A 110,157-nucleotide genomic window follows, 5' to 3' on the forward strand; every position below is an offset into this window, starting at 1 on the left:
GCGAGAACGACGCATCACGCGGCAAGCCATACAAATCGAGCAGAACCTCGCTGGCGACGGATTCGCCCGTCTTCATATTCCATTCCCAAACGCCGATCCTGGCCGCTGATTGAACGAGGCTCAGTCGCTCGGCGGTTTCCCGCGCCGCCGCCTCGTTCCGCTTGCGCTCGGTTATGTCCCAAACGGCGCCCAGGAGGCGCGTCGGGCGATCTCTTTCGTCAAGTGTGACCTCACCCTTGGCGACAATCCAGCGCACGACCCCGTCGTTCGCGCGAATGATCCGGCATTCATTCTCGATGTGTCCGCCAGCAGCAAAAACCGCGAGGTTTTGCGCGTCGATGCAAGCGCGGTCCTCCGGATGCACCATCGACAGATAACCGGCGTAAGTGAGCGGCGTTCCCGGCGGCAGGCCGAAGATGTCGCAATACTGCTTGTCGACAGTGGTCCGGTTTGAGGTGAAATCCCACTCGAAGATTCCGATTTGCGCCGCCGACTGGGCCATACTCAGCCGCTCTGCGGTTCGTCGCGCCTCCTCTTCCGCCTCCTTCCGTTCCGTGATGTCTTCCGCGAAAATGATTATTCCACCGATCTCGCCGTCGCCATGGCGCCACGGACGCCGTTCCCAGCGCTTCCATCGGATGGTTCCGTCGGGGCATGTAAATTTATCTTCGGAAGGATGTTCGATCTCGCCCGCGAGCGCGCGCTGGTGCAATTGTTTCCATCGTTCCGGGAGACCGGGAAATACATCGTAATCCGACCGGCCCAATATCGAGCCTTCGAGGCCGAAATCCGTCATCCAGCGCGGGCTGACCGCGAGATAACGCATCTCGCGGTCGAACATCGCCGCCGCGATGGGCGTAAATTCGATGAAGAGGCGCAGCTCGGCGCTGTCCATGCGCGATCTTTCTTGTTTTCCGACAGGGGAACCGAGGCTGCGAACCGCTCGAGGCTCGCTGCTAAGCTACGCTGAAATAAGCCTTTTTAGGTTACCATGGCAAACCGGATTTGGTCGACAATCGAGGCGTGGACGTTCACAATTTTGTAACTTACTGTCACACCACCAAAAACTGTAAATTGGCCGACCGGATCATAACTACGGGACCAAATATCAACGCGCTTCCGGTTAACCATCTGGTTCTCAGACCACCCACGCCGGTGTCAGTGATGGCGATGCGGCCTCAGATCGAGCGGCGAAGCGCGACGGGTGAGTCCGCCGCTCTCGATCCACTTCTGCGTCGCCGCCGTCGCACGCGAAATAAGCAAACGAGATTGAGTAAAATCGTAAGGCGACACATTCAACGGACAGAGCGCGGGCGCCAGATGCGCGTTCACCGTCTCCGGCAAATGTTCGAGATCGCGGATCAGTTGCCACGCGATGAGCAGCGTGATCGCGTGCAGCCCTCGCGCGACGGCGCCCGACGGCGGCTTTTCCAGCGCGCAGGCGTAACCCGTCGGAAGGATGACGACCCGCGTCGCGCCAAGTTTGGTTGCGAGCGAGAGCGGCGTATTCGCGGCGACTGCGCCATCCATGAGCGCAACGCCATTGATTTCGACAGTCGGAAAAATCCCCGGAACGGCGGCGCTGGCGAGGATTGCTTCGGCCGCAGGCCCCTGCGACAGTTGCGCCGCTATTCCCTGCATGTCCGTCGCGACGAGATAAACGGGAATCGTCGCTTCCTCCAGACGATCGAAGGGAAGCCATGTCTCGATCAGGCGCCGCAGCGCGGATGAATCGACGAGGTAATCCGACCGGCGCAACAATGCGAGAGCCGTCGAGAAGGTGAAAGGAAACACGTCGCTGCGCCGCAAGCCGTTCCATATCCCCGCGAGGGCTTCAACGCCATCCGCATCTGGCCGCCCGGCGAAATAGCAAGCGTTCATTGCGCCCACGGACGAACCGACGATGAAATCGGGACGAACGCCGGAGGCCAGCAGCGCCCGCAACATTCCGACCTGCACGGCCCCCAGACTTCCGCCGCCCGCCAGCACAAAAGCCGTTCTCGCGTCGCTCATGGCGTTTCGCCTCACTGCCGCGTCGCCGGCGCAGCGTCATCGCGCCATCAACTCAACTAGAGCGCGCCTCGGGTCTAATCCACGTCACGCTGACCCAGAAATATCATCACCAGCCCCACGCTGCCGATGAAACGGAACGCCGGCTCCTGCATGTTGTAGACGCCCGCGCGCCACATCTGGAACCACTCGCCGCCAATCGCCATGAAGCCAAAGAAGTAGAGCGAAAAGCCGACGGCAAGCCCCGCCACGGCGATTTCCTTTGCGGCGTTGAAGCGCGTCGCCTCCTCCGCTCGCGCCCGCCACAGCAGCCATGCGCCGTAGAGCGTCACCAGTGCGCTGACGAACTCCGCGACGATGATGAAGCCGTAGCAGAGATGATGCAGCGCCGGACTGGTGATCGCCCGCCACGCGAGAGGACTCGGCGGGATCATGTCCATCGACAGAATATGTTTCACGACGTCGAAATTCGTCTCGTAGTCAAAGACATTGTTGATCGCGACCAGAAGGACCAGAAGGCCGGTCGAGGCGACGAGCGCGATCTTGGCGATACGGGCCATCATGAAATTTTCTCCTTCCGCGTCGATGTCGTCACACTAGCGGATGCCGCCGCAAATGAGAACTTGCCTGGATTCAACCGCGCGCGAAGACCCGCCATCCTGCGGAGCGCGCGCTTCGCCATGGGCCGCAACCGCGCCAGCGCGAAGGCGGCGAGGCGTCCCTTGAACGTCATGGCGCGAAACTGCGCCCGCACCGGCGTCTCGCCCGTCGCCCATGTCAACTTGTAGGCGTCGGCCGGCAGAAGCAGATCATAGGTCGCAAGCCCCTCCTCCGCACAGCGCTCGATCAAGCCGCCAGTCAGCGCCTGGCCCGGCGATCCCTCGGCGAAACGGGGGTCGTAACAGCCGAGCAGCGATCGATAGGCGTCACTGGAGACGAAGCCGAGTTCGAGCGCGGCCACGTCCTTCGCGACCCGCAGAGAAAAAACTCGCATAAAGCCTTCGCGCGCGAGCGCGGACAGGAATTCCTCGGTTATCGGGCTGGAAAGGCCGGCGCTGACGAGACCCTTGCGCCGAAGCCATTCGCGCTTGAGCGCCAAGGCGCGGCGCGTCAGTTCTTCGCGCTCGGCCGGCGTTTGCGCCTCAGCAAGGGTCGTGGGCCCCAATTCGGCGAGACGTCGCGCGCGCCGCTCCAGACTCTTGCGACGGCGCCTTTGCATGGCGCGCAAATCGACGAAGGGAGCGGCGAGACATTCGCCGGCAGCCGGCGTCCGCGCGTTGCAAGCTGCGACAACGCTGTCGGCGCGCAGTCGCGTAAAGGCGAAGAGATCCACGTCCCGCCAACGGGACATTTCTCCCTCGGCGATTTTGCGCCATCGCTCGCGGCCCTCGCCCGGCGCGGCGAGCGCATCGCCATATTGCGTCATTGGCTCGCCGATCCAACGAGCGACGCCCACGCCGAAGCGATGTTCGATCTGCAACGGCCACAGCATCACAAGGCGCTCGTCGTCCCGGATACAGAGGATGCGGGGGCGGAGCGACGCGCCGTTCTCGCGCGCCGTCGAAAGCCACGCGCGGCACCAGCGATAGCTCTGAAAGCCAGTCGCCTCGCGCGTCAGTCGCTCCAGAGCGGTCCATTCGGCCGCAAGCGCATCGATGGCGGCGATCGTCTCGACCCGTTCAACCCGACAGGCGGCGCGCTCCGAAGTCACTTTATTTCATGATCTGGTAAGGCGCGACGTCGCTGAAGCCCTCGGCCGCATTGGAATCAACGCGAAAGTCGATCGTCAGCGCCAACCGCTGAGCCTTGAGCTTGCGCCAGCTTTTGTGCGCGGCGGCGACGGCGAATTTGGCCCAGAAGGCCGGTCCCTGAGTTTCGCGCGACAGATCACGGCAGCCATATAGCGGCCGCAGAAGGCCGTTCGCGTAGTCGACCGCATATCCTGCGCGAAGTTCGTCCGTCCAATGTTCGGTGGTGAACGAGACGTTAACACAGTCGGCATTGCGGACGCGATGCGGCGCATTGCGCGGCCAGGTCGCCCAGTCGCCCGGCGTCATCTCGAAACTCTCGGCCGCCGCGTCGTAGGACGCGTCATAGGGAAGTTCGGTGTCGTAACTGCGCTGGAGCACGATGTTCTCGATCGTGCGTTGCGGGAGATAGGGCGGGCGCGGCGGATAAACCCAGACACGCTTGCGTCCCCGCACCTGCCAAAGACTTTGGCCCGGAACATCCGCGTGCAACGCCACATTCATGTTCGGGGAAGAAATCAGCACGCTCATTGAGCGCCGGTAGCTGCGGAAGCCAGGCACGTTGCGTTCGATATCCGCAAAAAGCGCGTCGAGAAGCGCCTGATAGACGCCGGAGGTCTCATGCACGCGCTGCAGATGAACCCAGAGATTTCCGCGCGCCACCGCCGCCATGACGTCGCGGCCGCTCACCCCGGTCATGTCGCCCTCGCGCCATTTGCGCGGATCTGTCTCGTCACGCGGGATCGTGTTGACGTGAAGCCTTTCGCGAGGCGTCGCTTCGATCAGACGCTCCAGCGCGGAGTCGGAGAACAGCTCGTCCTCAGCCACGCCATGGCGCAACCGCAACGGGCGCTGGCCAAACTCCTGCGCCTCTCCCGACGGCCATTTGGTAAGAAAGCTGTTCATGTTTACAATCTACGCAACTCCAGTCGGCTGACATGGTAGGAGGAAAATGGGAAATAAAATGTGGACAGCGGGAAGGCGTTTGAAATGATCGACCTCTATTACTGGCCCACGCCCAATGGCCACAAGATCACGATCTTCCTCGAGGAGACCGGGCTCGCCTATCGCATCAAGCCGGTGGACATCAGCCGCGGCGACCAGTTCAAACCCGAATTTCTCGCGATTTCGCCTAACAATCGCATGCCGGCGATTGTCGACAAGGCGCCGGCCGACGGCGGCGCAGAGGTCTCGATTTTCGAATCCGGCGCCATCCTCCTCTATCTTGCCGAAAAGACCGGGCGCCTGTTTCCGGCCGATCTGCGCGGACGCGCGCGTGTCATCGAATGGTTGTTCTGGCAGGTCGGGGGGCTCGGACCGATGGCCGGGCAGAACCACCATTTCGCCAAATACGCCCCTGCCCGCATCCCTTACGCCATCGAGCGCTACCGTAACGAGACGAACCGACTCTATGGCGTGCTCGACCGCGAACTGGCCAAATCGCCCTATATTGCCGGCGATTATTCGATTGCCGACATCGCCTGCTACCCCTGGATCGTGCCGCACGAGGACCAGGGCCAGGACCTCGACGATTTCCCCCATCTGAAGCGCTGGTTCGAGTCGATCAGGTCTCGCCCAGCGGTGACGCGCGCCTATGCCGCCGGCGCTCCCTATGAGCGAAAGCGGCTGGATTTCACGGCGCTGGAGCGGGAAATCCTCTTCGGCCAGACGGCCGCGCGCGGCGGCGAAAAATAGGCTATGGCTGCGCGGAGAAACGCCCGGAAAGGTATGCCCCATCCATGTCCAACGACCGTCTATTCGCCGCGCAGGAAACAGCCAAGGCTCTGATCGAAGTCGAGGCGGTGCTCGTCAATACGCAAAAGCCCTTCATCACCACGGCGGGCTGGGCGTCGCCGGTCTACATCGACATGCGCAAGATCATCAGCTTCCCGCGCCTGCGCCGCCGGCTGATCGATTTCGCCACGCGCATGATCGAACGCGACATCGGCTATGAATCGCTGGACGTGGTGGCCGGCGGCGAGACCGCGGGCATTCCCTTCGCGGCGTGGATTTCCGACAGCCTGATGCTGCCGATGCAATATGTGCGGAAAAAGCCGAAGGGCTTCGGCCGCAATGCGCGCATCGAGGGTCAGCTGATCGAGAACGGCCGCGCGCTGCTCGTCGAGGATCTCGCGACCGACGGCGGTTCCAAAAAGGACTTCGTGCAGGCGCTGCGCGACTCCGGCCAGCGCTGCGACGACGTGTTCGTGTTCTTTTTCTATGACATCTTTGCAGGCGCCCGCGACGACCTCGCGAAGCTTGGCATCAACATGCACTATCTCGCGACATGGCGCGACGTGCTGACCGTCGCCCGCGCCCACCGCTATTTTCCGGACGACGCGCTGAACGAGGTCGAAGCCTTCATCGCCGACCCGATAGCGTGGTCGGCGGCCCATGGCGGCGCGGACAGAGCGAAGAGCTGAGGCGGGCGTTCAGCGGCGCATTCTGCGTGTGCGCGACCAATCCCGGAAATGTCACGATGAGGCTCCGGCGATGATCGCCGCCGGAGCAATTTCGTTGCACCGCAAATTCCTCGAAGAAGAAACAAGGGGATTTTCCCCAGGATTCCTAATTGCCAGATGTAAGTTTTCCCGGTCGCGTTCGGAAGAACTGGGCGAACGCTTTCTATAGCGGCAATCGATTCTGGCCGGGGTCTTTCTTCAATAACAGCTTATGAATTCGCGATAGACCCAGCCCAGTCGCTTGCCGCCCTGCGTCGTCACATAGGCCCAGGGCTTTCCGGCGTCATCTTCACCGTAACGCTGCACTGTCACGATGCGGCCATTCTCGATCGTGCCGACGATGTTTTTATGGATGTCGCGAATGTTGAGCGGTGTGCCAGTTGGGTCAGTGACCTTGCAGCGGTCTCCGGCGAGCGCGGGGGCGCCCCAAGCCAATACGGCGGCGAAAGCGGCGAGCGTCAAACCTGTTAAAGGCGAAAGTTTCTGCGACATGATTGCCTCCCTGCAATGTAGGATCGTTTATAAATTGCTCGTCACGCAAAGAATGTACGCCGACGCACACGAGATTGCGACATGAACGCACGCTCCCTTTTGGCCCTTCTCATGCTTCTGCCGACGCATGCCCTCGCAGAGCCGCCGCCGGGCTTCGCGCGCCTTTCCGACGTCGCGCCGGATGTTGCGCAGGACATGCGTTATGCCGGGCCGAACAATTTCACCGGCCGCCCGGTTCCCGGCTATCGCTCGCCGCAATGCTGGCTGCGCGCAGACGCCGCCCGGGCGCTCGCCGCGGCGCAGGCGGATGCACGAGCGCACGGCTTCTCGCTCGTCGTCTATGACTGTTACCGCCCGCGCCGCGCTGTTTCGGCTTTCGTCGAGTGGTCACGCAACGCGGATCAGGCGACCAAGGCCGAATATTATCCGCGCCTCGACAAGAGCACGCTGTTCGCGCGCGGCTATATTGCCGAGCGCTCCACCCACTCCACCGGCCTCGCGGTCGATCTCGGCGTGCAAGGCTGGAATTTCGGCACGCCCTTCGATTTTTTCGACAAGCGCTCCTGGACGAATTCGGAGGCCCGCGGCGACGCGCGCGCCCATCGCGACACGCTCGTCGCCTTGATGCGACGTCATGGATTCGAGAACTATCCGCGCGAGTGGTGGCACTACACTTTCAAGGGCGCGGGCGACGCGCAGGGTTACGACGTCGAAGTCGATTGACCGCGCGGAATGATGTTGGCCCGTAACCACTCGGCGAGCCCTGCATCGTCAATTTCGCGCGACGCGAGCAAATCGATCTGGATGACGCAATCCACGTCATTCGCCATGAGCTCATAACCATTGTCGGCGAGAAACAGCTCCATGGCGATGAGCGCGACGCGCTTCTTGCCATTGACGAAGGGATGGCTGCGCAGGAATCCCATGGCGCAGGCAGCCGCAAGACGCGCCGCGTCGGCGCGCGGTTCGGCTTTCGCGACTTCCCGGGGGCGCAAAATTGCAGCTTCGAGCGCCGGCTCGCCAATGACGCCTACCGCGCCGCCATGCGCGGCAAGCGCTTCTTCATGGATCGCCAGCACGATGGCGCGATCGAGGAAACGCCAGCGCGTCATTTGGACAATTCGCGCAGCGCATTGTGCCGCCGACTCATGATCCGGCGGGCGAGCGCCATGCGCCGTTCGAAATCGGGATCGCTCTTGGTGATGCGATAACCCTCGGGGGATTTCGTGAGGTAGAGCCGGTCGCCCTTCTCGACATTGAGGTCGGCGATGATTTCGCGCGGCAGCACCACGCCGAGCGAATTGCCGATGCGCGTGATCTTGAGGGAGCCGAAGGCGTCGCCGGTTTCGGGTTCATCCATCATCTGTTATTACACCTGTATTAACCTTAACAGTTATAACTTATGTTATAACTGTTAACCGTCCCGTGCAACATGACAAACGGCCGCGCATGGCTAAACTGCCGACGACATGCGCCCCGACATACTCGCTCCCCTGTTCGGTCGCGTCGCCGCCCTGCCCGGCGTCGGCCCGAAGACCGCCAAACTTTTCGACCGGCTGCTCGCCCGCCCCGGCGCCGAGGCGCGCGTCGTCGACCTGCTCTTTCATCTGCCGACCAATGTCGTCGATCGCAGCCAGCGCCCAAAAATCGCCGAAGCGCCGATGGACACGATGGTGGTGATCAAAGCCACGGTCGTTGAACATCGCCGTCCCCAGGGCCGCTTCGCCAGAGCGCCCTTCCGCGTGCTGGTGGAGGACGAGACGGGCGACATTGAACTCGTCTTTTTCCTCGCCAACCCCGACTGGATCGAGCGCAGCCTGCCGATCGGCGGCACGCGCTGGATTTCAGGGCGTATCGAGCTTTACGACGGCCGCCGTCAAATGGTGCATCCGGACCGCGTCCTCGACGAGGCGGGGCTCGCCAGATTGCCGCCCTTCGAGGCGGTGTACGGTCTAACCGAGGGTCTGCAAACCCGTTACGTTTTACGCGCCACGGAAGAGGCGATGACGCGCCTGCCCGCCCTCCCCGAGTGGCAGGAGCCGAGCGTGCTCGCAGCGAACAAGCTCCCGGCTTTCGCCGAGGCGCTGCGCGGTGCGCATCGTCCCGAGAGCGTGAGCGCGCTTTCTCCGCAACACCCCGCGCGGCAGCGGCTCGCGCTCGACGAATTGCTGGCGAGCCAGCTCGCCTTGCGTCTCGTGCGCGCGAAGATGCGCCGTCTGCCGGGCCGGGAAAACAGGGGCGACGGCCGCCTGTCGCAAGCGATCGAGTCCGCGCTGCCCTACAGCCTGACCGGCGCGCAGCAGCGCGCGCTTGCCGACATCCGCGCCGATCTCGGATCGGACAGGCGCATGCTGCGTCTCGTGCAGGGCGACGTCGGCTCCGGCAAGACGATCGTCGCCGCTTTGGCGATGGCGAGCGTTGCGGAGTGCGGCCGCCAGTCTGCGCTGATGGCGCCGACCGAAATCCTCGCGCGCCAGCATTATGAACGTCTCGCGCCCTTGCTCGAGCCCGTCGGCCTGCGCGTCGCGCTGCTCACGGGGCGCCTGAAAGCGAGCGAGCGCGCTGCGCTCCACGCCGCGATCGGCGCCGGGGAAATTGACGTTGTCGTCGGTACTCATGCGCTGGTGCAGACCGATCTCGCCTTTCACGACCTGGGCCTCGCCGTCGTCGACGAGCAACATCGTTTCGGCGTGCAGCAGCGCCTTGCGCTCGGCTCCAAGGGCGAGGCGGTCGATGTGCTCGTCATGACAGCGACGCCTATTCCGCGCACGCTCGCGCTCACGGCCTTTGGCGACATGGACTCGTCCGCGCTCGACGAGAAGCCGCCGGGACGCACGCCGATCTCCACCCGCGCGCTGCCCGCCTCGCGCATTGGGGAGGTCGTGGCCGGTCTGCAACGCGCACTGGCGCAGGGCGCGCGCGCCTATTGGGTCTGTCCGCTGGTGGAGGAGAACGAGGACCTCGACCTCGCCGCGGCGGAGGAGCGCGCCGCCGATCTGAGGCGCTATTTCGGAGACGCCGTCGGACTTCTCCACGGCCGCATGAAAGGTCCCGAAAAGGACGCGGTGATGGAAGCCTTTCAACGCGGCGATGCTCGCCTCCTCGTCGCGACCACGGTGATCGAGGTCGGCGTCGATGTGCCGGAGGCGACGATCATGGTGATCGAGCATGCCGAGCGCTTCGGCCTTGCCCAGCTTCACCAGCTGCGCGGTCGCGTCGGGCGCGGGACCGGTGAGTCGAGTTGCCTGCTGCTTTACAAGGGTCCGCTCAGCGAGACGGCCAAAGCCCGCCTGACGATCATACGCCAGACGGAAGACGGCTTCCGTATCGCGGAAGAAGACCTGCGTCTGCGCGGAGAGGGTGAGATCCTCGGCACGCGGCAGGCTGGCATGCCCGGCTTCCGCCTCGCGGATCTGACGGCCCATGCCCGCCTGCTCGCCATCGCTCGGGATGACGCAGAGCTGATCCTGCGCCGTGATCCCGAACTTTCCAGCGAACGCGGCAAGGCGTTGCGTGTCCTGCTCTATCTCTTCGAGCGCGACGAGGCGATACGGCTATTGCGCGCAGGTTGAGCGTTACGCCGCCTGAGCCTGCGACTGTCCGAACTGCGGGACAAACCCGGCGACGGTCTCGAAGGGAATGCGCCGGTCGAAATTCAACGTGCGCGCGTCGCTCACGATCAACGCCTGTGGCGCAAGCAGCACCGTCTCGAAATCCATGTAATTATGGAAGTAATCCTGGTTCATCAGGGCCTGCGCAAGCGTCCTGTACGAGGCGTTTTCGGAAGCTTCGAGCGCTTCACCCCGCGTCACGCTTTCGACGTGCAGCGCGAAGCGCAATTTCGTCTGCTCGACCTCGAAGATCAGCAGCATTTTGGTCGCGAGCCCGCCCTCGACATCGGAACGCCAATTGCGCCACCACGGAAGCCCCTGCCGCGCCTCCTCCTGCTCCTTGTGAAGCAGGCGCGCGAGAGGCCACAGGCGGGCGAATTTGGTGCGGCTGAGCAACCAGGACCGAAATTCATGGGATTCCACGAGCCTCGACGCGAAAATCTCGTCGAGATCACAATTCTGGTCAGCGCTCGCCTTCATGACGTCGGTCCTCAATTCGTCAAATCGTGATTTTGCGCGCCTGTCGAAAAGCGCGCCTCGTTGCTTCTATTTTGTCGTTATGAATCATTGGTGTAGGAATGCTTCGTCAACAATATAGCGTAAAAATAATGTAAACGCTATCCTTTCTATTTCAGCCGGCGTGCGATGACCACACGATTGCTGTTGACGCCTTTCGCATTGTTGGCGACTCCCCAGCAATTGCTGGTTTTCGTAAAGCGCTGCCGGTTGATCATCACGCACATACGCTCGAACGGCAATCCTTCCATCGCCTTCCAGACCAGACGTTCGAGCAGCACGCCGCCGCGTCTGACCTCACCGACTTCATAGGCCACATGGCCGCCGGGCCGCACGACGCGGGCAAGCTCCTCGAACACGGCGCGGGTCATCCGCGTCCATCCGCCGATGTCACGAAGCTGGGAAATGTCGATCTTCTCCGCATCGACGCCCGCAAACCAGTTTCGCAGCCAGTTATCGGCGCGATAGTTCACGACATCGAGGAAGGGCGGCGACGTAACCACGAGATCTACGCTGGCGTCGCCCAGATGAACGAGGCGCGCGGCGTCAGCGACGGCGAGACGGGCGCCGGAAACCGGAGGCGGCGCGCCATCGGCCAGCAGCGCCCGAGATTTCTTCAGGATGATCGCCGCGACATCGCGCGGCGGCGGCGACTGGCTGCGTCGCTCGTTGATCTTCAATTGCGCCTTCACCGTCACGGCCTGATTTGGCGGCAGCGTATAGACGGAGAAGAAACCCGGCGAATGACCGGTAAGGCGGTTGAGCGCGACCATCCTGATCCAGTCATCGACGGGATCGGGCGCCTCGTCCGGATGGGCGCGTGAGATAAGCCAGGCGCGCAGGGCGCAAATCTGGCGCAGCGTGTCCGGATGATAGAATGCGAGCAGATCGTCGCGGTCGAATTCGGTCGCCTCGTCTGTTAAAGGCGCCTCGGCGAGTCGCGCGGCGATGGCCTCAAGCGAGGGCGGCCGCAAGCGAGGGCGCGCCAGCAAGACCGACAGGGGATTGGCGTCCGAACCGAACGCGCGCCGGCCCTGAAGCGCCGCCTGCAGCGGCGTCGTGCCGCGACCCATGAAGGGATCGCAAACGCTGTCGCCGGGCTGCGTGAACCGGTCGATGAAAAAGGCCGGCAGCTGCGGTTTGAAGCAGGCGCGGTAGCTCACTTCATGCAGGGAATGGCCCTGGCGCTGGCCCGCAGTCCAGAACTCATTTACGTAATACGTAACGCCGTCTTCGACGACGACCTGCGTCGGCGCCCCGAATTGGTCGAAGGCGCGCAGATCTTCGAGGAATGCGTCGTTTGGCCGCCGGCGCTCCGGGAGCATCAGTCGGTTCGATCCGCGAGACACGCCAATTTCCTGATTTTCGCGCCCATCGTTCGCCGCGCCGACGCGAGTTCGTATTGCAGCTGCAGGTTCAGCCAATCCTCGGGATCGACGCCGAACCAGTGGCCAAGCCGCAAGGCGGTGTCGGCGGTGACGCCACGCTGGCCATTGATGATGGCGGTCACCCGATTAACGGGCACATCGATATCGCGGGCGAGATCGGACGCGGTCAGTCTCAATTCGCTCAAATAGCGCGAAAGAATTTCTCCCGGATGCGTCATACCCTTCTCCACGGGCGCCGAGGCCTTTTTCGATCCGTCCTTGCGTGGGGCGCGCCTGGGCGCGTCCTTGCGCAAGGCGGCTTCCCGCCGCGCCGGCTTTGCGGCCGGCGCGGACGCATGCGGAAATTCGCCCTTCAGGAAAAGACGCGTGAGCGCCTCGCGATAAGCGCCCATGAAAGGCTCCGCTCAAGATGAAATACGTAAACCATATTATGCTTTCCGCAAATGCTAACCAAGGGTTGAATTCATCCCCTCACCCCTCGTCCAGCCCTCGCGCGTCTCGGCGATGAAGTCGTTGAGGCGGCCCTCCGAAATTGCCGTCCGCAGGCCGGCCATCAGGTCCTGATAGTAAGCCACATTGGCCTGTGTCAGCAGCATCATTCCCAGGATTTCCCCTGCTTTTACGAGATGATGCAGATAGGCGCGCGAGTAATCCCGCGTCGCCGGGCATGTGGACTCCGGGTCGAGCGGGCGCATGTCCTCCGCGTGGCGGGAGTTGCGCAGATTGACCTTTCCGAAGCGCGTATAGGCGAGGCCATGGCGCCCGGCGCGGGTCGGCATCACGCAGTCGAACATGTCGACGCCGCGGGCAACCGCCTGAATGATATCGTCGGGCGTGCCGACGCCCATCAGATAGCGAGGCTTTTCCACAGGAAGATGCGGTAAAGTCGTCTCCAGCATGTCCAGCATGACCTCCTGCGGCTCGCCAACGGCGAGGCCGCCAACAGCGAGGCCATGGAAGTCCATCTCCGCGAGCGCTTTCGCGCTCTCGATGCGTAGCGGCTTGCAGGCGCCGCCCTGCACGATCCCGAAGACCGCCCTGCCCGCTTGCTCCCTGAAGGCCTTGCGTGAGCGCTCCGCCCAGCGCAGCGAAAGCCGCATCGCGCGCTCGGCCTCCGCGTCGGAGCATGGGAGGCGCACGCATTCGTCGAACTGCATCTGGATGTCGGAGCCCAGCAGATGTTGGATCTCCATCGAGCGCTCGGGCGACAAATGGTGGCGCGAACCGTCGATATGCGACTGAAAGGTGACGCCGCTCTCGTCGAGCTTGCGAAGCTTGGCAAGTGACATGACCTGAAAGCCGCCGGAGTCGGTCAGGATCGGATAAGGCCAGTTCATGAAACGATGCAGGCCGCCGAGCCGCGCGACCCGCTCGGCGCCCGGACGCAGCATCAGGTGGTAGACGTTGCCGAGGACGATGTCGGCGCCCGCCGCGCGCACGTCCTTCACAAACATCGCCTTCACCGTCGCCGCTGTTCCGACCGGCATGAAGGCCGGCGTGCGGATCGTTCCGCGCGGCGTAAATATCTCGCCCCTGCGCGCCGCGCCGTCAGTCGCGTGGAGAGTGAAGGAGAAGCCTTGGTTCATTTCCTGTCCTTGGCGCCGAGCGCGGCGATCTTCACGATTTTATATTGACCGCTGTCGGTCTCGTTGAAACATACGGTGAAAGTCGAGCCGACATTCAGTTCCGCGTTGCGTAAATCCGTTCTCCAGATCGCTGTCTCGGCGGCGCCGAAGTCGATGCGGCCATCCCGGCGCAGGATGAAAGGACGCGGAGCCTCGCCATCGAGATTGAAGGCGCCGAAGACGTCCCATGTGGATACGAGACGCGTTTCCTCCATGCGCAAATCGACCGTCATCGGCGCCTCGGTCGGATCGTCGCGCCACAGCGCAAGCAGTCTAACGTCACGCGAATTGCTCATGGCTCTGCGCGATGCAGCAGGCAGGCGTCGCCATATGAGTAGAAGCGATAGCCGTCTTCAATGGCGTGCGCATAGGCCGCCTTCATGCGTTCGAGACCGGAAAAGGCGGAGACGAGCATGAACAGCGTCGAGCGCGGCAGATGGAAATTGGTGAGCAGCATGTCCGTCGCACGGAAACGGTAACCGGGCGTGATGAAGATGCCCGTACGTTGCGCGTAAGGAGCGAGCCTACCATCCGGCGCGGCGGCGCTTTCCAGCACGCGCAGCGCCGTCGTGCCGACGGCGACGATGCGACCTCCCCGCGCACGCGCCTCGTTCAGCGCGGCGGCAGTCCCGGAGTCGATTCGCGCGAACTCCTCATGCATCCTGTGTGATCCGGTGTCGTCGGCCTTCACCGGCAGGAATGTGCCTGCGCCGACATGCAGCGTCACGCGATGGAGCTGCACGCCGCGCGCTTCGACGGCGGCGAGAAGGTTCGGCGTGAAATGCAGTCCCGCCGTCGGCGCCGCGACAGCGCCCGCCTCCCGGGCGAAGACGGTCTGATAATCTGTTTCGTCGCTGGCGTCGGCGGCGCGCTTTCCCGCGATATAGGGCGGCAGCGGCATCTCGCCGGCGACCTCGATCGCCTCATCGAGCGACGCGCCCGAGAGATCGAAGGCGAGCGTGACCTCGCCGGCGTCGCCCCTGCCTTCGACACGGGCGTCGAGAGCGCCCTGAAGACACGCCTCTCCACCTTCACGGCCGAAACGGATGAGATCGCCGATCGCAAGCTTCTTCGCGGGGCGCATCAGCGCGCGCCAGCGCGAGGCGTCGAGCCGCTCGATCAGCGTCGCCTCGACGCCCGCGCTCAATTCGCCCCGAAGGCGTCTGCCGGAAAGCCGCGCATGTATGACGCGCGTATCGTTGACGACGAGCGCGTCGCCTCCGCGAAGACAGGCGGGAAGGTCCCGCACCGACTTGTCCTCGAAGGCGCCCTTGCCGGGCACGACGAGCATGCGCGCGCTGTCGCGCGGGTTCGCCGGTCGCAGAGCGATGCGATCCTGCGGTAGTTCAAAATCAAAGAGATCGACGCGCATTTACGCTCTACATAAAGATGGCCGGGACAAGCCCGGCCATGACGCATTTCACAAATGCGGACCGCTCAGCCAAGCGTCGCCTTGATGATCTTGTCGGGATCGCGCACCGGTTCGCCGCGCTTGATCTTGTCGACGTTCTCCATGCCCGAGACGACCTCGCCCCAAACCGTATACTGCTTGTCGAGGAAGCGGGCGTCGTCGAAGCAGATGAAGAACTGCGAGTTCGCGCTGTCCGGATCCTGCGCGCGCGCCATGGAGCAAGTGCCGCGCACATGCGGCGCGTCGTTGAACTCCTGCTTCAGATTCGGATATTTCGAGCCGCCGGTGCCGGTGCCGCGCGGGCAGCCGGTCTGCGCCATGAAGCCGTCGATCACGCGGTGAAAGACGATGCCGTCATAGAAGCCCTCGGAAACGAGCTTCTTGATATGCGCGACATGGTTGGGAGCGAGATCGGGGCGGAACTTGATGACGACGGGTCCCTTGGTCGTCTCGAGGGTCATGGTGTCGGCGGTTTCGGTCATTTTTGCTCCTGTGTGAAATAGCGCGCGCGCTCCGGCTGCCGTTCAATGGAGAGCTGGAGCGCGCCTTTTTTCTCAGCTTTCGTCGCCGGCGAGGCGCAGCTTGACGATCTTGTCCGGGTCCGTGACCATGCCGTTGTCGGACTTCGATCCCTTCTTGATCTTGTCGACGACATCCATGCCCGACACGACCTCGCCGAACACCGTATATTTGCCGTTGAGCTGCGGCGCATCGGCGAAGCAGATGAAGAACTGGGAATTGGCGGAATCCGGATCGCCCGGCTGGCGCGCCATGCCAAGCGTGCCGCGCTTGAAAGGCTCCTGGCTGAACTCGGCCTTCAGGTCGAGGTAGCGCGAGCCGCTCAGTCCGGTGCCGGTGGGATCGCCCGCCTGCGCCATGAAGCCGTCGATTACGCGATGGAAGACGATGCCGTCGTAGAAATGCTCCTTGGCGAGCTTCTCGATCCGCTCGACATGTTTCGGCGCAAGATCGGGCCGCAGCTTTATGGTGACGCGCCCGTCCTTGGTGTCGAGGTAAAGGGTGTGCTCGTCGGCCGCGCGAGCAATGTGGGCGCTTCCGAGCGCAGCCATGGCGACGGCGGCGAGAAGCAGACGGCGGCTGAGTTTCATATAGCCTCCCTAAGGGTTGTTCTTTGCTTGCCCGGCCGAATTTTATTTCCCGTTTTCAATGCGTTGAGACGAGAACAAAATTGCGTCGATCCGGTTTTCGGTGGGCGATTTTATCCTTGCGGCGAAAAATCGCCCCGGCCTTATACGCCGCCGGGCGCATGAGCGCCACGACGTTTCGGCTGGAGGCGGGTCCGATATGGGTCGCCGTGTCTTCGCCTTTCCCGAGCCGTCTCCAGTAATGAACAAATAAAATAAACATCAAATATGTAATAATGTAACCAAATTGAGACAAAGACTTTCCTGAAGAGGCTCAGTTGAAGGTAAACTTGCTTGCTTCTCTACAAGCACACAAAGATCTTCAGCTTCTAAATTTGATTTTTGTCTAGCAGAAGTCATCATTCGAACCTATCCTGACTGCGGAAACTTTAAAAAGGGGGGCTTCCATTGAAAAAGTCGATCATCAGCGCCGTCGGCGCGATGATGTTGGTCCTGTCTGGGTCAACGTCTGCTTTCGCCACGGACCCGGCCGCGATAACGGAGCCGGCCAGAGCCGGCGCCGTGCTTGGCGTTCCGGAAAACTCCGATCAGTTCATCTGGCGGCTGCTCACCCAGATGGCCGCCCCTCTCACCCTTGGCCAGCCGCGGCCGGTCGTTTTCGAAACCTGGGCGTCGGACGCCGACACTTTCACCGCCACGCCGCATTGGCCCGGCCCGAACGAACCGCGGAAATTCCACGGCAGCGTCCTCGCGGCGACAAAGAGCGCGCATGGCTTCGAGCTGGATGTTCCCTGTTCGCCGCCCGGCAACGCGCCGGTCGCGGGCTTTCCGACCGCCGGCAACCCGAAGCCCTGCGTTGCGGAGGAGGTTTTGCGCAATCGGCCGGAGTTCGACTACATCGTCAACAACGGGCTGAACACAAAGGCGGGATTGGCCGCCGCCTTCTCCCGGAACTTCGTCGTGAACATGCCGCGGTCGTCGATCTCGATGAAGGGCGACTGGGTTCCCGTGCGCACGATGCTGCGATGGATTCCCCGGCTCGGAAGCGTTGAAAACATCCGGCGTCTCTATTTCACGACGGTTTCCGATTCGGTCGAATATGCGCTCGTGGCGATTCATGTCGCCAGCAAGCAGAATCCCCTCTGGGTCTGGGGAACGTTCGAGCATGAATTCAATCCGGGCCGCTGCGACACCATGGGCTGCTACGACAGTTTCGGGAGCACGACCCCCGTCGTCCTGCCAAACAAGTCGGCGCCGAACACGCAATATGGCGAATGCGTCAAGACTCCGCGCCTGACATCTATGATGTTGCACGCCCGTCTGTCGCCAGTCTGGGGAAACTATTGCCTGAAATCGAGCCAGGTGACTTTCACCACCGCCGACGGAACGCCCACCGTTCTCGGCAATTCGGTGACGGAGCGGCTCGTGGCGAATGGAGCCATTGCGGCCTCCTCCTGCATCGGTTGCCACGCCTATGCGTCCTTCGGACGTGACGGCGCGACGACGGCGCGCGCGGAGGCGATGCTTCCCTATAATCCGACCGGAACGCCGATCCCGGCGGTTCTTGCAGGCTCCAAAACCTTTGATTTCATGTGGGGCGTGCTGTTGGCGCCGTAAGAAACGCCGTTACCCCCGTCCTTCAGCCGCGCCGCGCAATGGCGCGTTTGAGGGCCTCGACCGACGCGGGCGGCGCGAAGGCCGAGACGTCGCCGCCAAGCGACGCGATCTGGCGCACGAGCGTGCCGCTGATGTGGCGCAGCCCCGGCGCGGCGGGCAGGAAAAGCGTGTGAACCTCCGGCGCGAGCGTTCCGTTCATCCCGGCCATCTGCATTTCGTAATCGAAATCGGTTCCATCGCGCAGGCCGCGCAGGATGGCGCAGGCCCCGCAGGCGCGGGCGGCCTCGACCACGAGGCCGTCGAAGCTCGTCACTTCGATCGCGCAGGGCCGCGAAAGCTCGAAATCCTCGCAAGCCTCGGCGATGACCGCCGCGCGCTCCTCGAAGGTCAGCCACGGCGCCTTGCCCGGATGCACCCCGATGGCGACGACGATCCGGTCGAACATCGCAGCCCCCTGCCGGATCACGTCGAGATGTCCGTAAGTCAGCGGATCGAAAGTGCCGGAATAGAGGGCGGTGCGAGCGGTCATGGAAGCGGTATAGGGGATTTCCGCGCCTAAGGGGAGATTCGTCCCCCCGCTGTCCGGCGCCGTCACTTGCCCGTCACGGCGCCGTAGGGCGACGAAGCGTTCTGCGGCACGCGCGGGTCATGCCCCCGGTATGGATAGCCGTCGGTCAGCGTCTTCATGAATGCGACGATCGCCGCTTCCTCGCGAGGCGTTAGACCAAGGTTTCCGAGCTCGCTGGAATTCACATTGCGCGGAACCTCCGGCGCCGGCCAACCGGTGACGCCGAAGCCGGGGTCACGGTTGTCGGGAACCCGGCCGAGCGTGTCGCGGGTGTTATAAAAATGAGTGATCTGCTCGAGCGACTTGAACACGCCGTTATGACCATAGGGCGCGGTTATCGCGATATTGCGCAGAGACATGACCTTGTGCTTTCCGACCTCGAGGCGCTTTGGGTCGACCGCCATGATGTCGCGGCGCCCGCCAAGGCCCAGATCCGGGGGAGGATTGCCGGGAATGTCGAGATTTCGCGGCGCGCCGATGTTGTCGTAGGTGAAGTCGGTGAAGAGCGCCGGCGTCCACGTTCCGTCCGGATTTTTCGTGGGGGTGCTGATGTGGCACAAGGCGCATTGCGCTTTGTCATTGAACAGCTCCAGACCCAGCCGCTCCTGCGGCGTCAGCTGGGTCAAACCAGCCATGTAGAAATCGAACTTCGACGTAAACTTGCTGAACATCCGCGTGCGCTCGAAGGCTGCGATCGCCCTGGTCATCGCGTCATAGACCGCATTCGTCTCGGCCGGCGTGAGCTGGCGGCCGATCGACATGTTGTAAACGCTCCAGAAGAGATGTCGGTAGACCCCCTTCTCCTGCAGGCGCGCGACGACCGACGCCTTGTTCGGCATCGCCATCTCCGCCGGATTGACGAAGGGACCCGCAGCCTGATCGGCGAGAGTGCTCGCACGTCCGTTCCAGAACTGACCGCCGACGTAGAGCTCCTCTGTCCGATCCCAATGAAAAGGCGGGCTGAACGACGCGTAGCCGACGCTGGGCGCGTTGAGCCGGCCAAACCGCCCCGCCACAGAGCCACCCGAAACAGCCGTGCCGCGCTCTACATTGTCGGCGTCCACGAAGCCCGGCGCCGGCAAAGGCCGTCTGGTTATCGGGTCGATTGCCGGCGTCAGCTGATGGCAACTGGCGCAAGACTGGTTGCGAAATCGCGAAAGATCCTTGTCTGAAAAGAGCGTCGAGCCGAGCATGTTTTCGAGTTCGGGGCGGCCGGTCGATTGCGTATTGCCGGTTGACGAACGCTCCCCGGCGGAGCGCTTCGCCAGATCGGCTTGAAGCGCCCCGCGAATGGATTCAAAATCGGCCGATGAAAGTCCGTGTTTTTGCGCCGCGTTCGCCTGAGGGATAACGCCGAGCAGACCGACAGAGAGAGCGATGGCGAGATCTCGCGCGCTGGAGGATTTGCGCGAGAACAGCCTGTAAAACGCGCGCAAAACTAATGTAGATCTCGCGTCTCTCATTCGGAATTACCTGAAGATGCCGCGTCGTCGCGTTGTATACGACGCGTTAAGATGCCGAATGAGAGGTTATGCGACGCTAGGTTTTTCGGTCAACGAGCGAGTTCGTTGAATGGAAATATTTCAATGAGCTAGTTTACAACAATTACTAAGAGCATTTTGTTCGTTAGCTGACATTATGCCAATTGAGAGAGCTTACATTAGCGGGCCGTCGGAGGGGGCTACTCCTCCGCAGCCCCCTCCTCACCCTCGCCCACATCGCCAATATGCTCGACCGACACGACGCGCTCGTCCTCGGCGGTGTTGAACACGATCACGCCCTGCGTGCTGCGGCCGGCGATGCGGATGCCGTCGACCGGGCAGCGGATGAGCTGGCCGCCATTGGTGACGAGCATGATCTCGTCGCCCTGCCCCACCGGGAATGAGGCGACGAGCTTGCCGTTGCGGGCGTTGACCGCCATGGCGACGATGCCTTTGCCGCCGCGTCCGGTCGTGCGGTATTCATAAGATGACGTGCGCTTGCCGTAGCCGTTTTCGGAGACGGTCAGGATGATCTGCTCCGCGACCTGCATGGCGGCGAAACGCTCGTCAGTGAGCTCCACGGCGCCCGTCGCCGCCTCCTCGGCCTCGGCGCCCGCGTCGGGCGACACGTCCTCGCCCATGCGGCGGCGAAGCGCGTTGGCGCGCTTCAGGTAGGCCGTGCGCTCTTCGCCCGTCGCCTCGAAATGATTGAGGATCGAGAGCGAGATCACCCGGTCGCCCTGCCCCAGCGACACGCCGCGCACGCCCATGGACGTGCGGCCCTGGAACACGCGCACCTCCGGCACGGCGAAGCGGATGCACTGGCCGTCGCTCGTCGTCAGCAGAATGTCGTCATGCTCGGTCGCCGTGGCGACGTCGACGATCGCCTCGCCGTCGTCGAGCTTCATGGCGATGAGGCCGTTGCGGCGCACGTCGACGAAGTCGGAGAGCTTGTTACGCCGCACCGTGCCGCCAGTGGTGGCGAAAATCACGTCGAGCGTGGCCCAGCTCGACTCGTCCTCGGGCAGCGGCATGATCGTGGTGATGCGCTCGCCGGACTCCAGCGGCAGCATGTTGACGAGCGCCTTGCCCCGCGCCTGCGGCGCCGCGAGCGGCAGCCGCCAGACCTTCTCTTTATACGCCTTGCCGCGCGAGGAGAAAAACAATACCGGCGTATGCGTATTGGCGACGAAGAGGCGGTGGACGAAATCCTCCTCCTTCATCTGCATGCCGGAGCGGCCCTTGCCGCCGCGCCGCTGCGCCCGATAGGTCGAGAGCGGCACGCGCTTGATGTATCCCGCGTGCGAGACCGTGACGACCATGTCCTCCCGGGCGATGAGGTCTTCGTCCTCGACATCGCCTTCCGCGTCGGTGATCTGCGTGCGGCGCGGCGTGGCGTAGGCCTCCTTCACTGCCAGCATCTCGTCCTTAATGATGCCGAACAGCTTTTCCCGCGAGCGCAGGATTTCGAGATATTCCGCGATCTCGGCGGCGAGCTTGTTCAGGGCCTCGGCGATTTCCTCGCGGCCCAGCGCGGTGAGGCGCTGCAGGCGCAGGTCGAGAATTGCGCGGGCCTGCGCTTCCGACAGGCGGATCGTGCCATCGTGACTGAGCTTGTGGCGCGGGTCGGCGATGAGCTCGACGAGCGGCGCCATGTCCTTCGCCGGCCAGTCGCGGGCCATCAGGGCTTCGCGCGCGGCGGCGGCGTCGGGCGAATTGCGGATGAGGCGGATCACCTCGTCGATATTGGCGACGGCGATCGCAAGGCCGACCTGCAGATGCGCGTTGTCCCGCGCCTTGGCCAAGCGGAACTTGGTGCGCCGCGTGACCACCGTCTCGCGGAAATCGACGAAAGCGCGCAGCACGTCATGGAGCGTCATCAGCTCCGGCCGGCCGCCGTTCAGCGCGATCATGTTGACCGCGAAGCTCGACTGTAGCGCAGTATGGCGCCAGAGCTGGTTCAGCACGACATCGGCCACCGCCTCGCGCTTCAGCTCGACAACGATGCGCATGCCGTCGCGGTCGGACTCGTCGCGCAGATCCGCGATGCCCTCGACCCGCTTTTCCTTCACAAGTTCGGCGATGCGCTCGATCAGCGCGGCCTTGTTCACCTGATAGGGAATTTCGGTGAAGATGATCGCCTCGCGCTCCTTGCGCAGCGTCTCGATCTCGGCTTTCGCGCGCATGATGATCGAACCGCGGCCGGTGGCGTAGGCGTTGCGGATGCCCCCGCGGCCGAGGATCGTCGCCGCGGTCGGGAAGTCCGGCCCCGGCACGATCTCCATCAGCTCCGCGACGGTCATGTCCGGCTTGTCGATCAGCGCGATGGCGGCGTCGATCACCTCGCCGAGATTGTGCGGCGGAATATTCGTCGCCATGCCGACGGCGATACCGCCGGCGCCGTTGACGAGGAGGTTCGGGAAGCGCGCCGGGAGGACCGTCGGCTCGCTTTCCTTTCCGTCATAGTTGGGCTGGAAGTCGACCGTGCCTTCGTCGATGTCCTCGAGCAGCGCCAGCGCCGGCTTGGCGAGACGCGACTCGGTGTAGCGCATCGCCGCCGGCGGGTCGTTGTCCACCGAGCCGAAGTTGCCCTGCCCGTCGACGAGCATGAGCCGCATCGAGAAGGGCTGCGCCATGCGCACGAGCGCATCGTAAATCGCCGCGTCGCCATGCGGGTGATATTTACCCATCACGTCGCCGACGATGCGCGCCGACTTCACGTAAGGCTTGTCGGGCGTGTGCCCGTTTTCGTTCATCGAAAAAAGGATGCGCCGGTGCACCGGCTTCAGGCCATCGCGCACATCGGGAAGCGCGCGGCTCACGATTACGCTCATGGCGTAATCGAGATAGCTGCGCTTCATTTCATCGGCGATCGAGACCGGCCTGATGTCCGAACCGTGCTTCTCGGGGTCGTCTTTTTTCGTGTCGTCTTCGGCCAAGGGCGCGCCAATCCGAAAGGAGCTTTTTTACCTCACAGGGGTATAGGCGATTCGGCCCGCCCGCGCCAGCAAGACTGGCATATGATCACTATTTAAAAACAGATATTTATGCCGCTGTTTACGCAATTCTGGGGATAGATGCGCCAAAGACCCGCGCGATTTCGCTTCAGCGGTCTGATTCCCTGCATTTCGCCAGCGGCGCGCGGTCCAGCAGAAAGACGCTGTCGTCGCTTTTGCCCTGGACGACTTTGCCCTCTTTTTCGATCGCGAAGGCGCCGTCTTCCACGCTGAAAAAATCTTTCTCGCCTTCGAAAACCAGGCGTTTCGCCTCGACTTTGAGCCGTCCGTCGGGGAGCGGCGTCAGTTCGAGTTCTCCGCCGTCGGCTTCGAGAAAGCAGTGGAATCCGCCCGCCCGCGCTTCGCAATAGGCGTGACCGCCGTACCACTCCTGCGAAGCCTTGCGCTTGACGCCCACGCCCAGCTCGAAGCGGCTGGCGCTGGCCGGCTTGCCGTCTTCGCCGGTCTTGGACATTGCCAAAGTCATGCGCGTGATCTGCTGGGCGGGATGCGCCTTCAGATGCGCGCTGTCATAGGCGCGAGCGTAACAGGGCGCCTCGCCCTTTAGCGGCGTGAAGGCGTCGTCGAAAGGAGCGCTCCAGGCCTCGCCGGAATTGGCGAGACAGCAGTTCGCCAGAAAAAGAATCGTTGCCGCCTTCTTCATTCGCCTGCCCTTCGAACTGAATGAAACTGGCCGATTGTAGGCGCGTCCGCCTCTGTGAGCTTGTGCGCATGAGCACAATGCGCGCCTACTTCCTTCTCGTCCGGGATTTCTTCGCGTCCGCCGCTCGTGCGGCGCCGAGCGCCAGCGCGGCCCAGCGGCGAAATTCGCGTTCGTCCTCCAGCGCCTCGTGCGGCAGGCTCCAATAGGAAATTGTCACGGGCCCGTTCTTGCCCTGATAGACGAAAGGACTGGAGCCGGCCGCCTCGAATTGCGGCGCCGTTTCCTTGTCCGCCTTCAAATAGATTTCGCCATCGGTTTCGATCGCGAAGAAAAGCCCGTCGGCGTAAATTCCGTGGCCGCCGAACATGCGTTTGACCTTGACCGGACCAAGGGGCGCGAAAAGCTCCTCGATCCGGTCTCGGTCCATTCGATCAGCCTCCGGCTGCGCGCAGCGCCCTGCCGGCGTTGATCGCGGCGGAGGTCGCCGCTTCGTCGCCCGGCTCGATGAGGCCGAAGACGTCAGCTTCGGCAGTCGCTTCATTTACCGGCGCCGGCGGCGCGTTTTCAACGCCGGGCTCGCCCATTTCGGCCCTCGGTTCCCCTGCCGTGACCCCTTCGGGAGCGGCACCCGGCAGGGTGCGCGTCGTGCGCATCGCCCTCGACAGGTCGACCGACGGCGCTTCCGGCTCGGGACCAGAACGACGCATTTTCATCGCGAGCTTCTTGAGAGCGGAAACCGGTTCGTCGGCGCCCTCCGCGGCGGCCGGTTTGCTCTCGACCTTTTTGGCGATCGGCGCGGGCGACGCCTTATCGTCTGAGCCCTTGCCCGCCGACCGCAGGCTGGTGAACTTGCCGAGCAGGACGCTGACCGCCGATTTTTCCCGGGGCGCCCCCGATTTCGGCGTGACGCCCGACTCGACCTTGGACGCCGCCAAATCTCCGGCCGCCTGCGTCGGCGCGGCAACGGATTTATCCCCCTTGGCGGCGAACCGCGCGTGCAGCGTCGGCAGCAGGCGGGCGAAGAGCGAATGCTTCGCTTCCGCGGACGTCGCGGGCGCTTCCTTCTCCGGCGCCGGCGTCTCGATCCGGGCGGTTTTCGCCGGAGCAGACGCCGCCTCGGCCGAGGACCGCTTGCGCCTCATCCAGACCAGGACGCTGCCGATCGCGGCGACCGCAAACAGGCCCACCTTCCAGAGCTTGGCGATGAGGACCAGAATCGTCACCGCGACCGGCGCTTTCGGGGCCTCCGCCTCTACCGGCGCGATGGGCGCGATCGATTTTGCGGAGACGTCGCGCGTCAGGAGATCGGCGGCGGCGTAAGGCGCAACCTTGTCGGCGGCGAGATCGACCTCCTCATAGGCCTTGCCGCGGTCGTAAACGATTGTCTCGACGAGCGCGGCGGCTTCGCCCTTCAGGCGTTCGGCCTGCTCCCCGCTATCGGCGAGACTGACCTTGATCGCGCCCTGCCGGCCCAGCGCCCAGGCCTCGCAATTGAAGAATCGATCGGCGCCGCCCGGCTCGGTCTGCGTCTCGATGCTCACGCAGGCCGAGAGCCGCTTGCGGGCGTCGAGCGCCGGCGGAGTCAGCCAGCCGCCGAGCGTCACTGGCGGCTGACCCACGCCGCCGCGCTGCGCATTCACTTCCGGGAGGCTCGCTTCGAAGGCGGCGAGGAGCTTCTCGGGCTGCAACGCCTCGGGCTCGCTTGCCTTGATGTAGCCGTCATCGAGAAGCTCGACGGTCGCGAGCCAATCCAGCTTGTCCACACCCGGCGCAACAAGCCCCTGCGCGCCCGAACGCAGGTCGAGCCCCGCCTCCCTGGCGATCTTGCGCGCCGGCTCCAGCGGGATGAAGACACGGCCCGCAGGCAACCACATGGTGGCGCGATCGGCGATACGGACTTCGGCCGGGCCCTTGACGCCCTCCGCGAACAGCGCGGCAATACGGGCTTCAGCCGCGGCAGTCTGATCCTGCGCGGGCTCGCCCGGCGCTGGCGCCTGAGCCGCCGTCGCATTGTCGTTCGCAGCGGGCGGCGCGACTTCCGACTCGATCGTGGCCTGTTCGGCGGCGGACGCCGGAGATTCAGCCGCGGGCGGCTGCTCAGAGGCCTGCGCAGCGCTCGCGACCGGCGTTGCGCCAGCTTGCAGGGCCGGCTTCAGACCGGGAACCAGAGCGGGCGCCTCGGTTGACGCGCTCTGCAACTGAAGCTTCGCCGAAGGCTGCCCGGCGCCGACGAGCGATTTCTGTGTCGGGTGCTCGGTCATCAATGGCGGCCGAATGGTCGCCGCAATGGGCTCGGGAGCCGCGGCCTCCGCCTCCGCCTCCGCCTGCGCGGGCTCGGGCGTCTCGCCTCCTGGCTTGGACACTTCCCTGTTCTCGGGAGCCGGCGGGTTGATGGACGTCTGGCTCGCGACTGCCGCTTCGGCGGGCGGCGAGGCGTCGGTCAAAGGCTGCCCGCCGGGGGCCGTCTCCGCCTCGGGCTCGGGCGCGGCCTGCGCGATGGGTTGCTCCGGCGACGGAGCCGGCGCCGCCATAGGCGTTGTCGCCGCCGGCCGGACCGGCTCCACGGTCTTGGGAGGCTCGACCGTCTTTGCGGCTTCCCGCATTTTGACGGGCGCCGACATCTTGGCGGGCTCCACGACCTTTACAGGGCCGACCCGCCTCGCCGGCTCGCCGCCCCTGACGACGTCGGCGCCGGGCGACACGCCGGGTTCCGTAAGGTAAACGCTCTTTTTCACCGGCCGCATCGGCGGCATTTCGTAGATGATCTCCTGCGTCTCCTCCTGGGACGGCGGCGTGATCTCCTGAACCACCTCTCCACGGACGCGCCTGCCATCCCGCGTCCACCCTTCGGATGGGACAAGGGAAAGAGCTGCAATCAAGGCGAGACTCGACGCGGCAACGGGCGGTTTTGGAAACAACATCGAACGACTCCACGGCGCATGAACCAACGCTCGCCGGAAGCTTGACTGTTGATGTTGAAGAAAAAGCTATATGGCGACGGTTTGGCTGATGAAACCAATCATCAGGGTTAACGCCGGCTTTACGCGTCGCCGCCCGGCTTGCGTTATCGTGTCGCGGGCGCAAATCGCGGACGGAAACGGACGCGGTCTTTACTTTACAACCCTTGGTGACATTTACATACTTTGCGCGTGTTGCTCGCACGGAGGTGCGGGGAACGGGCACGCAATTGTCAAGACTGAGACGGGAGGACGTTTGTCATGTCGAAATTCATGAAGTCCGCTTTGTTAGCCGCGCTTACCGGAGGATTTTTGTTTGCTGCGACATCGGCGAGTTCGGCCGGTCCCTTGAGCGTCGCCAATCCGCAGGACGAGGGGTTATCGTCGTCGCTGATCCAGAAGGTTGCTCATTACAATCCGCCGGGTGGAAAGAAGTGCCTGAAGTGGACCCGTCGCTTCAATCCGTCTCACGGGTTTGGCCACCGTCGTTGCGTGCACTGGAAATAATGACCGGGATTTACTTCGGGTAAGCAGATATCGACAAACAGTCCCCCCGCCCGCGGGGGGATTTCTTTTTAAGTCGAGATTTTGGTCAGACGCTCGCGAGCCCGACGCGACTGGGGTCCGCCGGCTTCAACTCGACGCTTTCGCCGCAGCCGCAAGCGGAGGTCTGGTTCGGGTTCTCGAAGACGAAGGTCGAGGCGAACTGCGTCGTCTTCACATCCATTGTCGTGCCGAGAAGATAAAGCACCGCCTTCGCATCGACGATGACGCGGGCGCCGTCGGTCTCTATGACCTCGTCGCCCTTCTGCGGCTCGGCGATCTCCATCTTGTAGGACATGCCGGCGCAGCCGCCCTTCTCCACCGACACGCGCAGACCGGCGCCGGCGGACGCATTCGCCAACAATCCGCGCACGCGCTCGACGGCGGCGGGGCTCACGGTCATAACACTCAGTTTCGGCAAAGCCATTTTGGCCTCTCTCTCAGTAATTCGCCCACAAGCCCGGCGTCGCCAGTTCGACGAGGTTGGCGTCGGGATCGCGGAAATAGACGCTCTCCCCGCCCGCTGGCCATTTCATCCGCGCTTCGATCTCGACGCCTGCGGCCGACAAACGCGCCTCCCACGAGGCAAGCTCATCCGCGCCGATCGCAAAGGCGACATGCAAGCGCCCGTTCCCGTCATGCGACGGTATTCGCCCGCCGGGGAGATCGATCGTCTCCAGCGTCTCGCCGCGCTGAAAGAGAAGCAGCACGCTTCCCGGCCCGCAATCTAGCGCCCACATGCGCTTGTCCTGCACCATCGGCGCGAGGCCGAGCGTCTCGGCGTAGAAGCGCCCCGCTCGCGCCATGTCCTCGACGTAGAGTGACGTTTCCAGCACGCCTTTCGGCTTCAGTCGCGGCGCGGTCATCGCGCCCTCCTCTCACCACATGTCGAGCGCGACTCTCGCCTCGTCCGACATCCGGCTTTGATCCCACGGGGGATCGAACACCATATTGACTTTCACGTCGCTGACGCCGGGGACGGCGCTCACCGCGTTCTTGACCCATATGGGCATTTCGCCCGCGACAGGACAGCCCGGAGCGGTCAGCGTCATGTCGATTTCAACCACGCTGTCATCGGAAATATCGACCCGGTAGATGAGTCCGAGTTCGTAGATGTCGGCGGGAATCTCCGGGTCGTAGACCGTCTTGAGCGCCTTGACGATGTCGGCCGTCAGGCGCTCGGAGTCTTCGGAAACGGCCGGCGCCGCCGTCGCCGTAGCGGCCTCGCCGGTGTTGAGAGCCTCTTCCATCATGAGCACGCCAGTCTCCTCACGAGAAAAGTTTCTGAGCCTTAAGCAAAGCCTCGGCCAGCCGATCGATCTCCTCGCGCGTATTGTAAAGCGCGAAGGAGGCGCGGCAGGTCGAGGTCACGCCGAAATGCGACAGCAGCGGCATGGCGCAATGCGTGCCGGCGCGCACCGCGACGCCCGAACGGTCGATGATCGTCGCAATGTCGTGCGCGTGCGCAGCCGCCATGTCGAAAGAAAGGATCGGCCCCTTGTCCGGCGCGCGGCCGAAAATGCGGAGCCCCTCGATCTCCGAGAGACGCTGATGCGCATAGGCCGTAAGGCCCGCCTCATAGGCGCGGATCGCGCCGCGGCCGATGCTTTCCATATAATCCAGCGCCGCGGCGAGTCCGACCGCCTGCGCGATCGGGGGCGTGCCGGCCTCGAAGCGATGCGGCGGCGCGTTGTAGGTCACGGTGTCGCGCGTGACGGTTTCGATCATCTCGCCGCCGCCGGCAAAGGGCGGCAGATTTTCGAGCCACTTCCGTTTGCCGTAAAGCGCGCCAATGCCCGTGGGCCCGTAAAGCTTGTGTCCCGTGACGATGTAGAAATCGACATCCAGCGCGCGAACGTCGACATCGAGATGCACCGCGCCCTGCGAACCGTCGACGACCAGCGGAACGCCATGCGCATGGGCGATGCGCGCGACCTCCGCAATCGGCGTCGGCCACGCAACCACATTGGACATATGCGTCAACGTGACGATCTTCGTTCGCTCGGTGAACATGTTCCGGAAGGCGTCGAGATCGAAGCGCCCGTCCTCGTCCACCTCGATCCATTTCAGCACGGCGCCCTTGCGTTCGCGCAGGAAATGCCAGGGAACGATGTTGGAGTGATGCTCCGTGAGCGAGAGGATGATCTCGTCGCCCTCGCCTATGTGCGCGAGCCCGTAAGATGCGGCGACGAGGTTCAGCGCCTCGGTGGCGCCGCGCGTGAAGATGATCTCGTCGGTCGACTCGGCGTTGAGAAAGCGACGCATGGTCTCGCGCGCGCCCTCATAGGCGTCCGTCGCCGCGTTGGCGAGGTAATGCAGGCCGCGATGGACGTTGGCGTATTCGTGCTCGTAGAAATGCGTCAGCCGCTCGATCACCGCGCGCGGCTTCTGCGCCGAGGCGGCATTGTCGAGATAGGCGAGCGGCTTGCCATAGGGACGCTCCGCGAGAATTGGGAAATCCGCGCGGATCGCCTCCACGTCATAGGCTGTTTCGGGAGGACGCACTGCGTGAGCGATCTGGTTCATCGCGTAATCCTCCGCGACAGCCACGCCGATATTCTCTCCGCGAAAAACGCTTGCAGCGCGTCGTCGTCGAGTCCCTCCATCGCCTCATTGGCGAAGGCCTCGATCAGGAGCGCCTCGGCCTCGCGGCGCGGCAGCCCGCGCGCCATGAGATAGAATAGCTGATCCTTGTCGAGCCGGCCGCATGTCGCGCCATGACTGCATTGCACGTCGTCCGCAAAGATTTCCAGCTCGGGCTTGTTGTTCATCGTCGCGCCGTCGGAGAGGAGCAGGCCCTTCGACTGCATGGCGCCGTCGGTCTTCTGCGCGCCGGGACGCACGACGATCCTGCCCTGGAACACGCCGACGCTCTGTTCGTCGAGAATGTTGCGGAAGCGCTCGCGGCTCTCGCCATTCGGTTTGGCTTGATCGACGACGAGAGTCGTGTCCGCATGTTGCCGGCCCCGTGCGAGCGTCGCGCCATTCAACGCGATATGCGCCCGTTCTCCGTCGAGCCGCGCGAAAATTTGGCGACGCAGCAGCCCGGCGCCCTCGATGAGCGCGTAGGATTTTACTGTCGCGCCTTCGTCGAGATGCGCGAGGAGGCTCATTACGCGCACGGCCTGCTCGGCGGCCCCCGACACGTGGCTGACGAGATCGAGCGCAGCGCCGGCAGCCAGCCGCAAGATCAATGTTTGATTGTCCTGCGCGGGCGCATTTGCGAGCGCCCCGACTGTCTCTATGAGCGTCGCGCGCGCGCCCTTGCCGACGAGCGCGAGCGAACGCGAAAATGTCGATTGCGCAGCGTCCGTAGAGACGAAACTTGCGAGCTCGATCGCACGCTCGATCACGGCGCCGGGCGCAATGCGCAGCACCACGCCGTCCTGCATCAGGGCAGCGTTGAGCGACACCATCGCGTCGTCGGCGCCGACGTCGGCGCTCGCCAGCGCGTCCATGACCTGTGGATCGCTTTGCGCGAGCGCGTCGCGCAGCGACTGGGCGACGACGCCTTCCGGCAGGCGGGCGACGTCGGAAAGATCGGGACGAAACACGCCGTCGAGAATCACCAGACGCAGCGAGTCGTGCGCCCGCTCCAGCGACGGCGCGGCGCGGGAGGCGGCGGCGATGGGCGCGGGCTTCGCCAACGCGGCCTTGATATCGGTGTAATGCCACGCCTCTACGCGGCGGTTCGGCAGGCCTTTGCGCGAGAAGTCGTCCCACGCCGCTTCGCGCAGACGCGGCGCGCCCTTTTCGCGCATTTCCTCATAGAAGGAGGAGAGCGCCGCCTCGGCTTCTGTCGCGAGCTTCACCATCGGGCTACGCCGCCTCTTCCGCAATGTAGTCCTGATAGCCGCGCTCTTCGAGTTCGAGCGCTAGCTCCGGCCCGCCGCTGCGCTGGATGCGGCCTTGCGCCATCACATGCACCGTATCCGGCTTGATGTAATCGAGCAGCCGCTGATAATGCGTGATGACGAGGAAGGAGCGCTCCGGCGAGCGCAGCGCGTTGACGCCCTCCGACACGACGCGGAGCGCGTCGATGTCGAGCCCCGAGTCGGTCTCGTCGAGGATGCCGACGCGCGGTTCGAGCAGCGCCATCTGCAATACTTCCATGCGCTTCTTCTCGCCGCCAGAGAAGCCGGAGTTCAGCGGACGGCGAAGCATTTCCTGAGAGACGCCGAGCCTGGCGGAAGCCTCGCGCACGCGCTTCATGAAGTCGGGCGTCTGCAATTCCGGCTCGCCGCGCGACCGGCGCTGGGCGTTCATCGCCGCCTTGAGAAAGGTCATGGTCGCGACGCCGGGAATTTCGACCGGATACTGGAAGGCGAGAAACAGGCCGCGCGCGGCGCGCTCATGCGGCTCGAGTTCGAGAATGTTCTCGCCGTTGAGCAACACCTCGCCCTCGGTGATTTCATAGCCTTCGCGGCCCGCGATCACATAGGAGAGCGTCGATTTGCCGGTGCCGTTCGGCCCCATGACGGCCGCGACCTCGCCGGATTTTATGGTCAGCGTAAGACCCTTCAGGATTTTCCTGTCGCCGACCGAGACGTGGAGATTCTTGATTTCGAGCATTGCAAGTTTCCGGTTCAGAGCGTTGCGAGCGAAGCGGACGAGAGAGGCCTCACCCCACGCTCCCCTCGAGCGAAATCGAGATCAGTTTTTGGGCCTCGACAGCGAATTCCATCGGCAACTGCTGCAGCACCTCGCGCACGAAGCCGTTGACGATCAGCGCCGTCGCTTCCTCCGCCGAAAGGCCGCGTTGCATGGCGTAGAAAAGCTGATCGTCCGAAATCTTCGACGTCGTCGCCTCGTGCTCGAATTGCGCGCTCGGGTTTTTCGACTCGATGTAGGGAACCGTATGCGCGCCGCAGTCATGGCCGATCAGCAGACTGTCGCATTGGGTGAAATTGCGCGCCCCTTCCGCCTTGCGATGCGCGGAGACTTGCCCACGATAGGTGTTCTGCGACTTGCCGGCGGAAATGCCCTTCGAGACGATGCGGCTCTTCGTGTTCTTGCCGAGATGGATCATCTTCGTGCCGCTGTCGACCTGTTGATAGCCATTCGACACGGCGATCGAATAGAACTCGCCTTGCGAATTGTCGCCGCGCAGGATGCAGGACGGATATTTCCAGGTGATCGCCGAACCGGTCTCCACCTGCGTCCACGAGATGTGCGAGTTGCGGCCGCGGCAATCGCCGCGCTTGGTTACGAAATTGTAAATGCCGCCCCTGCCCTCGCTGTCGCCGGGATACCAGTTCTGCACGGTGGAATATTTGATCTCCGCGTCATCCAGCGCGATCAGCTCCACCACCGCCGCATGAAGCTGGTTTTCGTCGCGCTTGGGCGCCGTGCAGCCTTCGAGATAGCTCACGTATGAGCCCTCGTCCGCAATGATCAGCGTGCGCTCGAACTGCCCCGTCTTCTGCTCGTTGATGCGGAAATAGGTGGAAAGCTCCATCGGGCAGCGCACGCCCTTCGGCACATAGACGAAGGAGCCGTCCGAGAAGACGGCGCTGTTCAGCGTCGCGTAGAAATTGTCCGTCACTGGCACGACGGAGCCGAGATATTTTCGCACCAGTTCGGGATGAGTCTGCACGGCCTCGGAGATCGGGCAGAAGATCACGCCCGCCTTGGCCAGCTCTTCCTTGAAGGTCGTCGCGACGGACACCGAATCGAATACGGCGTCCACGGCGACCTTGCGCGTCTCGACGCCGGCGAGAATTTCCTGCTCGCGCAGCGGAATACCGAGCTTTTCATAGGTGCGCAGCAGTTCGGGATCGACCTCGTCGAGCGACTTCGGCCCCGGCGTCGATTTCGGCGCCGAGTAATAGTAGAGATCCTGATAGTCGATCGACGGATAATGAACCCGCGCCCAGTTCGGCTCGCTCATGGTGAGCCAGCGTCGATAGGCCTCAAGGCGCCATTCGGTCAGCCATTCCGGTTCGTTTTTCTTGGCGGAGATGAAGCGAACGATGTCTTCGCTGAGGCCTTTTGGGGCCTTCTCCGACTCGATGTCGGTCGTAAACCCGTACTTATAGGCGTCGACGTCGATGGACTCGACGCGCGCAACGGTCTCCTGACGAGCCGCCATTTCTCTTTCTCCTCGTCACGACGGGTTCAAGGCCCGCCGGCCGATCGGTCCGCCGTTCTAGGCGATGGATCGCCGCGACCTCAATCGGTGCACGACTTTCGCAAGAACCATTCCAAACTGTTCTACATCCTCTTTGCGCGAAGACCAACCCAGACTGACGCGCAAAGCTACTTTTTCTGTCGCCCCCATCGCCGCAAGGACGTGGGATTCCCGCACTTTCCCCGACGAACAGGCCGAACCGCTCGACACCGCAACCCCTTCGAGATCCAGCGACATCAGCAGCGTCTGGGCGCTGAGGCCGGGAATCGCGAAAGCGCTCGTGTTCGCCGTCCGGGGGGCTTCCGCCCCGAAAAACCGCGTTTCCGGCGCGATTTGCGCGATCTGCGATTCGATCAGGCCGCGCAATTCGCCGAGTCGCGGATTTTCCTTGCCCGTCGCCGAGAGCGCCGCCTCGAAAGCCGCCGCAAAGCCGGCGATCGCGGCGACATTCTCTGTTCCTGCACGGCGGCCGAACTCCTGCCCGCCGCCGCGTAATAGCTTGTCGGATATGTGGAGTTCGTCGCGCGCGACGGCAAGCGCCCCGGCCCCCGCAGGCCCGCCGAGCTTGTGAGAGGAAAAGAACAAAAGATCAGCGCCAGTTGTCGCAAATGTCGTCTCGATCCGACTGATCGCCTGCGTCGCATCGCAAATCAGCACCCCGCCCGCCGCATGGACACGCTCGGCCGCCTCCCGGACCGGCTGGATGACTCCGGTTTCATTATTGACGAGTTGCAACGCAAGCATCAGGCGCTTGCCGGGGTGGCGGGCGAGCGCGGCGTCGAGTGCGTCCAGCGAAAGCTGACCCCGGGGCGTGAGTGGGACCGATTCCACCGCCGAGGAGGGGAAACGATGGCCCTGCAGCACCGCCGCGTGCTCACCCGCGCCCACGAGCAACAGGTCGAACGGCGCGGTCTCCTTCCCCCGCTGGAGCATTGGCGTCAGCGCCAGATTGGCGGCCTCGGTCGCGCCGCTGGTGAAGGTGACATTGCGCCGCGCCGTCCCGATTCCCTGCGCGATTCGGCTCCGGGCGCTCTCCAGTAGCGCCTTGGCCGCCCGACCCTCGGCGTGGACGGAGGACGGATTGCCGAGCGTCTCCATCGCCGCAAGCGCCGCCTCCCGCGCCTCGGGACGAAGGGGTGATGTGGCGTTGTGGTCGAGATAGATGCGCATCATGCGGGAGATTTAGCCGCTGGCGCCGCAATATGGGAGAGGCCGCCCTCGCCCCATCAGGAAAAACGCAGGCGCCGCCCCAGCCAGAACCCGAGGCGCTGCGCCAGCATCGCGAGCCCGAGCAGGCCGGCCAGCGAGGCGAAAATCGCATTGGCCGCCGTGACGGCGAGCGCTCCCAGCCCGAGCGCCGAACGCCCGAGCGTAGCGAGGATGGCGCGGGTCTTGCCCCCCTTCACGGCCGCGAGGCGGGCCGCCTTCCGCACTTGCGCGCCGTCTTCCGCGAGGGCGAGAACCTGATTTGCGCCACGCGCCCCGGCCTGACGGTAGAGAACCGCCGCGTCTTCGCCAAGCGCGCGGAACGTCGCCAGAGCGCCCGGCCGCACGACGCGCGCGGCCGCAGCCCGGCTTGCGGCGAGATCAAGTTTCACTGCAGCGGCGAGCCCGGCTGTGAGCGCTTCGCGGTCGATCGCCCTGGCGGCCGTTCGGGCCAGGGCCGACGCCAAAGGGCGCGTCAGGCGCCCCGTCTTCTGAGCGGTCTTGACCAGGGTCAATCCCCCACGCGCCGGCAACACCGCGCCGACGCTGCTCCAGGCGGCCGCGCTTAGCACGAGACCCGTAGCGGCGAGGCCGATCACCAGCTCGTCCGCCTTCTCGCCTCGCGCCAGCTTCGCCGCCTCGTTCCAAAGGTCGCGGGCGTCGCCGTAGCCTGTAAGATCACCCGCCAGCGCGCCGGCGAAAGCGGCGCCGCTGTCGCGGTTTCCATGCACGAAGCCCTGCGCGAATTCCTCGAGGACTTTGCCGCCGGCGCCCGCGCGCAATTCCTCCAGACGCTCGTTCTGGGCGGCGCTGGGAGCAAACCCGCGCTCGGCGCCGAGTTCGATGAAACTCGCCGCCAGGTCCTCGTCTCGCGATACAAGCGCCGCATCGAGTTCCTCGGAAAAGCGTGCGGGCGTCAGGGACTTGTCGAGCTGCGCGTCAGTCAGGGCCGCGGGATCGTCGGCCGCACGAAGCATGCGCCAGCCATCGAGGGCGGGGGTGAAATTGATCGTCGCCAGCACAAGGAGCGCGACGGTAAGTAAGCTCAACGAAACGAGGATGAGTTTCCGGGCCATGCGTAAGATGTGGGGACCGCGCGGGAGCCGCGGTAGTCCCCCGACAGATCCGGTCGGACAGGCGTTCGATCGAAAGGTCAGTTCAGCATCGCTGGCCGGCATCCCGAAAAAAGCCGCCGCCTGCTCACGTCAGGCGACGGCTGTCCTGTTTCGGCTGTTACGCAGGCGGCCCGAGCGCTTTACTTGTTCGTCACCCTAAACACGCTCGTAGACGTCGCGTTTTCCCTCGTAAACACATAAACATTCGTGTTTACCGACAGATAGTTCAGAAACACATTCGCAAAGCCGGACCCCAGCGAGGCGACATTCGCGGTCGAGATCGTCCGGAGGTCGATCTGTGTCCAGCGGTCGACGCTCCCGATCGGCGCAGCCGGATCGAATGCAAACGTCCATACCTTGAACCCCGTGGGGAAATTCATCGTGTATGTCGTTTTCATCATTGAAACGAGCATTCTTCCGGGAAGCGACTGCGGAAGGCCCACCATTGCGACGGTCGGCGCCGGGCAAACATTGTTTAGCCCAGTAGCCGGATTCAAAATCTTGCAGTCAGCGAGGACCGTCTGTCCGGCAGCCGGGAGCAACTCCTTCGAGACGATCGCGCCCGCGGGACCCAGGATTGTTATCGCGGCCTTCGGCGGGAGCGTTGTCGGGGAAGTCAGGGTAGAAGCGTTGGTTATCGCATAAAATTGCTGCGTTACGGCCGTCGCTGGCGACGCGGGGCCAAAAGTGTAGTTTAGAGCCCAGCCGGCAGGCGGAGTGGCGACGTAACCTGCAAGCGCCGAGTCATTTGCGGCAAAGAGTTTCGTCTTTCTCACGCCTGCCGCCTGCGCGGCGCAGGTCATCAGCAGCAAGCCAGACACGACGACAAAGCGCATTTTCATCATAAGCCCCCTCAATCTGAAAATATTTCTGTTGCGGTCACCAAGGCGGGGCCCAAAAGCGGAAAAAGCCGACTCGGCTCGGTCCCAAGGCCCACGCGCTCCCGGAGTCTGCCACACCCCAGCTAAGCTTTAAAGTGGCCCCCGATGCGGCTCGCTTACTGATCGGCCGATGACGAAATTCCTTGCAATTCACACGCCCCCGCGTGCTAGAACGCGCGCCTGCCCTTTTTCCACAGGGATTTCCAAATGCCCGAAGTCATCTTCACCGGTCCGGCCGGCCGGCTGGAAGGCCGGTTCCATCAGTCCGCCACCCGCGGGGCGCCGATCGCCATCGTGCTGCATCCGCATCCCCAGTTCGGCGGGACGATGAACAACCAGATCGTCTACCATCTTTATTACGCCTTCGCGGAGCGAGGTTTCTCCGTGCTGCGGTTCAATTTCCGGGGCGTTGGCCGCTCGCAGGGCTCTTTCGACCACGGCTCGGGCGAACTCTCCGACGCCGCCGCCGCGCTTGACTGGGCGCAAGCCGTCAACCCCGAGGCGCGCGCCTGCTGGATCGCCGGTGTCTCTTTCGGGTCATGGATCGGCATGCAGTTGCTCATGCGCCGGCCGGAGATCGAGGGTTTCGTCTCGGTCGCCCCGCCGGCGAACAGATTCGATTTCTCCTTCCTCGCGCCCTGCCCGTCCTCGGGCCTCTTCATCCACGGCGACCAGGACCGCGTGGCGCCTCTGAAGGAAGTGACGGGGCTGATCGAGAAGCTCAAGACGCAGAAGGGCATCCTCATCGAGCACGCGGTGGTCGAGGGCGCCAACCACTTCTTCGAGAACAAGGTCGAGCCGCTGATCGCCCATGTCGACGCCTATCTCGACAAGCGCCTGGGCAATCCGCCGCGCATCGCCATTCCCGCGCGCGGCGACTGAAGACGTCGCGAGCCTTCGGGCTCGCGATCACCCCACCTTCGCCAGAAGCCTCGGAACGATCTCTTTCTCGATCGTTTCCTCGTCGAGCGGATCATAGGTCGACCACTCGACGACGGGTCCCGGTCCCACGACAAAAGTCGCCGGCACGCCCCGGGCCCCGAGCGCGCGCTGCAGATAAGACCGCTCGTCGGCGCCGACGGCGACGAAGGGATTTCCATGCCTCGCCAGAAAATATCTGGCGCGTTCGGGCGGATCCTTTACATCCGCGCCGTAAATCGGCGCGAGATTGCGCTTCGCCAGCGCCATCAACAGCGGATGCTCCGCCCGGCAGCTCGGGCACCAGGACGCCCAGACATTCAAAAGCGAGCGTTTCCCCGCGAGATCGGCGCTGGAGAAACCCGGCACGGGCTTGCCCTCGGCGTCGAGCAGGCCCGGCACGGCCGCAAGCTCGAACTTCCCGATCGAGAAGGGATTGAAGAGCCGCGCCGAAATATCCTTCTTCTTCCAGACATGTTCGACGACGGCGCCGCCGGCGCCCAGAGCCGTGACGCCCATCGCACCGAGCAAGAGGCTGCGTCGTGTGGCGAACCATTCGCGGGGGCGGTTCTGCGGTGGGCTATGCGTCGGCATCGAAACGGCTCCGGCTCCGCTTCGATCACTCATTGCCGAGAATGATGAATTTATCGTTGGCGAAATCTCAGACGCGCAGCTTTTCCATCAGTCGTCCGGCGCCCGCGCCAGCACGCCGCCGGGCAAGGCCGATGGCGCGCCGGTCGTTGTCGGGAATGTGAGCGGCAATCCCTCCAGAACCCGCGCGGCGAGATAGGCGAAGGCTTGCGCCTCCATGGAGTCGGCGGACCAGCCGACGGCGTCGGCCGTCGTGACCTTGCACGGCAGGCGCATCACCAGTTCGCGCACGAGTATCGGATTGCGCGCGCCGCCGCCGCAGACGATGAGCAGTTGCGGCTGGTTCGGCAGATGCGGAAAAAGCCTCAGCACGGAAGCCGCCGTGAAGGCCGTGAGCGTCGCGGCGGCGTCCTCGGTCGAGAGCTTGCTCACGGCGTCGAGCGCAAAGGCGTTGCGGTCCAGAGACTTCGGCGGCGGCTGGTCGAAGAACGGATGCGCGAGCATGCGCAACAGCGCCGCCTCGTTCACCCGCCCCCGCGCCGCCATATGGCCATGGCGGTCGATTGGCGCGCCGGTGCGCTGGAGCATCAGATCGTCGATCAGCGCATTGCCGGGGCCGGTGTCGCAGGCGATGGGCTCCTCGCCGTCGGCCACATAGGTCACATTGGCGACGCCGCCGATATTGAGCAGCGCCACCTCGCCCTTCATGCCGCCGGCCATGACGAGCGCCCGGTGAAACACCGGCACGATCGGCGCGCCCTCCCCGCCTGCGGCGATGTCGGCGGCGCGGAAATCGTAAGCCACGTCAATGCCGAGGCGGTTCGCGAGCACCTGCCCGTCGCCGATCTGGATAGTGAGCTTCTGCTTGGGCCGATGCAGCACGGTTTGGCCGTGGAAGCCGACGATATTGACGCCGCCGGCCTCGATCGCATTATCGCGCAGGAAGGTCTCGACCGCCTCCGCATGGCGGTCTGTCACCATCTTTTCCGCGAAAGCCAGCACGCCCGGCCGCGCGTCGCGGTCCTCCAGCGTCGCGGCCTCGGCGAGCGCATTGCGCAACAGCGCGCGGTCGGGATCGGTATAGGGATAGTGCCCCGTCGGCCCGAGCGTTATGGCCGCGTCGCCGTCCGTCTCGACGAGCGCGACGTCGACGCCGTCCATGGAGGTGCCGGACATGAGGCCGATTGAGCGGTAGAGGGGCAAAGGCGAATCTCCCGGTGCGACCGCAACAGATTACGCGATTTGCCCAACCGCGAGCGACGCCGACGCCCCCGGCGATCAAATTTTGGCCAAATCAGCGCGTCATTGGGAAAAAACCACGGCAATGGAGTTCTGACTTGACGCGTTATTTCCTCATTTGCGCCGCCCTGCTCGCCCTCGCCGCCTGCAATCAGCCCGCGCGGCAGCCGCTCGCTACGCCCGCCGCCACGCCCCCTTCCGGCAACCTCTCAGGCTGTCCGGGAGCCGCGGACCAGGGAGGGTGCGATTCCTACAAGGCGGGAATCGCCGCGGGAAAAGCCGACAAGGCCGCGGGTCTGAGCGCCGAATACCGGCGCCATCAGGGCGAATTCGACGGCCGCAATGAAATGCTTTTCCGTCAGGGCTACGCCAACGGCTATTTCAACGACGGCCGTTGAGCGGGCGGCTCCCCTCCCAGCCCCACGCCGCCACGACCACGCCCAGGAGCGCCAGCATCGCCCACAGACCGAGGCCCAGTGGCGTCACTTCCACGCCAACGAGCGTCGAGGCGCCCGTCTGGCGAACGCCGATCCAGTCCGCGCCGCCATAGCGGTTGGCTTCGCGCATCTCGACGACGCGGGGCATGGTCACGGCGTCGCTGTTCCTGCTCAGGCGCCGCACCGTGCCGCCCGTCGCTTCGGCGAGGGGCTGCAGCTTCTCGGTGGTGGACGCCACCTCGCGGAATTCGCGCGGGTTCGCCGGCCCGACATTTACGAGGGCCGTAAGGCCGTCGCTCTCGAAGCGCCACAGGCCCATTTCCTTCGCGTCGAAATGCGCGCGCCACAGGCCCGGCTCGCTCTGCGTCACCGCAATCTCCTCCCGGGCGCCGGAAGGCGCCGTCGCCATGACGGGCGCAGCCACGTCCTTCAGGCTCTGGCGCTCTACGGTCACCTCGCGGCCGCGGGCGCTCGCGCGCAGCGCCTCCTCCTCGAGATCGGGCTCCTTCATCAGCCAATGCGCGAGGCGGCGCGTGAGATCGGCGTTCGGTCCGCCGCCGTCATAACCCCTCGCCCACAGCCAGATCTGATCGGACAGCAGCAGAGCGACGCGGCCCTTGCCCTCATGTGACAGCACCAGCAGCGGTTTGTCGCGCGCGCCCGAGAGAATCGACGTTCCCTTCAGCACATTGGCGTCGACCTGCCGGAACCACTCGCCCCAGGCCGGAGGATCGGATCTGGCGCCTGCAAGCCCGCGAGTAACAGGATGTTTCTCGCCGTCCTTGCTGACGCGCGCCTTGAACGCCTGTTCGAACAGCGCGCCGTCCGGGCGGGCGGGCAGGATGTTTTCGAGCGGCGAGTAATAGAGGCCGCGCAGCGTGGCGTAATCGGGCCCCACCGCCGCGAGGAAGGCGCCGCCCTTCTCGACATAGCGCGCGATATTCTCGAAATAGATCGAGGGCAGCAATGTCTGGTTCGAGTAGCGGTCGAAGATGATGAGATCGAACTCGTTGATCTTGCGCCCGAAGAGATCGGCCGTCGGAAAAGCGATCAGTGACAGTTCGCTCGCCGGCGTGATGTCGAGCTTTTCCGGCGGGCGTAAAATGGTGAAATGCACCAGCTCGACATTGGCGTCGGCGCGCAGCAGGTTGCGCCAGCTTCGCTCGCCCGGATGCGGCTCGCCGGACACGAGCAAGACCTTCAGCCGGTCGCGCACGCCCTCGATCGCGACAACCGCCTTGTTGTCGACGAGCGTCGGTTCGCCCGGCGCGGCCGGAACTTCCAGCTCCACGATGTTCGACCCGCCGTGGGCGACGCGCACGGGAATGTTGACGATGTCGCCCGGCACGGGGCTGTAGGTCGGCAGCAACTCGCCGTCGCGGCGCACAGTGATCGGCGCGCGCGCGCCGTCTCCGCCGGTGTCGATCACGCGGGCGCGGATCGTCTGGTCCTTGCCGACGATGCCGAAGCGCGGCGCCTCGACGAGTTCGATGCGCCTGTCGCGCTCGCCCTCCCTGCCGGTAATGAGCGCATGCACCGGCGCCTTGAACCCGAGCGCCTCGGCTTTTGCCGGGATGTCGTGGATGACGCCATCCGTAACGAGTATTGCCGCGCCGATGCGCTCGGGCGGCACATCCTTCAGCGCCTCGGAAAGGGCGCCGAAAAGCTTTGTGCCGTCATTTCCGCTGGCGTCATTGGTCGCGGTTATGACGCGTGTTTCAACGTCGCCGAATTTGGCGAGCGCCGCGTCGAGCGCCTTGCGCGCCTCCTCCGTCTGCGCTGTCCGCCCGCCAAAGTTCTGGCTCTCGCTCTTGTCGAGCGCCACGGCGACAACGGTCTTCTGCGGATCGCGCTTTTCTCGCACGAGCGAAGGGTCCGCAAGGGCCGTGAGGATCAGCGCCAGCGCGAGCGCGCGCAAAGCCGCTCCGCGCTGCCCTTTGGCGGCGGCGAAAATGAGAACGAGAGCGCCGATGACGCCCGCGGCCGCGAGCGCGGGCCACGGCAGAAGCGGCGAAAAGGCGAAAGTGAGGTCGGTCACTGCCCCAGCCTCTCCAGCAGGTCGCGCACATGCACCTGGTCGGATTTATAGTTGCCGGTGAGCGTATACATCACGAGATTCACGCCGCCGCGCAGCGCCATCTCGCGCTGGCGGGCGCCGCCCGGCGTGAGTGGAAAGAGCGGCTGGCCACGCTTGTCCTGCGCCCAGGCGCCCGCAAGGTCGTTCGAGGTGATGACGATCGCCGAGACGCTGTCGGTGGCGCGCACCGGCCGCGCGGCCGAGTCCTTGGGCTCGGGAGGAAGCGCCTCGACCCATGTCTCGCCGCTGGCGTAACGACCCACGAAGCCGTCGAGCAGATAGAATGTCTTGGTGATCACATGATCGCGCGGCACGACTTCCAGTTCGGGGACGTCGAGCCCCTTGGTCAGTTCGCGCAGCCACAATGTTTCCGGCGTCGCCGCGTCGCCGGGACGTTGCGCGAGCGCGTCGCGCGTATCGAATATGACGGTGCCGCCCTGTCGCATGTAGGCCGCGATCTTCGCCACGGTCCGGGCCGCAGGCTGCGGGGCCGAGGCGACGATCGGCCAGTAGAGCATGGGATAAAAAGCCAGCTCATCCTTCGCCGGATCGACTCCCACCGGATCGCCCGGCGAGAAGGAGGTGCGAAGCGACAACGCCTTCGACAGCGCTTCGAGCCCCAGATGCGAGACTTCATCGACCCCTGCGTCGCCCGAGACGACATAGGCGAGACGCGCGTTCAGCGCCGCCTCCCTGTCGCGCTGCGTAACGACCGGCTTCGCCGGCGTCTCCGCTCTTACGTAATCCATATGAGCCGATACGGAGAGCATAAACACGGCCCCCGCGGCCGTCGCGAGAGACCGCAATCGCAACTTTCCGGAGAGAACGAGCACGATCAGCGCGTCGGCGACGAAGGCGGCGAGCGCGCCGGCAAGGAGAGGCCCGCGGAAATCGACCGGCGCTCCCGATTTCAAAGCGCTGGTCGTCAGGCCGGCGCCGGCAAAGTCGAATTGCTGCAACTCATCTCCCGCCCTCAGCGCCTGCACGGCCACAAAGGCGTCGCCGGCGCCGTAAAGACCCGGCGGGTGTTCGGCGCTGGCGGGGCCGGCGAAATCGGCCGGGATCGGCCGCGCGGTCGGCCCGGGAGCGCCGAGCGCGCCGAAACCGTCGAGCGCGCGCAGCGGCGGCAGCATTCGACGGTCTTCCATCGGCGCGGACTCGTCTTCATCGGCAAGCCGGGTCGACTCGCCCGCCATCGCGGAGATGCGCTTCAGCATGTCGACGAAGAGGCCGGAAATCGGCAGATTCGACCAGCTCGTGTCGGCATTGACGTGGAAGAGCACGATGAGCCCCTTGCCGCGTTTTTCGGCGGTGACGAGCGGCGTTCCGTCGGAAAGGCGCGCCCATGTCTTCTGGACAAGACCGGGGTCCGGCTCAGCCAGCACCTGCCGCTGCACGCTGACGTCCTTCGACGCCGGCAGGCCGACGAAGGGGCTCGTCGCATCGAAATCGCTCAGCGCCTTTGGCGTCTCCCACGACATGGCGCCGCCGAGCACGCGGCCGTTGCGGCGCAGCCGCACGGGCAGCAGATCATCGGCGGCGTTGGCGAGACGCGGACCGGCGAAGCGCACCAGCGTCCCGCCGTCGTCGACGAATTTCGCGAGCGCGTCATAGGTCTCCCCCGGCGCAAGGCCCACGTCGGCCAGAACCATCACATTTGGCCGCTCGGCGAGCAGCGTCTGCACCGGCTCCACCGCGCCCGGACGGGCTTGGCGCAATTGCGCGAAGGGCGCGAGCGCCTTTTCGAGATAGTAAAGTGGCGAAAGCAGGGGCTGCGCCTCGTCGAGACCTGCGCCGCCGACGAGTGCGATGCGTTTGACTTTCGAGCGCGCGTCGAGAAGCGCCACGGCGCCGGCGGAGTTTTCGCCTTCGATGCGTAGCTGGCTCACGTCATTGCGCAGCTCGACCGGCAGATCGAGCCGCGCCTTCACGCGCAGCGACGAGCCGAAGTCGACGGCGGCCCGACCAATGGTCTGACCCTTGGCGTCAATGGCGATGACGGAAGCGCCGCCGTCCGAGACGCTGGCGCGAAGCACATCTACGCTGAGCGCGCTCGCGTCATTGGATGGCACCGCGAGAGCCTTCGGAACATGTTCATCCGTCAGCGCCTCTACGCGCGCGCCGGCGTCGGCGGCGTCTTTCAACGCTTTCGCGAAGGCCCCCGCCTCGCCCTGCGCGAGTCCATCGCTGAGCCACACGATTCGCACGCCTGCATGTGACTTTGCGAACGCCGAAACATGCGCCGCCGCCGCGCGACGATCCGCGAGAAAGGGCTTTGGGCGCGCCGACCGTAACTTCTCCAGCGCGCGCGCGCCGTCTGTAAGCGTCGGCGCCGCGGGTTCGGAGACGGCCGCAATAGCGACGGGCGCGCCCGATCTCGCCGCGCTCTCGATGATGGCGCCGGCGGCGCTGATCCGCCGATCCCATGTCGGCGCCGTGGGCCACCCATCATCGAACACGACGAGCGTCGGCGCGGAGGACATGACCACCGCGCCGGTGGGGCTCCACACTGGTCCGGACATGGCGAGAATTATCGCGGCGGCGAGCGCCAGTCGCAGGGCCGTGAGCCACCATGGCGTCCGGGAGGGGGTTTCTTCGTCCGGCTTCAGCTCGCGCAGGATTTTCGTCGGCGGAAAGATGATCTCCCGCGGGCGTGGCGGCGTAATCCGCAGCAGCCAGTAGATCAGTGGCAGGCTCGCAAGTCCGACCAGCGCCAGCGGCGCGGCAAAGGAAAGGCCGCCCATCAGCGCCGCTCCTCCACGCCGGAGGAGCCCGCTCCGAGCAGACCCATGGCGAGCGTCAGCGCCGCCTCCGCAGCCGGCCGGTCGGTATGATGCTGAAGGCAAAGGAAACCAGCGCCCCGCGCCGCGGCGCGCACCGCCTCGCGATGGGCGTCGAACCGTTGAGCATAGGCCGCTCGCAGGCTTCGGGCGTCGCCGGCGTGGAAAGCCGGGCCGCCGTCCGTGTCGAGGAACATGGTTTCTCCGGCGAAGGGGAAGCTTTCCTCGCTCGGGTCGATGATCAACAGCAGCGCGCCGGAGGCGCCGGCGTCCGCAAACTGGCGCAGCCTCATGGCGAGCGCTTCCGGCTCGGTGAGAAAGTCCGAAATCAACACCACACGGGCGCGGGGCCGCAGCGGCGCCTGCGGCGGCAGTTCGTCCCGCGCCGTCTCTCCAGCGCGCTCATAGAGAGCGCGGGCCAGCCGGTCGATCACGTCGCGCGCAGAAACAGGCGCGGTGAGCCCGAGCGCAGCTACCCGCTCGCCCCCACGGACGAGAACGTCGGCGAGCGCCAGCCCGAGCGTCACGCCCCGCGCCAGCTTGTCGTCTGATGCGAGCGACGAGGCGAAGGCCATGGAAGGCGAGCAGTCCATCCAGATGAAATAGTCATGCGCAGCCTCCCATTCACGCTCGCGCACGTAAAGCTGGTCGCCGCGCGCGGAGCGGCGCCAGTCGATGCGATGGGCCGCCTCGCCGGACATGAAGGGGCGATATTGCCAGAAGGTCTCGCCAACCCCGGCGCGCTTGCGGCCGTGAACGCCATAGGCGACGCTCGCCGCGATCTCATGCGCGCGGGCGACGAGGCGCGGAAGACGCGCGGCGAGATCCGCCGCCGCGGCTGCGTCCGCCACCCCGCGCGTCGCAGAGTCGTACGAGCGCGTCTCGACACTGCCGAAAAGGCTCATGTCACCCGATCCGCGCGACGAGCTTGTCGATGAGGTCGGAGACGCTCATCTCGCGCCGGGCGGCGAAATTCAGGGCCATGCGGTGACGCAGCACCGGCGCGGCGAGCACGGCCACGTCGTCGAGCGAAGGCGCGAGGCGACCCGTGGCGAGCGCGCGGGCGCGGGTGGCGAGCATCAGCGCCTGTGCGGCGCGCGGCCCCGGCCCCCAGGCGACATGCGGCGCGATGGCCGGATCGCCGTCGTCGGGACGGGCGGCGCGCACGAGATCAAGGATCGCGTCCACCACCTTGTCGCCGACCGGCAGCCGCCGCACGAGGCGCTGCGTCGCCATCAACTCCTCGGCGTCGAGAGCCTGAGCCGGATCGACGGATTTCTCGCCGGTCGTCTCCAGAAGCACGCGGCGCTCGCTGGCCCGGTCGGGATAATGCACGTCGATCTGCATCAGGAAGCGGTCGAGCTGCGCCTCCGGCAGCGGATAGGTGCCTTCCTGCTCCAGCGGATTTTGCGTCGCGAGCACATGAAAGGGGCGCGGCAGGTCGTAGCGCTTGCCGGCGACGCTGACATGGTGCTCCTGCATCGCCTGCAACAGGGCGGACTGCGTGCGCGGCGAGGCGCGGTTGATTTCGTCCGCCATAAGGAGCTGCGCGAAGATCGGCCCCTTGATGAAGCGGAAAGAGCGCGAGCGATCGGCGCCCTCCTCCAGCACCTCCGAGCCGATGATGTCGGCGGGCAAAAGGTCGGGCGTGAACTGCACGCGCTGCTCGGCGAGCCCCAGGACCTTGCCGAGCGTCTCGACAAGCTTGGTCTTGGCGAGACCCGGCACGCCGACGAGCAGGCCGTGGCCGCCAGCGAGGATCGTCACCAGCGCCTGCTCCACCACCTCGTCCTGTCCGAAGATGACGGCGCCGATGGCGGCCCGGGCGCGGCCGATATGGTCCAGCGCGCGTTCGGCGGATTCGACGACGGCGGTCTCGAGCGAGGTCGGCGCAAGTTCGGGTGAGGTCATGTGTCGGGGATTCTCTGCTAAGTCGCGGCGGGCCGCAGTCGTTTCCAACTTAGTTCGCCGGGGAGCTTTGTCGATCAGGAAAGCGAACGCGCCTTCAGCTTCGGCGGCCATACTTAACAGCGAAGGCGCGCGAATTGTGGCGGCGGCGCGATTGATGGCCGCCATGCGCGCCAAACATGTATAAGAGGACCGTCGTTTCAATCGCCGGAAAGGCCCCATCGCCCATGTGGCGCGCAGTTGTCGAAACCGCCCTTCTCTTTCTGACCCCCTTCGTCGCCTATGCGCTGTTTCATCTGCTGCAGCGGCGCTGGCCATTCGTGCGCGAACTCTGGCACGGCAGGATCGTTTCGCTGCTGACGATCGCGGGGCTCGTCGTCGCCATCGGGGGGATGCTGGCGCTCGGCCTGACCGAGCGCAATCAGGGCGTCTATGTCCCCGCCCATGTCGAGAACGGCAAGCTTGTGCCGGGCCGCTTTCAATGAACCTCGCGCAAAGGCTGCTCGATGATCCGCGCCTCGCGACGCTTTTCGCCGCTCTGGCGAAAACGGGCGGCGAGACCCGCGTCGTCGGCGGGGCCGTGCGGGACGCCCTTTTCGGGCTTCCGCCGCATGAGATCGATCTGGCGACGACCGCCCTGCCCGAGGACGTGCTCGCGGCGGCGCGGGATGCGGGACTGAAGGGCGTCCCGACGGGCATCGAGCATGGCACGGTGACGATCGTCGTCGCCGGAACGCCCTTCGAAGTCACGACATTGCGGGAAGACGTCGAGACCGATGGCCGCTTCGCCAAGGTCCGCTTCGGCGGCGATTTCGACCAGGACGCAAGGCGCCGCGACTTTACGGTCAACGCCCTGTCGCTGACGCCCGACGGCGAACTGCACGACCCCACGGGCGGGATTGCGGATCTGGAAGCCCGGCGCATCCGCTTCATCGGCGACGCGGCGACGCGAATCCGCGAGGATTATCTGCGCGTCCTGCGTTTCTTCCGCTTCAACGCGTCCCACGGCGAAGGCGCCTTCGACCGCGAAGGGTTGCACGAATCGATCATCGCGCGCGAGAATCTCGCCCGGCTGTCGCGCGAGCGCGTTCGGGCCGAACTGGTGAAACTGCTCCCGGCCCGCCGCGCGCCGGAGGTGGTGCGGGCCATGTCGCAGGCCGGGGTGATCGAGGTCATTCTCGGCATGGGCTACCCGGCGCGACTTGAGCGGCTCGCCGCTTTCGAGGCCGCGCAGGGAAAGAAACCCGACGCGGTCCTGCGCCTTGCCGCCTTCGCCGTGCTGACGGTCGAGGACGCGGAGCGGCTGCGGGATCGGCTGCGCCTTTCCAACGACGAATGGTCGCGGCTTTCCGCCGCCGCCCGCACGCTTGCGGCGCTTCATGGGATCGAGCGCCCGCCGCCGGTCTCGCATCTGCGGGAGATGCTGTTCATCTGCGGCGCGCGCGCCGCGGCCGACGCTCTGGCGCTGGCTTTCGCCGAGAGCGCAGCCGCGCCGGATGATCCGCAGTGGCTCGAGGCGGCAAAATATCTCGACGAGAACCCTGCCCCCGCCTTCCCGATCCGGGGCGCGGATCTCATCGCGCGGGGCGTGGCGCCGGGACGCGAGCTTGGCGCCGTGCTGAAGTCTCTGCAGGCTCAATGGATCCGCGCAGGATTTCCCCGCGACCCGCAGGCAGTGATGCAACTGCTGGAAGAGGCCGTGGGGATCAAGGAATGACGCGGAAGAAACTGGCCGTCGCAGCTCTCGCGATTATCGCCGCGCTGGCGGCGCGGGCGGAGGCCGCGCAATTGCAAGGATGCTACGTCCGCGTCTACGACGCCGACCATCTGGCGAAAAACCCGCGCCAGATCATCCGGCGAATCCAGTTCGAACGGGTGGAAGGCGATTACGATCCCCCGCAGTACGGGGTCCGTGTCCATCTCAAGGGCGACAAGCGTCCATGGGACGCCGGAGGCCCGTGTAAACCCGAGGGCGCCTCCCTGCGTTGTGACCTCGACGGCGACAGCGGGCATGTTCGCGCGACCGCTGACGGCGACAAGCTTCGGCTGGAGGTTATCGACTACATCGGCTTCGAAGCGGATGCGAAGAGTGGCGATCTGGATCGGAAGTCGTTCTCCGACGCCGCGCACAAGACCTTCATCCTATCCCGCGAGAAGCCGAAGGCGTGCAAATAGCGCCTTCGCCTCGACTCAACGCGACAGCCGCAGTTTCGAGAGATTCATGGCTATCTGCGAAAAGGCGCGGTCGATCTGCGTGGAGTCGGTCGCCAGCAAATAATGATCCGCATTCGTGGCGCAGCTCTTGAGCAGATTGATGCCGGCGGCGTCGATCGGGTTGGTAGAGACCGAGAAGGCGATCGAATAGATTTCGATCCCCTTCGCCTTGGCGTTCTCGCACGATTGGCGCGTCAACTCGTCCTGCGCCTGCCGGGACACGGATTTGTAATCCGTCCAGCTATTCGCCGCCCCGTCCAATTGCGACTGATAGTCGACGCCATTTCCCTGCGTGCCGTCGGGGAGCCGTCTGTTCTTCGCGCCATTGTAGCTGTAATAGCCAAGCGCTTCGTAATAGGAGCCGCCGACCGTGTTGGTGTTGCTGGTCCAGTTGTTGTAGCCGTCGGTCATCAGCACGAGAATTTTTCGGACGCCCGCGGTGTTGTAGGCGCTGCCCGCGCTGAATGGCGGATTTGGCGAAATCGAGCGCCAGGCCCACATCACTCCTTCATGCAGATTTGTGTCGCCCGCGGCAGTGAGTTGCGCGATTTTTGCCGTAATGGTCGATTGCGTTGGCGTGAGCTGGAGCGCCGTTTGCGTCGCGGCGTTGGGACACATCCCGTTCGGCCCGTTGAAGGCGCCGCCTCTCGAAGCGAAGACGCCGCCGGTCCAGCCATTCCCGGCGGTGGCGCCGAACCAGCTCCAGATCCCGCTGGTCCAGCCGGTCGCGGGTTTGTATTTGCATGTGCGAGTCAGATCGGTCCAGCCGCCGAAGGTCCAAAGGCTGCAGCCCCCGCCGTCGTCGTTCAGGTAATTGTTTTCATAGGCCGATGAGTCCGGCTCGTCCGGGGCCAGATAGGGCACGAAGAGCGTTTCCGCATTGCCGGCCGTCGGCGCCGTCTCGGTAACATTCATCGGATAGGGCTGCGGCTCGTAGCAGCCGCCGAAATCCCAGTCGGCGCGCTGGGATTTCAGATTAGAGAACACATTGAAACGGCTCGTGAAGCCCGCGGCGTTGGCGTTCGCCTTGCCGCCGAAAGTGATCCAGTGCTGGGAGGACAGCCCATTGACGTCGATCCACGGCAGCGCCCTGTTCGCCGCAACGGTCGGGTCTACCGGAATGACGAGACCCGCGAAGGGCGTGATCGCGATCTTCACCTTTCCGGGCGACTTCGCGAACATCGAGTTGACGAAATTCGTCGCGGCCGTTTTCAGGGACTGAATTTTGGTCGCTCCCCCCGCGCTCTCGTTCATCGAGCCGGAGTTGTCGAGCGCGAGCGCAATCTCGTAATTGGTCGAGCCGCCGCCGATTTCGGCGCAGGACATCACGGCAGGCGCCATCGAGTCGATGCGCGCAATCTTCATGATCATGGTCGGAATGCTGACCTGCGCGTCGATGCAAAACGTCTTTCTGTCCGCCGAGATCGTGGCGTTGCTGATCGTCGCGGCGGCGAGGCGTTGGCTGGCGGAGCGCAAGACGTTCTGGGCCTGCTTGATGGCGTCTGCGGTTGAAGTGGCGGCGGTGATTCTCGACGCGACCGCGAGCGCGGCCGTGTCGGCTCCCTGTTGGAGAACCTTGTGCGTCGTGACGCCGCGCGCATAGTCGACGGCTGCGCCGGCCATCATCATGACAGGGATGACCGACAGCCCGAAGAGCATCACGACATTGCCGCGATGGTCGGAAACGAATTCGTTGACTGGTCGCTTCATTATGCAGCCCCGATCTGGTCGGAGCTGAAATTGGCAGGAAATGCTCAAGCTAAAGTTATCTTGAACCTTATTTTTCAGATATGTTTACAGACGCATTAATCGCTCGAATACGCCCAGCACCATCGCGCGCTTGTCGAAGTTGAAGACTTCTGTTTCGCGGGCGATTTCGCGGATCTCTTCCCATGCGCGCGCATAGCCGACGAGCCGGGCAGGCGCCGCCCCGGCCTGGGCCAGCGCGCGGACGCGCGAGTCGAGGTGCCGTTGCAGTGCGCGCATGAAGGTCTCGTAAGCGTCCTCATTGTCGCGACCGGTGATCTTGTCGGCGAGCATGTGCACCCCGAGCCAGTCTACTTGCGGCAGGCGGTCGAACAGCCGCGCGACGCCGGCGTCGAAAGCCATGGCGTCGCCGCTCAAAAGGCGCAGCGTCTCGCGCACGGAGCCTTCGGCGCGCGCGGCTGCGGCCTCGATCTCACTTTTCGATCGATCCGACCATGGCGCGCCCAGCGCCTCGACGGCCGCAACGGTCTCCGCTTCGGTCAAGGCGCCGAGCATGAGCTTGCGGCAGCGTGAGCGGATCGTCGGAAGGATTCGCCCCGGCTGATGCGCGATGAAAAGGAAGAGGGAACGCTCTGGTGGCTCCTCGACCAGCTTCAACAGAGCATTCGCCGCGCTGCGGTTGAGATCATCGGCGCAATCGACGATGGCGATGCGCCAGCCGCCCGTCCCCGAGCCCTGATGGAAAGAGCGGGCGATCTCGCGCACATCGTCGACGCGGATTTCGGTGAAGTGCTTTTTGGTCTTTTCGTTCCACTCGCGACGCAGCAGGAAGATGTCGGCCAGCGCCATGGTCGAGATGCGGCGCGCGGCCGGATGATCCGCCGGCACAGCGAGGCTCACCGCCCCCTGCACCGCCGGCGCGTGGGGCTCGGGATGCGCGAGGAGGAAGCGCGCGAGGCGCCAGGCGAGCGTCGCCTTTCCGATCCCCTCCGGCCCGCCGATGATCCAGGCCTGCGCCATCCGGTTGCGGCGGTAGGCGTCCAGCAATTCGCGCTCGGCCGCCGCATTGCCGAAAAATGCCAGCGTCTCGCGCGGATGCGGCGCGTCGTCATAGCGATCGCTCTCGGGTGGTCCGGAGACTTCCTTGCTCATTCGGCGGCTGCTTCGCCGAGGCGCGAGAGAAAGCGGGCGTCGACGAGCTGGCGGATCGCCTGAGCGACTTCATCCGCCGCCAGCGCGCCGTTCACGACACAGCAGCGCTCGGGCTCCTGCTCGGCGATATCGAGAAAGGCGCGCCGCAGCTCTTCGTGGAAAAGCTCCTCCTCCGCCTCGAAACGGTCGGGCGCCACGCCCGCCGCCCTTCGGCTGGCGGCCCGCGCGAGACCCTCCTGAGGCGGCAGATCGAGGATGATGGTGAGATCCGGCCGGACATTTCCGATCGCCGCCCGCTCCAGCAGCGAGATCGACGCATCGTCCACGCCGCCGCGCGCCCCCTGATATGCGCGGGTCGAGTCCGCGAAACGATCGCTGAGCACCCAGGCCCCGCGCGCCAGCGCCGGCGCGATCAGGCTTTCTACATGGTCGATCCGCGCTGCGGCGAAAAGCGCGGCCTCGGCGAGCGGCCCGAGCGGAGCAATGCGGCCCGAGAGGAGAACCTCGCGCAACTTTTCGGCCTTGGGCGTGCCGCCGGGCTCGCGCGTCGCCACCACTTCGATCCCCCGCCCGCGCAAATGTTCCGAGAGCCTCGCTAGCTGCGTCGACTTCCCGGCGCCCTCGCCGCCCTCGAAAGTGATGAACCGGCCTCTTTCAGCCGGCGCGGCCGCGTTCATTTCTTCTTGTTGAGCTTTTCGTGGATCTTCGCGGCGGCGTATTCGTAAACGGCGTCGAAAGCGCGGCTCGACAGCGAACCCTCGGCGACGGATTCGGCCGCCTCGAGCGGCTGCTCCAGCACGACGGCGTTTCCGCGCTTCACCTCCAGACGCCCGATGCCCGCGCCCGCCTCGACCGGCGCAATCACCGGCCCCTCATAGACGATCTTGCCCGTGAGCTTCTCCGTCCCGCCCCGAGGGAGCAGCACCTTGACGTCGGTCTTCGAGACGAGGTCGACCGAGCCCTGCACCCCTCCATAAATCTGCGCCGGGCCGATCGGCTCGCCCGCCTTGAACAGATCCTTTTCCTCGAAGTTACGGAACCCCCATTGGAGAAGCTTGCGCGCTTCCTCGGCCCGCTCCTTGGCCGTCTTCGCCCCGTAAACGGCGACGATCAGCCGACGTCCCTCCTGGTTCGCCGAGCCGACGATGCCGAAGTCGCCCTTCTCGATATTGCCGGTCTTTAGCCCGTCCGCGCCGATGCTCATCGTCAACAGCGGATTACGGTTCTGCTGCCGGATGTTGTTCCAGGTGAATTCCTTCTCCCCGAAATATTTGTAGAAATCCGGGTAGGTCCGGATGACATGCAGGGCGAGCTTCGCCACCTCGCGTGGCGTCACCTTCTGGTCGTCGCTCGCCTTGCCCCAGGGATTGCCGAAGCGCGACTTGACGAGGCCGAGCTCGGAGGCGCGCTTGTTCATGCGCATGACGAAGGCCTCTTCCGACCCCGCGACGCCCTCCGCAAGCACGAGCGCGGCGTCGTTGCCCGAGTCGATCAGGAGGCCACGCAACAAATCCTCGACCGTCGCCTGACTGTTCACCTTCAGGAACATCGCCGAGCCGCCCGCAGGCGCGCCGCCATTGCGCCAGGCGTATTCGGAGACGGTGAACACGTCCCCGAGCTTCAGGCGGCCTTCCGTCAATTCGCGAAAGATCATTTCGGCCGTGAGGATCTTCACGGTCGAAGCCGGCGTGACGAGATCGTCGGCGCCCTTCTCGAAGAGAACCGTGTTGGTGCCGGCGTCGATCAGAATGGCGTTGGGAACGCTGGTCTGGAATGCCTGCGCCAGCGCGGAACCGGAAAACAGCGACGAGACAGCGACGAAAACCGCCGCGATAAGGTAGCGAAAAGAAAGCATGGACAAGGGGCGCGCTCCGCTTGGCCGCGCCGCGCCATTGGCGACGCGCCTCGGAAGATGACCCGCGGCGCCGGAAATTGCAATGCAGAACCGCGTGTTTACAACATGCCCCTCAATTCATCGCCTGACGGATCGCGGGCTTGCCCGAGGCCTGACGGCCGAAGGACGCCGGACGCGTCGGCGGCAGAGGCACGGCGGCCTCCTTCGCCTCCTTGTGGCGGTGTGAAGCGACGGGCTCGGCGTCGACATTATCGACATTGGAGACGGCGGCGCCCGCCTTGTCCGCGATCGTCTCTCCGCCCTGCGGGTCGGCTCGGGCGTTGTCGCCAGCGTAGGCCATCATCTCGCTTTCGTTCGGACGGACCACCTCTTCCGTCGAAGCGCCAGCGACCGGCTGCGCCTCACGCAGTTCGGCCGTCGCGGCCCGTATGGCGGCTGGCGCGCCCTGCCGGGCCGCGGTCATGATCGAGGCGCCGCTGTCGAGAGTCGCGGGACCGTCGTCGCGAAGCGTGGCCAGAAGCTTCGCGTCGTCGTCGCCGGCGAGATCGGCGCGGCCGATCCACTCGACCCGCACCTTGGCGGTTCCCGCCCTGTGGAAGTCGAGGGCTTCTGCGACGCGCTGGGAAACGTCCATGACCCGGCCGCCGTGGTAGGGGCCGCGATCATTGACGCGCACGACCATCGAACGCGCGTTGTTCAGATTGGTGACGCGCGCGTAGCTCGGAAGCGGCATCGTCGGATGAGCGGCGCTGATCGACTGGCGATCGAAAATCTCGCCATTGGCCGTGCGGCGGCCATGAAAATCCGCGCCGTACCATGACGCGGTCCCGGTCGCGGCGTAGGGCTTCTCGCTGGGATAATAGGTGCGGCCCGCAATCTTGTATGGCTTGCCGACCATGAAGGAGCCGCCGCCCTTCGGCACTTCCTCGCCGTCGGCGATGACGCGAGGGCTCGCCCGAACGCCATAACGCGGGTCAATGGCTCCGCTTCCGCCAAGGCTGGCATAGCGGGGGTATTGCGTCGTCGAGGAACATCCGGCCAGAGCGCCGAGGGAAAGGATAAGGAGCGATCCGCGTAGACGACCGATATCCGGCGCAAAATTCTTCATTAACAGGCACATCTGGTTCCGGGACACGACAGATCGCATCGAGATCGTCCTTGTCGAGAAAGAGGCTTCAGCCCGAAGCGCTGAAGCCCGTCCTAACCGGCCAAAACCTCGATGCCCGCTCGGGAAGAGCGCCGGGCTCCGCGCATGACCCTGATTTGTCTTGCGCTCACCTTGGGCCTTGGAGTTTCTCGCCGAATTGCAAACTTGTCGTTAACGACAGGATGTCGCCGAGGCGAAAAGGCGGCTCGATTTGGTCAGAAATGCGGCAATGCGCATTGCCGAGGCTGCGGCAGGCGTGATTTCGACGAGCTGTGGCGCTGCGGCCACACCGGCTTCAGTCGGCCCGCGCCAGATCGGCGATCCGGGTCTCGACCCGCTCGACGCCCCGGAACTGATTGGTCGACAATCGCGCCGCCACATGAAAGCGCTCCCCCCGCCCGCCGAGCAACGCCTCGCCGAGCGGCGAGCCGACAGCACGGAAGGCGATGGCGTCCACCGAGGCGCCGTCCCCGGAACGCAGCCGGGCGCGGACGTGACCCGTTCCGACGACCGCGGCGTCGACGATCCGCTGCTCCGGCAGAACGAAAAGCGGCTCGGGATTGCCCTGCCCGAATGGCCCAGCCCTCTCCACCCGGCGAAGAAGATCCAGATTCACGCCGCGACCGCTGAGCGCGGCGTCAATGACCAGGGCGTCTGCGCCTCGGGCGGCCTCCACCTGTTCGGCGAGCGCGTCGTTGAGAAATTCGCGCAGGGCGGCGACGCGGTCGGCGAGGACCGTGATCCCGGCCGCCATGGCGTGACCGCCGCCTTTTACCGCCAGCCCAAGTTCAACCGCCCGACGCACGGTCTTTCCGATATCGACTCCACTTAAACTTCTACCTGAACCTGAACAAGTTTCTCCATTAAAAGCAATAGCAAACGATGGTAAGTTAAACTTCTCTTTCAACCTCGCGGCGATCAGGCCGACAACGCCGGGATGCCAGTCCGAGCCTTCGACCACAAGACAGGATAGCCTGTTCGTTTTAACGAATTGCTCCTCGGCCAGCGCAACCGCGGCTTCCAGCGCCTCCCGTTCGATCGCCTGACGCTCGGCGTTCAGTCGATCCAGCTCACGCGCGATCCGGCTGGCTTCGACCGGATCGGAGAGGGTCAACAGGCACGCCCCCAGGCCCGCGTCGCCGATCCGGCCGCCCGCGTTGATTCTGGGACCGAGCGCGAAGCCAAGATGGTAGGCGCGCGGAGGCCCATCCATTCGGGCAGCGTCCATCAGAGCCGCCAGACCGGTGCGTGACCGGTTGCGCATTACCGAGAGTCCCTTGGCGACGAAGGCGCGATTGAGACCTGAGAGGGGCGCGACATCCGCCACCGTGGCCAGCGCAACGAGGTCGAGGGAGGAAAGCAGGTCGGGCGCCGGGCGATGGTCGCCCCACCAGTCCCGGGTCCGCAGCGTCCGCAACAGCCCCGCGAGCGCTAAAAAAACGACCCCGGCGGCGCAGAGTCCACCCTGCCCCGAGAGGTCGTCCTGCCGGTTCGGGTTCACGACAATCGCGTCGGGAAGATGCTCGGGCGCCTGATGGTGGTCGAGCACGATAACGTCGAGGCCCAGCTCCCGCGCCACGGCGAAGGGCTCGTGGCTTGTCGTCCCGCAGTCGACGGTCACGAGGAGCGTGGCTCCCCGCCCGGCAAGATTGCGGATCGCCTCGGCGTTTGGCCCATAACCCTCAAAGATCCGGTCGGGGATATGCAGCAAGGGCTCCGGCGCCTCGGCCGCCCGCCAATAGTCGATCAGCAGGGCCGAGGAACAGGCGCCATCGACGTCGTAGTCGCCGAAAATGGCGATCTGCTCTCCGGTCTCGATCGCTCTCGCGAGCCGGTCCACGGCGGCGTCCATGTCCCGCACGGTCGACGGGTCGGGCATCAGCGTCCGGATCGTCGGGTCGAGATAGCGATCAACCTCGGCCACGCTCACGCCCCGCCCCGCAAGGACGCGGGCCAGCATGTCGTCGAGCCCGTGGGTCTGGGCGAGCGCCAAAGCCAGCGCCTCGCCGGACGCGTCCAGCCGCGCCCGCCATGGCCGGCCGAGGACAGATCGTTCGACGCCGAGAAAAGCCGTTTTAACTTCAACCATTTGCAGACGTGCTCCGGTCGCGGCGCGCGACAAGTTCAAGTGGATGTATAAGTTAAAGCATGAGCGACAAGATTCTCCTCACCCATGCAAGCGGCGACACGGCCGAAATCCTGACCTTCGGCGCGGAACTCGCCGCCTGGCGCGCCGGCGGCGTCGATCTGATCTGGGCGAAGGATCCGGAAATCTGGGACCAGACCGCGCCGGTATTGTTCCCCGTGGTCGGCTGGACCCGCGACGGTCGCGTCAGGGTTGACGGTCAGACCTATCCCCTCGCGCTGCATGGCTTCGCGTGGAAGAAGCGCTTCGAGATCGCCGAAAGGCGCGAGGATTATTTGCGCCTCGCCCTCGTCGATGACGCGGAGACCCGCGCGCTTTATCCCTTCGCCTTCCGTTTCGAGGTCGAGTTCCGGCTGCGCGCCGGCGCGCTCGACAATAATCTCATCGTGACGAACACGGGGGACCGGCCGCTGCCCTATGCCTGCGGACTACATCCGGCCTTCCGCTGGCCGCTGGCCGGATCGGCCGCCGAACACGCCATCGTCTTCGAGAAGGAGGAGCAAGCGGACGTTCCGATCATCGCCCCCGGCGGTCTCTTCTCGACGCTGACGAAAAGAACGCCACTCACCGGCGCCCGGCTTCCGCTCGCGCCGGAAATCTTCGCGCACGACGCTCTCTGCTTTCTGGACATCGCCAGCCGCAGCCTCGTCTTCGACAATGGCGCCGGAGCGAGACTGTCCGTGACGCTCGACGACTTCCCACATGTCGGTTTCTGGACGCTGCCGCCCGCCCCCTATCTCTGCATCGAGCCATGGACCGGCCATGGCGATCCCGACGATTTTCATGGCGAACTCTATGAAAAACCATCGATGCGCATCCTCGCCCCCGGCGCCAGCGCGCGGCACGGCGCGACTTTTGCCTTTGAGCAAAGCGGCTCTGTCGGCTAGGAACGGAACATTCCCCTCCTGCAGGAAACATTCATGACCATCGCCCCCAGCGTCATCGAGGCCATTGGCCGCACCCCGCTCATCGAATTGCGGGCCGCGTCCAAAGCCACGGGCTGCCGCATCCTCGGCAAGGCGGAGTTTATGAACCCCGGCGGCTCGGTGAAGGACCGCGCGGCTCTCTATATAGTCAAGGACGCCATCGCCCGCGGCGCGCTGAAGCCCGGCGGCGTGATCGTCGAGGGCACGGCGGGAAATACGGGCATTGGCCTCGCGCTGGTCGCGAATGCGCTCGGCTTCCGCACAGTGATCGTGATCCCCGAGACGCAGAGCCAGGAGAAGAAGGACATGCTGCGCCTTCAGGGCGCGCAGCTCGTCGAGGTGCCGGCCGTTCCCTACGCCAACCCCAACAATTACGTGAAGATCTCGGGCCGTCTTGCGGAGCGGCTGGCGAAGGAGGAGCCGAACGGCGCGGTCTGGGCCAACCAGTTCGACAACGTCGCCAACCGCGAGGCGCATATACGGACAACCGGACCGGAGATTTACGACGAACTTGGCGGCGAAGTTGACGCCTTCATCTGCGCCTGCGGCACGGGCGGCACGCTCGCGGGCGTCGGCATGGCGCTCAAGGAGCGCAATCCGAACATCCGCATCGGCCTCGCCGATCCGCACGGGGCCGCTCTCTACTCCTACTATACGACCGGCGAACTGAAGGCCGAGGGCTCCTCGATCACCGAGGGCATCGGCCAGGGGCGCATCACCGCCAATCTAGAGGGCGCGCCCATCGACGTCGCCTATCGCATCCCCGACGCCGAGGCGCTCGACATCGTCTTCGCGCTGGCGCAGGACGAGGGCCTGCTGCTCGGCGGCTCGTCGGGAATCAATGTCGCCGGCGCCATGCGCCTCGCCCGCGAACTCGGGCCGGGACACACGATCGTGACGATCCTCTGCGACGGCGGCGCGCGCTACGCGTCCAAACTTTTCAATCCCGAATTTCTGCGCAGCCAGCAGCTGCCGACGCCGGGCTGGCTGGAGAAGAAGACGCAGATGGATCCGGGTTTCGTCTGAGGGGGCGGGATCGCCCTCCCGGCGGTCCGACCTTACGCCTTTTCCGCCATAGAGGCCGCCAGCGCCAAATCCTCCGGACGGTTCACATTGAAGAACGGGTCCACAGGCTCGGCCGGCCAGTCCACCGTCACGTCGGGATAGCGCGCGATGAAGGCCGAGACCTTGCGCTCGCCCTCCTCGATCAGGGCGCGGCGCAGCGGTTCGCGCAGCGCGACCGGCCAGAGCGCCACCGCATGATGCGCGCGCCCGCCTGATGCAGCGACGGCGATTTGCGCGCCTGCTCTCCGGCGTTCGGCCGAGAGGCGCGCGACGAGGTCCGCCGGCAGAAAGGGCGTGTCGGCCGGCGCGCTGATGACGTCCGTCGCCTCCGGGTAATGTCCGGCTGCGTAATCCATCCCCGCCAGGACGCCGGCGAGCGGGCCGACGAAACCCTCGACGCTATCGGCCACGACCGGCAGGCCGAAGGCGGCGAAGCGCGCGGGATCGCCATTGGCGTTCAGCGCCAGGCCGGCGCATTGGGGCGCGAGCCGCTCGATGACATGGGCGAGGATCGCCCGCCCCCCGATTTCCGCCAACGGCTTGTCGCCGCCGCCCATGCGCCGGGCGAGACCTCCAGCGAGAAGAATTCCGACACATTGCGTCATTGCGCCTTCCGAATTTGCATCGTTTGATCACGACCCCATCTAATTGGGGCGACAAGTCGTCGATAGCCCCAATTCTCAATCGGAGCCCAGCATGTTCTCACGCCGCAGCCTGCTTGCCCTTTTCGCTGTTCTCACCGCGCCGGGAATCGCCGCAGCCGCCGAGCAGGCGTTCGACGCCGAGACCTTCGCCGCCGCGCAGGCGGCCGGCAAATCGATTGTCGTGCATGTCTACGCCCCCTGGTGCCCCACCTGCCGCGCGCAGGAGCCGATCCTTCGCAAGCTCGAAAGCGATCCGAAATTCTCCAATGTCGCCGCCTTCCGTGTCGATTTCGACGGACAGAAGGACGCCGTAAGGGCGCTGAGGGCGACGCAGCAGAGCACGATCATCGTCTTCAAGGGCGCCAAGGAAATCGGCCGCTCGGTCGGCGAGACCGACCCTGGCTCGATCGGCGCCCTCGTCGACAAGGCGCTCTGACCATGGCCGCCGGCGCGCTCGGGCTCGCATTTCTCGCGGGACTTCTCTCGGTTCTCTCGCCCTGCGTGCTGCCGCTGCTACCCCTGGTTCTCGGCGCCGCCGCGGCCGAGCATCGACTTGCGCCGGCGCTTCTGGCCTTTGGCGTCGCTTTGTCCTTCGTCGTCATCGGGCTTTTCGTGGCGACAATCGGCTTCAGCATCGGCCTCGACGGCGACGCCTTTCGTCAGGCGGCGGCGGTTTTGATGATCGCCTTTGGCGCCGTCCTGCTCACGCCCGCGCTGCAGACCCGTATCGCGGCGGCCGGCGGACCGCTTAGCGACCGCCTCAACAGCGCCTTCGGCGACCGTCCGTCCAACGGGCTGTTCGGACAATTTGGATTGGGGCTGCTGCTGGGCGCCGTCTGGAGTCCCTGCGTTGGCCCCACGCTCGGCGCCGCCTCCGTGCTCGCCGCGCGTCGCGAGGATCTCGGCGCCGTGGCCGCCACAATGGGAGTGTTTGGCGTCGGCGCAGCCCTCCCGCTCCTGGTCCTGGGCATGCTGTCCCGGCAAACGATGGCGCGATGGCGCGACCGTCTGCTCTCGGCCGGCAAGCGCGCGAAACAGGCCCTCGGCGCGCTGCTGCTGGGGTTGGGCGTGATGATCGTCACCGGCGCCGACAAGACTCTCGAAGCCTGGCTCGTCTCCGCCTCGCCCGAATGGCTGACGCAACTGACGACGAGGTTTTAATGCCGCGCCCCGACAGGCTCATAGAATTAAGCAATTCTTAGATTGTTGTTTAGACGTTATTAACGACAACTAGCGCCGCCGCGCGCTAATAATACTTTTTGGACGATCTTTTATATGGCCAAGACCAAGTTATTATTCGCGAAAAACCCACATCCCGAAATTTCTCCTAAAAAACGGTATATTTTTAATTGCTTATGAGACAAGCGCGTTTAGGTAAATCTTAAACGGCTCGCGTCTATATCTTTCGGCACAGTGTGGTCGTACGAGTATGCGAGTAAGCAATATGACCGAGACGCATCGTCCGCGTGTCAAATATGTCATCGGCCCTGACGGCAGCCCGCTCACAATAGCGGACCTTCCCCCGCCTTCGACCAAGCGATGGGTCATCCGCCGCAAGGCGGAAGTCGTCGCCGCAGTGCGCGGCGGGCTCCTTTCGCTCGATGAAGCCTGTAGCCGTTATACGCTGACGGTTGACGAGTTCCTGAGCTGGCAGATGTCAATTGACCAGCACGGTCTCGCGGGCTTGCGCACCACTCGCCTTCAACAATATCGCATGTGACGGGACGCTCTCGCTGCGCCCTTCAGGAAACGGCCGGCCTTTGCGCCGGCCTTTTCATTTTGGCGCTTCCCGTGTTTCGCCGCGCAGTCGGTCAATAAGCTTCTTGCGCTCGAAAAGGGCGACGACAACCAGCGCCGCGAGCAGCGGGATAATGAGGTAGAAGAGACGCCAGACGAGCAACGCCGCCAGAACCTGCAGGCGCGGGACATCCGGCATCAGATTGATGAAGAGAAGCTCGAAAATGCCAAGGCCGCCCGGCGCATGCGACACCAGCGCGGCGGAGAAGGAAAGCAAGAAGGCTCCGAGCACGACGATGTAGCCGGGGTTCCCCTGCTCCGGCAGCGCGAAATAAATGATGCCGGCGGCGCCGATCAGCTCGGCGGGAGCCGCGAAAAGCTGGCGGACCATGATGTCCGGGCGCGGATACATGATGGTGAAGCTTCCGAAGCGGAACGGCTTCATATGCATCAGCGAGCCGGCGACGTAGAGCGCGACGAAGCCGAGGCAAATCAGGCCCACGGTGCGCGCTGTATGCGGGTGCGTGAAAATATCCGGCAGAAAACCGGATAGGCGCTGCAACATCGCGGGATCATAGGTGAGCAGCAGGCCGCCGAGCAGAATATTGCCGAAAGCGAAAGTATAGGAGCACAGCACAACCAGCGCCGCCACCTGCGTGGCGGTGAGCCCCTTGGAGGAATAGGCGCGGTAACGCACCATGGCGCCCGAAAAGACGCTCGCGCCGATGTTGTGCGAAAGCGCGTAGGTGGTGAAGGAGCACATCGAGATGAAAATCCACGATATGTGCTTCACGCCAAGATGCAGCAGCGCAATCCGGTCGTACCAGGCGAGCGCGGCGTAAGCCAGCAGCGTCGAGAGGGCGGCGAGCAGATAGTCGCTGAGGGGAATCGCCTTTAGATTGGCCCAGACCTCCGTCCCGACCGATTCGCCCTGGAACTCGTGGTAGAGAAGGTAGAAGGAGCCTACAACCGCGGCCAGGCCGACGATCGGCCAGAAATATTCAGCCAGTTTTCTCATGCGGCCCGTCGCGCTAGATTCGTCGATCTTCGAATGAGGCCGCAGAAGGCCCGCGACTACCTTGCACGTAGGCAGGCGGCGGGCAAGTGCCAACCCCCCATTCGCCGCCGCCGCCCGCGCTCGAAGCACATGAGGACGCCAGATGTCGCTGATTTCACGGATTAAAGGCCTGATCCTTACACCGCGGAAAGAGTGGGACGAAATCGACGCTGAAGACCGCTCGATTGTCGACCTCTATCGCAACTACATCGCGATTCTCGCCGCGTTTCCGCCTTTTGCGAGCTTCCTCGGCGCATGGCTGTTCGGTTCGCACGGGCTGCATCCGACATTCGCGGCCGGCCTGTTTCGCGCGGTCATCCAATATGCTTTGAGCCTGCCGGCCCTGTTTCTGGTGGCCTTCGTGATTTCGATGGCCGCACCCCATTTCGACGGCAAGAGCGACGACAAGCGCGCGCTGGCGCTTGCCGCTTATTCCTACACGCCCGCCTGGCTGGCCTCGCTTTTCGGCCTCGTTCCGGGGCTGCGATGGCTCGATGTGCTGGGCTTCTACGGGATTTACGTGTTCTCGCTGGGTCTCTCGCGCATGATGCGGGTGCCGAAGGAGAATCTGGACGTCTTCACGCTGGTCGCCCTGGTCGTCACGGTGGCGACGGGGGCGTTGCACGCCTGGGTCGTCCACGCCATCGCGCCGGCGCAGATGATCTAGGGCTTCTCCCACCGCGCGGCGGCCGCGTCGTCCTCGGTCCTGGCCTCGACCCAGCCGCCGTCGGCGCCATCCACCCGGCGCTCCTTCTTCCAGAAGGGCGCGCGGGTCTTGAGATAGTCCATCATGAACTCGGCAGCCGCGAAGGCCTCGGAACGATGGCGGCCGGCCGAAACGACCAGCACGATTCGTTCGCCGGGTCGGATGACGCCGTAACGGTGGATGACCGTCAGCCCGGCCAGCGGCCAGCGCGACAGCGCCTCGTTGGCGACGCGGCCGATTTCTTCCTCCGCCATGCCCGGATAATGCTCAAGCTCCAGCGCCGTGAGCGAACCGTTCTCGTCGCGACATAGTCCCGTGAAGGCGACGACCGCGCCGATATCGCGGCGCCCTTCCGTCAGCAGGCCCTCCTCGCGGGCGACGTCGAAGTCTTCCCGCTGCACGCGCACGGTGGGCGCGACCATCTCAGCCGCCTGTCATCGGGGGAAAGAAAGCCACTTCGCGCGCGGCGCCGATAGGCGAGTCGGGCGCGGCATGGGCCTTGTCGATCGCGGCGCGGACGGTTTTGGGATTGGCGAAGGCGAGAGCATAGCCCTCTCCCCGGGCGGCGAGCCACTCCACGAGCTGGCGCACGGTCTTGACGTCCTGCGGCGGAGAGATTTCCTCCTCCGCCAGACCGATCCGCTCGCGAACCCATGCGAAATAGACAGCCTTCATGACGCGTCGTCGTCCCCGAAATGCGTGAACGCGGACTGGAGATAGTCGAAGCCCGTATAGAGCGTCAGCACGGCGGCGATCCAGAGCAGCGCCGAGCCGATCTTTATCGTCCCTGGCAGAACCGCCTCCCCGGCCGGTCCGGCGATGAAGAAGCCGAGCGCGATGAGTTGCGCCACTGTCTTCCATTTGGCGATCGCCGACACCGGCAGGCGAACTTTCAGCTCGGCCAAATATTCACGCAGGCCGGAGACGAGGATCTCCCGGCAAAGGATGATGATCGCGGCCCAGATCGTCCAGCCGGCGAGCGTCTGGTCCGCGACCACGGCCAGAAGCGTCGCCGCGACGAGAAGCTTGTCGGCGATAGGGTCGAGCATCCGGCCGATCGGCGACTGCTGCTGCCAGGCGCGCGCGAGATAGCCGTCGAAAAAGTCTGTGACCGCGGCGGCGGTATAGACGCCCAGCGCCGCCCACCGCGCCCAATGGTCGGTGGAAGATAACAAAAGGCCGGCCACGACCGGCACGGCGAGACACCGCCCGTAGGTCAGAAGGTTCGGAAGCGCCAGCGCCTGAGAACGTCGCTTCGTGGTGACGGCCGTTTCGCTCATGACAGCTAGGGAATATGTCGCCGGCCCCCATTGTCAATAGAGAGGGCGCAAGTCGCCGGGAACTCTCGCCTCATGCAGCGCCCCCGAGTGCGCCGCACAACGCCTTACTCCTTGTCGAGTGCGAATTTTCCTGGTCCCGCGACCGCGAAAAACAGAAAAACGAAGCTGTAGAGAGCCGCCAGTTCGCCCTTGTTGAGAATCGGCCAGAACTGCTCCACGCCATGAAACATGAAATAGGCGACGGCCATTTCGCCTGAAAGGACGAAGGCCACGGGGCGCGTGAAGAGGCCGACGAGCATCAGCAGGCCGCCGAATAACTCCAGCAGGCCGCCGACGCCGAGCAGCGACATGAGCTTCAGCCCGTCGAACATCGCGACATGGGGATAACCGAAGATTTTCGCCGTTCCGTGCTGCAAAAACAGCAGCGCCGTCGCAATACGGAGAACGCCCTGCACATGCGGCAGAAAGCGCTCGGGGATGATTCGCAACGTCACGATCGGCCTCCGTCAGATGATCCAGGCGATTTCCTCGAACGCATAGCGCGGGCCGCGCGGGTAGAGCATCGCTGGATCGCCATAGCCGATGTTGATCAGGAAATTCGACTTTATGCGCGTTCCCGCGAAAAATTCCGCATCGACTTTCTCTTTGTCGAAACCGCTCATCGGCCCGGCGTCGAGCCCGACCGCGCGCAGGGCGAGCAGAAAATAGCCCGCCTGAAGCGTGCCGTTGCGGAAGGCCGTCTCCTGAATCAGCGGCTCATTGCCCGCGAACCAGGCGCGCGCATCAGTCGCCGGATAGAGATGCGGCAGATGTTCGGCGAAATCGAGATCATAAGCCATGATCGCCGTGGCCGGCGCCGCCATGGTCTTTGCGAGATTATTCGGAGACATCGCCGGCGCAAGCCGCGCTTTTGCTTCCTTCGAGCGAACGAAAACGATGCGCATGGGCGAGCAATTGGCGCTCGTCGGCCCCCATTTGGCGTAATCGACTGCGTGTTCCAGCAGCGCGTCGGGAACTTCCCTGTCCTGCCAGCCATTGTGCGTGCGCGCGGCGGTGAAAAGCTGCTCCATCGCCTCGGGCGGCAGCGGTTTACGTTCCATCATCGGCGGGCCCCGGGGGTGGTGGGTGAGTTGGCTCTATCGCTGAAATAAGCGACCCGCGCCGGATCGGAAAGCTCCCGACGAAGTCTCACAGATATTCGGCCGTGCCTGTGCGGATAAGTCGACACGTCTGCCCGGACTGAAAATCGCGCCACCCGCCGTCGATGGCCTCACCTTCTGGCGGTGGCGCCGAGATATCGCCGCCGGTGGCGGGAGCCGGCGCTCACCTCGGGTGAAATTCGGGAACGTTGACGATATTGAACCCGACGGCAATCCCGATGACCAGCAAAAACAGCAGGATCGCTCCATATCCGATCACGGTGAAAACTGACGCGTTATAGATGATGTCCACAAGCTTCATACCGAATGCTGCGACCTTGTCTTTTACGTCATCCAATGCATGTCCCGACATGACATTACCTCGTTTTCTGGCGCGCATGGCGCTGCGTTGAGGTCCATTCGTCTGCGATCAACTCGTTGCTCATTCATTCTGGCCCGGCCCCTCAAGCGCCATCATCCTGCCCGCGACCGCCGGAGGAGCGCAAAACCAGAACCCACTACTTGCAATTGCTTTGCATGATTTGCGCCACCGCCGCTTTTCGCGGAGAAGCACTATCGCCTTGCGACCGGACCTACGGTTTGCGTCAGATGTCGCGCCCCTCAACCTCGATTTTGAGGCGCTCTTCGGTCTTATGTAGGGCGTCGTTACGCGGAGAGATGGCCAGCGCCTTGCGATAGGCGTCGAGCGCGCGTTTTTTGTCGCCTGTTTTTTCGGCAAGGGCGCCGAGCGCCTGCAAAGCGTCGAACCGCCTCGGCTCGAGACGCGCGGCGGTTTCCAGATCGGCGATAGCGCCCGCCTCGTCCCCTTGCGCCGAGAGAACCCGGGCGCGGCGCACGAAGCCCTCGGGCCAATCCGGCGACAAGGCGACCACGTAATCCAGCAGCGCCTTGGCGAGCGGCGGCGCGCCGGCCGCTTCCGCCGCCGCAGCGCGCGCGGCGAGCAAATCGATCGTGTCCGAGCCGGAACGCCCCCACCGCCGCAGGATCGCCGCGGCGGCGGATTGCGCTTCGCGGTCGTCCTCGGCCTCTGCGAGGCGCGAGAACAGCTTGTTCATATCCTCGACCTGCCGCTGCTCGGGGCTTTTCGGCGGCTCCGGCCGGGGCGCCGCGCTCCTTGGACCATAATCCCGAGGTCCGAGACCTGGCGGAGCGCCGAACGGCGGATTGCCCGGACCGAATCCCCTCGCCCCCGGCGGCAGCGGAATTTTGCCGATGCCGGGGATGACAATGAAATTGCCGCCGCCCTCGCCGCCATATGGCTCGAGAGCGGGATGCTCATCCTCTTGCGCGCTTGCGCCCGCCGCGACGAGCGCGAGCGCCATCGGGAATGCAAACAAGGAGGCTCGGCTAAACTTTCCCATCGCCCAACTCTATAGCAAAATCTGACGAAGCGCCAATGGCGCCGCCTAATCAGGCATGTAATCGCACCACAGGCGGATCAACTATTTGCACCACAGGCGAATTAACTATTTGTAAGCCAAAATTCGCAGCAAATTTTACCAAATTCATTTTCAGTTCAGGCAAGGAGCACCATTTCTTTCCTTGATGTTCACGATTGCCTGAAACAATCGGAATTATCACATGACGCAAATTTTGCGGCCCGCGCGCAATCCGCCCGCGGAGCTTGTGGAGTTGGACTGATGATCGAGACCCTTCGCCGTCTTCTGGCAGAAAACGGTCGGTTGCATACCCCTGTCGAGTCGCTCTCCGACAGTGCGGACCTTTACCAGGCGGGCTTGACCCCATTCGCGGCGATCCGCACCATGCTCGCGATCGAAGAGGCCTTCGACGTGGAGTTCCCGGTGGCCATGCTGCGCCGGCAGTCCTTTTCCTCGATCAACGCGATCGTCGAATGTCTGAACGAATTGAAGCCGGCGGATCAGTCGCGCCGCGCAGCCTGACCCTCGGAGAGGAGCGCCGCGACAGCAGCGTGGCGCCAGACAATCTTGCCAGCCCGAAAGTGTCCGGTCCTCGTCATGGACCGCGCTTTCGGGCTTGTCATTTTGCGACGGCGGCGTCGAAACAGGCTGGCTCTGGCGCCTTCGACCCGCCCGGTAAATCCCCGGCAGTGTAACGCCCTGCCCCGAAGCTTCGGGCGCCGGGGCCGGCCCGGGATATGGCGAAGGAACGGACGTCCGGTCCGCTTGCCGCCATTCGTCGAATCCGTTCACATCGGCCGAGTTCCGGTTGCCGGGCGGCGCGTGCTGCGATAGTTCGTCTGGGCAGGACGGCGGGTCTCGAGGCCCGCGAGCGCCGACGCGAGCCTGAAGGCCGCAGTCCGCAAAAAGAAAGACATCGCCATGCCTCCCTATCGCTCCCGCACCACCACCCACGGCCGCAACATGGCGGGCGCGCGCGGCCTCTGGCGCGCCACGGGCATGAAGGACGAGGATTTCGGCAAGCCGATCATCGCCGTCGCGAACTCCTTCACGCAATTCGTTCCCGGCCATGTGCATCTGAAGGATCTCGGCCAGCTCGTCGCGCGCGAGATCGAGAAGGCGGGCGGCGTCGCCAAGGAATTCGACACGATCGCCATCGACGACGGCATCGCCATGGGCCACGACGGGATGCTCTACTCCCTGCCCTCGCGCGACCTGATTGCGGACAGCGTCGAATATATGGTCAACGCCCATTGCGCCGACGCGCTCGTGTGCATTTCCAACTGCGACAAGATCACCCCCGGCATGCTGATGGCGTCGCTACGCCTCAACATCCCCACGGTCTTCGTCTCCGGCGGTCCGATGGAGGCCGGAAAGGTCGTGCTCGGCGGCAAGGAGCACGCCCTCGATCTCGTCGACGCCATGGTCGCGGCCGGCGACGACAAGGTCTCCGACGCCGATGTGGCGACGATCGAGCGCTCGGCCTGCCCCACCTGCGGCTCCTGCTCGGGCATGTTCACGGCGAACAGCATGAATTGCCTCACCGAGGCGCTCGGCCTGTCGCTGCCCGGCAACGGCACCACGCTGGCGACCCACGCCGACCGCAAGCGGCTCTTCGTCGAGGCCGGCCATCTCATCGTCGATCTCGCGCGCCGCTACTACGAGCAGAACGACGAGAGCGTGCTGCCGCGTTCCATTGCGAGTTTCAAGGCGTTCGAGAACGCCATGATGCTCGACATCGCCATGGGCGGCTCGACCAACACCGTCCTGCATCTTTTGGCGGCGGCGCATGAGGCCGAGGTGAATTTCACCATGGCGGACATCGACCGCCTGTCGCGCCGCGTGCCGGTGCTGTGCAAGGTCGCGCCCTCCGTTCCCGACGTGCACCTCGAAGACGTGCATCGCGCCGGCGGCATCATCGCCATTCTGGGTGAATTGATGCGCGCCGGCCTCCTGCATGGCGACCTGCCGACGGTGCACAGCGCCTCGGTGAAGGACGCCGTCGCGCGCTGGGACGTGACGCAAACGACGAGCGAAACGGCCAGAACCTTCTTCCGCGCCGCGCCCGGCGGCGTGCCGACGCAGGTCGCCTTCAGTCAGGAACGCCGTTTCGACGCGCTCGACACGGATCGCGAAAAGGGCGCGATCCGCGACGCGGCGCACGCCTTCTCCAAGGATGGCGGCCTTGCGGTGCTCACCGGCAATCTGGCGGCGGACGGCTGCATCGTGAAGACGGCCGGCGTCGATGAATCGATCCTGAAATTCGCCGGGCCGGCCCGCGTCTATGAAAGTCAGGACGCTGCGGTTTCCGCAATTCTTACGGGCGACGTAAAGGCTGGCGACGTGGTGGTGATCCGCTACGAGGGGCCGCGCGGCGGACCCGGCATGCAGGAAATGCTTTATCCGACGAGCTATCTGAAATCGAAGGGCCTCGGCAAAGCCTGCGCGCTCATCACCGACGGCCGTTTTTCGGGCGGCACTTCGGGACTGTCGATCGGCCATGTTTCGCCCGAGGCGGCGGAAGGCGGAGCCATCGCGCTCGTGCAGGACGGCGACCGTATCGAAATAGACATTCCGGAACGCAGAATTACGCTTGCCGTAAGCGATACGGAGCTCGCCGCGCGCCGCGCCGCACAGGCGGCCAAAGGCTTCCAGCCGGCCAAGCCCCGCCAGCGCAAGGTCTCCAAGGCGCTGCGCGCTTATGCGGCAATGACGACAAGCGCGTCTCGGGGCGCGGTGCGCGAACTGCCGTAATCGCGGACCAATCTCCGCCAGTCGCGCAAGTCCGCCGGGGCGATTGCATCCCCCGGCGGGACAAACGCCTTCCATATTCGGGACCGCCACCCACCCGCGCCACGGCGCCGCCACATCGGTGATTTAGAACTAGCGTTAACGCATTGATGACGCATAGACTGCGCCGCAATCGCTTTTTTTGGACTGGTTTGCTTGTGGCGGCGCTGAAAAAGTTTCTTTCCCTCGAGATGGTCAGCCTGATCATGGCCTTCGCCATTCTGGCGCTGGCGGGGCTCGTCACCATCCGGACTGACGAATACCGGCGCAACGCAGGCGCATTGGTGCGTCATACGCTATTCGTCGAGAGCGCCCTGCAGCGCCTCTATGCGACGATCCTTCGCGAGGAAAGCGACGAGCGCGGCTACCTGCTAACCCGGGACAAGAAATTCATCAACTCCAACGGGGATATTTCAGGAGTCGCCGAGCAGGAACTTACCGGCCTCGCCCACCTCGTTTCGGACAATCCCGAGCAGGTCAAACGAGTCGATCAGATACGGCCGATCCTGGAGGAGCGTCTGGGTCTTCTGAAAAGAAAGCTCGACCTGATGAAGGACGGCCGATTCGACGAAGCGGCGGAAATCGTGCGAGGCGGGCGAGGCAAGGCGCTGATGGATCAGATCGACGGCCTGATCGCAGCCATGATCATGTATGAGGAAACCCGCTATCGGCAGCGGGACGACGCCTTGAGACGCGCAAATGACAATCTGCAAAGCGCAATCGTGTTCATGACCTTCGGCGTCGCGGCCGTTGCGGGATTCGCGATCTTTCTCACGCACAAGCAGATGAACGCCCTCCGCACATCGAGCGAGTCCCTGAAGTCCGCCTACAACAGGCTGCTCGAGGAATCGACGCGCCGGGAGACGCTCGAAGCGCAATTGCGCCAGTCTCAGAAACTGGAGGCGCTGGGCCAACTTACGGGCGGCATCGCGCACGACTTCAACAATATGCTCGCCGTGATCGTGGCGAGCCTGAATATTCTCCGCCGGAAGCTCGATCGCAAGGAGGATGGCGGCGAGCAGATGATCGATTCCGCGCTGCAGAGCGCCGACAGCGCGGCCGGTCTCGTGCGGCGCCTGCTGGCGTTTTCCCGCATCCAGCCGCTCGCGCCCACGCCGCTCGACGCCAACAAATTCGTGTCGGACATATCGAAGATGCTGAAGCGTGCGCTCGGCGAGAACATCAGGCTCGAAACCGTCCTCGCCGACGGATTATGGTCGACCCGTATCGACGCCAATGAACTGGAAAGCGCGTTGCTCAATCTCGCGGTGAACGCGCGCGACGCCATGCCGAACGGCGGAACGCTCACCATCGAGACAGCCAACCGCGCCCTCGACGACGCCTACGCCGCCGAGAATGTTGACGTGAAAACCGGCGATTATGTGCTCGTCTCCGTGACCGACACTGGCGAAGGCATGTCGCCGGAGATCGTCGCGAAAGTCTTCGATCCATTCTTCACGACCAAGCCCGCGGGCAAGGGCACGGGGCTCGGCCTTTCGCAGGTGCATGGATTCGTGAAGCAGTCCGGCGGGCACATCAAGATCGTGTCCGAGCCCGAACGGGGCACGACGATCAAGCTCTATTTCCCGCGCCATCTTGGCGACGCCGCAGCGGAGAGGCCTTCCGCGATCCCGGCGCAGGTCAATGGCGACCCGATCGACTTCCTCCTCGGTCAGCCGTCGGAAGTCATCCTCGTCGTCGAGGACGACGAGACTGCGCGTCGCGTCACCGTCGAGGGCATGCGCGAACTCGGCTACACAGCAATAGAAGCAGGCAGCGGCCAGGCGGCTCTGGACATTCTCGAGACGCGGCCGGATGTGACGCTGATGATCACCGACGTCACCATGTCGGGGATGGATGGCGTCGCTCTCGCAAAGGAAGCGCTCAAGCGCCGACCGAAACTTCGCGTTCTCCACATATCCGGCTACATGCCCAACACACTCGGGAATGACGGTCTGCTGAACAAGGACATCAATCTGTTGTCCAAGCCATTCACGCTGGAGCAGATCGCGCGCAGGATTCGCGAGACGATCGACGCGGTCTGACGGGGAGGCGCAAGCGTCTCACGACTCACCCTCCGCCTTGAGCGGCCGCATCAGCAACGACTCGATCGCCGCATCGACGCTGAGACGCGAAACGAGAATGGCGTCCACCGCTTCCGCGATCGGCATTTCGACGCCCGCCGCCTGCGCAAGTTCCACGAGAACATGCGCCGTGAAGGCGCCTTCCGCTAGCTTGCCATGCGACGCGTCCTTCGGCGCCTCGCCCTGCCCCAACGCCTGCCCGAGCGCGAAATTTCGCGACTGCGCTGAACCGCAGGTCAGCACGAGATCGCCGAGACCCGAAAGGCCCATCAGCGTTTCCTGCCTCGCGCCCAACGCGCGCCCGAGCCGCGTCAGTTCCGCGAAGCCGCGCGCGATCAGCGCCGCATGGGCGCTGGCGCCGAGCGCGCGCCCCGCGGCCATTCCGGCGGCAATGGCGAGCACATTCTTCGCCGCGCCGCCGATCTCGACGCCACGCACGTCGGTCGAGCGATACAGCCTGAACATGCGGGTGGAAAGTTCTTCGCAAAGCCGCTGCGCCAAAGCGTCTTCCCCGGCGGCGAGCGTCACCGCAGTCGGCAACCCCTTGCAGACGTCGGCCGCGAAACTCGGCCCCGACAGCACGGCGATGCGCGCGCGCGGCAATTCCTCGGCGACGACCTCGCTCATGAACTTGCGGCGGTCGCGCTCGATGCCCTTTGCGCAGATCACGAAAGCCGCGCCGTCGCGCAGATGCGTCCGAACCGCGCGCGCTGTTTCGCGCATGGCTTGCGCGGGAACCACGGCGAGAACGATTTGCGCTTCCCTGACGCACGAAAGATCCGGGGTGGGCGCAACGGCTGCGGCAAGCGGCAGGCCGGGAAGATGACGCCGGTTCTCGCGATGGCGCGCGAGCGATTCCGCATGCGCGGGATCGCGCGCCCACAATGGCGCCCGCTCGCGTCCCTGCGCGGCGACATTTGCGAGCGCGACGCCCCACGCGCCGGCGCCGAGAACTGCGACTGTTTCCCGCGTCATCTCATCCCGATCCGCTGATTGTCGGGGCGCGCCCAGAGAGACTCGAACATCTCGCGGAAGCGCGCCGCCGCTTGCGGGCTGTCTATAACGATAAGGTCGTTGTCCTGATAGACTTCGCCGGACACGGAAAAATTCGCCGAACCGCTGCGCAACACGCGACCATCGACCTGATAGGATTTCAGATGCATGAGGTCGCGCGAGCGGCCCTTTTTCCGCACCTCGAGATTGGGCGCGCCGGCGATGGTTTCGATCGGCGCATTGCGGCCCATTTCCTCTCCGTCGAGATAGACGCGCACTTTCACGCCGCGCATGGCGGCGCGGCCAAGTTCGCTGGTCAGCGCACGGTCCGTCAATACATAGGCGGCCATGTCGATTGAATGACGCGCGCCGCCGATCAGCTGGGCGTCCACAGACTCGAAATCCGCGCCGGGTCCGTAAAACACGCGCACGCCGGCGTATGTCGGCTCCTGCGAGAGGGGTCCGGCCCGTTGCGGCTCCGGCGCGAGCAGGAAGGCCGCCAACGCCGGCATGAACAATCCGCGCACCCGCTACGCCTTGCCGTGGTGCGCCTCGCTCGCGGCGGCGTCGAGCGGCCAGCGCGGCCGCGGCGCAAAGGCGAGATCGTCGGTGAAGCCGCGCTTGAATCGCTCGAGCCCCGCCCACGCGATGATCGCGCCATTGTCCGAACAGAGATTGGCGGGCGGCGAGACGAAGCGGACGCCGCTTTCCGCGCAAAGCCGCGTCAGCGCGCGGCGGATGGCGCCATTGGCGGCGACGCCGCCTCCGATCACGAGACCATGCGGACGCCCCTCGCTCTCCGTGAAGAGGCGGATGCCGGCGCGCACGCGATCGACGATGACGTCGACGATCGCGGCCTGAAAGGACGCCGCCAGGTCTTTCACGTCGGTCTCGCTCGGCGAGCCAATTTTCAGGATTTCATGGCGCACGGCGGTCTTCAGGCCGGACAGCGAGAAATCCGCGCCGCCGCGGCCGAGCATCGGGCGCGGCAGGTCGAAGCGGTGAGGATCGCCTTCGAGCGCAAGCTTCTCGATCTGCGGTCCGCCCGGGTAAGGCAGGCCGAGCATCTTCGCGACCTTGTCGAAGGCCTCGCCCGCCGCGTCGTCCACGGTCGAGCCGAGGCGGCGATATTCGCCGACGCCCTTCACGGCGACGAGTTGCGTATGCCCGCCGGAGACGAGCAGCGCGAGAAATGGAAATTCGAGATGGTCCGTCAGCCGCGCGGTGAGCGCATGAGCTTCCAGGTGATTGACCGCAATGAAGGGCTTGCCGGAAGCGAGCGCGAGCGCCTTCGCCGCCGTGAGCCCCACCAGCACGCCGCCGATCAGCCCGGGCCCCGCCGCCGCCGCAATGGCGTCGACGTCGGCAAGCTCGATCTTCGCCTTGGCCAGCGCGCGGACGATAAGTCTTTCCAGCACGTCGATATGGGCGCGCGCGGCGATTTCCGGCACGACGCCGCCGTAGGCCGCGTGCTGGGCGATCTGGCTCAGAACTTCGTTGGAGAGGATTTCACCGCCGTCGCCGCCGAGACGATCCGACACGACGGCCACCGCCGTTTCGTCACAGGTGGTTTCGATGCCCAGAACGCGCATGCACACTCCTTAGGCGCGAAACACGCCTTTTTGACGCCGGCGAAAGCCAGGGCTCGCGCCGTGCGGACAACCCCCGCATTGCCGCAACTTTAGGAGATTATGGTTTGCGATTGGTTTACGCGAAACTACTGAATCCCTGTATACATTTGAGCGCAATCGCCCTCACAGCCCCGCGAGCTTCTTGAAGAGCGCCTCAACCAGCGCCGCCGCCGGATATTTGAACAGGAAGAGCGGAAGCATCGGCGCCAGCGAGGCGCCGAGGATCGAGATCACCAGACGCGTGCTGAACGGCGCCCAGCGCATATTGCGCACGACCGCCATGCTGTTCCCGAGATCCGCTAGCGATTGTAAATCGGGCGTTCCGAGCAAGGGCTCGTCGGGCGTCGTGTTCAACCATTTCTTCTCGAAAGCATTCACATATCGCGCCGCGAGTTCCGAATAGTCGCTCAGGGCCTTTTCCTGCGCCGTCCGCAGCTTGAAGGCGAAGAGGCAGGGCGGGCCGAGAAAGAGAACCAGATCCACGAATATCGTGATGGCCAGGGCCGGATAGATCACCTCGAACACCGTCCTGCCGGTAGAGATTTCCTCGGCGAATGACGCGGCGACGACGATCGAGATGGAAAAAACCAGCGCCGCGAAATGCATTTGCACGACTTCAAGATAGCCGAGCCCGCCCGCGCCGTCGGGATGCGCGGGGACAAGGCGCAGGTCCATCCGTGACAGGCGCCAGACGAAGCCCCACCACAGGGCGATCCGCCACAGCCAGCGAAACATCAGGAAACGAAAGAGCGGCAGGCAGACGATCCAGTACCAAAGCCCCGCCAGCGGCGCGTCGCCGATCACGCGCCCCGGATCGAAGGATGACGTCCTACCCGAAATATGAAGCTGCCCGGCAAAGATTGATAAAGCCACGGCGGCAAGCACGCAAACGGCGTCGGAAAACCACGAGTCCTTCCATCTGACGGTGCGCGCGATTTCATTTTCCAGCAACGGCGACTGGTCCTCAGGCACGACGCCGGATCGCACGATGAGGCCGATAAATTCCCGCAGCTTCGCATCGACCGAGGTTTCGCAAAGGAAGAAAAGCGGAATGACGATCAGCAGGCGCACATGGCCGGCAATCACCGAGAGAGAAAACAATTTGTCGCCGACGCCCTCGACCATCGCCAGCGCGATCATGACGAGCCATGGCAGCCAGCCGAGCGCCAACCCCAAAGCTATCGTGTTGTCTTGTCCGCGCACGAGGCCGAAGCGCGCGCCGAGCCGATGCAAGGGGCCGCCGAGCAGCGAGAAGTCGTCGAGACTTCCACTTCCCGTCGTTGGTGAAGCTGAAATGAATGAAGTCATCATCCGCCCTCGCGTGACGGCGCCAAATTACATTTGATGCGCGAAATTACATTTTCAGAAACTACTTACCGAAACAACAGGGGAAATTTCCCTTCATTCTCGCCACGGTCAAGGCAGGCTCGCCGCTCCAAGCTATTCCCTCACTCCGGCGCAACGTCGGGCGTCCGCCATGCGAGATGCTGGCCGCTGTCCACCGCGATCATCTGGCCCGTAACACTCTTCGCCTTGGCAAGAAAGACGACGGCGTCGACCACGCCTGTCACATCCGCGGCATGGCCGAGCGGCACGCCGCGCGATTCCAGCTCGAATTCCTTCTCGCCCAGCGCCTCATTGGGAAAAACCGGCCCCGGCCCCACGGCGTTCACTCGGATGCGCGGCGCATAAGCCTGCGCCATGGTGCGCGTGGCCGTCCACAGCGCGGACTTGGCCAAAGTGTAGCTGAAGTAACGCGGCGTCAGGCGCCATACGCGCTGATCGATGATGTTGACGATGGCGCCACCGACGCCGGGCGGCAAAGCTGCGGCGAAGTCGCGCGCAAGCAAAAGCGGCGCGCGTAGATTGATCGCCATGTGCCGCTCATAAAGGTCGAGCGAAAAATCCCCGGCGGAGTCGACCTCGAAGATCGAAGCGTTGTTGACGAGAAGCGTCAGCGGCCCGAAGGCGTTCGCCGCAGCATCGATCAGGCGCCCGGTCGAGGCGGCGTCGGCAAGGTCCGCGACCGCGACTGCCGCGCGGCCGCCCTGTGCACGGATAGCGTGCGCGGCAAGCTCCGCGTCTTTCTCCGAGCGGGGCGACGCGTGCAGCACGACCGACCGCCCCTCGATCGCAAATCTTCCGGCGATCGCGAGGCCGATGCGCCGCGACGCGCCCGTCACGAGAACCGGTCCGGCGTCATTGTTCCCTGCTTCGCTCATCGTCGCCTCGCCACCTTTCCGGCGGGGCTTCCCATGACGCGGACGCGAGGTCAACGCTGTCCGCGCATTTGTAAATTTGGACCGATTCACCAAACATTAGCTAATATGGACTGGCTCTCCAGACAATTTTAGAAACGCCTTTAACGATTGCGGCAAGCTCACATGATGTTGAACTCAAACAATCCAAATTCTGACAAAAACAATTCTTGCACGAATGCTTTTGCCATCATCGGAAGCCAGGGCGGAACAATAATTCATTAAGCTGAATGTTCACAATTGAGAACATTCGATCTGCGGAATTACACGCACAAGACATCCGCCGCAGCTCGATACGTCGCCGGTCATCCAGCGCGGCCGTGGGAGTCGTTGTTATGAAAAACAAAGTCGCCGCCCTGCTCGCCCCCTTCGTCCTTGCGGCGGGCCCCTCCCTATCCGCAGACCTGCCGCGCGGCGCCGCTCCACCGCCAGGCGACTATGTCGCCCCGCCGCCGGCTTTTGTCTGGAGCGGCTTCTACGTCGGCGTGCATGGCGGATACGCCTTCAGCTCTTTCGAAGACGACGCCAATACTCTCATCGGCGGCGCGGACGGCGGTCTCATCGGCGTCACCGGCGGTTACAACTATATGGTCACGCCGCAATTTCTGCTTGGCGTGGAAGCCGATTTCGCCTTCACGGGCGTCAGCAAGTCGAATGCGCCCTTTTTCGGCGTCATCGCGCGCGGCGAAGTCGACGATATGTTTACGCTTCGCGGGCGCGCCGGCTACTCGATCGACCGCGCGCTGCTTTATGTGACCGGCGGCTTTGCGGCGAGCAAGAACGCCATCGGCCTTACGACACCCTTCACGGGCTTTTACGGCTATCAGGCGACGTTCCAGCCCGGCTGGGCCCTCGGCGCGGGCGTCGAATATATGATCACCTCAAATCTGTCGGCGAAGGGCGAATATATTTTCACCTCGACGGGATCGGACAGCTATTTCGATTTTTCGCCTAACGCACTGACTTCCGCGGTGAATACTTCGTCGATCAAGGGCGGACTGAACTTCCATTTCTAAAAAATCGGGAGCAACTGAGAGATTATGCCCGCGCGAATGTCGCATCCGGCGACCGAGGCGCTAGATTAGGCTTTGGCGGGCTGAAGCGTCACGCCGAGGGCGTCTTGATCAGGAGATTTTTGCGATGGGGATTTTCGATTTTTTCACGGGCAAGAGCAAGGCGGCGCCGGCTCCGGCGGGCGCGACCGACACGAGCGCGGCGCCGGCCGACGCACTAATGGCGGAACTCGCGAGCCACGGCTTCGACACGTCGGGAATCGACATCGAGGTCGACGGCGGCAAAGTCACGCTCAATGGCGCGGTGAACTCGCGGGCGGAACTGGAAAAGATCGTCCTGGCGGTCGGCAACACCAAGGGCGTCGCGCAGGTCGAGAACAATCTCATTGCGCCCGACGCGGACCCCGAGGCGCCGTCGGGCGTGCATGTGGTCGTGGCGGGCGACACGCTCTGGAAGATCGCGGAAACCTATTACGGCGCCGGTCAGGGCGCGCGTTATGAAGAGATTTTCGAAGCCAACAAACCCATGCTGAAGGATCCCGACAAGATCTATCCGGGTCAGCGCCTTCGCATTCCGGGCGTGAGCGGCAAGGTCGCAGTCGCGAGTGCGAGCGGCTGGGCGCCTCCGGCCGAAATCGCCGGGAAGGTGAAGCAGGGATAACGAGACGCCCGTCATTGCGATTTTGAAAGGACGATCCTGACGCCTCCCCTCGGGTCCGGATCGCTCTGGCGCCCGGCGCCTCGCAATGACGGGCAACTTTATCGATTGGCCTTACGCCTTCGTCGCGTCGAAGGCGGGCACCTTCTTCGCGAACTCGGCAAGCCAGTCGACGAGTCGTGGGTGCGTCGCGCGCCATGCGCCCTCGAACCGCAGATCGAGATAGCCGAGCGCGCAGGCCACGGCGATGTGACCGATGTCCGGCGCGCCGGACGGCGGCGCGGCTTCGAGAGAAGCGAGCCCCCTGTCGATCTTGCCCTGCTGCAATTCGATCGCGGCGGGATCGCGCAACGCCGCGGGGCGCGTCGTCGTCTCGTAACGGATGAGCAGCGCGGCGTCGTTGATTCCGTCACCCAGCGCTTGCAGTCGCAACGCCTCGAAACGGCGCGACGGTTCCGCCGGGATGAGTTTGCCGCCGCCAGCGACATGATCGAGATAATCCGCGATCACGCGACTGTCATAGAGCGCGGCGCCGTCCTCCAGAATAAGCGTCGGAATCTTCCCCAGCGGGTTTTGCGTCCGCAAAGTGTCGTTGGGATCGGCGGTGGTCGCGGCGACGATTTCGATGCGGTCGGAGAGTCCCAGCAGATCGGCGGCGATGCGGATTTTGCGCGCATAAGGCGAGGCGGCGGAATAGCGGAGGATCATCATGTCGGTCTTCTTTCGTCTTCGCGGTCTATATAAAACAGCTGAAGCGCGGCGCGAATCGAGCCGCATCGGGGAAAATCATCATGTCTCATGACGCGCTTTTTGCGCCTTTGAAAGTCGGTGCGCTGACCCTGCCCAATCGCATTTTGATGGCGCCGCTGACCCGCTGCCGCGCGGAGGACGATCACATAGCCGGCGCGCTGATGGCGGAATATTACGCGCAACGCGCCTCCGCCGGCCTCGTCATCGCCGAGGCGACGATGGCCATGGCCAATAATTCCGCCTTCTGGCGCGAGCCCGGCATATATTCGCAAGCGCAGATCGAGGGATGGCGGCGCGTGACGGACGCCGTCCACGACAAGGGCGGGTTGATCGCGCTGCAAATCTGGCACGGCGGCCGCGCCTGTCATCCGCTATTGAATGACGGCGCCATACCCGTCGCGCCGTCGGCCATTGCGATCGCCAATGGCGCGGTCAACACGCCACAGGGCGCTCAGCCCTATGTGACGCCGCGCAAATTGCGCGACGACGAAATACCGGGGATCGTCAAGGGCTTCGAGGCGGCGGCGCGCAACGCGAAAGCCGCCGGCTTCGACATGGTCGAGTTGCATGGCGCCAACGGCTACCTCCTCGACGAGTTTCTGCGCGACGGCGCCAACAAGCGCAGCGGCCCGTATGGCGGCCCGATCGAGAATCGCGCACGGCTTATATTCGAGGCGCTGGAAGCGGTGATCGCGGTCTGGGGCGCGGATCGCGTCGGCCTGCGCATCTCGCCGCTCAACAGCTACAACGGCATGTCGGACGGCGACCCCGTCGGTCTGACCGCGTGGCTGGCGAAAGAGCTCGACAAGTTCGGCCTCGCCTATCTTCATGTGATGCGCGGCGACTTTTACGGCAAGCAAAAGGGCGACGTGATGACGCCCGCGCGGGAGGCGTTCAAGGGCGTGCTGATCGGGAACATGGGCTATCGCGCCGACGAGGCCGACGCGGCGATCCGCGACGGCAAGGTCGACGCCGTGGCCTTCGGCGCAGCGTTCCTCGCCAATCCCGACTTCCCCGCGCGGATCAAGGCGGGCGCGCCGCTGAATGCGCCGAAAGCGGCGACCTTCTACACGCCCGGCGCGGAAGGGTACACCGATTATCCGGCGATGGGCGGCTGATTCATTCGCCCGTCAGCCACTCGATCTCGAAATCCGCGCCTTCGCCCTGCGCAAGGCGCGGGGCAAGAAATGCGAGGATGTCGCGCGCCTCCTCCTCGAAAACGAAAGGCGGGTTGATGACAACCAGCCCGGTGCGGCGTAGCCCTTCGCCGCCTTTCGCGACCGCGAGCGACAGGCGCAACGCGCGCTTGATGTCATTTTTCCCGAATGCGTCGTTGAAATTACGTTCCGCATAAGGGTCTTTTGACGGATGCCATAAGGCGTATATGCCCGTCGGCCATTTTCTGTAGGCGCTACGGAAGGCGGAAAACATCGCCTCGAACTCGTCCGTGCGCTCGAAAGGCGGATCGATGAGCACGAGCCCGCGCCGCTCCTTCGGCGGCACATAGGCGCCAAGCCCCGTGTAGCCGTCGATGTGGATCGTCTTGATCCGCTCGTCGCGTCCGAAGCGATAGCGCAGCGCTTCATGAGCGTCCGGGCGCAATTCGCAGAAGATGGCGCGGTCCTGCGCGCGCATCAGCCGCGCGGCGATGGCTGGCGAGCCGGGATAGACGAAAGGGCGCCCGTCCTCGCCGAACGGCCCTACGCAATCGAGATAAGGCGCGAGCAGCGCGCGCGTCTGGTCGCTCGCCTCGCTCATGTCCGCAAGCCGGCCGACGCCGCCGCGCCATTCGAGCGTGCGCTCGGCCTCCTCGGCGGCGAGGTCGTAGGCGCCCTCCCCCGCATGGGTGTCGATGACGCGAAAGGGCGCGTCCTTGCGCGTGAGATAAACGAGCAAGCGAGCAAGCAGCGCGTGCTTGAACACGTCGGCGAAATTGCCGGCGTGGAAAGCATGGCGGTAATTCATGCGAAACGGATTCCGTTGATGGCGCCGTCTTGGGCCGTGAGCCTTGCGGCCCTCGGCCCAATTATTACTCCAGCTATCACATCGGCGCCGGGACGGAGATCTCGCGATTGTGGCAACCGCGTTGCACGACCTCTGGACAGGCGCGGAAATCGCGCAGGTCTTTCGAGAGACAGATGCGCACTTCCTCGAACACGCCGCGCCGGCAGGCGACCGCCATCATGCCGGGCCGGAGGCGCGGATTGGCGTCGTAGAAGGCGCGCTCGATGTCGATCGGCGTAAAGGTCTGCGCCTGTTTCGGCTTCACGAACAGCGGCGGAATCGTCACCGCTTCCCTCGCGCGCGCGACGTCGGCGAAATAATCGCTCGGGCTCTTGCCGCTGCATGTCCCGTGCTTTCGCCATTCGTAACGCGCCAGACGCTCGTCCGGAAAAACGCCGTTGGCGCGCTCCAGCGCGATGCGCGAGGGGCTGCGCGGCCCGGCGCAATCGCTCGGGAAACCGCGCTCATATTGCGGCCAGAGGCCATGGACGACGAAGCCGAGGCCCTTCCCCGGCTCGCACTGGTCGCGCGCGCCTTCGATATATTCGCAGAAGCCGGGCGACCAGCTCAGCGCCAGAACATAGAAATCGAAATCGCGCGAGGGCGCGCCGCTGCGGAATTCGCCGCCGCCCGAGCGCTCCCCCTGCGGGCGGGCCTGCTCGACAGGCGGCCGTTGATCGGCGCAATTGTCGAGGATGCAATCGTCGCGGGCGACGGCGGCGTTCTCGAGCGCCGCCAGAAACACGGCGACAGCGGACATAAAAAGGACCTGCGCGGCGCATTCACGCAGCGCGGAGACAGACGCTTTACGGACTGGCATTTGACGAACGACTTTCGGAAGGGCGAAACGGAAGCCGCCGGTCAGGGGCCGGCGACCCGGCAATTCGGACTGAAGGCATGGTTACGGTCAAGCCCCTCGACGCACCAGGTCACGCCGAAGCCGATGCCGAACATGCCCAGCGACTCGCCGATGTTGTAGACGACATGGCGGCGCTGGCCGTCGTTGAACAGGGCCTCGCCCTCGCAGTAGCGGCGCGGGATATAGCTGCGCCCATGCGTGCGGTAGCCGGTCTCCGACACGCGGTCGAAGCTGACGATGGCGAGCGTGGAGCCCCAATATTCGCTTTCGCGATGCGCGAAAGTCGCCGCTATGTCCCCGAAAACCAGTGAATCCGCGCAGGGCGGAAGATTGCCCGGATATGGCAGGACGCGCTGCTCGGCGGGGGGATTGGGATCGCGTAGCGTGGGGCCGGCGAAACCCGGCGTCGCGCCCAACGCCATGAGCGCCGCCGCGGTCAGTCCCCTCGACAAGGTTCCGATTGCTGGATCGCGGCGTCGCATTCCTATCTCCCGACGATGCATGAGTCGGCGCGATTGAGGCGAAAAGCCCCTCCTGCGTCAAGCCGCATTTGCACGAGGCGACGATCGGTCCCTATATTCCCTTCATGAGCGCTGAACGAACCCGCAAATCCTTCTCCCCGCGCCGCGCGCTTGCGGCGTTCCTACTCGTCATGGCCGCGCTGGTGATGAGCGCGCCGGAGTCTTTTGCGCAGGATCCGTTCTCGGATTTCTTCGGCGGTCTCTTCGGCGGCGGCGGCGGCGGCGGACAGCGTTCGGCCCCCTCACGCCCGCCCAGCCAGCCGCGTGTGCGGCGCATGATGCCGCATCAGGAAAATCGCGCGCCCACCTATTGGCGCGGCGGAGAAGCGCGCGCCCCCCGCCGCGCGGCCAAACGGACAGAGGGCTCCGCGGCGACGCCGGGCGCGGAGCAGACGACTACGGCGCCCGCGGTCCCGCCGTCCTATTTCGTCGCCGTGATGGGCGATACGCTGGGCATTCTGCTTTCCAACGGACTTCAGGAAGCGTTCAGCGACAAGCCCGACATCGCCGTTCTGCGCAAGGGCAAGGAGAGCTCCGGCCTTGTGCGCGACGACTTCTACGATTGGCCCAAGGCCGCGCGAGAGCTGGCGGGCGGATCGCAGAAAATCGACGTCGCCGTCATGATGATCGGCAGCAACGACCGCCAGACGCTGCGTCAGGGGGCGGACGCCCTAGATCCGCTGTCGCCGAAATGGCGAGAAATCTACGCCGCCCGCGTCGACGCCATAGTCGCCGCCTTCAAAGAAAAGAAAATCCCGGTGGTTTGGGTGGGCCTGCCGGTGATGAAAAACGAAAGCTATTCGGCCGACATGGCCAAGCTAAATGAAATCTTCCGCGACCGCGCCTCCGCGAATGGCGCGGTCTTCGTCGACCTGTGGGAGGCGCTCGCGGACGAGCGCGGCCAATACAGCGCCTTCGGTCCAGACATCAACGGCCAGATCGTCAAGCTGCGCTCCGGCGACGGCGTGCATTTCACCGAGGCCGGCGCGCGCAGCGTCGCGCATTTCGTCGCCAGCGAAGTGAAGAAGCTCTACGACGCGCGCAAGCCGGCGGAGCCCGCGCCCGCGTCGGGACAGCCGACAGCAACGGCGCCCGCCGGACAGGACGGACAGCCCGCCTCCCAGACGGCGGGCCATGGCGCGCCGAATGGGGCGCCGGTGGTCTTCCGCTCCCCTGTCGCGGCGCCTGTCTCTCCCGCGCCAACGCTTCCCGATCGCCCCGCTATTGGTCCGACGCAGCCGCTGAATGCGGTACCGGCGACAGCCGGCGGCGAACTCGCGCGTCGGACCCAGGCCGCGCCGGCCGCCGACGCAGGGGCGCAGGCGCTGACGCGACATGTGTTCGTGGAAGGCGGCGACCAGGCGCCGCGGCCAAATCGCGCCGACGATTATTCCTGGAAGCCGTAAGCGCGCCGCGCACATCCCGGAGCAAACCGGGGATCGGCGCATGTTTACAATTTTCGTTTGCAATTCATTTACGATTGTGCGTCAGCGCACGGAACGATTTGCCCGCCTCGCGCATTCTCCAAGCCACAGGGGAATTGAGGAGCAGGGGTCATGTCGTTCGTTCCGTCGTCGCAGATCAAAACAAGGGCGCAGCGTGTTCTTTCCGTCGCGGCGTTCGCCTTGGTGGCGGGCCTTGGCGCGAGCGGCGCACAGGCTGACGATCGCGGCTTCATGGCGCTCTTCGAGGACGAGCCGCCGGCGCAACAGGAAATGACGGCCTATTACAGCGACCAGCAGCAACCGGCCGCCGCTTATAACCGCGGTCAGGACGAGACACGCCTCGGCCGGGAATATCCGTCTTCGACCCGCGAAATCATGCCAGATCCAACCGAGGAAAAGCCCGGCACGATCACGGTCGACACGCAGAACCGCTATCTCTATCTCTCGCTGCCGAATGGACAGGCGGTGCGTTACGGCATCGGCGTGGGCCGCGAAGGCTTCACCTGGAAGGGCCGCGTCCGCATCGGCCGCAAGGAAAGCTGGCCGGACTGGACGCCCCCGAAGGAAATGCTGAAGCGCCGCCCCGACCTGCCCCGGCACATGGCCGGCGGCGAAGACAATCCGCTCGGCGCCCGCGCCATGTATCTCTACTCGGGCAACCGCGACACGATGTTCCGTATTCACGGCTCCAACGAGCCCTGGACGATCGGTCAGGCCGTCTCTTCGGGCTGCATCCGCATGACGAATGATGACGTCACGGATCTCTTCAGCCGCGTGAAGGTGGGCACTGCCGTCGTGGTGCTCTGACGGACCTCTCCCCGCAAAAGAAAAGCCCCGGTTTTCGCCGGGGCTTTTTTATTGAGCTGCGCGGCTCTTACTCAAGATTGCAGCTGAAGACGAAATTAGTCAGCGCGGAGAAGGTCACCTGGATCGCGACCCAAATGCCGATCAGCGTCCAGCCCAGCTTCTTCTGCTCGCGCCCGTAAAGGAACGCGCCCGCAAGAGGCAGCAGCAGGAAGAAGAACTGCCATGGCTGGCTGACGAAAGTATCGCAATACCAGAGATTCAATTTCTCGCTGACCATGTTTCCTCACCTTGGCAGATTTGTTTCGCCCATCAGATGGGCGTCCACCGCGTGAGCGCACTGGCGCCCCTCGCGGATTGCCCATACGACGAGAGATTGGCCGCGCCGCATGTCTCCGCACGCGAAAACCTTCTCGCGCGACGATTTATAGGCGCGCGTATCCGCCACGACGTTGCCGCGGTTGTCGAGATCGACGCCAAGTTGCTCCAGCATTCCCTCATGCACGGGAGAAACGAAACCCATGGCGAGCAGCACAAGATCGGCCTTCAGCATAAATGAGCTGTCGGGCGCTTCCTGCATCTTGCCGTCGACATGGACGCAACGCAGGCCCTTCACCGCGCCGCCTTCCCCGACGAATTCCTTGGTCAGAACGGAGAACTCACGTTTCGACCCCTCTTCGTGGGAGGAAGACGTGCGCAGCTTGAGCGGCCAGTCGGGCCAGGTAAGCAGCTTGTTTTCCTTCGCCGGCGGCTCCGGCATGATTTCGAGCTGCGTAACCGAAAGCGCGCCATGTCGCACCGAAGTGCCGATGCAGTCGGAACCGGTGTCGCCGCCGCCGATGACGACCACATGCTTGCCGGTTGCGAGGATCGGCTCATTGGTCGTGAGCGGCTCTCCAGAGACGCGGCGATTTTGCTGCGGCAGAAAATCCATGGCGAAATGCACGCCGCGCAGCTCACGCCCCGGAATCGGCAGATCGCGCGGCTTCTCGGCGCCGCCGGCGAGAATCACGGCGTCATGCAGTTCGACGAGATCCTGCACTTTCGTGTCGAAGCCGACATTGACGTTGTAGTGGAACACCACCCCTTCCGCCTCCATCTGCGCGATGCGGCGGTCGATGAGGTGCTTCTCCATCTTGAAGTCCGGGATGCCGTAGCGCAGCAGGCCGCCGGCCTTGGCGAACTTCTCGTAGACATGGACCTCATGGCCGGCGCGGGCCAGCTGCTGGGCGGCGGCGAGGCCCGCCGGGCCGGAGCCGACGACGGCGATACGCTTGCCGGTCTTGCGCTTCGGCGGTTCGGGAACGACCCAGCCTTCCTTGAAGCCGCGGTCGATGATCGCGCATTCGATCGTCTTGATCGTGACCGGCTGGTCCTGAAGGTTCAACGTGCAGGACGCCTCGCAGGGCGCGGGGCAGATGCGGCCGGTGAATTCCGGAAAGTTGTTGGTGGAATGGAGGTTCGCGAGCGCGCGCTTCCATTCGCCGTGGTAGACGAGATCATTCCAGTCGGGGATCTGGTTATTGACCGGGCAACCGTTGTGGCAGAACGGGATGCCGCAATCCATGCAGCGCGACGCCTGATTGCGGGTCGCCTCTTCCGACAGCGGGATGACGAATTCGTCATAGTGGCGAATGCGATCGGCCGCCGGCTTGTATTTGCGATCCTGCCGATCGATTTCGAGAAAGCCCGTGACCTTGCCCATATTGCTTCCAAACCTTTCGCATCGGGCTCCAGCCGCGACCGGGGCTTTAACTTGCCCCGGTCGAGCGACCGGACACAAAGGCGAAATCCGCCAGCTTGCCGACAGCCGCCGCCACTGCGCAATTTCGCAAAAGTTCTAAACGCTTTCGCTCGCGCCGCGTCAAGCGGGCGCGAACGACCCATCGCTTTTCCAAGGCCCCGACGTGAGGCCACGCAATCGCTACGCTTGCCCGACACGCCCCGCCAAACCGCAGCGTCTCCCCTGCTGGCCGCTGTCGACGACGGGTCGACGATCCCTGAGACGGCCTGCTCTCCCCGATGGCATGAACGGATCCAACGATTGAAACTGCCAGGCTTGCAAAGAGCCTTGAGCGTGAACAATTCACGTCGTGGCTCCCAGGTTCGCATTACGGTGAAAAGCGGCCGGAGGAGCTGTTTTACCGGGAGGATATCATGCGTAGATCACTGTTTCTCGCCGCGGCCGGCGCGGTCATGCTGGCCATTTCCGGTCCGGCTCTCGCTTTCGATCACCACGACCATGACGCGCATCGGCATCACAGACGTGAGCTGAGCCGCCACCAGAACATTGGCGGACATCACCGCTATATGCACCGGGACTGGGGCCATCATGTTCACCCCCACCACCCCTGCCGCAACAAGCACGGCCATTGGATGTGCCGCTAGGCGAAGCCGCCCGATATGCGCCAGCGTCGAGGTGTTCCCCGCGCTGGCCGCATATCGCGGAAATTGCTTACTCTCCGGCGGCGGCAAGTCGCTCCGGCTTCTGCTTTTTCGCAGCCATCTCATTCAGCGCACGGCGATACTCGACCGGCATCACCTTGCGGAACTTCCCCTTGTAGACCGCCCAGTCGTCCAGGATCTGGCGCGCGCGGGTCGAGCCAGTATGGCGTAGATGATTGGCGATGAGCTGGCGCAGGCGTTCGGCGTCGAAGCGCGTCATGTCGCCCATGATGTCCACGCGGCCATGCGTCTCGAGATCGCCCGACTGGTGATAGGCGTCGGTCATCGCGGTCTCTTCGTCGCGCACCGGCTCCAGGTCGACCATCGCCAGGTTGCAGCGCGTCGAGAACGTGTCGTCCTCGTCGAGCACATAGGCGACGCCGCCGGACATGCCCGCCGCGAAGTTGCGGCCCGTCTGGCCAAGCACCACCACTACGCCGCCCGTCATATATTCGCAGCCGTGGTCGCCCACGCCCTCGACGACCGCAATGGCGCCCGAGTTGCGCACCGCGAAGCGCTCGCCCGCGACGCCGCGGAAATAGCACTCGCCCGCGATGGCGCCGTAGAGCACCGTATTGCCGACGATGATCGAGTTCGACGGCTCTATCTTCTGCGCTTGGCGCGACGGATAGACGATCACCTTGCCACCGGAGAGGCCCTTGCCGACATAGTCGTTGGCCTCGCCCTCGAGACGCAGCGTCACGCCGCGCGCGAGGAAGGCGCCGAAACTCTGTCCCGCCGTGCCGGTGGCGCGAATGTCGATCGTGTCTTCCGGCAGGCCGGCGTGGCCATAGATGCGCGCCACTTCGCCCGAGAGCATCGCCCCCGTCGTGCGATTGACGTTTCGGATCGGCGTCTCGATCGAGACCTTTGCGCCGCGGTCGAGCGCCGGACGCGCCTGCTCGATGAGCTTGTTGTCGAGGACCTTGTCGAGACCGTGGTCCTGTGTCGCGCTGTGGCGCACCTCGGGACCCTCGCCCGCCGGCTTGTGGAACAGCTTCGAGAAGTCGAGACCCTGCGCCTTCCAATGCGCAAACGCCTTCTGCTTGTCGAGCATCTGCATCTGGCCGACGAGATCCTCGAACTTGCGGTAGCCCATTTGCGCCATCAGCTCGCGCACTTCCTCGGCCACGAAGAAGAAGTAGTTGATGACATGCTCCGGCTGGCCGACGAAGCGCTTGCGCAGCACCGGGTCCTGCGTCGCGACGCCGACCGGGCATGTGTTGAGGTGGCACTTGCGCATCATGATGCAGCCCGCTGCGATGAGCGGCGCCGTCGAGAAGCCGAATTCATCGGCGCCCAGCAGCGCGCCGACGATGACGTCGCGGCCCGTGCGCAGACCGCCGTCGACCTGCACGGCGATACGCGACCGCAGATTGTTCAGCACCAGCGTCTGATGAGTCTCGGCAAGGCCGATCTCCCACGGCGATCCCGCATGTTTGATCGAGGTGAGCGGAGACGCGCCCGTTCCGCCGTCGTAACCGGAAATAGTCACGTGATCGGCCCGGCCCTTCGAGACGCCGGCGGCCACGGTGCCGACGCCGACCTCGGAGACGAGCTTCACGGAGACATTGGCTTTCGGATTGACGTTCTTCAGGTCGAAGATGAGCTGCGCCAGATCCTCAATCGAGTAGATGTCGTGATGCGGCGGCGGCGAGATGAGGCCCACGCCCGGCGTCGAATGACGCACCTTGGCGATGACCGCATCGACCTTGTCGCCCGGCAACTGGCCGCCCTCGCCGGGCTTCGCGCCCTGCGCCATCTTGATCTGGATCATGTCGGCGTTGACGAGATATTCCGTCGTCACGCCAAAGCGGCCGGAAGCGACCTGCTTGATCGCGGAACGCATCGAGTCGCCATTGGCCAGCGGCTTGAAGCGATCCGGCTCCTCGCCGCCCTCACCCGTGTTCGACTTGCCGCCGATGCGGTTCATCGCGATGGCGAGCGTGGTGTGCGCCTCGCGCGAGATCGAGCCGAAAGACATGGCGCCCGTCGAGAAGCGCTTCACGATTTCGCTCGCGGGTTCGACTTCATCGAGCGGCACGGGCTTGCGGCCGTCTTCCTCGGCGCTCTTGATGCGGAACAGGCCGCGCAGATTGAGCAGACGCTCGTCCTGCTCGTTCAACTCCCGGGCGAAGGCGCGATACTGGTCGCGGGCGTTGCCGCGCACCGCGTGCTGAAGCAGCGATATCGTTTGCGGCGTCCAGCTATGCGCCTCGCCGCGGATGCGGAAGGCGTAGTCGCCGCCGACGTCCAGGGCGTCGCGATAGACCGGCGCGTCGCCGAAGGCGAGTCGATGACGGCGCACCGTCTCCCTGGCGATCTCGTCGAGCCCGACGCCTTCGACGCGCGTCGTGGTGCCGGTGAAATATTCGTCGACAAACGCCTGCGCCAGACCGACCGCGTCGAAAATCTGCGCGCCGCAATAGGACTGATAGGTGGAGATGCCCATCTTGGACATCACCTTCAGAAGCCCCTTGTCGACGGCCTTGATGTAACGCTTGATCGCGGTCGCGGCGTCAACGTCCTTCGGGAAATCGTCGGCCGAGGCCGCGAGCGTCTCGAAGGCGAGATAGGGGTTGATCGCCTCCGCGCCGTAACCCGCAAGGCACGCGAAGTGATGCACTTCCCGCGCTTCGCCGGTCTCGACGACGAGGCCGACAGACGTGCGCAGACCCTTGCGGATCAGGTGGTGATGCACCGCCGCCGTCGCGAGCAGCGCGGGGATCGGAATGCGATCCGGCCCGACCATGCGGTCGGACAGGATGATGATGTTGTAACGTCCCGTGACCGCCTCCTCGGCGCGGTCGCACAGACGCTGGATCGCGCCGCGCAGACCTTCCGCGCCCTTGGCGGCGTCATAGGTGATGTCGATCGTCTTGGTGTCGAAGCTGTCCTCGACCATCCCGATCCAGCGGATCTTTTCGAGGTCTTCGCTCGTCAGGATCGGCTGACGCACCTCGAGGCGCTTCTTCTTCGCCGAGCCCTCGTGATCCAGGATGTTCGGACGCGGACCGATGAAGGAGACGAGGCTCATGACCAGTTCTTCGCGGATCGGGTCGATCGGCGGATTGGTCACCTGCGCGAAGTTCTGCTTGAAATAGGTGTAGAGCAGTTTCTCCTTGTCGGAGAGCGGCGACACGGGCGTGTCGGTGCCCATGGAGCCGACGGCTTCCTGACCCGTGACGGCCATCGGGAAGACGAGGAGATCGAGGTCTTCCTGCGTGTAGCCGAAGGCCTGCTGACGATCGAGCAGCGAGACATCGGCGCGCGCGGGACGCGGCTCGACGGGCTTGAGGTCCTCGAGCTGAATCTGGGTGCGAGCCAGCCATTCCTTGTAGGGATGGGAGTTCGACAGCTCCTTCTTGATCTCGTCGTCGGAGACGATGCGGCCCTGCTCCAGATCGACGAGCAGCATCTTGCCCGGCTGCAGGCGCCATTTGGTGACGATCTTCTCTTCCGGGATCGGCAGCACGCCCATTTCCGACGCCATCACCACCAGCCCGTCGTCGGTGACGAGATAGCGCGCGGGGCGCAGGCCGTTGCGGTCGAGCGTCGCGCCGATCTGGCGGCCGTCGGTGAAGGCCATGGCGGCGGGACCATCCCACGGCTCCATCAGGGCCGCGTGATATTCATAGAAGGCCTTGCGGTCTTCATCCATGAGGGGATTGCCGGCCCAGGCTTCCGGGATCAGCATCATCACCGCGTGAGCGAGCGAATAGCCGCCGCGCACGAGGAATTCGAGCGCATTGTCGAAGCACGCCGTGTCCGACTGGCCTTCATAGGAGATCGGCCAGAGCTTGCTGATGCCGTCCCCGAAGAGCGGCGACGCCACCGACGCCTGACGCGCGGCCATCCAGTTGAGATTGCCGCGCAGCGTGTTGATCTCGCCGTTGTGCGCGACGAAGCGATAAGGGTGAGCGAGGCGCCAGGACGGGAAAGTGTTGGTTGCGAAGCGCTGATGCACCAGCGCCAGCGCCGACACGAAGCGCTCGTTCTTGAGGTCGAGGAAATATTCCCCGAGCTGCGAGACGAGCACCATGCCCTTGTAGACGATGGTGCGCGTCGACACCGAAACCGCATAGAACTCGCGGCCGCCGTTGCCGAGCTTGTAGATTTCGTTAGAGGCGGCCTTGCGCGCCAGATAGATGCGGCGCTCGAATTCGTCGCCGTCCTTGATGTCCGGGCCGTGGCCGACGAAAATCTGCGCGTGATGCGGCTCGACGGCCTTCACCGCCTCGCCGAGGTCGCTCGAATCGATCGGCAGATCGCGCCAGCCGAGAACCGTCAGCCCCTCATCCTTGATCGAGGCGTCGATGATTTCGCGCGCCCTGGCGCGAGTGTCCGGGTCGCGCGGGAGGAAGAACTGGCCGATGGCGTAGTCGCCGGCCACCGGCAGATCGAAGCCGAGCTTCGCGCATTCCGCCTTGAAGAAGTCGTGCGGAATCTGGACGAGGATGCCGCAGCCGTCGCCGAGCTTCGGGTCCGCGCCGACGGCGCCGCGATGATCGAGGTTGAGCAGGATGCGAAGACCCATCTCGACGATGGCGTGCGATTTCTCGTTGCGCATATTGGCGACGAAGCCAACGCCGCAGGAATCATGCTCCTGCGAGGGGTCGTACATGCCCTGCGCCAGCGGCAGCGCAGGATCGCGCCCGATCGCGATTTCCTGCGCGGCGGCGACTTGCTCTGCGGCCTTCGTCTTCGCGACCTTCGTCATGGCGGCGTCTCCTCGACGTTACGCGACGCGTCCTCCCGCGCCGTCGTCCCGTCTCTCCTCTCGATCCAAAACTGCTTAGAGCAAGACCAGGACTGTTAGAAGCGCCCGCGCGCCCGTCCCGTCCTCGCTCCGATCCCGGCCGACTTTTCGCCGGCCAAATTCCGTGCGCCTCGCGCTTCCATCCGAGCGCCGCGCCCTGAAGGCAAGAGGCGCGCCAAACCGCTCGAAGGTCGATCCCTCCTTCCCCGCGCCTGCATTGGATCGGCGACCGGACAGGAATATGAGCGACTTGCGAGGGCGAACCGCGCCGAAAGGTCAGTAGCGCTGACATATCGACGCCGCATATTTCTGCCAGATTTATGCACGGGTGACAAGCAACCGCCCCCGGATTCGGCAGAGGGACAGCGCGGCGTCCTACGCTTGCCGCATTCGCGGCCGAGCATGGAGGCGCCCGGATCGACCGTCCGGGCGACGACGGGATTACTCACAATGACCGCATTTTCATGGAAGAGCTGGCGCGTGGCGCTCACGCTCGGCGTCGTTTTGGCCTGTGAGGCGACACCGCAAGCGGCGAATGCGCAGTTCTTCTTCCGGCCCTTCGCCTACACCTATCGTTACGACATTCCGCCGGACGACTATGACGAGGCCCCGCGCTTCGCTTCGCGTCGCTCGGTTGCGCGCATCCTCGCGCGGGAGGGCTATCAGCTCGTCGGGCCTCTCGGCCAGCGCGGCGATCAGGTCGTCGCGACCGGCGTCAACCGTCGCGAGGGCGAAATGCGCTTCTTCATCGATCCGTTCGAGGGCCAGATCATCCGCGCCGTGAGGATCGGCCCGCCGCCGCAAATCGGCCGCGAGCCTTCGGACGGAGGAAGGGTCATCGAGCCGCTCGGCGGCTCCCGCCCCGTCGTGCGCGATTATGGCGGCGAGCCGCGCGGCGGGACTCCGACCGAAAAGAAGAGGCCGGGATCGCAGGAGGTCGCCGCGCCCAATCCGGTGCGGCCGAATCCGGTTGCCCCGATGCATGTCGCGCCCTCTCATGCGCGGCCTCAACACACTCGGCCGAGTCCTGTCATGCCCTCGCCCGCGAGGCCGGCGCCCTATATTCCGTCCCCCAACGGCAGCCCCGGCAGCAAGCCTGCGCCGGTGCAGCCTGTTCCGACGCCGCCATCGGGCGCCGCGCCGGCGCCGGCGCCGACAGCCGCCGCCCCGGCAAAAGCGCCTCCCGCGGAAACCGCAAAGCCCGCGCCAGCCGTCGAAGCTGCCAAGCCGGTCGCGCAAACGCCTGCCCCGGCCGCGGAAACGAAGCCGCCGGCGCCCGTGGCGGCCGAGCCGCAGAAAGCCGCGGCTCCCGCCCCCGCGTCGGCCGAAGCCGCCAAAACGGCGCCCGCGCCTCGCGCGGCTGAAACCTCCAAGGCGGCCGCGCCCCCGCACGCCGCCGAGGCCGCAAGACTTGCGGCGCCGGCAGGGCGCTCGACTGCGGCACGTTCGACCGGCGGCTCCTCCCGCCGCGCCATCGTGCCCCCCGCCGCGGCGTCGGGCGCGTCGGCCGTGACGCCCGCGGCGGCGACGCCGGCGACCGCAAAACAGCCAGAGACGGCGAAGACTCCAGAGAGCGCGACAAAGCCAAAGTCGGGCGGATAAAAAAAGGGGCGCCGAACCGGCGCCCCTCCCGTTTTCAGGTGATGTCGTCTCGCTATTATGCGGCCTTCGACTCGACGACCGTTGCGGTCGGCGCGCCGGCGCCGATCTCGATGCGGCGTGGCTTCTGGGCCTCGGGAATCTCGCGCACGAGGTCTACATGAAGCAGACCGTTCACGAGGCTCGCGCCAGTCACGACCACATGGTCGGCAAGCTGGAATCGACGCTCGAACGCTCTGGCGGCGATGCCCTGATGCAGGAGCTCACGACCTTGCGCGGGCGGACCCTGCTCTTTGGAGCCCTTGATCGACAGCGTGTTCTCTTTGGTTTCGATCGCCAGTTCTTCCCGCGAGAAACCCGCAACGGCGAGCGTCACGCGATAGGCGTTTTCGCCGGTGCGCTCGATGTTGTAGGGCGGATAGGTGGAGGCGCTGTCAATCCCGCTTGCCTGATCAAGCAGATTGAACAGCCGGTCGAAACCAACCGTTTGGCGATAGAGAGGGGAAAGATCGAAATGACGCATGACATATCCTCCGTCTGAAGCGACATGCGGCGCGCTTGCGTGACCGCGCCGCGCCTGTTGCGCGTCCGTTTTGGCCCGCGCTGAGCCCGATTTGGGGAGCGCCGCGCCGGAGTTCAAGGGCGCCGAAAACGGCGCGGCGAAGGATTCGTCCCGGCGACGAACGGAACCCGCACCCGCGCCGCCGACGACTATGCTATGACAGGGCCGCGCGGCGTTGGGCCGCCGTTCTTCATGGGGCCACGCATGAAACGATTTCTCGCTTTTCTTTTTTTCTCGACGATATGGACGGCGCAGGCCCGCGCCGAGATCATTGGCGTGCAGACTCCACGCGCCGTGACCGAAGTACAGATGAAAGCCTCGCTGAGAGAGATCGACCTCGTCGACGAAAAAGGGGCGCCGCTCGACCTTCGCGGGCTGATGTCGAACGGCAAGCCCACGCTCGTGACCCTCTGGGCGCATTGGTGCACCAATTGCCGCGCGGAAATCGCGGGTTTCAAGGCCATCGCCGACAAATGCCGCGATCGCTGGAACGTCGTCTTCGTTTCCGCGCGGGCGAGCGATTTTCCCAAGGATCTTGCAAAGTTCAGGACGTTCGGCCTGCCCTGGAAATTCTACCGCGTGGGAGACTCCACAAAGACCGACGTGGCGAAGGCGAAGGCCGCGCGCGCCTTCTACGGCCTGACCGCCTCGGGCGGCGTCGTCACACCGCAGCACTATTTGCTGACCCCTGCCGGGGAAGTGCAGGCGATCGTCAGCGGCAAGATGGACTTCGCAGAGCCGCAGCGCCTCGCAGCCTTCTGCGCGCCATAAGCGATTTGGCTGCGGCGCTCTCGGTCGGCGCGAAAAAATGCTCTATTCTTCGGCGGAAGAGAATCGGCCTTCGCGCCGCGGAGACAAAATGCTCAACCTCGTCGCGACCGCCGACAACCCCATCCCGGAGCGCGCTGAAGTCCTTGGCCTGCGCACGCGCGACGGTCGATTGCTGCGCGCAGCGATTTTTCCCTGCCCCACGCAGCCGCGCGGTACGATCGCGCTGTTTCAGGGGCATAACGAATTCATCGAGAAATATTTCGAGACGATCGAGGATCTTCGCAAACGCGGCTTCGACGTCGTCACCATGGACTGGCGCGGTCAAGCGGGGTCGCAACGTGAACTTGACGATCCGCGCAAGGGGCACATCGACGACTTCTCGCAATATCAGCGCGACCTCGAGGCTTTCGTTACGCAGGTTCTCAGTTCGCGTCCCCAACCCTGGTACGCTCTTGCGCATTCGATGGGCGGCGCGATCCTGCTCGACGCCGCGCATTCAAGCCGGCCGCCATTCCAGCGCCTCGTCACGACCGCGCCCATGATCGACCTCGCGAACCTGCGCTTCCCGCGCGGCGCGCGCTGGCTCGCCGACACGCTCGACATGATCGGACTGGGCGGCATGTTCATCCCCGGCGGCACGGGCCGCTCCTTCATCGAGAAGCCCTTCGACAACAATCTGCTGACCACGGACCCGGTTCGCTTCGCCCGCAACGCGGAAATCCTCAGAAAGGCGCCGGGGCTCGCGATCGGCGATCCGACAATCGGCTGGGCCAACGCCGCCTTCCGGCTAATGAAACGCTTCGAGGCGCCCGAATATGCGCGCAGAATCCGCACGCCGATCCTGACCGTCGCCTGCGGCCGCGAGGACATCGTCTCCAACCCGGCCATCGAGCGTTTCGTGCAAAATCTCAACAATGGCGCGCTGGTGATGGTCCCCGGCGCCAAGCACGAGATCATGATGGAGCGCGACGAATTGCGCGACCAGTTCTGGCGCGCATTCGACGCGTTCATTCCCGGTGAACGGGCGGCTTAACCGGCGAGGAGCTTCAACGCTGCGTCATGCAACGCCCGATCGCCGGCGGCGATGATCGAGCCGCCCTGCGCGGCGCTCCCCCCGCTCCATGTGGTGACAATCCCGCCGGCGCCCTCGATGATCGGGATCAGCGCGACAATGTCGTAGGGGTTGAGATTCGTCTCGATCACAAGATCGACATGGCCGGCCGCGAGCGCGCAATAGGCGTAGCAGTCGCCCCCATAGCGCGACAGTCTCACCTCCAGCTCGACACGATGAAAATTCTCGCGCAGCGCCGGATCGATGAGGAGCGGCGACGTCGTCATCAGCGTCGCCTGCGAAAGTTTCGGGCACGGGCGCACGGAGAGCTTGCGCCGCTCCTCGCCGCCCTTGCCGTTGCGCGCCGGACCGCGCCAGAAAGCCGCCTCGCCGTCGCCATGAAAGCGCTCGCGCGTGAAGGGCTGGTGCATGAGCCCATAGCAGGGCCGGCCGCGATGCGAGAGGCCGATGAGCGTGCCCCAGGTCGGAAAGCCGCAGATGAAACTCTTGGTGCCGTCGATCGGATCGAGCACCCAGACATATTCGGCGTCTTCGTCCGTCGAGCCGAATTCCTCGCCAATGATCCCGTGGCTGGGGAAGGTCGTCTGGATCAGACGGCGCATGGCAAGTTCGGCGGCGCGGTCGGCCTCGGTGACGGGATCGAACGCGCCGCCATGCGCCTTGTCGTCGGCGGAGATCGAAGTGCGGAAGAAGGGGACGATGGCCTCGCCGGATACATCGGCGAGATGTTCGACGAATTTCTCGAAATCGACGGCTGTCATTCAAACTCCGGGCGAGCGAGGGCGCGCTTTTTATTCTGCCGCCGCGCGGCGCGGGCCGCCGAAAGCTTCGTCGGTCTCGACGTCATGGGCGAGGCCATCGACGACTTCGGCGAGGTGTCCGGCGATCACCGGGAAACGCGCGTTTTTTTCGAGCGTCGCCTCGTCCATGTAGAGCCCGCGCGAGACTTCGATCTGCACCGCATGCCAACCGGCGGCGGGCCGGCCGAAATGCTCGGTGATATAGCCGCCGGCGTAGGGCCGGTTGCGCTGCACATTGTAGCCCCAACGCCGCAGCCGCTCCTCTACCCCGTCGACGACGGCCGGCGCGGCGCTTGCGCCATACCTGTCGCCGATGACGAAATCGATACGGCGCTTGTCGCCCCGCGCCGCGAGCGCGGGATCGCGGGCGCTGGTCGAAGGCATGGAATGGCAGTCGACGAGCACCGCGAAGCCGAAACGCCTCGCCGCACGCTCCATCAGCGAACGCAGCGCCGCGTGGTAGGGCTTGTAGAGCCCCTCGATGCGTCGCAGCGCCTCGTCTATGGGCAAGCGCGACGAATATATGTCCCGCGCATCCGCGACGACGCGCGGGATGGTGCCGAGCCCTGCGGCCACCCGAAGCGAACGGGTGTTTGCGAAATTCGGCAAGGCGCTGTCGAACAGTTTGGGATCGAGTTCGTAAGGCTCGCGATTCACGTCTAGATAGGCGCGAGGAAAATGGGCGCGCAGCAGCGGCGCCCCGACAGCCTGCGCAGAAGCGAAAAGCTGGTCGACATATGCGTCTTCGGATCGGCGGAGCGTGGAGATGTCGAGCCTCGAGGCGGCGAGAAAGCGCGCAGGATAGACGCTACCAGAATGCGGGGAGGAGAAAACCAGCGGCGAAAGAAGCACGGCCGGCTCTATCACCTCCAAAGGCGGCATGAATTCTGGCTCGCAGGGCGCGGCGGCGTCCCTTCGCAAAAAGCCTTCATGTCCCCGGTCGTCGTCCATCCGAACGCCTCGCTCACGCCCTCGCTGGCTTCGCAACCCTACCCCATCAACCCGCGAGGTTCGCAACGCGGATGCTCGAAAGGTTCGCGAAATCGGAATATATGACTTTGTAGGTTAACGTGGAGTGGCGCGACTTTCACCTAATATTTACGAAGCTGCGGCTCTATGGGGAAAAATTCGAGAGGACTGCGATGAACGATCGGTCGACGGCGAAAATCCTGCTTGCGGAGGATGACAACGACATGCGGCGCTTCCTCGTCAAGGCGTTGCAGCAGGCAGGATTCTCCGTGAGCTCTTTCGACAACGGGCTTTCCGCCTATGACCAGTTGCGCGTCGAGCCCTTCGAACTGCTCCTTACCGACATTGTGATGCCGGAAATGGACGGAATCGAGCTCGCGCGCCGGGCTACGGAGCTCGACCCCGATATAAAGGTGATGTTCATTACGGGTTTCGCCGCTGTGGCGCTCAACCCCGACAATCAGGCGCCGCGTCAGGCGAAAATCCTGTCCAAGCCCTTCCATCTGCGCGATCTCGTCACCGAGGTGCAGCGCATGCTGGCCGCGTAAGCATTTCTTTCGATTTTCGTTTCCCCGCGCCGGATTGCTCGCAGCGTTCGGCGTGGAAAAATTCGCGCGGTGGGCGTCGCGAATCTTTCCCTATCGGGCGATCAGAGCGTCGATCCAGCGCCGCAGGCGTGAGCGTGGCCGATAGACCACAATGCCGCCGATCTCGAACCTCTGCTCGGCAAATGGCCTGGACGGCTCCTTGTCCATCAGTGTCAGATCGCTCGGCAGCTTCATGAGTTCGGCCTCCGAGGCGGGCAGATCAACGATTATTTCGGAATCGCCGACGATTTCCTGCGCAACATAGTGCAGGATCATCAGCTGGGGACGGTCATCGCGCGCGGCGGATTGCGCGTTCTTGCGAATGACAAAATCCCCCGACTTTATCCGGTAATATCCGCTGAATTCCGTCGAGCGCACCATCAGCGCCACAAGGCGGCCGTGCGCCCGCCAACGGCTCGCGCCGCCGGGCGCGAGTTCGATGAAGGGGCCTTCGAACACCGGCGTCCTGATCCGCGTGAGTCTCGCCGGACCTTCCTGGCCCGCCTGCGTCGCATCGATATAGGAAAAGCAAAGGCTGCGCCTTGCGCCCCGCGGGACCGGGATCGGCGCGCGAAGACGCGCCGCCAAGGCCTCGGCCACGCGATGGGAGGCCTTGGGGCCCAGGTGCAGGGCGTCGGAATACTGGCCGCCTTCGATCGCGCCCAAAATGTCGCCGAGAAAGAGGCAATCGGCGCCGCGCGCCCGCGCAACCCCGCGATACAGCCCGTCCATGAAGAGCGAGCCGACCGACTCGCCCTCCCCCTCCGCGGGGCGCACGCACAGGCACAGGAACAGCAAGCCTATGCCCTCGCGCGCGCAAAGGGTCGCGACGTCGTGCAGCGTCTCCTCGATCACCTGAAGCGAGACGTTGCCGCCGGCCTGCCACAGCGAGTCGTTGAGCGTGTATTCGAAGATTATTGCGTCCGGCCTGGGGCCGGCTTCCCGGCTCATCCCGAGAAGGCGCACCAGTCCGAAAAGCGATCCAACCGCTCCAAGAAACCGGTTGTCGAACTGATGCTCCGGCGCCATTTTCCTCAAGGCGGCGGTCCAGCCGATTTGCGGGCCCGAATTCGACCCCCCGATTATCGTTATCCGCAAATTGCCCGCTCCCGGCCCCTTTCGGGTCCTTTTGCGCCATCGACGTCAAACGCTCAAGTCGGGGGCGACGACGCCTGAAGCGCTCCGGCAATGCACGATCTTGCCGAATCCGCCGCTTTGCGCTAAGAGCGCAGCCAAATCCGTCAGGTTCAACCGGCCGCCCCGCGTTGCGGGGCGTCGCCGTTTTAGTCGCAGGAAGGACGCATCACGATGAAAAAGGAAATCCACCCCGACTATCACACGATCAAGATCGTGATGACCGACGGCTCCGAGTATGTCACCCGCTCGACCTGGGGCAAGGAAGGGGACACGATGAACCTCGACATCGACCCCAACACCCATCCGGCCTGGACCGGCGGCACCACCCAGCTGCTCGACCGTGGCGGCCGCCTGTCGCGCTTCAATTCGCGCTTCGGCAACATGAGCTTCGGCAAGAAGTAACCGACTCCGATCCCGCAGATCGAATAAACGCCGGAGCGCCCGCCGCCCCGGCGTTTTTTTCGTGGCCGGCCATCGATTGCCGGCATGCAATAAAAAAGGCGGCGGAAATTTCTTCCCGCCGCCATTTGAGCCGACCGACATGAACGCCGGCTGTTATTGCGCGAACGCCTCGCGCAGCTTGGCCAGTTGCGCCTCCACCGGGCTCGCCGGCGGCATTTTCTCCACCGTGAGCTCGGCGGGCGCGTAAAACAGTTGATCGAGATGGATGATGCGCGCCTGCAGGCGCAGCGAGTGCAGGGACAGATCGCGCAGCCGCTGCGGCAGGCGGTTGAAGAGGTCAGGCGCGGAGGCCAATTCCTGCTGATGCAGCTTGACCCTGTGACGGTCGCTGGCCGCCTGCGTGCGGGTCAACTCTCCCTGATTGACCGCGCGCTGCAGAAGAAGCCATGACGCGATCTGCATCAGCCGCGTCGTTAGCCGCATGCTTTCGGCGGCGTAGGCGAGCGCCTCGGCGCGGGGAAGCGATTTGGCCTCCTCGCGGCCGGGGCCGTCGAGATAGGCCGCAGCCTCCTCGACAAGACCCATCCCCTCCCGGAACATGGCGCCGAAAGCCTCGGAGCCCGCAAGCTTTTCAACGAAGGAGACGGGTTCCGCCCTGTCGTTCAGACTGTCATTGACACGACCCATGAGACGCTCACGCAGATGATGCCGGGATCGGCTCCCGGTTGAACTCGATGCATGAGGACTGTAACCCAATTGAAGCGGGCGCGCTTGCTTAGCTCTTCTTTAACCTTAACGGGCCGGCGCCCTCGCGCGGAGAAATCCGCCGGGCGCCGGGCGCGCAAAAAGAGAGCCGCGACTGCGGCTCTCAAGGCTTCTTGACAGGGAGGCATCAAGGACGAGTGGAGAAGATGCCACTCGAGTCCGCGAGGGACGACTCCAAAGCTGCGCGCAACTTGTTAATTTAAGGTTAACGCGCGCGATTTTAGTAAAAAATCCTCGCGTCGCGCCCTGACCGGCTGAATCCGGCCGCGACGTGAGAAAGGACGGTGCGAGCGAAGCGTCGCGCCGCCGATCTGTCGGGGATTTATTTGACCTGCATTTGTCCGGGCGCAGGCGACTTCTCGGCGCTGGCTTGTCCGACCTGAACAAGCTGCGCCAACCCGAGGCAGGCGATCATCAGGAGCGCGGCGCGCACCACCTGGCCCATGCTCAGGCGGGGAAAAGGCCGCGGCTGCCGCTGCGGAGCCGGCGCCGACCTGTGCGCCTGCTCTTCGTAGAGGGAGGCGCGGTAGTGTTCGACCAGGGCCCGGGGACGTGAGGGAGACGTCGACGGGTCGTAACCGACATCAATCGACAATGCTGCGAACTCCTTCTGCATCGAGGCCGATAAAATGCGCGTTATTCCATTTAAAATCCGTAAAGCTTGACGATTTGACGAATGTGGCCGCCCCACGCTTGACGCGCCGACGCCTGGGGGGCATTGGAACCCTCCTCCCCCGACGATGTCCCCCCGAGGCATGAAGAATGATTCGTTCCGCGCTGATGAATGTGATGACCGCCGCCGCCATCAAGGCTGGTCGTGGTCTCAAACGTGATTTCGGCGAGGTCGAAAATCTCCAGGTCTCGGTCAAGGGGCCGGGCGATTTCGTCACCGCCGCCGACAAACGCGCCGAGAAGACGCTTTTCGAGGAGTTGTCGAAGGCCCGCCCCGGCTATGGTTTCATCATGGAGGAAGGCGGCTCGATCGAAGGAGCCGACAAAAGCCACACCTGGCATATCGACCCGCTCGACGGCACGTCCAACTTCCTGCATGGGGTGCCGATTTTCGCCGTCTCGGTAGCGCTGGAGCGCGAGGGGCAGCTTGTCGCCGGCCTCGTTTACAATCCGGCGACCGACGAGATGTTCGTGGCCGAAAAGGGCCAGGGCGCCTATTTCAACAACCGCCGCATGCGGGTCGCGGCCCGCCGCTCGCTGTCGGAGTCGATGGTGGCCTGCGGGATTCCACCGCTGGCCCGCGCACGCGATCACGAATCCTTCAAACGCGAGCTCGCCGCCGGCATGGCCAAGATCGGCAATATCCGCCGCCTCGGCGCCGCGTCGATGGATCTCGCCATGGTCGCCTGCGGGCGATTCGACGGCTATTGGGAGCGCGGCATCCGGTCGTGGGACGTCGCAGCGGGAATCATGCTCGTGCGCGAGTCGGGCGGTTTCGTCTCCGATTTTTCCGGCGGCGGCGACATGCTGACGAAGGGCGAGGTCTGCGCCGGCAATGAGACGATCCATCGGCAGCTCCTGGACGTATTGAGGAAAGCGTGACCGCCGCCCTGCCCGAGCGAACGCTTTCAGCGAGTCTGCGCCCGCGGAGCGACGGCGATTTGCCGGCGATGCTCGATCTCTGGGTCGCGTCCTGGCGCGCCACTTTTCCCGAGATCGACTTCGACGCGCGTCGCGACTGGCTGACGCGTCAGATTGCGTCGCTCGAAACCGACGGCGCCGTCACGCTCTGCCTTTTCGCGGACGACCCGCCAGCTCTGGCCGGATTCGTCATCATCAATCCGAATACGGGCTGGCTGGACCAGATTTGCGTCGGCCCGGCGCATTTCGGCGAAGGTTTCGGCGAAATGTTGATGGAGGCCGCGCGCGCAGCCTCCCCCGGCGTCGTCCGCCTCGACGTGAACGCCGACAACGCGCGCGCGATCCGCTTCTATGAACGTCGCGGCTTCCTTCAGGTCGGGCGCGGCGCCAATACGCTCTCGGGACGCGCGACGATAATGATGGAGTGGCGCGGTTCGCGCTGAAATTGCCAAATCGCCGTCTGCGGGCTTCTCCTTCGGACGCGCGAGCGCTATATTTGCTCCATCGGGTTTCGGCCGAACGATCTTGCTTTCCCGTCTCAAGACGCGCGGCGACTGACATTCCACCAAAACTTCGATTGGGCGGGCGCCTCACACTCGGGGCAGCCCCTTTACGTCTTGAAAGGACAGGCTATGGCCACTGGCACCGTAAAATGGTTCAATTCGCAAAAGGGTTTCGGCTTTATCCAGCCTGACGCTGGCGGAGCCGACGTGTTCGTCCACATCAGCGCCGTGGAGCGTGCAGGCCTGCGCGATCTCCTCGAAGGTCAAAAGGTGAGCTACGAAGTCGTCGTCGACACCCGCCGCGGAAAGTCCTCGGCCGACAACCTTCAGATCCAGAACTGATCCGGGAATAATGCAAGTCCGGGCGCCGGCGACGGCCCCGGACTTTCGCTTTTTTACGGCTTGTCGCCGACATGCGCGATGCGAATCATGTTCGTCGCGCCAGGCGAGCCGAACGGCATGCCGGCGACGATGATCACGCGATCGCCCTCCTCGCCGAAGCCCTCGCTCCTCGAATATTCGCAGGCGCGATTCACCATGTCCTCGATATCCGCCGCGTCGCGCGTCTCCAGCGCGTGAACGCCCCAGACGAGCGCGAGCCGGCGCGCCGTGTCGCGCTTGGGCGTGAGCGCGAGAATCGGCGACATGGGACGCTCGCGGGCGATGCGAAGGGCCGTCGAGCCGGACGAGGTCCATGCGCAGATCGCCTTGGAGTGCAGCGTCTGAGCGACGTCGCGCGCCGCCACGGCGATGGCGTCGGCGGAGGTAGGATTCGGCAACTCGCCGCGCTGGGCGTTGATGATCGAGCGGTAGAAGGCGTCGGTCTCGACCTCCTCCGCGATGCGGCTCATGGTCGCCACCGCGTCCTGCGGATATTGGCCGGCGGCGCTCTCGGCCGAGAGCATCACCGCATCCGCGCCCTCGAACACCGCGGTCGCCACGTCGGAGACCTCGGCGCGGGTCGGTAGCGGCGAAAGAATCATCGATTCGAGCATCTGCGTCGCGATCACCACTGGCTTGCCGAGGCGGCGCGCCGAGCGGTTGATGCGCTTCTGCAGGCCCGGCACGCGCTCGAGCGGCACCTCGACGCCGAGGTCGCCGCGCGCCACCATGAGCGCGTCGGAGACTTCGATCACTTCCTCGAGGCGATGGATCGCCTGCGGCTTCTCGATCTTCGCCATCACCAGGGCGCGGCCTTGAGTGATCTGCTTCACCTCGATCACGTCCTCGGGACGCTGCACGAAGGAAATCGCCACCCAGTCGACGCCCTCCTTCAACGCCGCGTCGAGATCGGCGCGGTCCTTGGTGGTCATGGAGGTGATCGGAATTTCGGTGTCCGGCAGGCTCACGCCCTTGCGGTTCGACAGGCGGCCGGCGACGTCGACCACGGCATGGGCGCGCTCGGGCGTCGTCTCGACGACATGCAGCCGCACGCGGCCGTCGTCGATGAGAATCGTGTCGTTGACCTTGAGCGCCGCCAGAATTTCCGGATGCGGCAGCCGCACGCGGGTGGCGTTGCCAGGCGTCGGGTCGGAGTCGAATACGAAAACGTCGCCCTTGCGCAGATGGACGGAGCCCTCGTCGAAAGCGCCGATGCGCAATTTCGGGCCCTGCAGGTCGACGAGAATGCCGATCGCCCGCGACATCTCGGCCTCGATCTCGCGGATCATGCGAACATAGCTCGCGAGCCCCGAATGGTCGGTGTGGCTCATATTGATGCGGAACACATCGGCGCCGGCGCGCACCAACCCCGCGACGACCGCCTTGTCGACAGTCGCCGGACCGAGCGTGGCGATGATCTTGACCCGACGCAACCTTCTCATGACCGTTCCAAATCCTGTTCGTGTGAGCCGCTCTTTCGGCGGCTCTGCTTACTGCGCCGGGGCGGCGTTGGGGTCGGTGAGCTGCACCGTCCAGCTTTTGGCGTCGCGCCCCGTGTCGATCTCGAAGAAGCCCGTGCGCTCATAGCCGCGCGCGAAGCAGTCTTCCCTGCCGTCGATGCGGAACTCGCGGTCCCGCGTGCACATGAAGGCCTTGCCCTTCCACTCGCCGCCGCGCTCGTCCATCGCATAGACATAGTAATACTGGGCGGCGAGCGGCCCGCGCAGCAGTGTCTCGCAGGCGGTCGGGCGCAGGTTCCACCAGCCTTCGGATAGCCAGTTCTTGCCGTCCGTATAGGCGATGGCGACGCTGACGCGCGTCGTCGTGTTGTTGCACAGGCGAAAATCCGCGCGCGCCGGGGCCAGGCCGGCGGCAACCAGCAGGGCGGCAAGGAAAATCGCGCGTCGGGACATGTCTCTTACTATGCGTGGGAAAGACGTGTGACAGCCCGACTCGCCCGCGCGACGGGCGGCCAGACCGACCTAGAGGCAAACCACGCGAGGGAGGATTTGTCTAGCCTTCAATGCGCCGCGCGCGCCCTTCGCCCCTCACTTGAGGGAACGGGGCCGAGGTACGACGGCCTATCGCTCGCCCCGCAGTAGCTCCGCCGCGCGCACCGCAAAATAGGTCAGGACACCGGAGGCGCCCGCGCGCTTGAACGCCAGCAGGCTCTCCATCATCGCGCGCTCCTCGTCGAGCCAGCCGTTTCTGGCGGCGGCCATGATCATCGCGTATTCGCCCGACACCTGATAGGCGAAGGTCGGCGCGTGGAAGGTTTGCGCGACGCGCTGAACGATGTCGAGATAGGGCATGCCGGGTTTCACCATCACCATGTCGGCCCCCTGCTCCAGATCGAGTTCGACCTCGCGCAGCGCTTCGTCGGAATTCGCGGGGTCCATCTGGTAGGTCCGTTTGTCGCCGCGAAGCGTCTTGTTCGTGCCGATCGCGTCGCGGAACGGGCCGTAGAAGGCGGAGGCGTATTTCGCCGCGTAGCTCATGATCTGAACATTCTCGAAGCCCTCGGCGTCGAGCGCGGCGCGAATGACGCCGATGCGTCCGTCCATCATGTCCGAAGGCGCGATGACGTCGGCGCCGGCGCGAGCCTGCGTCACGGCCTGCCTGGCGAGGACGGCCACGGTGGCGTCATTGACGATCTCGTCGCCGACCAGCAGTCCATCATGACCGTGACTCGTATAAGGATCGAGCGCCACATCGGTAATGATGCCGATGTCGGGCGTCGTCGCCTTTATTGCGCGGCATGCGCGACAGACAAGATTTTCGGGATCGAGGGCGGCGCTCGCGTCTTCGTCGCGCAGTTTCGGATCTGTGTTGGGGAAGATCGCCACCGCCGGCACGCCGAGGGACGCCGCATGCGCAACGGCCTGCGTCGCAAGATCAACCGAATAGCGATGCACGCCGGGCATGGAGGCGACCTCTTCGCGTCGTCCCTCGCCGTCGATCAGGAAGATCGGCCAGATGAGGTTGGAAACGTCGATCATGTGCTCGCGCACCAGTCGTCTCGACCAATCGCTCTTGCGATTGCGACGCGGCCGCCGCGTGAGCTTCAATCGCGTCGACGCGCTGGTCTTGTCGCTGTCCGTCATTCTCGCCTCCGTTGACGCAGACGCTCTAACACGCACATCGGCGCGGTCAATAATCGGCCCGCGAGCGCAAGGTTCTGCATCGAAATAGATAGTGCGCGCCGCAAGATGCGCGAAGCGCCCGCGATCTGTGACGCGCGCCGGGCGCTCCGCTCAAGCCGGCGCGATGCGCCTGGAAAGCCGCCAGAGCGCCGTGACCTAAGGCGCGCCCTTGAACAACGGGTTTGCGTTGACGAGACGCGGGGCATTGTCGGAGCCGGCCGATACGCCGACCTAGGCGTTCTGCGCCCGAACGACGCCGAGATCGCGCGGAGCGCTTGCAACGAAAAAGGCGGAGTCGGCCACGATCGTGTTTCCCGGCGATCGCTCGACCCGCGCGAGCGGCGCGCGCCAAGCAAATTGACAACGAACGTGAATTTTAGCGCCGCTATATTTAATCAATCGCATTTTGACGCCGTCAGCGAAGGCGCCTTGTGCGCGTCGGCGCAAAGGTTCGGCAAACAGATTTCGCGTCTTCGATCTTCCGTAACTCTCCCTGCTCGGCCTATAACGAGGAAGCGCCGCCATGGATCGCGCGAGGATGAGAGATGGGTTTCGCCGCGCGGCGTCAGCAGATGATCATGATCACGCTTTACATCGGCGCAGCGATGTGCCCGAGCGGGCCGGGGCATGCGGCGACGACGAAGAGCCCCTCGCCGAAACAGCAGCAGCGGCCAGCGGCGCCGGCGGAGGCGAACCGCCCTGCCCCTCGTCCTAAGCCAACTGACGAGACTGCTCCCCCAACCGCCACGTCGCCTTCGGCGGGCGCGAAGAAACTTGCGCCCGAACCGCCAATCGACACATCGAAGCCGCCGCCATTGCTGCCACGCGCGTCACGAGAACAGATGCGCGCCTGCGCGGAGGAATGGGACGCTCTGAAGCGCAAGACGAAGACCGGCCTGCCGATGTGGCGCGACTTCGCGACCGAATGTCTGACGCGCTGAGGCGGGTTAGGCGACCCTGAAAAAAGTATCGCCCGAGGAGGCGTCGGCACGACGCTTTCCCCGGGCGATGATTTGCGCGATGGCGCGATCACGGCGCGTGACCTTGCGATCACGCATGGCGAAGTCGCCTCGACTCAGGCGTCGCCCTCGGTCGGCGCGGCCGGCGGAACCATCACTTTCGCCTTGCGGGGAGCGCGCTTCTTCGCGGGAGCCTTGCGCGTCGTCTTCTTGGCCGCGCTCTTCCTGGCGGTCGCCTTCTTCGCGGTCGTCTTCTTGGTCACGGCGCGCTTCTTGGTCGCCGCCTTGCGGACAACCTTGCGAGCGGTCTTCTTGGTAGCGGTCTTGCGCACGCTCTTCTTGGCGGCGGCCTTCTTGGTCGCGCCGCGCTTCTTGGTCGCGGCCTTCTTCGTCGCAGCCTTCTTCGTCGCGCCTTTGCGCGCGCCTTTCTTGGCCGCCGCTTTCTTGGCCGGCTTACGCTTCGTTGTAGCTTTCGCCATAATAAGTCCCCTTGATCCGAATTGCCGGAAACCTGGTCGACCGACAATACGCGCAAATAGCGTAACGTGGTTAATCAGTCGTTCAAGTGGCGCGTCGCATGAAGTAACCGCAACAACGCGCGTCGCGACCATTTGTGCGATCTTCGATGATGAACAATTGCGTTCTGAAACTCGTGTCGACAGGCTTCGCGGATGCTGTCGTGAATGAATTGCGCGCGCCATTTCTTCGCGAGAGCAACCCCTCGCAGCGCAGCGCGGACGCGCCCGGCGACGCATTGCAAAGCGCCAGGGGCGCTGTTGCGACACATACGATGCGGCGCATCAATTCTTTGATTTTCTTTGCGATCATTACTCGCCGCGCGAAAGTCGCCGGCGCTTGCGAAGATCACGCGCGCACTTGTCGTTCAGAGATCCAGGGCGTGCGGACGACGCGTGAGACCCGTGTACTTGCGGGCATGAGAAAAGTCATGACGCGCAGTTCGACGAGAGAGCCGCCAGCACGTCGACGAACGCAATGTTGCGACTCCATCGCAGCAAAAAAAATTGTGCGCAGGGCGCGCAGAGACGCAAAAATCTTCGCCGCGACGCGTGCGCGAGATGAAAAATCGCGCAACACGTCGTCGTCAGTGATTCGTTTTACGGAAAAATCCGCGCTGGTCAGATGCCGAGTTTGCTCTTCAGCAGATCGTTCACGGCTTGCGGATTCGCCTTGCCGCCAGTCTGCTTCATCACCTGTCCGACAAACCATCCGAGCATCGTCGGCTTCGCCTTCGCCTGCTTGACCTTGTCGGGATTGGCGGCGATGACGGCGTCGACGGCGGCCTCGATCGCGCCCGTGTCGGTCACCTGCTTCATACCGCGCGCTTCGACGATCTCCTTCGGATCGCCGCCTTCGCTCCAGACAATCTCGAAGAGATCCTTGGCGATCTTTCCGGAAATGACGTTGCTGGAAATGAGTTCCACGATCGCGCCGAGCGCCTGCGCGGACACGGGCGAACGCGTCACATCCAGACCTTCCTTGTTGAGGCGGCCGAAGAGTTCGTTGATGACCCAGTTCGCTGCGAGCTTGGCGTCGCGTCCCTTCGCCGTCTCCTCGAAGAAGTCGGCGCTCGCCCGCTCCATCACCAGCACGCCGGCGTCATACGGCGGCAGGCCATACTGCTCGATGAAACGCGCGCGCTTCGCGTCGGGCAACTCCGGCAAACCGGCTTTCAGCGCATCGACATAGGCCTGATCGAACTCGAGCGGCAGCAGGTCGGGGTCAGGGAAATAACGATAGTCATGCGCTTCTTCCTTCGAGCGCATGGAGCGCGTCTCGCCCTTGCCGGGGTCGAAGAGACGCGTCTCCTGATCGATCTTGCCGCCGTCCTCGAGAATGCCGATCTGGCGGCGCGCTTCGACCTCGATCGCCTGACCGATGAAGCGGATCGAATTGACGTTCTTGATCTCACAACGCGTGCCGAGAGGTTCGCCCGGACGGCGCACGGAGACGTTCACATCGGCGCGCAACGAGCCCTGCTCCATATTGCCGTCGCAGGAGCCGATGTAGCGCAGCAGCGCGCGCAGCTTGGTGACATAGGCGCGCGCCTCTTCCGCCGAACGCATGTCGGGCTTGGAGACGATCTCCATCAGCGCGACGCCGCTACGGTTGAGGTCTACGTGGCTTTCCGTCGCGGAGAGATCGTGCAGTGACTTGCCGGCGTCCTGTTCGAGATGCAGGCGCTCGACGCCGACAGTGATGCGCTCGGTCGGCGACACGTCGACAATGACCGCGCCCTCGCCCACGATCGGATATTTGTACTGCGAGATCTGATAGCCCTGCGGCAGATCGGGATAGAAGTAGTTCTTTCGATCGAAGATGGAGCGCAGGTTGATCTGCGCCTCGAGGCCGAGCCCCGTGCGGATCGCCTGCTTGACGCATTCCTCATTGATCACCGGCAGCATACCGGGCATCGCCGCGTCGACGAGCGAGACGTGATCGTTCGGCGCGCCGCCATATTCGGCGGAGGCGCCGGAGAAGAGCTTGGCCTTGCTCGTCACCTGCGCATGAATTTCCATGCCGATGACGACTTCCCAGTCGCCGGTTGCGCCTTTTATGAGTTTCGAGGGAGCCGGCTGCGCTGTGGTCATGTGAAGGCCCATCTTTCGTGACGGCGGACGCCGTCTGTTTTCCTGCTGCGCCGGATATAAACCAGAGGCGGCGTCCGCGGAAAGCGGCAAGAGCAGGCGCCCCCGGATGTCTGATTTGGCGGGACGCCATTCGACAGCCTCGCCCTCGCCGCAAAGACCTGTCATCACGCTTCGTCGAGGCGGTCGCCGCGAGCGGCAAACCGATCGTCTGCTCGCCCCGGACGCCCTGTAAACGCCGCCAGCGGGCTTTTTCTGGACCGATTCCCGCTCCACCCCCTATATAAAGCCCGTACGGCGAAGACCGTGAGCTCTAAGCAGGGTAGCCAAAGCCGTCGCAACAGCCGGGCCGCAGAGACGGAGCGGCGCGAGGCCTCGTTTCATCGCGCCGAGCCCGAAGCTTGCCGACGCGAGACGGATCTCTCGCAAGCGCCGCGAACCCGCAGCGATCGGATCGCTTGTTAAATCGGCGCCGGATTGAAATCGTGGCGCCGCCGCTGACAGGTTGGTTGCATGGACGACAGGACGAACGGAAAAAACAGGCGCAAGGGCTGGATTGCGCGCATGCGCGCCGCGCCGCCCTATGTCAGCGTTCCGCTGGGGGTGTTTTTTGTCTTTGGCAGCTTTCTGAGTTTCCTGCCC

The 110,157-nt window shown here is 64.5% G+C and carries 113 protein-coding genes and 1 pseudogene (2 of these 114 cut by a window edge); 36 read left to right on the forward strand and 78 right to left on the reverse strand.

What is annotated here, in order from left to right; genetic code table 11:
* From MET49242_RS23215 to MET49242_RS06260, 6 genes and pseudogenes are all read right to left on the reverse strand, one after another.
* Positions 1 to 76, reverse strand: partial view of a PAS domain-containing protein gene (locus tag MET49242_RS23215; RefSeq protein ID WP_244430729.1) — the beginning only. It extends 2,555 nt beyond the left edge of the window; only the first 76 of its 2,631 coding nucleotides appear in the window; it begins with the start codon at positions 74 to 76; its stop codon lies off the left edge, out of view.
* Between the two features lie 120 nt (positions 77 to 196).
* Positions 197 to 895: pseudogene (locus MET49242_RS26565) on the reverse strand (PAS domain S-box protein); the annotation flags it as partial.
* Between the two features lie 263 nt (positions 896 to 1,158).
* Positions 1,159 to 2,013 carry a patatin-like phospholipase family protein gene (locus MET49242_RS06245; protein WP_036281482.1) on the reverse strand — a complete coding sequence of 285 codons (855 nt, stop codon included), beginning with the start codon at positions 2,011 to 2,013 and terminating at the stop codon, positions 1,159 to 1,161.
* A gap of 74 nt (positions 2,014 to 2,087) precedes the next feature.
* Positions 2,088 to 2,573, reverse strand: a complete 486-nt coding sequence (locus MET49242_RS06250) for a DUF2165 family protein (RefSeq protein ID WP_036281485.1) — start codon at positions 2,571 to 2,573, stop codon at positions 2,088 to 2,090.
* On the reverse strand, positions 2,570 to 3,721 hold the full coding sequence (locus MET49242_RS06255) for a GNAT family N-acetyltransferase (RefSeq protein ID WP_036281487.1): 1,152 nt from the start codon (positions 3,719 to 3,721) through the stop codon (positions 2,570 to 2,572). The genes MET49242_RS06250 and MET49242_RS06255 overlap by 4 nt, the downstream gene beginning before the upstream one ends.
* Position 3,722: 1 nt before the next feature.
* Positions 3,723 to 4,664: a hypothetical protein gene (locus tag MET49242_RS06260; RefSeq protein ID WP_051134050.1), complete on the reverse strand. Its 942-nt coding sequence runs from the start codon at positions 4,662 to 4,664 to the stop codon at positions 3,723 to 3,725.
* Positions 4,665 to 4,748: 84 nt separating this feature from the next.
* Between MET49242_RS06260 and MET49242_RS06265 the strand changes: the two genes are divergently transcribed.
* A complete protein-coding gene (locus MET49242_RS06265) occupies positions 4,749 to 5,453 on the forward strand; it encodes a glutathione S-transferase N-terminal domain-containing protein (RefSeq protein ID WP_036281490.1) in 705 nt (234 codons plus the stop codon).
* 44 nt (positions 5,454 to 5,497) lie between these two features.
* Entirely contained in the window at positions 5,498 to 6,181 is a 684-nt protein-coding gene (locus MET49242_RS06270; RefSeq protein WP_036281492.1) for an orotate phosphoribosyltransferase, read from the forward strand.
* Positions 6,182 to 6,418: 237 nt separating this feature from the next.
* On the opposite strand, the gene MET49242_RS06275 is transcribed toward MET49242_RS06270, so the two are convergent.
* Entirely contained in the window at positions 6,419 to 6,712 is a 294-nt protein-coding gene (locus MET49242_RS06275; protein WP_036281494.1) for an SH3 domain-containing protein, read from the reverse strand.
* An 81-nt stretch (positions 6,713 to 6,793) separates the two neighbouring features.
* Between MET49242_RS06275 and MET49242_RS06280 the strand changes: the two genes are divergently transcribed.
* Positions 6,794 to 7,435 (forward strand): M15 family metallopeptidase, encoded by a 642-nt coding sequence (locus MET49242_RS06280; RefSeq protein ID WP_036281497.1) that lies wholly within the window; start codon positions 6,794 to 6,796, stop codon positions 7,433 to 7,435.
* Here the strand turns inward: MET49242_RS06280 and MET49242_RS06285 are convergent.
* Together MET49242_RS06285 and MET49242_RS06290 are read right to left on the reverse strand one after the other, a co-directional pair.
* On the reverse strand, positions 7,414 to 7,824 hold the full coding sequence (locus tag MET49242_RS06285; protein WP_036281499.1) for a type II toxin-antitoxin system death-on-curing family toxin: 411 nt from the start codon (positions 7,822 to 7,824) through the stop codon (positions 7,414 to 7,416). The two genes, MET49242_RS06280 and MET49242_RS06285, sit on opposite strands and share 22 nt — an antisense overlap.
* Positions 7,821 to 8,075, reverse strand: coding sequence for an AbrB/MazE/SpoVT family DNA-binding domain-containing protein (locus MET49242_RS06290; RefSeq protein ID WP_227964814.1), 255 nt, complete (start codon positions 8,073 to 8,075; stop codon positions 7,821 to 7,823). The genes MET49242_RS06285 and MET49242_RS06290 overlap by 4 nt, the downstream gene beginning before the upstream one ends.
* A 106-nt stretch (positions 8,076 to 8,181) precedes the next feature.
* Here MET49242_RS06290 and recG point away from each other — a divergent pair, with 106 nt between their 5' ends.
* Positions 8,182 to 10,284, forward strand: coding sequence for an ATP-dependent DNA helicase RecG (gene recG / locus MET49242_RS06295; RefSeq protein WP_036281501.1), 2,103 nt, complete (start codon positions 8,182 to 8,184; stop codon positions 10,282 to 10,284).
* 3 nt (positions 10,285 to 10,287) lie between these two features.
* Here the strand turns inward: recG and MET49242_RS06300 are convergent, their stop codons facing one another.
* The 9 genes from MET49242_RS06300 to MET49242_RS06340 all read right to left on the reverse strand — a co-directional run bounded on the left by MET49242_RS06300 (position 10,288) and on the right by MET49242_RS06340 (position 16,664).
* Positions 10,288 to 10,803, reverse strand: a complete 516-nt coding sequence (locus MET49242_RS06300) for a hypothetical protein (RefSeq protein ID WP_036281503.1) — start codon at positions 10,801 to 10,803, stop codon at positions 10,288 to 10,290.
* Between the two features lie 146 nt (positions 10,804 to 10,949).
* Positions 10,950 to 12,188: a DNA methyltransferase gene (locus tag MET49242_RS06305; RefSeq protein ID WP_244430730.1), complete on the reverse strand. Its 1,239-nt coding sequence runs from the start codon at positions 12,186 to 12,188 to the stop codon at positions 10,950 to 10,952.
* On the reverse strand, positions 12,164 to 12,619 hold the full coding sequence (locus tag MET49242_RS06310; RefSeq protein ID WP_036281508.1) for a HigA family addiction module antitoxin: 456 nt from the start codon (positions 12,617 to 12,619) through the stop codon (positions 12,164 to 12,166). The genes MET49242_RS06305 and MET49242_RS06310 overlap by 25 nt, the downstream gene beginning before the upstream one ends.
* A gap of 54 nt (positions 12,620 to 12,673) precedes the next feature.
* Positions 12,674 to 13,813 carry a tRNA guanosine(34) transglycosylase Tgt gene (gene tgt, locus MET49242_RS06315; RefSeq protein WP_036281510.1) on the reverse strand — a complete coding sequence of 380 codons (1,140 nt, stop codon included), beginning with the start codon at positions 13,811 to 13,813 and terminating at the stop codon, positions 12,674 to 12,676.
* Entirely contained in the window at positions 13,810 to 14,148 is a 339-nt protein-coding gene (locus MET49242_RS06320) for a hypothetical protein (RefSeq protein WP_036281513.1), read from the reverse strand. Before MET49242_RS06320 ends, tgt begins: the two co-directional genes overlap by 4 nt.
* On the reverse strand, positions 14,145 to 15,224 hold the full coding sequence (gene queA, locus MET49242_RS06325) for a tRNA preQ1(34) S-adenosylmethionine ribosyltransferase-isomerase QueA (RefSeq protein ID WP_036281515.1): 1,080 nt from the start codon (positions 15,222 to 15,224) through the stop codon (positions 14,145 to 14,147). Before queA ends, MET49242_RS06320 begins: the two co-directional genes overlap by 4 nt.
* A 65-nt stretch (positions 15,225 to 15,289) precedes the next feature.
* Entirely contained in the window at positions 15,290 to 15,745 is a 456-nt protein-coding gene (locus MET49242_RS06330) for a peptidylprolyl isomerase (RefSeq protein ID WP_036281518.1), read from the reverse strand.
* Between the two features lie 72 nt (positions 15,746 to 15,817).
* Positions 15,818 to 16,372: a peptidylprolyl isomerase gene (locus tag MET49242_RS06335; RefSeq protein WP_036281520.1), complete on the reverse strand. Its 555-nt coding sequence runs from the start codon at positions 16,370 to 16,372 to the stop codon at positions 15,818 to 15,820.
* Positions 16,373 to 16,427: 55 nt separating this feature from the next.
* Positions 16,428 to 16,664 carry a hypothetical protein gene (locus tag MET49242_RS06340; RefSeq protein ID WP_144259490.1) on the reverse strand — a complete coding sequence of 79 codons (237 nt, stop codon included), beginning with the start codon at positions 16,662 to 16,664 and terminating at the stop codon, positions 16,428 to 16,430.
* Positions 16,665 to 16,816: 152 nt separating this feature from the next.
* On the opposite strand from MET49242_RS06340, the gene MET49242_RS23220 reads away from it, so the two are divergent.
* Positions 16,817 to 17,986 carry a hypothetical protein gene (locus tag MET49242_RS23220; protein WP_051134051.1) on the forward strand — a complete coding sequence of 390 codons (1,170 nt, stop codon included), beginning with the start codon at positions 16,817 to 16,819 and terminating at the stop codon, positions 17,984 to 17,986.
* 22 nt (positions 17,987 to 18,008) lie between these two features.
* Here MET49242_RS23220 and coaD read toward each other — a convergent pair whose 3' ends face one another.
* From coaD to MET49242_RS06375, 6 genes are all read right to left on the reverse strand, one after another.
* Positions 18,009 to 18,515 carry a pantetheine-phosphate adenylyltransferase gene (coaD, locus tag MET49242_RS06350; RefSeq protein WP_036281525.1) on the reverse strand — a complete coding sequence of 169 codons (507 nt, stop codon included), beginning with the start codon at positions 18,513 to 18,515 and terminating at the stop codon, positions 18,009 to 18,011.
* A 62-nt stretch (positions 18,516 to 18,577) separates the two neighbouring features.
* Positions 18,578 to 19,990 carry a cytochrome-c peroxidase gene (locus tag MET49242_RS06355; RefSeq protein WP_051134052.1) on the reverse strand — a complete coding sequence of 471 codons (1,413 nt, stop codon included), beginning with the start codon at positions 19,988 to 19,990 and terminating at the stop codon, positions 18,578 to 18,580.
* A 245-nt stretch (positions 19,991 to 20,235) separates the two neighbouring features.
* Positions 20,236 to 22,974: a DNA gyrase subunit A gene (gene gyrA / locus MET49242_RS06360; protein WP_036281528.1), complete on the reverse strand. Its 2,739-nt coding sequence runs from the start codon at positions 22,972 to 22,974 to the stop codon at positions 20,236 to 20,238.
* Between the two features lie 166 nt (positions 22,975 to 23,140).
* The gene (locus MET49242_RS23225; RefSeq protein WP_051134053.1) at positions 23,141 to 23,695 is read right to left on the reverse strand and encodes a hypothetical protein; all 555 of its coding nucleotides are present in this window, start codon (positions 23,693 to 23,695) and stop codon (positions 23,141 to 23,143) included.
* An 85-nt stretch (positions 23,696 to 23,780) separates the two neighbouring features.
* Positions 23,781 to 24,122 carry a TfoX/Sxy family protein gene (locus tag MET49242_RS06370; RefSeq protein ID WP_036281530.1) on the reverse strand — a complete coding sequence of 114 codons (342 nt, stop codon included), beginning with the start codon at positions 24,120 to 24,122 and terminating at the stop codon, positions 23,781 to 23,783.
* A gap of 4 nt (positions 24,123 to 24,126) precedes the next feature.
* Positions 24,127 to 26,505 carry a DUF2167 domain-containing protein gene (locus tag MET49242_RS06375; protein WP_036281532.1) on the reverse strand — a complete coding sequence of 793 codons (2,379 nt, stop codon included), beginning with the start codon at positions 26,503 to 26,505 and terminating at the stop codon, positions 24,127 to 24,129.
* 408 nt (positions 26,506 to 26,913) lie between these two features.
* On the opposite strand from MET49242_RS06375, the gene MET49242_RS24780 reads away from it, so the two are divergent.
* Entirely contained in the window at positions 26,914 to 27,159 is a 246-nt protein-coding gene (locus MET49242_RS24780) for a hypothetical protein (protein WP_144259491.1), read from the forward strand.
* 85 nt (positions 27,160 to 27,244) lie between these two features.
* Here the strand turns inward: MET49242_RS24780 and MET49242_RS06380 are convergent, their stop codons facing one another.
* From MET49242_RS06380 to MET49242_RS06425, 10 genes are all read right to left on the reverse strand, one after another.
* Positions 27,245 to 27,598, reverse strand: coding sequence for an iron-sulfur cluster assembly accessory protein (locus MET49242_RS06380; RefSeq protein WP_244430731.1), 354 nt, complete (start codon positions 27,596 to 27,598; stop codon positions 27,245 to 27,247).
* A 37-nt stretch (positions 27,599 to 27,635) separates the two neighbouring features.
* Entirely contained in the window at positions 27,636 to 28,061 is a 426-nt protein-coding gene (locus tag MET49242_RS06385; protein ID WP_036281538.1) for a VOC family protein, read from the reverse strand.
* 12 nt (positions 28,062 to 28,073) lie between these two features.
* A complete protein-coding gene (locus tag MET49242_RS06390; RefSeq protein WP_144259793.1) occupies positions 28,074 to 28,445 on the reverse strand; it encodes an SUF system Fe-S cluster assembly protein in 372 nt (123 codons plus the stop codon).
* 19 nt (positions 28,446 to 28,464) lie between these two features.
* The gene (locus MET49242_RS06395; protein ID WP_036287155.1) at positions 28,465 to 29,721 is read right to left on the reverse strand and encodes a cysteine desulfurase; all 1,257 of its coding nucleotides are present in this window, start codon (positions 29,719 to 29,721) and stop codon (positions 28,465 to 28,467) included.
* Positions 29,718 to 31,010, reverse strand: a complete 1,293-nt coding sequence (gene sufD / locus MET49242_RS06400; RefSeq protein WP_036281544.1) for a Fe-S cluster assembly protein SufD — start codon at positions 31,008 to 31,010, stop codon at positions 29,718 to 29,720. Before sufD ends, MET49242_RS06395 begins: the two co-directional genes overlap by 4 nt.
* Positions 31,011 to 31,014: 4 nt before the next feature.
* Positions 31,015 to 31,767, reverse strand: coding sequence for a Fe-S cluster assembly ATPase SufC (sufC, locus tag MET49242_RS06405; protein WP_036281547.1), 753 nt, complete (start codon positions 31,765 to 31,767; stop codon positions 31,015 to 31,017).
* A gap of 49 nt (positions 31,768 to 31,816) precedes the next feature.
* Positions 31,817 to 33,286: a Fe-S cluster assembly protein SufB gene (gene sufB, locus MET49242_RS06410; protein ID WP_036281549.1), complete on the reverse strand. Its 1,470-nt coding sequence runs from the start codon at positions 33,284 to 33,286 to the stop codon at positions 31,817 to 31,819.
* 57 nt (positions 33,287 to 33,343) lie between these two features.
* Positions 33,344 to 34,495 (reverse strand): cysteine desulfurase family protein, encoded by a 1,152-nt coding sequence (locus MET49242_RS06415; protein ID WP_084679298.1) that lies wholly within the window; start codon positions 34,493 to 34,495, stop codon positions 33,344 to 33,346.
* Between the two features lie 56 nt (positions 34,496 to 34,551).
* On the reverse strand, positions 34,552 to 35,580 hold the full coding sequence (locus MET49242_RS06420) for a hypothetical protein (protein ID WP_144259492.1): 1,029 nt from the start codon (positions 35,578 to 35,580) through the stop codon (positions 34,552 to 34,554).
* Positions 35,581 to 35,786: 206 nt separating this feature from the next.
* Entirely contained in the window at positions 35,787 to 36,488 is a 702-nt protein-coding gene (locus MET49242_RS06425) for a hypothetical protein (RefSeq protein WP_144259493.1), read from the reverse strand.
* Positions 36,489 to 36,734: 246 nt separating this feature from the next.
* On the opposite strand from MET49242_RS06425, the gene MET49242_RS06430 reads away from it, so the two are divergent.
* Positions 36,735 to 37,409: an alpha/beta hydrolase gene (locus MET49242_RS06430; RefSeq protein WP_036281557.1), complete on the forward strand. Its 675-nt coding sequence runs from the start codon at positions 36,735 to 36,737 to the stop codon at positions 37,407 to 37,409.
* 27 nt (positions 37,410 to 37,436) lie between these two features.
* Here MET49242_RS06430 and MET49242_RS06435 read toward each other — a convergent pair whose 3' ends face one another.
* A complete protein-coding gene (locus MET49242_RS06435) occupies positions 37,437 to 38,039 on the reverse strand; it encodes a redoxin family protein (RefSeq protein ID WP_051134472.1) in 603 nt (200 codons plus the stop codon).
* Between the two features lie 87 nt (positions 38,040 to 38,126).
* A complete protein-coding gene (locus MET49242_RS06440) occupies positions 38,127 to 39,239 on the reverse strand; it encodes an anhydro-N-acetylmuramic acid kinase (protein ID WP_084678919.1) in 1,113 nt (370 codons plus the stop codon).
* Between the two features lie 134 nt (positions 39,240 to 39,373).
* Between MET49242_RS06440 and MET49242_RS06445 the strand changes: the two genes are divergently transcribed.
* Entirely contained in the window at positions 39,374 to 39,673 is a 300-nt protein-coding gene (locus MET49242_RS06445; protein WP_036281562.1) for a hypothetical protein, read from the forward strand.
* On the opposite strand, the gene MET49242_RS06450 is transcribed toward MET49242_RS06445, so the two are convergent.
* From MET49242_RS06450 to MET49242_RS06465, 4 genes are read right to left on the reverse strand one after another with little or no spacing between them, the layout of a single operon-like run.
* Entirely contained in the window at positions 39,657 to 41,750 is a 2,094-nt protein-coding gene (locus MET49242_RS06450) for a membrane protein (protein ID WP_036281565.1), read from the reverse strand. The two genes, MET49242_RS06445 and MET49242_RS06450, sit on opposite strands and share 17 nt — an antisense overlap.
* Positions 41,747 to 44,533, reverse strand: a complete 2,787-nt coding sequence (locus MET49242_RS06455; protein WP_036281567.1) for a DUF4159 domain-containing protein — start codon at positions 44,531 to 44,533, stop codon at positions 41,747 to 41,749. Before MET49242_RS06455 ends, MET49242_RS06450 begins: the two co-directional genes overlap by 4 nt.
* Positions 44,533 to 45,474 carry a DUF58 domain-containing protein gene (locus tag MET49242_RS06460; protein ID WP_036281569.1) on the reverse strand — a complete coding sequence of 314 codons (942 nt, stop codon included), beginning with the start codon at positions 45,472 to 45,474 and terminating at the stop codon, positions 44,533 to 44,535. Before MET49242_RS06460 ends, MET49242_RS06455 begins: the two co-directional genes overlap by 1 nt.
* 1 nt (position 45,475) lies before the next feature.
* Positions 45,476 to 46,480, reverse strand: coding sequence for a MoxR family ATPase (locus tag MET49242_RS06465; RefSeq protein WP_036287161.1), 1,005 nt, complete (start codon positions 46,478 to 46,480; stop codon positions 45,476 to 45,478).
* A 224-nt stretch (positions 46,481 to 46,704) separates the two neighbouring features.
* Between MET49242_RS06465 and MET49242_RS06470 the strand changes: the two genes are divergently transcribed.
* The 3 genes from MET49242_RS06470 to MET49242_RS06480 are packed head-to-tail and all read left to right on the forward strand — an operon-like array spanning position 46,705 to position 48,652.
* Positions 46,705 to 46,962: a DUF6111 family protein gene (locus MET49242_RS06470; RefSeq protein ID WP_036287162.1), complete on the forward strand. Its 258-nt coding sequence runs from the start codon at positions 46,705 to 46,707 to the stop codon at positions 46,960 to 46,962.
* A complete protein-coding gene (locus MET49242_RS06475; RefSeq protein WP_036281571.1) occupies positions 46,959 to 48,194 on the forward strand; it encodes a CCA tRNA nucleotidyltransferase in 1,236 nt (411 codons plus the stop codon). The genes MET49242_RS06470 and MET49242_RS06475 overlap by 4 nt, the downstream gene beginning before the upstream one ends.
* Positions 48,191 to 48,652: a hypothetical protein gene (locus MET49242_RS06480; RefSeq protein ID WP_036281573.1), complete on the forward strand. Its 462-nt coding sequence runs from the start codon at positions 48,191 to 48,193 to the stop codon at positions 48,650 to 48,652. The genes MET49242_RS06475 and MET49242_RS06480 overlap by 4 nt, the downstream gene beginning before the upstream one ends.
* Before the next feature lie 15 nt (positions 48,653 to 48,667).
* Here MET49242_RS06480 and MET49242_RS06485 read toward each other — a convergent pair whose 3' ends face one another.
* From MET49242_RS06485 to recJ, 6 genes are all read right to left on the reverse strand, one after another.
* On the reverse strand, positions 48,668 to 50,401 hold the full coding sequence (locus MET49242_RS06485) for a TadE/TadG family type IV pilus assembly protein (protein ID WP_036281576.1): 1,734 nt from the start codon (positions 50,399 to 50,401) through the stop codon (positions 48,668 to 48,670).
* A gap of 84 nt (positions 50,402 to 50,485) precedes the next feature.
* On the reverse strand, positions 50,486 to 51,550 hold the full coding sequence (locus MET49242_RS06490) for a DNA polymerase III subunit delta' (RefSeq protein ID WP_036281579.1): 1,065 nt from the start codon (positions 51,548 to 51,550) through the stop codon (positions 50,486 to 50,488).
* On the reverse strand, positions 51,547 to 52,227 hold the full coding sequence (gene tmk, locus MET49242_RS06495; RefSeq protein WP_036281581.1) for a dTMP kinase: 681 nt from the start codon (positions 52,225 to 52,227) through the stop codon (positions 51,547 to 51,549). The genes MET49242_RS06490 and tmk overlap by 4 nt, the downstream gene beginning before the upstream one ends.
* On the reverse strand, positions 52,224 to 53,405 hold the full coding sequence (locus MET49242_RS06500; protein ID WP_036281582.1) for a D-alanyl-D-alanine carboxypeptidase family protein: 1,182 nt from the start codon (positions 53,403 to 53,405) through the stop codon (positions 52,224 to 52,226). The genes tmk and MET49242_RS06500 overlap by 4 nt, the downstream gene beginning before the upstream one ends.
* A gap of 112 nt (positions 53,406 to 53,517) precedes the next feature.
* Positions 53,518 to 54,552, reverse strand: coding sequence for a septal ring lytic transglycosylase RlpA family protein (locus MET49242_RS06505; RefSeq protein WP_051134055.1), 1,035 nt, complete (start codon positions 54,550 to 54,552; stop codon positions 53,518 to 53,520).
* Positions 54,553 to 54,847: 295 nt separating this feature from the next.
* Positions 54,848 to 56,641, reverse strand: a complete 1,794-nt coding sequence (gene recJ, locus MET49242_RS06510; RefSeq protein ID WP_036281585.1) for a single-stranded-DNA-specific exonuclease RecJ — start codon at positions 56,639 to 56,641, stop codon at positions 54,848 to 54,850.
* A 59-nt stretch (positions 56,642 to 56,700) separates the two neighbouring features.
* On the opposite strand from recJ, the gene MET49242_RS06515 reads away from it, so the two are divergent.
* Positions 56,701 to 57,585, forward strand: a complete 885-nt coding sequence (locus tag MET49242_RS06515) for an aldose 1-epimerase family protein (RefSeq protein WP_036281586.1) — start codon at positions 56,701 to 56,703, stop codon at positions 57,583 to 57,585.
* 33 nt (positions 57,586 to 57,618) lie between these two features.
* Positions 57,619 to 58,650: a cysteine synthase A gene (locus MET49242_RS06520; protein ID WP_036281587.1), complete on the forward strand. Its 1,032-nt coding sequence runs from the start codon at positions 57,619 to 57,621 to the stop codon at positions 58,648 to 58,650.
* Positions 58,651 to 58,682: 32 nt separating this feature from the next.
* Here MET49242_RS06520 and mobA read toward each other — a convergent pair whose 3' ends face one another.
* On the reverse strand, positions 58,683 to 59,294 hold the full coding sequence (mobA, locus tag MET49242_RS06525) for a molybdenum cofactor guanylyltransferase MobA (protein WP_036281589.1): 612 nt from the start codon (positions 59,292 to 59,294) through the stop codon (positions 58,683 to 58,685).
* 91 nt (positions 59,295 to 59,385) lie between these two features.
* Between mobA and MET49242_RS06530 the strand changes: the two genes are divergently transcribed.
* From MET49242_RS06530 to MET49242_RS06540, 3 genes are all read left to right on the forward strand, one after another.
* Positions 59,386 to 59,769, forward strand: a complete 384-nt coding sequence (locus MET49242_RS06530) for a thioredoxin family protein (RefSeq protein WP_036281591.1) — start codon at positions 59,386 to 59,388, stop codon at positions 59,767 to 59,769.
* Positions 59,770 to 59,771: 2 nt separating this feature from the next.
* The gene (locus MET49242_RS06535) at positions 59,772 to 60,494 is read left to right on the forward strand and encodes a cytochrome c biogenesis CcdA family protein (protein ID WP_036281594.1); all 723 of its coding nucleotides are present in this window, start codon (positions 59,772 to 59,774) and stop codon (positions 60,492 to 60,494) included.
* Between the two features lie 283 nt (positions 60,495 to 60,777).
* Positions 60,778 to 61,053: a DUF1153 domain-containing protein gene (locus MET49242_RS06540; protein ID WP_036281596.1), complete on the forward strand. Its 276-nt coding sequence runs from the start codon at positions 60,778 to 60,780 to the stop codon at positions 61,051 to 61,053.
* Between the two features lie 54 nt (positions 61,054 to 61,107).
* Here the strand turns inward: MET49242_RS06540 and MET49242_RS06545 are convergent, their stop codons facing one another.
* Positions 61,108 to 62,088, reverse strand: coding sequence for a YbhN family protein (locus MET49242_RS06545; RefSeq protein WP_036281600.1), 981 nt, complete (start codon positions 62,086 to 62,088; stop codon positions 61,108 to 61,110).
* Between the two features lie 142 nt (positions 62,089 to 62,230).
* On the opposite strand from MET49242_RS06545, the gene MET49242_RS06550 reads away from it, so the two are divergent.
* Positions 62,231 to 62,794: a Yip1 family protein gene (locus MET49242_RS06550; protein ID WP_036281602.1), complete on the forward strand. Its 564-nt coding sequence runs from the start codon at positions 62,231 to 62,233 to the stop codon at positions 62,792 to 62,794.
* On the opposite strand, the gene MET49242_RS06555 is transcribed toward MET49242_RS06550, so the two are convergent.
* The 7 genes from MET49242_RS06555 to MET49242_RS06580 all read right to left on the reverse strand — a co-directional run bounded on the left by MET49242_RS06555 (position 62,791) and on the right by MET49242_RS06580 (position 66,610).
* Entirely contained in the window at positions 62,791 to 63,255 is a 465-nt protein-coding gene (locus MET49242_RS06555; RefSeq protein WP_036281603.1) for a molybdenum cofactor biosynthesis protein MoaE, read from the reverse strand. The two genes, MET49242_RS06550 and MET49242_RS06555, sit on opposite strands and share 4 nt — an antisense overlap.
* A 1-nt stretch (position 63,256) precedes the next feature.
* On the reverse strand, positions 63,257 to 63,508 hold the full coding sequence (moaD, locus tag MET49242_RS06560) for a molybdopterin converting factor subunit 1 (protein WP_036281606.1): 252 nt from the start codon (positions 63,506 to 63,508) through the stop codon (positions 63,257 to 63,259).
* A complete protein-coding gene (gene pgsA / locus MET49242_RS06565) occupies positions 63,505 to 64,113 on the reverse strand; it encodes a CDP-diacylglycerol--glycerol-3-phosphate 3-phosphatidyltransferase (protein ID WP_036281608.1) in 609 nt (202 codons plus the stop codon). The genes moaD and pgsA overlap by 4 nt, the downstream gene beginning before the upstream one ends.
* A gap of 104 nt (positions 64,114 to 64,217) precedes the next feature.
* The gene (locus tag MET49242_RS06570; protein WP_036281610.1) at positions 64,218 to 64,607 is read right to left on the reverse strand and encodes a DoxX family protein; all 390 of its coding nucleotides are present in this window, start codon (positions 64,605 to 64,607) and stop codon (positions 64,218 to 64,220) included.
* 12 nt (positions 64,608 to 64,619) lie between these two features.
* Positions 64,620 to 65,216, reverse strand: a complete 597-nt coding sequence (locus MET49242_RS06575; protein ID WP_084678920.1) for a malonic semialdehyde reductase — start codon at positions 65,214 to 65,216, stop codon at positions 64,620 to 64,622.
* A gap of 220 nt (positions 65,217 to 65,436) precedes the next feature.
* Positions 65,437 to 65,625 (reverse strand): hypothetical protein, encoded by a 189-nt coding sequence (locus tag MET49242_RS23230; RefSeq protein ID WP_051134056.1) that lies wholly within the window; start codon positions 65,623 to 65,625, stop codon positions 65,437 to 65,439.
* A 232-nt stretch (positions 65,626 to 65,857) separates the two neighbouring features.
* Positions 65,858 to 66,610: a tetratricopeptide repeat protein gene (locus tag MET49242_RS06580; protein WP_244430733.1), complete on the reverse strand. Its 753-nt coding sequence runs from the start codon at positions 66,608 to 66,610 to the stop codon at positions 65,858 to 65,860.
* 303 nt (positions 66,611 to 66,913) lie between these two features.
* Here MET49242_RS06580 and MET49242_RS06585 point away from each other — a divergent pair, with 303 nt between their 5' ends.
* The 3 genes from MET49242_RS06585 (at position 66,914) to MET49242_RS06595 (ending at position 71,487) form a co-directional block, all read left to right on the forward strand.
* Positions 66,914 to 67,174: an acyl carrier protein gene (locus MET49242_RS06585; RefSeq protein ID WP_036281617.1), complete on the forward strand. Its 261-nt coding sequence runs from the start codon at positions 66,914 to 66,916 to the stop codon at positions 67,172 to 67,174.
* A 399-nt stretch (positions 67,175 to 67,573) separates the two neighbouring features.
* On the forward strand, positions 67,574 to 69,406 hold the full coding sequence (ilvD, locus tag MET49242_RS06590; protein ID WP_036281619.1) for a dihydroxy-acid dehydratase: 1,833 nt from the start codon (positions 67,574 to 67,576) through the stop codon (positions 69,404 to 69,406).
* 194 nt (positions 69,407 to 69,600) lie between these two features.
* The gene (locus MET49242_RS06595) at positions 69,601 to 71,487 is read left to right on the forward strand and encodes a CHASE3 domain-containing protein (protein WP_036287169.1); all 1,887 of its coding nucleotides are present in this window, start codon (positions 69,601 to 69,603) and stop codon (positions 71,485 to 71,487) included.
* 18 nt (positions 71,488 to 71,505) lie between these two features.
* On the opposite strand, the gene MET49242_RS06600 is transcribed toward MET49242_RS06595, so the two are convergent.
* The 5 genes from MET49242_RS06600 to MET49242_RS06620 all read right to left on the reverse strand — a co-directional run bounded on the left by MET49242_RS06600 (position 71,506) and on the right by MET49242_RS06620 (position 76,372).
* A complete protein-coding gene (locus MET49242_RS06600; RefSeq protein WP_036281620.1) occupies positions 71,506 to 72,501 on the reverse strand; it encodes an NAD(P)H-dependent glycerol-3-phosphate dehydrogenase in 996 nt (331 codons plus the stop codon).
* The gene (locus tag MET49242_RS06605; RefSeq protein WP_036281622.1) at positions 72,498 to 73,046 is read right to left on the reverse strand and encodes a phospholipase D-like domain-containing protein; all 549 of its coding nucleotides are present in this window, start codon (positions 73,044 to 73,046) and stop codon (positions 72,498 to 72,500) included. The genes MET49242_RS06600 and MET49242_RS06605 overlap by 4 nt, the downstream gene beginning before the upstream one ends.
* 3 nt (positions 73,047 to 73,049) lie before the next feature.
* Positions 73,050 to 74,111, reverse strand: coding sequence for a tRNA (adenosine(37)-N6)-threonylcarbamoyltransferase complex transferase subunit TsaD (tsaD, locus tag MET49242_RS06610; protein ID WP_036281624.1), 1,062 nt, complete (start codon positions 74,109 to 74,111; stop codon positions 73,050 to 73,052).
* 162 nt (positions 74,112 to 74,273) lie between these two features.
* Positions 74,274 to 75,461 carry a hypothetical protein gene (locus MET49242_RS06615; protein ID WP_244430736.1) on the reverse strand — a complete coding sequence of 396 codons (1,188 nt, stop codon included), beginning with the start codon at positions 75,459 to 75,461 and terminating at the stop codon, positions 74,274 to 74,276.
* Between the two features lie 137 nt (positions 75,462 to 75,598).
* Positions 75,599 to 76,372, reverse strand: a complete 774-nt coding sequence (locus MET49242_RS06620; protein ID WP_036287175.1) for an SDR family oxidoreductase — start codon at positions 76,370 to 76,372, stop codon at positions 75,599 to 75,601.
* 371 nt (positions 76,373 to 76,743) lie between these two features.
* Here MET49242_RS06620 and MET49242_RS06625 point away from each other — a divergent pair, with 371 nt between their 5' ends.
* Complete coding sequence (locus MET49242_RS06625; RefSeq protein ID WP_036281627.1) at positions 76,744 to 77,424, forward strand: outer membrane protein; 681 nt, start codon at positions 76,744 to 76,746, stop codon at positions 77,422 to 77,424.
* A gap of 124 nt (positions 77,425 to 77,548) precedes the next feature.
* Entirely contained in the window at positions 77,549 to 78,082 is a 534-nt protein-coding gene (gene lysM / locus MET49242_RS06630) for a peptidoglycan-binding protein LysM (RefSeq protein ID WP_036281630.1), read from the forward strand.
* 111 nt (positions 78,083 to 78,193) lie between these two features.
* Here the strand turns inward: lysM and MET49242_RS06635 are convergent, their stop codons facing one another.
* Positions 78,194 to 78,790: a glutathione S-transferase gene (locus MET49242_RS06635; protein ID WP_036281633.1), complete on the reverse strand. Its 597-nt coding sequence runs from the start codon at positions 78,788 to 78,790 to the stop codon at positions 78,194 to 78,196.
* 80 nt (positions 78,791 to 78,870) lie between these two features.
* Here MET49242_RS06635 and MET49242_RS06640 point away from each other — a divergent pair, with 80 nt between their 5' ends.
* The gene (locus tag MET49242_RS06640) at positions 78,871 to 79,947 is read left to right on the forward strand and encodes an alkene reductase (protein ID WP_036281635.1); all 1,077 of its coding nucleotides are present in this window, start codon (positions 78,871 to 78,873) and stop codon (positions 79,945 to 79,947) included.
* A gap of 1 nt (position 79,948) precedes the next feature.
* On the opposite strand, the gene MET49242_RS06645 is transcribed toward MET49242_RS06640, so the two are convergent.
* The 3 genes from MET49242_RS06645 to MET49242_RS06655 form a co-directional block, all read right to left on the reverse strand.
* The gene (locus MET49242_RS06645) at positions 79,949 to 80,794 is read right to left on the reverse strand and encodes a 23S rRNA (adenine(2030)-N(6))-methyltransferase RlmJ (RefSeq protein WP_036281637.1); all 846 of its coding nucleotides are present in this window, start codon (positions 80,792 to 80,794) and stop codon (positions 79,949 to 79,951) included.
* Positions 80,795 to 80,870: 76 nt separating this feature from the next.
* A complete protein-coding gene (locus tag MET49242_RS06650; protein ID WP_051134474.1) occupies positions 80,871 to 81,593 on the reverse strand; it encodes a ribonuclease T2 in 723 nt (240 codons plus the stop codon).
* Positions 81,594 to 81,694: 101 nt separating this feature from the next.
* A complete protein-coding gene (locus MET49242_RS06655; protein ID WP_036281639.1) occupies positions 81,695 to 82,174 on the reverse strand; it encodes a hypothetical protein in 480 nt (159 codons plus the stop codon).
* Positions 82,175 to 82,242: 68 nt separating this feature from the next.
* Here MET49242_RS06655 and MET49242_RS06660 point away from each other — a divergent pair, with 68 nt between their 5' ends.
* On the forward strand, positions 82,243 to 83,619 hold the full coding sequence (locus MET49242_RS06660) for an SGNH family hydrolase (RefSeq protein ID WP_244430738.1): 1,377 nt from the start codon (positions 82,243 to 82,245) through the stop codon (positions 83,617 to 83,619).
* Between the two features lie 150 nt (positions 83,620 to 83,769).
* On the forward strand, positions 83,770 to 84,465 hold the full coding sequence (locus MET49242_RS06665; protein ID WP_036281641.1) for a L,D-transpeptidase: 696 nt from the start codon (positions 83,770 to 83,772) through the stop codon (positions 84,463 to 84,465).
* Positions 84,466 to 84,532: 67 nt separating this feature from the next.
* Here MET49242_RS06665 and MET49242_RS06670 read toward each other — a convergent pair whose 3' ends face one another.
* Both MET49242_RS06670 and MET49242_RS06675 read right to left on the reverse strand, forming a co-directional pair.
* A complete protein-coding gene (locus tag MET49242_RS06670; RefSeq protein WP_036281644.1) occupies positions 84,533 to 84,742 on the reverse strand; it encodes a hypothetical protein in 210 nt (69 codons plus the stop codon).
* 6 nt (positions 84,743 to 84,748) lie between these two features.
* Complete coding sequence (locus MET49242_RS06675; RefSeq protein ID WP_036281646.1) at positions 84,749 to 86,167, reverse strand: glutamate synthase subunit beta; 1,419 nt, start codon at positions 86,165 to 86,167, stop codon at positions 84,749 to 84,751.
* 452 nt (positions 86,168 to 86,619) lie between these two features.
* Here MET49242_RS06675 and MET49242_RS24785 point away from each other — a divergent pair, with 452 nt between their 5' ends.
* Positions 86,620 to 86,850: a hypothetical protein gene (locus MET49242_RS24785; protein ID WP_144259494.1), complete on the forward strand. Its 231-nt coding sequence runs from the start codon at positions 86,620 to 86,622 to the stop codon at positions 86,848 to 86,850.
* 67 nt (positions 86,851 to 86,917) lie between these two features.
* On the opposite strand, the gene gltB is transcribed toward MET49242_RS24785, so the two are convergent.
* The gene (gene gltB, locus MET49242_RS06685; protein ID WP_036281651.1) at positions 86,918 to 91,627 is read right to left on the reverse strand and encodes a glutamate synthase large subunit; all 4,710 of its coding nucleotides are present in this window, start codon (positions 91,625 to 91,627) and stop codon (positions 86,918 to 86,920) included.
* A 489-nt stretch (positions 91,628 to 92,116) separates the two neighbouring features.
* On the opposite strand from gltB, the gene MET49242_RS23235 reads away from it, so the two are divergent.
* Entirely contained in the window at positions 92,117 to 93,268 is a 1,152-nt protein-coding gene (locus tag MET49242_RS23235) for a hypothetical protein (RefSeq protein ID WP_051134057.1), read from the forward strand.
* 55 nt (positions 93,269 to 93,323) lie between these two features.
* Here MET49242_RS23235 and MET49242_RS06695 read toward each other — a convergent pair whose 3' ends face one another.
* A complete protein-coding gene (locus MET49242_RS06695) occupies positions 93,324 to 93,788 on the reverse strand; it encodes an Hsp20 family protein (RefSeq protein ID WP_036287186.1) in 465 nt (154 codons plus the stop codon).
* 243 nt (positions 93,789 to 94,031) lie between these two features.
* Here MET49242_RS06695 and MET49242_RS06700 point away from each other — a divergent pair, with 243 nt between their 5' ends.
* Together MET49242_RS06700 and MET49242_RS06705 are read left to right on the forward strand one after the other, a co-directional pair.
* The gene (locus MET49242_RS06700; protein ID WP_144259495.1) at positions 94,032 to 94,598 is read left to right on the forward strand and encodes a TlpA disulfide reductase family protein; all 567 of its coding nucleotides are present in this window, start codon (positions 94,032 to 94,034) and stop codon (positions 94,596 to 94,598) included.
* 88 nt (positions 94,599 to 94,686) lie between these two features.
* Positions 94,687 to 95,631 (forward strand): alpha/beta fold hydrolase, encoded by a 945-nt coding sequence (locus tag MET49242_RS06705; protein WP_036287192.1) that lies wholly within the window; start codon positions 94,687 to 94,689, stop codon positions 95,629 to 95,631.
* On the opposite strand, the gene hisN is transcribed toward MET49242_RS06705, so the two are convergent.
* Positions 95,628 to 96,431, reverse strand: coding sequence for a histidinol-phosphatase (gene hisN, locus MET49242_RS06710; RefSeq protein WP_036281653.1), 804 nt, complete (start codon positions 96,429 to 96,431; stop codon positions 95,628 to 95,630). The two genes, MET49242_RS06705 and hisN, sit on opposite strands and share 4 nt — an antisense overlap.
* A gap of 30 nt (positions 96,432 to 96,461) precedes the next feature.
* Positions 96,462 to 97,421: an N-formylglutamate amidohydrolase gene (locus MET49242_RS06715; protein WP_051134058.1), complete on the reverse strand. Its 960-nt coding sequence runs from the start codon at positions 97,419 to 97,421 to the stop codon at positions 96,462 to 96,464.
* Between the two features lie 191 nt (positions 97,422 to 97,612).
* Between MET49242_RS06715 and cpdR the strand changes: the two genes are divergently transcribed.
* Complete coding sequence (gene cpdR / locus MET49242_RS06720; protein ID WP_036281656.1) at positions 97,613 to 97,987, forward strand: cell cycle two-component system response regulator CpdR; 375 nt, start codon at positions 97,613 to 97,615, stop codon at positions 97,985 to 97,987.
* Positions 97,988 to 98,077: 90 nt separating this feature from the next.
* Here the strand turns inward: cpdR and MET49242_RS23240 are convergent, their stop codons facing one another.
* The gene (locus tag MET49242_RS23240) at positions 98,078 to 99,055 is read right to left on the reverse strand and encodes a hypothetical protein (protein WP_051134059.1); all 978 of its coding nucleotides are present in this window, start codon (positions 99,053 to 99,055) and stop codon (positions 98,078 to 98,080) included.
* A 279-nt stretch (positions 99,056 to 99,334) separates the two neighbouring features.
* On the opposite strand from MET49242_RS23240, the gene rpmE reads away from it, so the two are divergent.
* Positions 99,335 to 99,565 carry a 50S ribosomal protein L31 gene (gene rpmE / locus MET49242_RS06735; protein ID WP_036281662.1) on the forward strand — a complete coding sequence of 77 codons (231 nt, stop codon included), beginning with the start codon at positions 99,335 to 99,337 and terminating at the stop codon, positions 99,563 to 99,565.
* 153 nt (positions 99,566 to 99,718) lie between these two features.
* Here the strand turns inward: rpmE and MET49242_RS06740 are convergent, their stop codons facing one another.
* Together MET49242_RS06740 and MET49242_RS06745 are read right to left on the reverse strand one after the other, a co-directional pair.
* The gene (locus tag MET49242_RS06740; protein WP_036281665.1) at positions 99,719 to 100,252 is read right to left on the reverse strand and encodes a DUF1465 family protein; all 534 of its coding nucleotides are present in this window, start codon (positions 100,250 to 100,252) and stop codon (positions 99,719 to 99,721) included.
* Positions 100,253 to 100,652: 400 nt separating this feature from the next.
* Complete coding sequence (locus MET49242_RS06745; RefSeq protein ID WP_036281667.1) at positions 100,653 to 100,946, reverse strand: hypothetical protein; 294 nt, start codon at positions 100,944 to 100,946, stop codon at positions 100,653 to 100,655.
* Between the two features lie 146 nt (positions 100,947 to 101,092).
* Here MET49242_RS06745 and MET49242_RS06750 point away from each other — a divergent pair, with 146 nt between their 5' ends.
* The 3 genes from MET49242_RS06750 to MET49242_RS06760 all read left to right on the forward strand — a co-directional run bounded on the left by MET49242_RS06750 (position 101,093) and on the right by MET49242_RS06760 (position 102,768).
* Positions 101,093 to 101,884, forward strand: a complete 792-nt coding sequence (locus MET49242_RS06750) for an inositol monophosphatase family protein (RefSeq protein WP_036281669.1) — start codon at positions 101,093 to 101,095, stop codon at positions 101,882 to 101,884.
* On the forward strand, positions 101,881 to 102,366 hold the full coding sequence (locus tag MET49242_RS06755) for a GNAT family N-acetyltransferase (RefSeq protein ID WP_244430741.1): 486 nt from the start codon (positions 101,881 to 101,883) through the stop codon (positions 102,364 to 102,366). Before MET49242_RS06750 ends, MET49242_RS06755 begins: the two co-directional genes overlap by 4 nt.
* 189 nt (positions 102,367 to 102,555) lie before the next feature.
* Positions 102,556 to 102,768 carry a cold-shock protein gene (locus tag MET49242_RS06760; RefSeq protein ID WP_036281671.1) on the forward strand — a complete coding sequence of 71 codons (213 nt, stop codon included), beginning with the start codon at positions 102,556 to 102,558 and terminating at the stop codon, positions 102,766 to 102,768.
* 53 nt (positions 102,769 to 102,821) lie between these two features.
* Here the strand turns inward: MET49242_RS06760 and pyk are convergent, their stop codons facing one another.
* From pyk to hemB, 3 genes are all read right to left on the reverse strand, one after another.
* Positions 102,822 to 104,249 (reverse strand): pyruvate kinase, encoded by a 1,428-nt coding sequence (pyk, locus tag MET49242_RS06765; protein WP_036281673.1) that lies wholly within the window; start codon positions 104,247 to 104,249, stop codon positions 102,822 to 102,824.
* Between the two features lie 48 nt (positions 104,250 to 104,297).
* Positions 104,298 to 104,720 (reverse strand): DUF1036 domain-containing protein, encoded by a 423-nt coding sequence (locus tag MET49242_RS06770; protein ID WP_036281675.1) that lies wholly within the window; start codon positions 104,718 to 104,720, stop codon positions 104,298 to 104,300.
* A 168-nt stretch (positions 104,721 to 104,888) separates the two neighbouring features.
* Entirely contained in the window at positions 104,889 to 105,911 is a 1,023-nt protein-coding gene (gene hemB, locus MET49242_RS06775; RefSeq protein ID WP_036281677.1) for a porphobilinogen synthase, read from the reverse strand.
* Positions 105,912 to 106,495: 584 nt separating this feature from the next.
* Here hemB and MET49242_RS06785 point away from each other — a divergent pair.
* Positions 106,496 to 106,891 carry a hypothetical protein gene (locus MET49242_RS06785; RefSeq protein WP_036281680.1) on the forward strand — a complete coding sequence of 132 codons (396 nt, stop codon included), beginning with the start codon at positions 106,496 to 106,498 and terminating at the stop codon, positions 106,889 to 106,891.
* A 134-nt stretch (positions 106,892 to 107,025) separates the two neighbouring features.
* On the opposite strand, the gene MET49242_RS06790 is transcribed toward MET49242_RS06785, so the two are convergent.
* A complete protein-coding gene (locus tag MET49242_RS06790; protein ID WP_036281682.1) occupies positions 107,026 to 107,388 on the reverse strand; it encodes a hypothetical protein in 363 nt (120 codons plus the stop codon).
* Between the two features lie 657 nt (positions 107,389 to 108,045).
* Positions 108,046 to 109,518, reverse strand: coding sequence for an Asp-tRNA(Asn)/Glu-tRNA(Gln) amidotransferase subunit GatB (gene gatB, locus MET49242_RS06800; protein ID WP_036287201.1), 1,473 nt, complete (start codon positions 109,516 to 109,518; stop codon positions 108,046 to 108,048).
* Positions 109,519 to 110,028: 510 nt separating this feature from the next.
* Between gatB and MET49242_RS06805 the strand changes: the two genes are divergently transcribed.
* Positions 110,029 to 110,157 carry the 5' end (the start) of a hypothetical protein gene (locus tag MET49242_RS06805; protein WP_036281686.1) on the forward strand. Its footprint extends 174 nt past the window's final position, so only the first 129 of its 303 coding nucleotides appear in the window; the start codon lies at positions 110,029 to 110,031; the stop codon falls past the right edge of the window.

Origin of the sequence: Methylocystis sp. ATCC 49242, assembly GCF_000188155.2 — a bacterium.
Lineage (GTDB): Bacteria > Pseudomonadota > Alphaproteobacteria > Rhizobiales > Beijerinckiaceae > Methylocystis.

Excerpts from the sequence above, each read along its gene's own strand:
- MET49242_RS06245 (WP_036281482.1), bottom strand. The coding sequence starts at position 2,013 with ATGAGCGACGCGAGAACGGCTTTTGTGCTGGCGGGCGGCGGAAGTCTG.
- MET49242_RS06250 (WP_036281485.1), bottom strand. The coding sequence starts at position 2,573 with ATGATGGCCCGTATCGCCAAGATCGCGCTCGTCGCCTCGACCGGCCTT.
- MET49242_RS06260 (WP_051134050.1), bottom strand. The coding sequence starts at position 4,664 with ATGAACAGCTTTCTTACCAAATGGCCGTCGGGAGAGGCGCAGGAGTTT.
- MET49242_RS06265 (WP_036281490.1), top strand. The coding sequence starts at position 4,749 with ATGATCGACCTCTATTACTGGCCCACGCCCAATGGCCACAAGATCACG.
- MET49242_RS06270 (WP_036281492.1), top strand. The coding sequence starts at position 5,498 with ATGTCCAACGACCGTCTATTCGCCGCGCAGGAAACAGCCAAGGCTCTG.
- MET49242_RS06275 (WP_036281494.1), bottom strand. The coding sequence starts at position 6,712 with ATGTCGCAGAAACTTTCGCCTTTAACAGGTTTGACGCTCGCCGCTTTC.
- MET49242_RS06280 (WP_036281497.1), top strand. The coding sequence starts at position 6,794 with ATGAACGCACGCTCCCTTTTGGCCCTTCTCATGCTTCTGCCGACGCAT.
- MET49242_RS06285 (WP_036281499.1), bottom strand. The coding sequence starts at position 7,824 with ATGACGCGCTGGCGTTTCCTCGATCGCGCCATCGTGCTGGCGATCCAT.
- MET49242_RS06290 (WP_227964814.1), bottom strand. The coding sequence starts at position 8,075 with ATGATGGATGAACCCGAAACCGGCGACGCCTTCGGCTCCCTCAAGATC.
- recG (WP_036281501.1), top strand. The coding sequence starts at position 8,182 with ATGCGCCCCGACATACTCGCTCCCCTGTTCGGTCGCGTCGCCGCCCTG.
- MET49242_RS06300 (WP_036281503.1), bottom strand. The coding sequence starts at position 10,803 with ATGAAGGCGAGCGCTGACCAGAATTGTGATCTCGACGAGATTTTCGCG.
- MET49242_RS06310 (WP_036281508.1), bottom strand. The coding sequence starts at position 12,619 with ATGGGCGCTTATCGCGAGGCGCTCACGCGTCTTTTCCTGAAGGGCGAA.
- tgt (WP_036281510.1), bottom strand. The coding sequence starts at position 13,813 with ATGAACCAAGGCTTCTCCTTCACTCTCCACGCGACTGACGGCGCGGCG.
- MET49242_RS06320 (WP_036281513.1), bottom strand. The coding sequence starts at position 14,148 with ATGAGCAATTCGCGTGACGTTAGACTGCTTGCGCTGTGGCGCGACGAT.
- queA (WP_036281515.1), bottom strand. The coding sequence starts at position 15,224 with ATGCGCGTCGATCTCTTTGATTTTGAACTACCGCAGGATCGCATCGCT.
- MET49242_RS06330 (WP_036281518.1), bottom strand. The coding sequence starts at position 15,745 with ATGACCGAAACCGCCGACACCATGACCCTCGAGACGACCAAGGGACCC.
- MET49242_RS06335 (WP_036281520.1), bottom strand. The coding sequence starts at position 16,372 with ATGAAACTCAGCCGCCGTCTGCTTCTCGCCGCCGTCGCCATGGCTGCG.
- coaD (WP_036281525.1), bottom strand. The coding sequence starts at position 18,515 with ATGACCGCTCGCACCGCCCTCTATTCCGGCACTTTCGATCCGCTGACT.
- MET49242_RS23225 (WP_051134053.1), bottom strand. The coding sequence starts at position 23,695 with ATGAAGAAGGCGGCAACGATTCTTTTTCTGGCGAACTGCTGTCTCGCC.
- MET49242_RS06370 (WP_036281530.1), bottom strand. The coding sequence starts at position 24,122 with ATGGACCGAGACCGGATCGAGGAGCTTTTCGCGCCCCTTGGTCCGGTC.
- MET49242_RS24780 (WP_144259491.1), top strand. The coding sequence starts at position 26,914 with ATGTCGAAATTCATGAAGTCCGCTTTGTTAGCCGCGCTTACCGGAGGA.
- MET49242_RS06380 (WP_244430731.1), bottom strand. The coding sequence starts at position 27,598 with ATGACCGTGAGCCCCGCCGCCGTCGAGCGCGTGCGCGGATTGTTGGCG.
- MET49242_RS06385 (WP_036281538.1), bottom strand. The coding sequence starts at position 28,061 with ATGACCGCGCCGCGACTGAAGCCGAAAGGCGTGCTGGAAACGTCACTC.
- MET49242_RS06390 (WP_144259793.1), bottom strand. The coding sequence starts at position 28,445 with ATGGAAGAGGCTCTCAACACCGGCGAGGCCGCTACGGCGACGGCGGCG.
- MET49242_RS06395 (WP_036287155.1), bottom strand. The coding sequence starts at position 29,721 with ATGAACCAGATCGCTCACGCAGTGCGTCCTCCCGAAACAGCCTATGAC.
- sufD (WP_036281544.1), bottom strand. The coding sequence starts at position 31,010 with ATGGTGAAGCTCGCGACAGAAGCCGAGGCGGCGCTCTCCTCCTTCTAT.
- sufC (WP_036281547.1), bottom strand. The coding sequence starts at position 31,767 with ATGCTCGAAATCAAGAATCTCCACGTCTCGGTCGGCGACAGGAAAATC.
- sufB (WP_036281549.1), bottom strand. The coding sequence starts at position 33,286 with ATGGCGGCTCGTCAGGAGACCGTTGCGCGCGTCGAGTCCATCGACGTC.
- MET49242_RS06415 (WP_084679298.1), bottom strand. The coding sequence starts at position 34,495 with ATGCGCATCTATCTCGACCACAACGCCACATCACCCCTTCGTCCCGAG.
- MET49242_RS06425 (WP_144259493.1), bottom strand. The coding sequence starts at position 36,488 with ATGAAAATGCGCTTTGTCGTCGTGTCTGGCTTGCTGCTGATGACCTGC.
- MET49242_RS06430 (WP_036281557.1), top strand. The coding sequence starts at position 36,735 with ATGCCCGAAGTCATCTTCACCGGTCCGGCCGGCCGGCTGGAAGGCCGG.
- MET49242_RS06435 (WP_051134472.1), bottom strand. The coding sequence starts at position 38,039 with ATGCCGACGCATAGCCCACCGCAGAACCGCCCCCGCGAATGGTTCGCC.
- MET49242_RS06455 (WP_036281567.1), bottom strand. The coding sequence starts at position 44,533 with ATGGGCGGCCTTTCCTTTGCCGCGCCGCTGGCGCTGGTCGGACTTGCG.
- MET49242_RS06460 (WP_036281569.1), bottom strand. The coding sequence starts at position 45,474 with ATGAGCCTTTTCGGCAGTGTCGAGACGCGCTCGTACGACTCTGCGACG.
- MET49242_RS06465 (WP_036287161.1), bottom strand. The coding sequence starts at position 46,480 with ATGACCTCACCCGAACTTGCGCCGACCTCGCTCGAGACCGCCGTCGTC.
- MET49242_RS06470 (WP_036287162.1), top strand. The coding sequence starts at position 46,705 with ATGTGGCGCGCAGTTGTCGAAACCGCCCTTCTCTTTCTGACCCCCTTC.
- MET49242_RS06475 (WP_036281571.1), top strand. The coding sequence starts at position 46,959 with ATGAACCTCGCGCAAAGGCTGCTCGATGATCCGCGCCTCGCGACGCTT.
- MET49242_RS06480 (WP_036281573.1), top strand. The coding sequence starts at position 48,191 with ATGACGCGGAAGAAACTGGCCGTCGCAGCTCTCGCGATTATCGCCGCG.
- MET49242_RS06485 (WP_036281576.1), bottom strand. The coding sequence starts at position 50,401 with ATGAAGCGACCAGTCAACGAATTCGTTTCCGACCATCGCGGCAATGTC.
- MET49242_RS06490 (WP_036281579.1), bottom strand. The coding sequence starts at position 51,550 with ATGAGCAAGGAAGTCTCCGGACCACCCGAGAGCGATCGCTATGACGAC.
- tmk (WP_036281581.1), bottom strand. The coding sequence starts at position 52,227 with ATGAACGCGGCCGCGCCGGCTGAAAGAGGCCGGTTCATCACTTTCGAG.
- MET49242_RS06500 (WP_036281582.1), bottom strand. The coding sequence starts at position 53,405 with ATGCTTTCTTTTCGCTACCTTATCGCGGCGGTTTTCGTCGCTGTCTCG.
- MET49242_RS06505 (WP_051134055.1), bottom strand. The coding sequence starts at position 54,552 with ATGCGATCTGTCGTGTCCCGGAACCAGATGTGCCTGTTAATGAAGAAT.
- recJ (WP_036281585.1), bottom strand. The coding sequence starts at position 56,641 with ATGGTTGAAGTTAAAACGGCTTTTCTCGGCGTCGAACGATCTGTCCTC.
- MET49242_RS06515 (WP_036281586.1), top strand. The coding sequence starts at position 56,701 with ATGAGCGACAAGATTCTCCTCACCCATGCAAGCGGCGACACGGCCGAA.
- MET49242_RS06520 (WP_036281587.1), top strand. The coding sequence starts at position 57,619 with ATGACCATCGCCCCCAGCGTCATCGAGGCCATTGGCCGCACCCCGCTC.
- mobA (WP_036281589.1), bottom strand. The coding sequence starts at position 59,294 with ATGACGCAATGTGTCGGAATTCTTCTCGCTGGAGGTCTCGCCCGGCGC.
- MET49242_RS06530 (WP_036281591.1), top strand. The coding sequence starts at position 59,386 with ATGTTCTCACGCCGCAGCCTGCTTGCCCTTTTCGCTGTTCTCACCGCG.
- MET49242_RS06535 (WP_036281594.1), top strand. The coding sequence starts at position 59,772 with ATGGCCGCCGGCGCGCTCGGGCTCGCATTTCTCGCGGGACTTCTCTCG.
- MET49242_RS06540 (WP_036281596.1), top strand. The coding sequence starts at position 60,778 with ATGACCGAGACGCATCGTCCGCGTGTCAAATATGTCATCGGCCCTGAC.
- MET49242_RS06545 (WP_036281600.1), bottom strand. The coding sequence starts at position 62,088 with ATGAGAAAACTGGCTGAATATTTCTGGCCGATCGTCGGCCTGGCCGCG.
- MET49242_RS06550 (WP_036281602.1), top strand. The coding sequence starts at position 62,231 with ATGTCGCTGATTTCACGGATTAAAGGCCTGATCCTTACACCGCGGAAA.
- MET49242_RS06555 (WP_036281603.1), bottom strand. The coding sequence starts at position 63,255 with ATGGTCGCGCCCACCGTGCGCGTGCAGCGGGAAGACTTCGACGTCGCC.
- moaD (WP_036281606.1), bottom strand. The coding sequence starts at position 63,508 with ATGAAGGCTGTCTATTTCGCATGGGTTCGCGAGCGGATCGGTCTGGCG.
- pgsA (WP_036281608.1), bottom strand. The coding sequence starts at position 64,113 with ATGAGCGAAACGGCCGTCACCACGAAGCGACGTTCTCAGGCGCTGGCG.
- MET49242_RS06575 (WP_084678920.1), bottom strand. The coding sequence starts at position 65,216 with ATGATGGAACGTAAACCGCTGCCGCCCGAGGCGATGGAGCAGCTTTTC.
- MET49242_RS23230 (WP_051134056.1), bottom strand. The coding sequence starts at position 65,625 with ATGTCGGGACATGCATTGGATGACGTAAAAGACAAGGTCGCAGCATTC.
- MET49242_RS06585 (WP_036281617.1), top strand. The coding sequence starts at position 66,914 with ATGATCGAGACCCTTCGCCGTCTTCTGGCAGAAAACGGTCGGTTGCAT.
- ilvD (WP_036281619.1), top strand. The coding sequence starts at position 67,574 with ATGCCTCCCTATCGCTCCCGCACCACCACCCACGGCCGCAACATGGCG.
- MET49242_RS06600 (WP_036281620.1), bottom strand. The coding sequence starts at position 72,501 with ATGACGCGGGAAACAGTCGCAGTTCTCGGCGCCGGCGCGTGGGGCGTC.
- tsaD (WP_036281624.1), bottom strand. The coding sequence starts at position 74,111 with ATGCGCGTTCTGGGCATCGAAACCACCTGTGACGAAACGGCGGTGGCC.
- MET49242_RS06615 (WP_244430736.1), bottom strand. The coding sequence starts at position 75,461 with ATGATGACTTCATTCATTTCAGCTTCACCAACGACGGGAAGTGGAAGT.
- MET49242_RS06620 (WP_036287175.1), bottom strand. The coding sequence starts at position 76,372 with ATGAGCGAAGCAGGGAACAATGACGCCGGACCGGTTCTCGTGACGGGC.
- MET49242_RS06625 (WP_036281627.1), top strand. The coding sequence starts at position 76,744 with ATGAAAAACAAAGTCGCCGCCCTGCTCGCCCCCTTCGTCCTTGCGGCG.
- lysM (WP_036281630.1), top strand. The coding sequence starts at position 77,549 with ATGGGGATTTTCGATTTTTTCACGGGCAAGAGCAAGGCGGCGCCGGCT.
- MET49242_RS06635 (WP_036281633.1), bottom strand. The coding sequence starts at position 78,790 with ATGATGATCCTCCGCTATTCCGCCGCCTCGCCTTATGCGCGCAAAATC.
- MET49242_RS06640 (WP_036281635.1), top strand. The coding sequence starts at position 78,871 with ATGTCTCATGACGCGCTTTTTGCGCCTTTGAAAGTCGGTGCGCTGACC.
- MET49242_RS06645 (WP_036281637.1), bottom strand. The coding sequence starts at position 80,794 with ATGAATTACCGCCATGCTTTCCACGCCGGCAATTTCGCCGACGTGTTC.
- MET49242_RS06650 (WP_051134474.1), bottom strand. The coding sequence starts at position 81,593 with ATGTCCGCTGTCGCCGTGTTTCTGGCGGCGCTCGAGAACGCCGCCGTC.
- MET49242_RS06655 (WP_036281639.1), bottom strand. The coding sequence starts at position 82,174 with ATGCGACGCCGCGATCCAGCAATCGGAACCTTGTCGAGGGGACTGACC.
- MET49242_RS06665 (WP_036281641.1), top strand. The coding sequence starts at position 83,770 with ATGTCGTTCGTTCCGTCGTCGCAGATCAAAACAAGGGCGCAGCGTGTT.
- MET49242_RS06670 (WP_036281644.1), bottom strand. The coding sequence starts at position 84,742 with ATGGTCAGCGAGAAATTGAATCTCTGGTATTGCGATACTTTCGTCAGC.
- MET49242_RS06675 (WP_036281646.1), bottom strand. The coding sequence starts at position 86,167 with ATGGGCAAGGTCACGGGCTTTCTCGAAATCGATCGGCAGGATCGCAAA.
- MET49242_RS24785 (WP_144259494.1), top strand. The coding sequence starts at position 86,620 with ATGCGTAGATCACTGTTTCTCGCCGCGGCCGGCGCGGTCATGCTGGCC.
- gltB (WP_036281651.1), bottom strand. The coding sequence starts at position 91,627 with ATGACGAAGGTCGCGAAGACGAAGGCCGCAGAGCAAGTCGCCGCCGCG.
- MET49242_RS23235 (WP_051134057.1), top strand. The coding sequence starts at position 92,117 with ATGACCGCATTTTCATGGAAGAGCTGGCGCGTGGCGCTCACGCTCGGC.
- MET49242_RS06695 (WP_036287186.1), bottom strand. The coding sequence starts at position 93,788 with ATGCGTCATTTCGATCTTTCCCCTCTCTATCGCCAAACGGTTGGTTTC.
- MET49242_RS06700 (WP_144259495.1), top strand. The coding sequence starts at position 94,032 with ATGAAACGATTTCTCGCTTTTCTTTTTTTCTCGACGATATGGACGGCG.
- MET49242_RS06705 (WP_036287192.1), top strand. The coding sequence starts at position 94,687 with ATGCTCAACCTCGTCGCGACCGCCGACAACCCCATCCCGGAGCGCGCT.
- hisN (WP_036281653.1), bottom strand. The coding sequence starts at position 96,431 with ATGACAGCCGTCGATTTCGAGAAATTCGTCGAACATCTCGCCGATGTA.
- MET49242_RS06715 (WP_051134058.1), bottom strand. The coding sequence starts at position 97,421 with ATGGACGACGACCGGGGACATGAAGGCTTTTTGCGAAGGGACGCCGCC.
- cpdR (WP_036281656.1), top strand. The coding sequence starts at position 97,613 with ATGAACGATCGGTCGACGGCGAAAATCCTGCTTGCGGAGGATGACAAC.
- MET49242_RS23240 (WP_051134059.1), bottom strand. The coding sequence starts at position 99,055 with ATGGCGCCGGAGCATCAGTTCGACAACCGGTTTCTTGGAGCGGTTGGA.
- rpmE (WP_036281662.1), top strand. The coding sequence starts at position 99,335 with ATGAAAAAGGAAATCCACCCCGACTATCACACGATCAAGATCGTGATG.
- MET49242_RS06740 (WP_036281665.1), bottom strand. The coding sequence starts at position 100,252 with ATGGGTCGTGTCAATGACAGTCTGAACGACAGGGCGGAACCCGTCTCC.
- MET49242_RS06745 (WP_036281667.1), bottom strand. The coding sequence starts at position 100,946 with ATGCAGAAGGAGTTCGCAGCATTGTCGATTGATGTCGGTTACGACCCG.
- MET49242_RS06750 (WP_036281669.1), top strand. The coding sequence starts at position 101,093 with ATGATTCGTTCCGCGCTGATGAATGTGATGACCGCCGCCGCCATCAAG.
- MET49242_RS06760 (WP_036281671.1), top strand. The coding sequence starts at position 102,556 with ATGGCCACTGGCACCGTAAAATGGTTCAATTCGCAAAAGGGTTTCGGC.
- pyk (WP_036281673.1), bottom strand. The coding sequence starts at position 104,249 with ATGAGAAGGTTGCGTCGGGTCAAGATCATCGCCACGCTCGGTCCGGCG.
- MET49242_RS06770 (WP_036281675.1), bottom strand. The coding sequence starts at position 104,720 with ATGTCCCGACGCGCGATTTTCCTTGCCGCCCTGCTGGTTGCCGCCGGC.
- hemB (WP_036281677.1), bottom strand. The coding sequence starts at position 105,911 with ATGACGGACAGCGACAAGACCAGCGCGTCGACGCGATTGAAGCTCACG.
- MET49242_RS06785 (WP_036281680.1), top strand. The coding sequence starts at position 106,496 with ATGGGTTTCGCCGCGCGGCGTCAGCAGATGATCATGATCACGCTTTAC.
- MET49242_RS06790 (WP_036281682.1), bottom strand. The coding sequence starts at position 107,388 with ATGGCGAAAGCTACAACGAAGCGTAAGCCGGCCAAGAAAGCGGCGGCC.
- gatB (WP_036287201.1), bottom strand. The coding sequence starts at position 109,518 with ATGACCACAGCGCAGCCGGCTCCCTCGAAACTCATAAAAGGCGCAACC.